Annotated in this window: 112 protein-coding genes, 2 tRNA genes and 1 other RNA gene (2 of these 115 cut by a window edge); 72 read left to right on the forward strand and 43 right to left on the reverse strand. The window is 67.6% G+C overall.

The window, feature by feature from the left end:
• Window positions 1-627: the 3' portion of a tRNA pseudouridine(38-40) synthase TruA gene (truA, locus tag L5G33_RS00965; protein ID WP_372476835.1), read on the forward strand. Its footprint begins 207 nt before the window's first position; only the last 627 of its 834 coding nucleotides appear in the window; the start codon falls outside the window, past its left edge; it ends in the stop codon at window positions 625-627.
• A 36-nt stretch (window positions 628-663) separates the two neighbouring features.
• On the opposite strand, the gene L5G33_RS00970 is transcribed toward truA, so the two are convergent.
• Complete coding sequence (locus tag L5G33_RS00970) at window positions 664-2,511, reverse strand: ABC transporter ATP-binding protein (protein WP_236996269.1); 1,848 nt, start codon at window positions 2,509-2,511, stop codon at window positions 664-666.
• A 65-nt stretch (window positions 2,512-2,576) separates the two neighbouring features.
• On the opposite strand from L5G33_RS00970, the gene soxR reads away from it, so the two are divergent.
• A complete protein-coding gene (gene soxR / locus L5G33_RS00975) occupies window positions 2,577-3,035 on the forward strand; it encodes a redox-sensitive transcriptional activator SoxR (protein ID WP_236996270.1) in 459 nt (152 codons plus the stop codon).
• Window positions 3,036-3,206: 171 nt separating this feature from the next.
• On the forward strand, window positions 3,207-3,800 hold the full coding sequence (locus L5G33_RS00980) for a TetR/AcrR family transcriptional regulator (RefSeq protein WP_236996271.1): 594 nt from the start codon (window positions 3,207-3,209) through the stop codon (window positions 3,798-3,800).
• 3 nt (window positions 3,801-3,803) lie between these two features.
• On the opposite strand, the gene L5G33_RS00985 is transcribed toward L5G33_RS00980, so the two are convergent.
• Entirely contained in the window at window positions 3,804-4,670 is an 867-nt protein-coding gene (locus tag L5G33_RS00985) for a LysR family transcriptional regulator (protein ID WP_236996272.1), read from the reverse strand.
• Between the two features lie 125 nt (window positions 4,671-4,795).
• Here L5G33_RS00985 and L5G33_RS00990 point away from each other — a divergent pair, with 125 nt between their 5' ends.
• Complete coding sequence (locus L5G33_RS00990) at window positions 4,796-6,067, forward strand: NAD(P)/FAD-dependent oxidoreductase (RefSeq protein ID WP_236996273.1); 1,272 nt, start codon at window positions 4,796-4,798, stop codon at window positions 6,065-6,067.
• 72 nt (window positions 6,068-6,139) lie between these two features.
• On the opposite strand, the gene L5G33_RS00995 is transcribed toward L5G33_RS00990, so the two are convergent.
• Window positions 6,140-7,465: a MinD/ParA family ATP-binding protein gene (locus tag L5G33_RS00995; RefSeq protein WP_236996274.1), complete on the reverse strand. Its 1,326-nt coding sequence runs from the start codon at window positions 7,463-7,465 to the stop codon at window positions 6,140-6,142.
• A gap of 174 nt (window positions 7,466-7,639) precedes the next feature.
• Between L5G33_RS00995 and L5G33_RS01000 the strand changes: the two genes are divergently transcribed.
• The 6 genes from L5G33_RS01000 to L5G33_RS01025 are packed head-to-tail and all read left to right on the forward strand — an operon-like array spanning window position 7,640 to window position 10,784.
• Window positions 7,640-7,990, forward strand: a complete 351-nt coding sequence (locus L5G33_RS01000; RefSeq protein ID WP_236996275.1) for a hypothetical protein — start codon at window positions 7,640-7,642, stop codon at window positions 7,988-7,990.
• A complete protein-coding gene (locus tag L5G33_RS01005) occupies window positions 7,987-8,361 on the forward strand; it encodes a YbaB/EbfC family nucleoid-associated protein (protein ID WP_236996276.1) in 375 nt (124 codons plus the stop codon). Before L5G33_RS01000 ends, L5G33_RS01005 begins: the two co-directional genes overlap by 4 nt.
• A complete protein-coding gene (locus L5G33_RS01010; protein ID WP_236996277.1) occupies window positions 8,358-8,663 on the forward strand; it encodes a type VII secretion target in 306 nt (101 codons plus the stop codon). The genes L5G33_RS01005 and L5G33_RS01010 overlap by 4 nt, the downstream gene beginning before the upstream one ends.
• The gene (locus L5G33_RS01015; RefSeq protein ID WP_236996278.1) at window positions 8,660-10,111 is read left to right on the forward strand and encodes a hypothetical protein; all 1,452 of its coding nucleotides are present in this window, start codon (window positions 8,660-8,662) and stop codon (window positions 10,109-10,111) included. The genes L5G33_RS01010 and L5G33_RS01015 overlap by 4 nt, the downstream gene beginning before the upstream one ends.
• A 25-nt stretch (window positions 10,112-10,136) precedes the next feature.
• On the forward strand, window positions 10,137-10,454 hold the full coding sequence (locus L5G33_RS01020) for a WXG100 family type VII secretion target (RefSeq protein WP_236996279.1): 318 nt from the start codon (window positions 10,137-10,139) through the stop codon (window positions 10,452-10,454).
• Between the two features lie 36 nt (window positions 10,455-10,490).
• Window positions 10,491-10,784, forward strand: a complete 294-nt coding sequence (locus L5G33_RS01025; RefSeq protein ID WP_236996280.1) for a WXG100 family type VII secretion target — start codon at window positions 10,491-10,493, stop codon at window positions 10,782-10,784.
• Between the two features lie 95 nt (window positions 10,785-10,879).
• Here the strand turns inward: L5G33_RS01025 and L5G33_RS01030 are convergent, their stop codons facing one another.
• Both L5G33_RS01030 and L5G33_RS01035 read right to left on the reverse strand, forming a co-directional pair.
• The gene (locus tag L5G33_RS01030) at window positions 10,880-11,539 is read right to left on the reverse strand and encodes a CE1759 family FMN reductase (protein WP_236996281.1); all 660 of its coding nucleotides are present in this window, start codon (window positions 11,537-11,539) and stop codon (window positions 10,880-10,882) included.
• Entirely contained in the window at window positions 11,536-12,669 is a 1,134-nt protein-coding gene (locus L5G33_RS01035; protein ID WP_236996282.1) for an LLM class flavin-dependent oxidoreductase, read from the reverse strand. Before L5G33_RS01035 ends, L5G33_RS01030 begins: the two co-directional genes overlap by 4 nt.
• Window positions 12,670-12,892: 223 nt before the next feature.
• Here L5G33_RS01035 and L5G33_RS01040 point away from each other — a divergent pair, with 223 nt between their 5' ends.
• The 3 genes from L5G33_RS01040 to ahcY all read left to right on the forward strand — a co-directional run bounded on the left by L5G33_RS01040 (window position 12,893) and on the right by ahcY (window position 16,223).
• Complete coding sequence (locus L5G33_RS01040; protein WP_236996283.1) at window positions 12,893-14,473, forward strand: sodium-dependent transporter; 1,581 nt, start codon at window positions 12,893-12,895, stop codon at window positions 14,471-14,473.
• On the forward strand, window positions 14,470-14,634 hold the full coding sequence (locus tag L5G33_RS01045; protein ID WP_236996284.1) for a methionine/alanine import family NSS transporter small subunit: 165 nt from the start codon (window positions 14,470-14,472) through the stop codon (window positions 14,632-14,634). The genes L5G33_RS01040 and L5G33_RS01045 overlap by 4 nt, the downstream gene beginning before the upstream one ends.
• Before the next feature lie 98 nt (window positions 14,635-14,732).
• On the forward strand, window positions 14,733-16,223 hold the full coding sequence (gene ahcY, locus L5G33_RS01050; RefSeq protein WP_236996285.1) for an adenosylhomocysteinase: 1,491 nt from the start codon (window positions 14,733-14,735) through the stop codon (window positions 16,221-16,223).
• A gap of 149 nt (window positions 16,224-16,372) precedes the next feature.
• On the opposite strand, the gene L5G33_RS01055 is transcribed toward ahcY, so the two are convergent.
• Window positions 16,373-17,008 (reverse strand): dTMP kinase, encoded by a 636-nt coding sequence (locus L5G33_RS01055; protein ID WP_236996286.1) that lies wholly within the window; start codon window positions 17,006-17,008, stop codon window positions 16,373-16,375.
• A 108-nt stretch (window positions 17,009-17,116) separates the two neighbouring features.
• On the opposite strand from L5G33_RS01055, the gene mtrA reads away from it, so the two are divergent.
• The 5 genes from mtrA (at window position 17,117) to hpf (ending at window position 22,937) form a co-directional block, all read left to right on the forward strand.
• The gene (gene mtrA / locus L5G33_RS01060) at window positions 17,117-17,794 is read left to right on the forward strand and encodes an MtrAB system response regulator MtrA (protein WP_236996287.1); all 678 of its coding nucleotides are present in this window, start codon (window positions 17,117-17,119) and stop codon (window positions 17,792-17,794) included.
• 77 nt (window positions 17,795-17,871) lie between these two features.
• A complete protein-coding gene (mtrB, locus tag L5G33_RS01065) occupies window positions 17,872-19,398 on the forward strand; it encodes an MtrAB system histidine kinase MtrB (protein WP_308191526.1) in 1,527 nt (508 codons plus the stop codon).
• Window positions 19,395-21,122 carry an LpqB family beta-propeller domain-containing protein gene (locus L5G33_RS01070; protein WP_236996288.1) on the forward strand — a complete coding sequence of 576 codons (1,728 nt, stop codon included), beginning with the start codon at window positions 19,395-19,397 and terminating at the stop codon, window positions 21,120-21,122. Before mtrB ends, L5G33_RS01070 begins: the two co-directional genes overlap by 4 nt.
• 65 nt (window positions 21,123-21,187) lie before the next feature.
• Window positions 21,188-21,886: a ComF family protein gene (locus L5G33_RS01075; protein WP_236996630.1), complete on the forward strand. Its 699-nt coding sequence runs from the start codon at window positions 21,188-21,190 to the stop codon at window positions 21,884-21,886.
• Window positions 21,887-22,199: 313 nt separating this feature from the next.
• The gene (hpf, locus tag L5G33_RS01080; protein ID WP_236996289.1) at window positions 22,200-22,937 is read left to right on the forward strand and encodes a ribosome hibernation-promoting factor, HPF/YfiA family; all 738 of its coding nucleotides are present in this window, start codon (window positions 22,200-22,202) and stop codon (window positions 22,935-22,937) included.
• A gap of 53 nt (window positions 22,938-22,990) precedes the next feature.
• Here hpf and L5G33_RS01085 read toward each other — a convergent pair whose 3' ends face one another.
• Entirely contained in the window at window positions 22,991-23,596 is a 606-nt protein-coding gene (locus L5G33_RS01085; protein ID WP_236996290.1) for a TetR/AcrR family transcriptional regulator, read from the reverse strand.
• A 120-nt stretch (window positions 23,597-23,716) separates the two neighbouring features.
• Between L5G33_RS01085 and L5G33_RS01090 the strand changes: the two genes are divergently transcribed.
• The 10 genes from L5G33_RS01090 to L5G33_RS01135 all read left to right on the forward strand — a co-directional run bounded on the left by L5G33_RS01090 (window position 23,717) and on the right by L5G33_RS01135 (window position 35,903).
• A complete protein-coding gene (locus L5G33_RS01090; protein ID WP_236996291.1) occupies window positions 23,717-24,661 on the forward strand; it encodes an alpha/beta hydrolase family protein in 945 nt (314 codons plus the stop codon).
• Window positions 24,662-24,916: 255 nt separating this feature from the next.
• Complete coding sequence (gene secA, locus L5G33_RS01095; RefSeq protein ID WP_236996292.1) at window positions 24,917-27,670, forward strand: preprotein translocase subunit SecA; 2,754 nt, start codon at window positions 24,917-24,919, stop codon at window positions 27,668-27,670.
• A gap of 54 nt (window positions 27,671-27,724) precedes the next feature.
• Window positions 27,725-28,675, forward strand: coding sequence for a DUF808 domain-containing protein (locus L5G33_RS01100; protein WP_236996293.1), 951 nt, complete (start codon window positions 27,725-27,727; stop codon window positions 28,673-28,675).
• Window positions 28,676-28,765: 90 nt separating this feature from the next.
• Window positions 28,766-29,260 carry an Rv3235 family protein gene (locus L5G33_RS01105; protein WP_236996294.1) on the forward strand — a complete coding sequence of 165 codons (495 nt, stop codon included), beginning with the start codon at window positions 28,766-28,768 and terminating at the stop codon, window positions 29,258-29,260.
• A gap of 73 nt (window positions 29,261-29,333) precedes the next feature.
• Entirely contained in the window at window positions 29,334-30,782 is a 1,449-nt protein-coding gene (locus L5G33_RS01110) for a wax ester/triacylglycerol synthase domain-containing protein (protein WP_236996295.1), read from the forward strand.
• 53 nt (window positions 30,783-30,835) lie between these two features.
• A complete protein-coding gene (locus tag L5G33_RS01115) occupies window positions 30,836-31,333 on the forward strand; it encodes a DUF6912 family protein (protein ID WP_236996631.1) in 498 nt (165 codons plus the stop codon).
• Between the two features lie 157 nt (window positions 31,334-31,490).
• Window positions 31,491-32,084 carry a mycothiol transferase gene (locus L5G33_RS01120; RefSeq protein ID WP_236996296.1) on the forward strand — a complete coding sequence of 198 codons (594 nt, stop codon included), beginning with the start codon at window positions 31,491-31,493 and terminating at the stop codon, window positions 32,082-32,084.
• A 110-nt stretch (window positions 32,085-32,194) separates the two neighbouring features.
• Window positions 32,195-33,307, forward strand: coding sequence for a ferredoxin reductase (locus L5G33_RS01125; RefSeq protein ID WP_236996297.1), 1,113 nt, complete (start codon window positions 32,195-32,197; stop codon window positions 33,305-33,307).
• Window positions 33,308-33,416: 109 nt separating this feature from the next.
• Window positions 33,417-34,679, forward strand: a complete 1,263-nt coding sequence (locus tag L5G33_RS01130) for a fatty acid desaturase family protein (RefSeq protein WP_236996298.1) — start codon at window positions 33,417-33,419, stop codon at window positions 34,677-34,679.
• A 9-nt stretch (window positions 34,680-34,688) separates the two neighbouring features.
• A complete protein-coding gene (locus L5G33_RS01135) occupies window positions 34,689-35,903 on the forward strand; it encodes a fatty acid desaturase family protein (protein ID WP_236996299.1) in 1,215 nt (404 codons plus the stop codon).
• 22 nt (window positions 35,904-35,925) lie between these two features.
• Here L5G33_RS01135 and rsgA read toward each other — a convergent pair whose 3' ends face one another.
• From rsgA to L5G33_RS01155, 4 genes are read right to left on the reverse strand one after another with little or no spacing between them, the layout of a single operon-like run.
• Entirely contained in the window at window positions 35,926-36,960 is a 1,035-nt protein-coding gene (gene rsgA, locus L5G33_RS01140) for a ribosome small subunit-dependent GTPase A (RefSeq protein ID WP_236996300.1), read from the reverse strand.
• Window positions 36,957-38,243, reverse strand: a complete 1,287-nt coding sequence (aroA, locus tag L5G33_RS01145; RefSeq protein WP_236996301.1) for a 3-phosphoshikimate 1-carboxyvinyltransferase — start codon at window positions 38,241-38,243, stop codon at window positions 36,957-36,959. Before aroA ends, rsgA begins: the two co-directional genes overlap by 4 nt.
• 22 nt (window positions 38,244-38,265) lie before the next feature.
• On the reverse strand, window positions 38,266-38,640 hold the full coding sequence (locus tag L5G33_RS01150; protein WP_236996302.1) for a VOC family protein: 375 nt from the start codon (window positions 38,638-38,640) through the stop codon (window positions 38,266-38,268).
• Window positions 38,641-38,693: 53 nt separating this feature from the next.
• Entirely contained in the window at window positions 38,694-39,104 is a 411-nt protein-coding gene (locus tag L5G33_RS01155) for a nuclear transport factor 2 family protein (protein ID WP_236996303.1), read from the reverse strand.
• A gap of 87 nt (window positions 39,105-39,191) precedes the next feature.
• Here L5G33_RS01155 and L5G33_RS01160 point away from each other — a divergent pair, with 87 nt between their 5' ends.
• Together L5G33_RS01160 and L5G33_RS01165 are read left to right on the forward strand one after the other, a co-directional pair.
• Window positions 39,192-39,755 (forward strand): PadR family transcriptional regulator, encoded by a 564-nt coding sequence (locus L5G33_RS01160; protein ID WP_236996304.1) that lies wholly within the window; start codon window positions 39,192-39,194, stop codon window positions 39,753-39,755.
• On the forward strand, window positions 39,748-40,203 hold the full coding sequence (locus L5G33_RS01165; RefSeq protein ID WP_236996305.1) for an NUDIX hydrolase: 456 nt from the start codon (window positions 39,748-39,750) through the stop codon (window positions 40,201-40,203). The genes L5G33_RS01160 and L5G33_RS01165 overlap by 8 nt, the downstream gene beginning before the upstream one ends.
• On the opposite strand, the gene L5G33_RS01170 is transcribed toward L5G33_RS01165, so the two are convergent.
• The gene (locus tag L5G33_RS01170) at window positions 40,204-41,361 is read right to left on the reverse strand and encodes an aminotransferase class I/II-fold pyridoxal phosphate-dependent enzyme (protein ID WP_236996306.1); all 1,158 of its coding nucleotides are present in this window, start codon (window positions 41,359-41,361) and stop codon (window positions 40,204-40,206) included.
• 79 nt (window positions 41,362-41,440) lie between these two features.
• Window positions 41,441-42,283, reverse strand: a complete 843-nt coding sequence (locus L5G33_RS01175) for an aldo/keto reductase (protein WP_236996307.1) — start codon at window positions 42,281-42,283, stop codon at window positions 41,441-41,443.
• A 174-nt stretch (window positions 42,284-42,457) separates the two neighbouring features.
• On the opposite strand from L5G33_RS01175, the gene L5G33_RS01180 reads away from it, so the two are divergent.
• The 3 genes from L5G33_RS01180 to L5G33_RS01190 all read left to right on the forward strand — a co-directional run bounded on the left by L5G33_RS01180 (window position 42,458) and on the right by L5G33_RS01190 (window position 45,196).
• Window positions 42,458-42,646, forward strand: coding sequence for a hypothetical protein (locus L5G33_RS01180; RefSeq protein ID WP_236996308.1), 189 nt, complete (start codon window positions 42,458-42,460; stop codon window positions 42,644-42,646).
• 19 nt (window positions 42,647-42,665) lie between these two features.
• Window positions 42,666-43,589 (forward strand): quinone oxidoreductase family protein, encoded by a 924-nt coding sequence (locus L5G33_RS01185; RefSeq protein ID WP_236996309.1) that lies wholly within the window; start codon window positions 42,666-42,668, stop codon window positions 43,587-43,589.
• 107 nt (window positions 43,590-43,696) lie between these two features.
• On the forward strand, window positions 43,697-45,196 hold the full coding sequence (locus L5G33_RS01190) for a flavin-containing monooxygenase (RefSeq protein WP_236996310.1): 1,500 nt from the start codon (window positions 43,697-43,699) through the stop codon (window positions 45,194-45,196).
• A 7-nt stretch (window positions 45,197-45,203) separates the two neighbouring features.
• On the opposite strand, the gene L5G33_RS01195 is transcribed toward L5G33_RS01190, so the two are convergent.
• On the reverse strand, window positions 45,204-45,575 hold the full coding sequence (locus L5G33_RS01195; RefSeq protein ID WP_236996311.1) for a DUF5313 family protein: 372 nt from the start codon (window positions 45,573-45,575) through the stop codon (window positions 45,204-45,206).
• 75 nt (window positions 45,576-45,650) lie between these two features.
• Window positions 45,651-46,400 (reverse strand): SOS response-associated peptidase, encoded by a 750-nt coding sequence (locus L5G33_RS01200; protein WP_236996312.1) that lies wholly within the window; start codon window positions 46,398-46,400, stop codon window positions 45,651-45,653.
• Between the two features lie 188 nt (window positions 46,401-46,588).
• Between L5G33_RS01200 and L5G33_RS01205 the strand changes: the two genes are divergently transcribed.
• Entirely contained in the window at window positions 46,589-47,296 is a 708-nt protein-coding gene (locus L5G33_RS01205; RefSeq protein ID WP_372476847.1) for a sigma-70 family RNA polymerase sigma factor, read from the forward strand.
• Window positions 47,293-47,595, forward strand: a complete 303-nt coding sequence (gene rsrA / locus L5G33_RS01210; protein ID WP_236996313.1) for a mycothiol system anti-sigma-R factor — start codon at window positions 47,293-47,295, stop codon at window positions 47,593-47,595. The genes L5G33_RS01205 and rsrA overlap by 4 nt, the downstream gene beginning before the upstream one ends.
• Window positions 47,596-47,673: 78 nt before the next feature.
• Here rsrA and L5G33_RS19475 read toward each other — a convergent pair whose 3' ends face one another.
• On the reverse strand, window positions 47,674-47,748 hold the full coding sequence (locus L5G33_RS19475) for a 50S ribosomal protein bL37 (RefSeq protein ID WP_371865352.1): 75 nt from the start codon (window positions 47,746-47,748) through the stop codon (window positions 47,674-47,676).
• A 115-nt stretch (window positions 47,749-47,863) separates the two neighbouring features.
• Here L5G33_RS19475 and L5G33_RS01215 point away from each other — a divergent pair, with 115 nt between their 5' ends.
• Both L5G33_RS01215 and L5G33_RS01220 read left to right on the forward strand, forming a co-directional pair.
• A complete protein-coding gene (locus L5G33_RS01215) occupies window positions 47,864-48,082 on the forward strand; it encodes a biotin/lipoyl-binding carrier protein (RefSeq protein ID WP_236996314.1) in 219 nt (72 codons plus the stop codon).
• A 12-nt stretch (window positions 48,083-48,094) separates the two neighbouring features.
• The gene (locus L5G33_RS01220; RefSeq protein ID WP_236996315.1) at window positions 48,095-49,606 is read left to right on the forward strand and encodes a sensor histidine kinase; all 1,512 of its coding nucleotides are present in this window, start codon (window positions 48,095-48,097) and stop codon (window positions 49,604-49,606) included.
• A gap of 135 nt (window positions 49,607-49,741) precedes the next feature.
• Here L5G33_RS01220 and L5G33_RS01225 read toward each other — a convergent pair whose 3' ends face one another.
• Entirely contained in the window at window positions 49,742-49,996 is a 255-nt protein-coding gene (locus tag L5G33_RS01225; protein ID WP_236996316.1) for a WhiB family transcriptional regulator, read from the reverse strand.
• A 264-nt stretch (window positions 49,997-50,260) separates the two neighbouring features.
• Complete coding sequence (locus tag L5G33_RS01230) at window positions 50,261-51,208, reverse strand: diacylglycerol/lipid kinase family protein (protein ID WP_236996317.1); 948 nt, start codon at window positions 51,206-51,208, stop codon at window positions 50,261-50,263.
• 248 nt (window positions 51,209-51,456) lie between these two features.
• Between L5G33_RS01230 and L5G33_RS01235 the strand changes: the two genes are divergently transcribed.
• Both L5G33_RS01235 and L5G33_RS01240 read left to right on the forward strand, forming a co-directional pair.
• The gene (locus L5G33_RS01235; protein WP_236996318.1) at window positions 51,457-51,885 is read left to right on the forward strand and encodes a hypothetical protein; all 429 of its coding nucleotides are present in this window, start codon (window positions 51,457-51,459) and stop codon (window positions 51,883-51,885) included.
• Window positions 51,886-51,932: 47 nt separating this feature from the next.
• Window positions 51,933-52,727 (forward strand): ParA family protein, encoded by a 795-nt coding sequence (locus tag L5G33_RS01240; RefSeq protein WP_236996319.1) that lies wholly within the window; start codon window positions 51,933-51,935, stop codon window positions 52,725-52,727.
• Between the two features lie 20 nt (window positions 52,728-52,747).
• On the opposite strand, the gene L5G33_RS01245 is transcribed toward L5G33_RS01240, so the two are convergent.
• Complete coding sequence (locus tag L5G33_RS01245) at window positions 52,748-54,013, reverse strand: Rv3212 family protein (RefSeq protein ID WP_236996320.1); 1,266 nt, start codon at window positions 54,011-54,013, stop codon at window positions 52,748-52,750.
• Window positions 54,014-54,035: 22 nt separating this feature from the next.
• Complete coding sequence (locus L5G33_RS01250) at window positions 54,036-55,607, reverse strand: DEAD/DEAH box helicase (protein WP_236996321.1); 1,572 nt, start codon at window positions 55,605-55,607, stop codon at window positions 54,036-54,038.
• 216 nt (window positions 55,608-55,823) lie between these two features.
• Here L5G33_RS01250 and L5G33_RS01255 point away from each other — a divergent pair, with 216 nt between their 5' ends.
• Both L5G33_RS01255 and L5G33_RS01260 read left to right on the forward strand, forming a co-directional pair.
• Window positions 55,824-56,468, forward strand: a complete 645-nt coding sequence (locus L5G33_RS01255; RefSeq protein WP_236996322.1) for a ferritin-like fold-containing protein — start codon at window positions 55,824-55,826, stop codon at window positions 56,466-56,468.
• A 33-nt stretch (window positions 56,469-56,501) separates the two neighbouring features.
• A complete protein-coding gene (locus tag L5G33_RS01260; RefSeq protein ID WP_236996323.1) occupies window positions 56,502-56,732 on the forward strand; it encodes a DUF3107 domain-containing protein in 231 nt (76 codons plus the stop codon).
• Between the two features lie 83 nt (window positions 56,733-56,815).
• Here the strand turns inward: L5G33_RS01260 and fasR are convergent, their stop codons facing one another.
• A complete protein-coding gene (fasR, locus tag L5G33_RS01265; RefSeq protein ID WP_236996324.1) occupies window positions 56,816-57,475 on the reverse strand; it encodes an HTH-type transcriptional activator FasR in 660 nt (219 codons plus the stop codon).
• Between the two features lie 102 nt (window positions 57,476-57,577).
• Here fasR and L5G33_RS01270 point away from each other — a divergent pair, with 102 nt between their 5' ends.
• The 4 genes from L5G33_RS01270 to L5G33_RS01285 all read left to right on the forward strand — a co-directional run bounded on the left by L5G33_RS01270 (window position 57,578) and on the right by L5G33_RS01285 (window position 61,030).
• A complete protein-coding gene (locus L5G33_RS01270) occupies window positions 57,578-58,546 on the forward strand; it encodes a DUF3152 domain-containing protein (protein WP_236996325.1) in 969 nt (322 codons plus the stop codon).
• Window positions 58,547-58,551: 5 nt separating this feature from the next.
• The gene (gene moeZ, locus L5G33_RS01275; protein ID WP_236996633.1) at window positions 58,552-59,727 is read left to right on the forward strand and encodes an adenylyltransferase/sulfurtransferase MoeZ; all 1,176 of its coding nucleotides are present in this window, start codon (window positions 58,552-58,554) and stop codon (window positions 59,725-59,727) included.
• A 99-nt stretch (window positions 59,728-59,826) separates the two neighbouring features.
• The gene (locus L5G33_RS01280) at window positions 59,827-60,105 is read left to right on the forward strand and encodes a DUF2277 domain-containing protein (RefSeq protein ID WP_236996326.1); all 279 of its coding nucleotides are present in this window, start codon (window positions 59,827-59,829) and stop codon (window positions 60,103-60,105) included.
• A 76-nt stretch (window positions 60,106-60,181) separates the two neighbouring features.
• Window positions 60,182-61,030, forward strand: coding sequence for a TIGR02569 family protein (locus L5G33_RS01285; protein WP_236996327.1), 849 nt, complete (start codon window positions 60,182-60,184; stop codon window positions 61,028-61,030).
• A 4-nt stretch (window positions 61,031-61,034) separates the two neighbouring features.
• Here the strand turns inward: L5G33_RS01285 and L5G33_RS01290 are convergent, their stop codons facing one another.
• From L5G33_RS01290 to L5G33_RS01305, 4 genes are read right to left on the reverse strand one after another with little or no spacing between them, the layout of a single operon-like run.
• Window positions 61,035-61,325, reverse strand: coding sequence for an MGMT family protein (locus L5G33_RS01290; RefSeq protein WP_236996328.1), 291 nt, complete (start codon window positions 61,323-61,325; stop codon window positions 61,035-61,037).
• On the reverse strand, window positions 61,322-62,119 hold the full coding sequence (locus L5G33_RS01295) for an alpha/beta fold hydrolase (RefSeq protein WP_236996329.1): 798 nt from the start codon (window positions 62,117-62,119) through the stop codon (window positions 61,322-61,324). The genes L5G33_RS01290 and L5G33_RS01295 overlap by 4 nt, the downstream gene beginning before the upstream one ends.
• Window positions 62,116-62,562 (reverse strand): acyl-CoA thioesterase, encoded by a 447-nt coding sequence (locus L5G33_RS01300; RefSeq protein WP_236996330.1) that lies wholly within the window; start codon window positions 62,560-62,562, stop codon window positions 62,116-62,118. The genes L5G33_RS01295 and L5G33_RS01300 overlap by 4 nt, the downstream gene beginning before the upstream one ends.
• A 21-nt stretch (window positions 62,563-62,583) precedes the next feature.
• Window positions 62,584-63,684, reverse strand: a complete 1,101-nt coding sequence (locus L5G33_RS01305; protein WP_236996331.1) for an alcohol dehydrogenase catalytic domain-containing protein — start codon at window positions 63,682-63,684, stop codon at window positions 62,584-62,586.
• Between the two features lie 106 nt (window positions 63,685-63,790).
• Between L5G33_RS01305 and L5G33_RS01310 the strand changes: the two genes are divergently transcribed.
• From L5G33_RS01310 to L5G33_RS01340, 7 genes are all read left to right on the forward strand, one after another.
• A complete protein-coding gene (locus L5G33_RS01310) occupies window positions 63,791-67,111 on the forward strand; it encodes an ATP-dependent helicase (RefSeq protein ID WP_236996634.1) in 3,321 nt (1,106 codons plus the stop codon).
• Window positions 67,104-70,520 (forward strand): ATP-dependent helicase, encoded by a 3,417-nt coding sequence (locus L5G33_RS01315; RefSeq protein WP_236996332.1) that lies wholly within the window; start codon window positions 67,104-67,106, stop codon window positions 70,518-70,520. The genes L5G33_RS01310 and L5G33_RS01315 overlap by 8 nt, the downstream gene beginning before the upstream one ends.
• Window positions 70,521-70,529: 9 nt before the next feature.
• Window positions 70,530-71,588: a potassium channel family protein gene (locus tag L5G33_RS01320; protein ID WP_236996333.1), complete on the forward strand. Its 1,059-nt coding sequence runs from the start codon at window positions 70,530-70,532 to the stop codon at window positions 71,586-71,588.
• Window positions 71,588-72,493, forward strand: coding sequence for an NAD(+) diphosphatase (nudC, locus tag L5G33_RS01325; protein WP_236996334.1), 906 nt, complete (start codon window positions 71,588-71,590; stop codon window positions 72,491-72,493). Before L5G33_RS01320 ends, nudC begins: the two co-directional genes overlap by 1 nt.
• A 50-nt stretch (window positions 72,494-72,543) precedes the next feature.
• Window positions 72,544-72,801 carry a mycoredoxin gene (locus tag L5G33_RS01330; RefSeq protein WP_236996335.1) on the forward strand — a complete coding sequence of 86 codons (258 nt, stop codon included), beginning with the start codon at window positions 72,544-72,546 and terminating at the stop codon, window positions 72,799-72,801.
• 84 nt (window positions 72,802-72,885) lie between these two features.
• Window positions 72,886-74,883 (forward strand): ATP-dependent helicase, encoded by a 1,998-nt coding sequence (locus L5G33_RS01335; protein WP_236996336.1) that lies wholly within the window; start codon window positions 72,886-72,888, stop codon window positions 74,881-74,883.
• Between the two features lie 390 nt (window positions 74,884-75,273).
• Entirely contained in the window at window positions 75,274-75,552 is a 279-nt protein-coding gene (locus L5G33_RS01340; RefSeq protein ID WP_236996337.1) for a WhiB family transcriptional regulator, read from the forward strand.
• Window positions 75,553-75,732: 180 nt separating this feature from the next.
• On the opposite strand, the gene L5G33_RS01345 is transcribed toward L5G33_RS01340, so the two are convergent.
• From L5G33_RS01345 to L5G33_RS01355, 3 genes are read right to left on the reverse strand one after another with little or no spacing between them, the layout of a single operon-like run.
• A complete protein-coding gene (locus L5G33_RS01345; RefSeq protein ID WP_236996338.1) occupies window positions 75,733-77,046 on the reverse strand; it encodes an ABC1 kinase family protein in 1,314 nt (437 codons plus the stop codon).
• Window positions 77,047-77,103: 57 nt separating this feature from the next.
• On the reverse strand, window positions 77,104-77,919 hold the full coding sequence (locus L5G33_RS01350; protein WP_236996339.1) for a hypothetical protein: 816 nt from the start codon (window positions 77,917-77,919) through the stop codon (window positions 77,104-77,106).
• 59 nt (window positions 77,920-77,978) lie between these two features.
• Window positions 77,979-79,343 (reverse strand): zinc-dependent metalloprotease, encoded by a 1,365-nt coding sequence (locus tag L5G33_RS01355; RefSeq protein ID WP_236996340.1) that lies wholly within the window; start codon window positions 79,341-79,343, stop codon window positions 77,979-77,981.
• A gap of 71 nt (window positions 79,344-79,414) precedes the next feature.
• Between L5G33_RS01355 and L5G33_RS01360 the strand changes: the two genes are divergently transcribed.
• A complete protein-coding gene (locus L5G33_RS01360; protein WP_236996341.1) occupies window positions 79,415-80,467 on the forward strand; it encodes a YlbL family protein in 1,053 nt (350 codons plus the stop codon).
• Between the two features lie 9 nt (window positions 80,468-80,476).
• On the opposite strand, the gene L5G33_RS01365 is transcribed toward L5G33_RS01360, so the two are convergent.
• On the reverse strand, window positions 80,477-81,046 hold the full coding sequence (locus tag L5G33_RS01365) for a PPA1309 family protein (RefSeq protein WP_236996342.1): 570 nt from the start codon (window positions 81,044-81,046) through the stop codon (window positions 80,477-80,479).
• 137 nt (window positions 81,047-81,183) lie between these two features.
• Here L5G33_RS01365 and L5G33_RS01370 point away from each other — a divergent pair, with 137 nt between their 5' ends.
• On the forward strand, window positions 81,184-84,165 hold the full coding sequence (locus L5G33_RS01370) for a UPF0182 family protein (RefSeq protein ID WP_236996343.1): 2,982 nt from the start codon (window positions 81,184-81,186) through the stop codon (window positions 84,163-84,165).
• 78 nt (window positions 84,166-84,243) lie between these two features.
• Here L5G33_RS01370 and L5G33_RS01375 read toward each other — a convergent pair whose 3' ends face one another.
• The gene (locus tag L5G33_RS01375; protein ID WP_236996344.1) at window positions 84,244-84,534 is read right to left on the reverse strand and encodes a hypothetical protein; all 291 of its coding nucleotides are present in this window, start codon (window positions 84,532-84,534) and stop codon (window positions 84,244-84,246) included.
• 195 nt (window positions 84,535-84,729) lie between these two features.
• Here L5G33_RS01375 and L5G33_RS01380 point away from each other — a divergent pair, with 195 nt between their 5' ends.
• The 5 genes from L5G33_RS01380 to L5G33_RS01400 all read left to right on the forward strand — a co-directional run bounded on the left by L5G33_RS01380 (window position 84,730) and on the right by L5G33_RS01400 (window position 87,690).
• Window positions 84,730-85,977 (forward strand): MCE family protein, encoded by a 1,248-nt coding sequence (locus L5G33_RS01380; RefSeq protein WP_236996345.1) that lies wholly within the window; start codon window positions 84,730-84,732, stop codon window positions 85,975-85,977.
• A gap of 105 nt (window positions 85,978-86,082) precedes the next feature.
• Window positions 86,083-86,156 (forward strand) — tRNA-Met (locus L5G33_RS01385).
• Window positions 86,157-86,319: 163 nt separating this feature from the next.
• A tRNA-Met gene (locus L5G33_RS01390) sits at window positions 86,320-86,393 on the forward strand.
• 157 nt (window positions 86,394-86,550) lie between these two features.
• The gene (locus L5G33_RS01395; protein WP_236996346.1) at window positions 86,551-87,243 is read left to right on the forward strand and encodes a hypothetical protein; all 693 of its coding nucleotides are present in this window, start codon (window positions 86,551-86,553) and stop codon (window positions 87,241-87,243) included.
• A 12-nt stretch (window positions 87,244-87,255) separates the two neighbouring features.
• The gene (locus tag L5G33_RS01400; protein ID WP_236996347.1) at window positions 87,256-87,690 is read left to right on the forward strand and encodes a hypothetical protein; all 435 of its coding nucleotides are present in this window, start codon (window positions 87,256-87,258) and stop codon (window positions 87,688-87,690) included.
• 1 nt (window position 87,691) lies between these two features.
• On the opposite strand, the gene L5G33_RS01405 is transcribed toward L5G33_RS01400, so the two are convergent.
• Entirely contained in the window at window positions 87,692-88,015 is a 324-nt protein-coding gene (locus L5G33_RS01405; protein ID WP_236996348.1) for a transglycosylase family protein, read from the reverse strand.
• 339 nt (window positions 88,016-88,354) lie between these two features.
• Between L5G33_RS01405 and L5G33_RS01410 the strand changes: the two genes are divergently transcribed.
• Window positions 88,355-90,235 (forward strand): acetate--CoA ligase, encoded by a 1,881-nt coding sequence (locus tag L5G33_RS01410; RefSeq protein WP_236996349.1) that lies wholly within the window; start codon window positions 88,355-88,357, stop codon window positions 90,233-90,235.
• Between the two features lie 137 nt (window positions 90,236-90,372).
• Here the strand turns inward: L5G33_RS01410 and L5G33_RS01415 are convergent, their stop codons facing one another.
• The 6 genes from L5G33_RS01415 to hisN form a co-directional block, all read right to left on the reverse strand.
• On the reverse strand, window positions 90,373-90,999 hold the full coding sequence (locus L5G33_RS01415) for a TetR/AcrR family transcriptional regulator (protein ID WP_236996350.1): 627 nt from the start codon (window positions 90,997-90,999) through the stop codon (window positions 90,373-90,375).
• Between the two features lie 41 nt (window positions 91,000-91,040).
• Window positions 91,041-92,438 (reverse strand): lipase family protein, encoded by a 1,398-nt coding sequence (locus tag L5G33_RS01420; protein WP_236996351.1) that lies wholly within the window; start codon window positions 92,436-92,438, stop codon window positions 91,041-91,043.
• A gap of 234 nt (window positions 92,439-92,672) precedes the next feature.
• Entirely contained in the window at window positions 92,673-93,899 is a 1,227-nt protein-coding gene (locus L5G33_RS01425) for an acyl-CoA dehydrogenase family protein (RefSeq protein ID WP_236996352.1), read from the reverse strand.
• Window positions 93,900-93,924: 25 nt separating this feature from the next.
• Window positions 93,925-95,292 (reverse strand): acyl-CoA dehydrogenase family protein, encoded by a 1,368-nt coding sequence (locus tag L5G33_RS01430; RefSeq protein ID WP_236996353.1) that lies wholly within the window; start codon window positions 95,290-95,292, stop codon window positions 93,925-93,927.
• Between the two features lie 159 nt (window positions 95,293-95,451).
• Window positions 95,452-96,111, reverse strand: a complete 660-nt coding sequence (locus L5G33_RS01435; RefSeq protein ID WP_236996354.1) for an MBL fold metallo-hydrolase — start codon at window positions 96,109-96,111, stop codon at window positions 95,452-95,454.
• Between the two features lie 43 nt (window positions 96,112-96,154).
• Complete coding sequence (gene hisN / locus L5G33_RS01440; protein ID WP_236996355.1) at window positions 96,155-96,964, reverse strand: histidinol-phosphatase; 810 nt, start codon at window positions 96,962-96,964, stop codon at window positions 96,155-96,157.
• A gap of 74 nt (window positions 96,965-97,038) precedes the next feature.
• On the opposite strand from hisN, the gene L5G33_RS01445 reads away from it, so the two are divergent.
• From L5G33_RS01445 to ssrA, 9 genes are all read left to right on the forward strand, one after another.
• Window positions 97,039-97,398 (forward strand): hypothetical protein, encoded by a 360-nt coding sequence (locus L5G33_RS01445; protein WP_236996356.1) that lies wholly within the window; start codon window positions 97,039-97,041, stop codon window positions 97,396-97,398.
• 4 nt (window positions 97,399-97,402) lie between these two features.
• Window positions 97,403-98,515, forward strand: coding sequence for a peptide chain release factor 2 (gene prfB / locus L5G33_RS01450; protein ID WP_236996357.1), 1,113 nt, complete (start codon window positions 97,403-97,405; stop codon window positions 98,513-98,515).
• Window positions 98,516-98,525: 10 nt separating this feature from the next.
• Window positions 98,526-99,464 carry a mechanosensitive ion channel family protein gene (locus L5G33_RS01455; RefSeq protein WP_236996358.1) on the forward strand — a complete coding sequence of 313 codons (939 nt, stop codon included), beginning with the start codon at window positions 98,526-98,528 and terminating at the stop codon, window positions 99,462-99,464.
• Window positions 99,461-99,892 carry an Rv3103c transmembrane domain-containing protein gene (locus L5G33_RS01460; RefSeq protein WP_236996359.1) on the forward strand — a complete coding sequence of 144 codons (432 nt, stop codon included), beginning with the start codon at window positions 99,461-99,463 and terminating at the stop codon, window positions 99,890-99,892. The genes L5G33_RS01455 and L5G33_RS01460 overlap by 4 nt, the downstream gene beginning before the upstream one ends.
• A gap of 27 nt (window positions 99,893-99,919) precedes the next feature.
• On the forward strand, window positions 99,920-100,606 hold the full coding sequence (gene ftsE, locus L5G33_RS01465) for a cell division ATP-binding protein FtsE (protein WP_236996360.1): 687 nt from the start codon (window positions 99,920-99,922) through the stop codon (window positions 100,604-100,606).
• A gap of 35 nt (window positions 100,607-100,641) precedes the next feature.
• Window positions 100,642-101,547: a permease-like cell division protein FtsX gene (gene ftsX / locus L5G33_RS01470; RefSeq protein WP_236996361.1), complete on the forward strand. Its 906-nt coding sequence runs from the start codon at window positions 100,642-100,644 to the stop codon at window positions 101,545-101,547.
• A gap of 63 nt (window positions 101,548-101,610) precedes the next feature.
• Window positions 101,611-102,084, forward strand: coding sequence for an SsrA-binding protein SmpB (gene smpB, locus L5G33_RS01475; RefSeq protein WP_236996362.1), 474 nt, complete (start codon window positions 101,611-101,613; stop codon window positions 102,082-102,084).
• A 35-nt stretch (window positions 102,085-102,119) separates the two neighbouring features.
• Window positions 102,120-102,851, forward strand: coding sequence for a hypothetical protein (locus L5G33_RS19340; protein WP_236996363.1), 732 nt, complete (start codon window positions 102,120-102,122; stop codon window positions 102,849-102,851).
• 116 nt (window positions 102,852-102,967) lie between these two features.
• Window positions 102,968-103,340: a transfer-messenger RNA gene (gene ssrA / locus L5G33_RS01485) on the forward strand.
• 327 nt (window positions 103,341-103,667) lie between these two features.
• Here the strand turns inward: ssrA and L5G33_RS01490 are convergent.
• Together L5G33_RS01490 and L5G33_RS01495 are read right to left on the reverse strand one after the other, a co-directional pair.
• A complete protein-coding gene (locus L5G33_RS01490; RefSeq protein WP_236996364.1) occupies window positions 103,668-104,693 on the reverse strand; it encodes an alpha/beta hydrolase family protein in 1,026 nt (341 codons plus the stop codon).
• A 284-nt stretch (window positions 104,694-104,977) separates the two neighbouring features.
• Window positions 104,978-106,624, reverse strand: coding sequence for a long-chain fatty acid--CoA ligase (locus L5G33_RS01495; protein WP_236996365.1), 1,647 nt, complete (start codon window positions 106,622-106,624; stop codon window positions 104,978-104,980).
• Window positions 106,625-106,781: 157 nt separating this feature from the next.
• Between L5G33_RS01495 and L5G33_RS01500 the strand changes: the two genes are divergently transcribed.
• Complete coding sequence (locus L5G33_RS01500) at window positions 106,782-107,342, forward strand: TetR/AcrR family transcriptional regulator (RefSeq protein ID WP_236996366.1); 561 nt, start codon at window positions 106,782-106,784, stop codon at window positions 107,340-107,342.
• Here the strand turns inward: L5G33_RS01500 and L5G33_RS01505 are convergent.
• From L5G33_RS01505 to L5G33_RS01520, 4 genes are read right to left on the reverse strand one after another with little or no spacing between them, the layout of a single operon-like run.
• A complete protein-coding gene (locus L5G33_RS01505) occupies window positions 107,332-107,670 on the reverse strand; it encodes a DUF488 domain-containing protein (RefSeq protein WP_372476837.1) in 339 nt (112 codons plus the stop codon). The two genes, L5G33_RS01500 and L5G33_RS01505, sit on opposite strands and share 11 nt — an antisense overlap.
• 10 nt (window positions 107,671-107,680) lie before the next feature.
• The gene (locus tag L5G33_RS01510) at window positions 107,681-108,739 is read right to left on the reverse strand and encodes an ABC transporter permease (RefSeq protein WP_236996367.1); all 1,059 of its coding nucleotides are present in this window, start codon (window positions 108,737-108,739) and stop codon (window positions 107,681-107,683) included.
• On the reverse strand, window positions 108,736-109,590 hold the full coding sequence (locus L5G33_RS01515; protein WP_236996368.1) for an ABC transporter ATP-binding protein: 855 nt from the start codon (window positions 109,588-109,590) through the stop codon (window positions 108,736-108,738). Before L5G33_RS01515 ends, L5G33_RS01510 begins: the two co-directional genes overlap by 4 nt.
• Window positions 109,587-110,210, reverse strand: coding sequence for an alpha/beta fold hydrolase (locus L5G33_RS01520; RefSeq protein ID WP_236996369.1), 624 nt, complete (start codon window positions 110,208-110,210; stop codon window positions 109,587-109,589). The genes L5G33_RS01515 and L5G33_RS01520 overlap by 4 nt, the downstream gene beginning before the upstream one ends.
• 69 nt (window positions 110,211-110,279) lie before the next feature.
• On the opposite strand from L5G33_RS01520, the gene pgm reads away from it, so the two are divergent.
• Together pgm and L5G33_RS01530 are read left to right on the forward strand one after the other, a co-directional pair.
• The gene (gene pgm / locus L5G33_RS01525) at window positions 110,280-111,920 is read left to right on the forward strand and encodes a phosphoglucomutase (alpha-D-glucose-1,6-bisphosphate-dependent) (protein WP_236996370.1); all 1,641 of its coding nucleotides are present in this window, start codon (window positions 110,280-110,282) and stop codon (window positions 111,918-111,920) included.
• Between the two features lie 30 nt (window positions 111,921-111,950).
• Window positions 111,951-112,627: the 5' portion of a DsbA family protein gene (locus tag L5G33_RS01530; protein WP_372476838.1), read on the forward strand. 49 nt of this gene lie beyond the right edge of the window; the window shows 677 of its 726 coding nt (coding positions 1-677); the start codon lies at window positions 111,951-111,953; its stop codon lies beyond the right edge, outside the window.

Here is a 112,627-nt window from a genome sequence, read left to right on the forward strand (position 1 = left end):
TCGATCGACGGCGACCCGTCCCGACTTGTCCGCAGGCTCGCCAAGATGCTCCCCGATGACGTCCGCGTCAAAGCCGTCGACGCCGTCTCGGACGACTTCGACGCCCGCTTCGCGGCCCTCGCCCGCACCTACGAGTACCGACTGGCCGATGCCCGGTGGGGCGCTGAACCCATGCTGGCCCGCACCACCGCGGACTGGCCGCGCGCACTCGACGTCGACGCCATGAACGCGGCGTCCGCGAGACTGGTCGGCCTCAACGACTTCGCCGCCTTCTGTCGCTACCGTCCCGGATCGACGACGATCCGCGAACTCCAGGCATTCACGTGGCGGCGCGACGAGCACGACGTCCTCATCGCGGTGGTCCGCGCCGACGCCTTCTGCTGGTCGATGGTCCGTTCCCTCGTCGGCGCGGTCGCCGTGGTCGGCGACGGGCGTCGCGACCTCGACTGGTGCGCGTCGCTGCTCACCGAGAAGACGCGTTCCGCGCAGGTGCCCGTCGCGCAGGCCCGCGGCCTGAGCCTCGTGCACGTCGCGTACCCGCCGCCAGAGGATTGGGCCGTACGTGCCGAACGCACGCGCGACGTCCGCGACGAGGCCGACCTCGACGGCGGCTGCTGCGGCGACTGAACTCCGCCCCTGCCCGGTTGGCGGCTGGAGCTGCCCTCACGCGCGATACAGTTCCGCGTACCGGCCGTCCGCGTCGACGAGTTCGACGTGCGAACCGGACTCGATGACGCGGCCGCCCTCGACGACGAGGATCCGGTCCGCGTCACGGATTGTCGCCAGCCGATGAGCGATCACGATCGCGGTGCGTCCGGCGAGCGCTTCGGACAACGCGAGTTGGACCTGCGCCTCGGACGTCGCATCCAGGTGTGCGGTCGCCTCGTCGAGGATCACCACGCGCGGACGGGCCAGCAGCACACGGGCGATCGTCAACCGTTGGCGTTCGCCGCCGGAGAAGCGGTAGCCGCGTTCGCCGACGATCGTGTCGAGCCCGTCGGGGAGGGCCGCGATCACACCGTCGAGCCGAGCCCGGCGCAAGACCTCCCAGAGCTCGTCGTCGCTCGCGTCCCGGCGGGCGAGACGGACGTTGGCCCGCACCGTGTCGTGGAACAGGTGTCCGTCCTGAGTCACCATGCCGACCGTCGCGTGCAACGATGCCGCTTCGAGTTCGCGCACGTCCACTCCACCGATGCGGACCGCTCCGGAGTCGACGTCGAACAGCCGGGGGATGAGCCCGGCGATCGTCGACTTGCCCGCACCTGACGTACCGACCAGTGCGACCGTCTGCCCCGGCTCCACGGTGAACGACACGTCGTGCAGCACACGGCCGGCGGGTCGTGGATCGAGGACGGCGACCTCTTCCAGCGACGCCAGCGAGATCTGCGCGGCCGACGGGTACGAGAACGAGACCCCGTCGAACTCAACCCCTACCGGGCCGGTCGGGGCGGGGCGGGCGTCCGCGCGGTCCCGGATGAGGGGTTCGAGGTCGAGGACCTCGAAGACCCGCTCGAAGCTCACGATCGCGCTCATCGCTTCCACCCGGGTGTTGGCGAGTGCGGTGAGCGGCGCGTACAGCCGGGTCAGCAACATCGCCAACGACACGATCGTGCCCGTTTGAATCTGCCCGTGAAGAGCGAGCACACCGCCGATCCCGTAGACGAGTGCCAACGCCAGCGCGGACACCAGCATCAGGGCGAGATAGAAGACCTCCTGCACCATGGCCGACCGCACACCGATGTCGCGGACACTGCCCGCCCGCTCGGCGAACTCGGTGGACTCGCGATCCGCGCCGCCGAACAACTTGATCAACGTCGCTCCCGGGGCGCTGAAGCGTTCGGTCATGCGATCGCCCATCGCCGCGTTGTGTCCGGCGCGCGTCCGTTGCATCTGGGCGAGGCGAGCGCCGAAGCGTCGCGCGGGCCACAGGAAGATCGGCAGGAGGATCAATGTCGCGAGGGTGATCGGCCAGGACAGGCTCAGCATCGCGACCAGGGCCAGCAGCAGCGTGACGGTGTTACTGATGACGCCCGAGAAGGCATCGCTGAACGCCCGTTGCGCGCCGATCACGTCGTTGTTCAGTCGGCTCACCAACGCGCCCGTCCGGGTGCGACTGAAGAAGGCGACCGGCATGGTCTGAACGTGGTCGTAGACGGCGGTCCGCAAATCGTAGATCAGATGCTCGCCGATCGTCGCCGACAGCCAGCGTTGGACGACCCCGAACCCGGCTTCGGCGACGGCGACCACCGCGATGACCGACGCCAGCCACACGACGACCGACACCGACGCCGAGCGCGTGATCGCGTCGATGACGCGGCCCGCGAGCAGCGGCGTCGCGACGGTCAGGACCGCGATCACCACACTGACCACCGCGAATCCGGCAAGCCGGCGCCGGTGCGGTGCGGCGAACCGCGCGATCCGTCGTAGCAGCGCCGGGTCGATCCGGCCGCGGTCGGTGGTCGCGTTCATCGCCGCGTGCATCGTGGTCCATGCCGTCGTCTCCATACTCATGACTCGAGCTTGAAACATCAACTAAGGTTGAGGTCAAGTCCTCGTCTCGGAAAGGTGTATCGCTGATGACTGAACGGCCCGCGTGGAACAGCCGGGAGCTGACCGTCGGCGAACTGTCCGCGCGCAGCGGCGTCGCCGTCTCGGCGCTTCACTTCTACGAGAGGGAGGGGCTGATCGACGCGCGTCGGACGAGCGGCAACCAGCGGCGATACCGGCGCGACACGCTGCGTCGGGTGGCTCTGATCAGGATCGCGCAGCGCGTCGGCATTCCACTGGCCGACATCCACGACGCGCTGGCGCGACTGCCGGAGGGGCGTACGCCGACGGCCCGCGATTGGACGCGGCTGTCGGAGGGGTGGCGCGACGAACTCGATCAACGCATTCACCGGCTGCAGCAGTTGCGTGACGACTTCAACGGGTGCATCGGCTGCGGCTGCCTGTCCCTGGAGCGGTGTGCGTTGGCGAATCCGCACGACGAGTACGGGCGTCACGGCGACGGTCCGCGACGTCTCCTCGAATCGTGATGCTGGGTCGTACGAGCGAGACGGGCGTGCGATTGCTCGCGCGCCCGTCTCGTGGGGTGGAGAGGCTGGGAGGGAGTCTTATGCCACCGTTCGGGATATCGTTCGTATCTAGAACGAAACATAAGCTACAGTCGGGGACCTAGTCAAGCAGTGGAGTCGGTGGAGGGTGCAGTGTCGCGAACGGTCGGCGGGGGGAGGCCCCGGGACGGTCGGATCGATGACGCGGTCCTCGACGCGGCGCGCGAACTGCTCAGCGAAGTCGGCTACAACGGGCTGACGCTCACCGAGGTCGCGGCGCGTGCCGGCACGTCGGTTCCGGCGATTCGTCGACGGTGGCCGGGCAAGGCGCATCTGGTCCATCACGTGGTGTTCCCGACCGCGGTGGCGGTGCCGCCACGGAATCCGACCGCGACGCTCGCCGACGAAGTCGAGGCGATCGTCGACGCCTGTGCCGCGATCTTCTCCGATTCGGCCATGCGCCGGGCCATCCTCGGGCTGATCAGCGACCTGGGGCCGCAGACGGACGTCAAGGCGCAACTCACCGACGAACTCCGCGACATCGTCTGGCCGGACCTGACCGAGCGGCTGCAGGACGCTGCCGCTCGCGACGGCGTCGAGGTGTCGGAGGATCCGACCATGGTCATCGAGGTCGCCTTCGGCGGAACCCTCGCCGCGGTGCTCCTGCGTCGCAACGAGCGACTCGACGACGCGTGGCGCGACTCGATGCGGCGGACGCTACACGCGGTTCTCGCGGCTCGCGTGTGACTCTCACATGCGGCGGAACCCGTTTGAGAGTTCGGTGAGCAGTTCGGCGACGAGTTCGTTGGGTGTCGCGTCCACGCGGAGCACTGCCGATACCGGGAGCGTGAAGTTCAGACTGCGTCGGCACGAGATGCCGGGCTGCAGCGGATCCTCGTAGAGGAGAGTCCACGCAGTCGGATGGTTGATGAGCTCGAACGCGACGGAGTGACCCTCGCGGATCTCCGGACCGTAGGTGACCTCGGCGTCCGCGCGCACGAACGCGCGGTCGACGAGTCGATGCAGCAGTACTTGGCGGTCCGCGGGCGGCAGGATCAGCGGGTAGGAGGCGAGGTCGGCGGGGCTGGGCGCCTGCCCGCCTGCCGCCAGCGGATGGCGGGAACTGAACGCGATGACCGGCTGGTCTACCCACAGCGGATCGAGGTACAGGCCGTCCCGGTCGACGCTGCCGCGGATCAGTGCGAGGTCGGCCTCACCGGACGCGACGGCATCGATGCGCTGACTGAACGGTTTGATCAGGAAGTCGATCTCGGCGTCCGGATTGCGTTCGCGGACCGCCGACACCGCGGTCAGCGCGGCGCCGGCGAAAGACATGTTGGCGGCGATGCGGACACGGTCCGGTCGCGGGGACGTCGCGGCGATCGCGTCGTCGCGCAGCGCGAGCAGATCTCGCGCGTAGGGGACGAGCGTCTCGCCCGCTTCGGTGAGTCGGACGCGCCGCTGCGAACGGTCGAAGAGTTCGGTTGCCAACTCACGTTCGAGGGCCGCCACCTGGTGGCTGATGGCCGACTGCGAGACGAAGCACCGTTGCGCTGCACGGGAGAACCCACCGGTCTCGGCCACCGCGACCACATACTCGAGCTGACGAAACTCCATTCCAGCATTCTATGAATAGAACAGATCGTAAGTACAAGAGAATGCCTGTTCGCTGACCTTGTTGATCGATCAGAGTTCTAGCAACCTGGTGGGAGAGGCACACCGACTCGAGAGGAGCAGGGAACATGCGCAGGACCGACGTGGTGATCATCGGATCTGGTTTCGGCGGGCTCGCCGTCGCGAAGCGTCTGGCGAAGTCGAAGATCGACACGCTGCTGATCTCGGCGACCGACGAGCACCTGTTCCAGCCGCTGCTGTATCAAGTGGCGACCGGAGTGTTGCCGACCGAGGAGATCGCGCCGAACATCGGCGACGTCCTCGAGTCCAAAGAGTCCGTGTCGGTGGCCCGCGGGTACGTGACCGACATCGACGTCGATCGCAAGGTCGTCACCTACCGCACCGACGACGGTGACGAGCAAGTCGGCTACGACCGTCTCGTCGCCGCTGCCGGCGTCGCGCAGGGATACTTCGGGCACGACGAGTGGGCCGACCGCACATTCTCGTTGAAGTCGCTCGACGACGCCGTCGCCTTGCGCGCCCACTTGCTCGAGTGCTTTGCCGCGCCCGCCGACGACGCCGAGGCGCACACCTTCGTGGTAGTCGGCGGCGGTGCGACCGGCGTCGAGATCGCCGGGCAGATCCGCGAGTTGAGCACCCGCCACTTCACCGAGGTGCCCGCCGTCGTCTATCTCGTCGAGGGCGCGGGCGACCTGCTTCCCGTGTACGGCGGCAAGCTGTCGGCGTTCGCCCGAAAGACGTTGGAGAAGACGGGCATCGAGGTTCTCACCGACACCTTCGTCACCGACATCGACGGCGTCGAGGTCACCGTCCGCAGCGGCGACGAGGATCGCGTGTTGCGCGCAGCGACCATCGTGTGGTCCGCGGGTGTGCAGGCGACCGGACTGGCCGGAGTCCTCGCCGAGGTGACGGGCTGCGCCACCGATCGCGCGGGCCGACTTCTGATCGACGACGACCTCACGGTCGGCGACCGGGACGACGTCTTCGCCATCGGTGACATGACGAGCCTGAAGGGCTACCCGGGGCAGAGCCCGGTCGCCATGCAGCAGGGCCGTCACGTCGCCGACGTGATCCGCGGGGAGAAGGCCGCGGGCACCGAGTTCGTCTACCTGGACAAGGGCAGCATGGCCGTCGTCAACCGGCACAACGCCGTCGTCGACGCTCCGTTCGGCATCAAGCTGACCGGCGTGCTCGGCTGGTTCACCTGGCTGGCCGTCCACCTGTTCTACCTGGTCGGATTCCGGAACCGGGTGGCCGCGATCGCCTCCTGGTTCAAGGCCTTCGCCGGCCGGGCCCGGCCCGGCTTCGCCCAGGTCGCGGTGGCCGCACCGGCGAGCGAGTCGCCCCGCCGGCCGCGTGGCGCAGAGAGAGCCGCCTGAGGTCAGCCGCTCTCGTGCCGCTTGGCCTGGAGGTCGCCCCGATGCGTCTCCAGGCCGCTGCACGTCGCCGCCTCACCCCTCGAAAGGCGGATGACGTCGCAGCACGGTGCCGCCGAAGTCGTCGGCGATCGTCGCGGCCAGTTCGACGAAGGCGCGACGAGCGCGCTTGCCGAGAAGCTCGAGATCGATGTCGGCGCCCTCCGCGAGATGATCGTCGAACGAGATCTCGTGGACGGCGCGGCAGCGCGTCAAGAAGTGCCTGGTCAGGTCGTCGACGTCGATCGACGACGCACCCGGTCGTGCAGAACTGAGGACGACGACGCTGCGCGCGATCAGGTGCCCGAACCCGTGGCCGCCGAGCCAATCGAGGGTGGCGCCTGCGCTGCGTGCTCCGTCGAGCGCAGGCGAGCTGACCAGAACGATCGCGTCGGCGAGATCGAGTACACCGCGCATCGCGCTGTGACTCATACCGGTGCCGCAGTCGGTCAGAATGATGTTGTAGAACCGCTGCAGGATCGACATGGCCCCGCGGTACTCGTCCTCGTCGAACGCTTCAGCGGCGGCCGGATCCCGTTCGGACGCCAGGACTTCCAGTCGGCTCGGCGCCTGCGAGGTATGGGCGCGAACGTCCGAGTAGCGGGCGACGACGGGGTCGGCCAGCAGGTCCCGGACGGTGGACCGCGTCTGTAGTGGCACGCGTTGGGCGAGCGTGCCGAGATCCGGGTTGGCGTCCACCGCGATCACCCGGTCGCCGCGCAGCGAGGCGAACGTCGAACCCAGCCCGATCGTCGTGGTGGTTTTGCCGACGCCGCCTTTGAGCGAGAGCACGGCGATCCGGTAGTCGCCGCGGACCGGTTGGCGGACATGGTCGAGCAGGTCACGGTATTCCAGTTCCGCCGACGACTCGCCGGGGTTCACGGCACCCCCGCTCAACGTGTGGACGGCTCGGCGCCAACCTCGGACCGGTGGGCGTCGTGCCTTGCGGATCAACCCGACCTCGTCGAGCGCTGGACCCGACCGCTGCCCGGACGGTCGGGGCTGAACGGGCCGCTGTCGCAGGGGCGGTGGCTGAGCAGGTTGTCGCGGGGAGGGCTGGGACGGGGAGGACTGGGGCGGGGCGGGTTGGGGCGGGGCGGTTTGGGCTGCAGGACGGTAGACCGGTGTCGGGGCGGCCGCCTGCTGCGACCCCACGCCGTGCTGGGCGAGTGGCGGTCGCGGGGGGACCGCAGGTGCGGGCGGCGGCACGATCCCCGACAGGTCGACTTCGCCGACCGGCGCGTCGCCAGCGTCGTCGACCTGCCCGGGTTGTGGTCCGACCAGCTGCGGTCCGACCAGCCACGGCGGAGTGTCGGCGTCGTACGGGCCGGTGCCGCTAGGCGTGGCGATGTCGGTGGTCATGGCGGGTCCCTTCGCTGCGGCTGGGTGAGCGTGCTCTGACGCGGTGGAGCCGAACGCTACGCCTGCCGTCAGGCGACTCGCCCGAAAGAAGATCGATGGAACCGAAAGCGGTCGGCGTGCGTCTGACCTTTCATGGAGACCGAGAAATCACCTGGACAGGCTGACCCAGACCACGTGAACCCAGACCACGTGAACCCAGACCACTTGCAACCCGAAGGCGTCACCATGGTGCGTTCGCGCGGTGGCGGGATCGCCGTGACCTGTACGCCGACCGGGCTGCCGGTCGCGATGAAACTCGAACCGGCACAGTGCAGGCGCGATCCGTCCGACCTCGCCGCCGACATCCTCGCGCTGTGTCGTCTCGCGGGCGTCACCGCAGGAGTGCGGCGTCGGACGACGCTGGCCGCCGACGGCGTGTCCGAGGAGACGCTCGCGCTATTGGGCCTGCCGTCACGCGCCGACCTCCTCGCCTCGGAGGACGCCGCGGACGCGGGTCGGGCGCGCACCGCGAGGAGTCGGCGATGAGCGTGATGGACGAGGTGCAACGCACGGCTGAACGGCAACTCGACATGCTCGAAGACGTCCAGCGCAAGCTGAACGCACTGACCGTCCAGGAGACCGGCGACGACGGACGCGTGATCGTGCAGGTCGACGTGTCGGGCGCGATGACCGGACTGCAGTTGGTGCCGGGTGCGGGGAACGGGCGGCCCGCGGCACTGGCCGATGCGATCGTTCGGACAGCGGTGCGCGCCGCGACCCAGGCGTTCGCCGAGCGTGCCGAGATCATGTCGGAGTTCGTCGCCGAGTTCGCCGACCTCACCGGCGAGTCGGTGGAACCGAACAGCCCGTCGCTGCGTCCAACCTTTCGAGAGCCGGAAACAGAGGGGGAGTCATGAGTGGTCAGGTCGATGTGGTGCCCGCAGGGGTCGCGGCGTTCGGAGCGATGTCAGGAACTCTGGGCGCGGCGACCGCCGGGGCGATGACGGCCGACGCAGCTCAGGGCGCGATGCTGGCGGCGGCGTTCGGCCTCATCGGTCAGGAGTTCCTCGCCGCGTACGCGGTCGCCGAGACCAACCATCTGCAGGCCGTCGGGCGTCTCGCAGCGATGCACACGGGCACAGCCGCTGCGACGGCCGCCGGTCTCGCCGGGTTCTCGGCCGCCGACGAGGCCGCCGCCACCGGCGTGAGCTCACGATGACTGTCTGCGACGAGCCCGCGGGGTCGACCGCGACGGGCTCCACCGGCGGCGTCACGGTCGGACAGGTGCTGGAACCGACGGGGCTCACCGCCTTCCTGGACACGCCCGTCGCCGACGTGCTGACCGACCTCGGTTTGCCGTCGTTGACCGCGCCGTCGATCATCGGCCTTCCCGACCTGTCCGAATTCGATCTGCCCGCCTTGCCGACCCTGCCCGGACTGGACCCGACCGCGCTGGTCAAGCCGATCGTCGATCTCCTCGGCACGTTCGGATCGGGAAGCCTGTCGGGGGCGGCGAACCCGGTGGAATCGTTGGGGAGCCTCGCCGGGCTGCTGCAGTCTGGTGCGTCGACGATCCTGAGTGCAATCTCGAGCGTCGGAACCGACTGGACGGGGAAAGCGGCTACCGCAGCGGTCGGCACCGCGACACGGACCGCAGGCCAATCGGAGCAGATCGCCGCGCAGGGGACGGCGATGGCCGCCGATGTGCAGACAGCCGCCGCGATCGTCGCGGCGGGCACGGCCGCCCTACAGGGCGTCGTCGCGAGGACCGTCGGACTGCTCGCGGCAGCAGCGCCGACGCTGGTGACGCCGGCTGGCCAGGTCGCGGCCCTGGGCATCGCCGCCGAAGGTCTCACGGAAGGACTTGCAGTCGTCGCCGACACCCGCGCGCAGCTCACTGCGCCGACCGCCCACATCAGCGCGGTCGGCACCCCGGTGGCGGTGTCGGACGCGCCGACCGCGCTGTCTGGAGACGCCTTGTCGTCGCTGCTGCAGAAGGCCGGTCCGCTGTTCGACGCAGGCGTCCAGGTCGTCGGCGGTCTGCTCGGTGTGAGCAACGGCTCGACGGGAACGACTGGGACCACAGGAACGACGGGGACCACGGGAACGACTGGGACCACGGGAACGACGGCCGCGGGAATGACTGGGACCACGGGAACGACGGCCGCACCCTGCTGCGCGGCGTGTGAACCGTCGACAACCAGCCCTGCTGCCACTACGACCAGCGGCGCGACGACCACCACGTCGACCGGATCGGACACGCCAGCGTCGAAGACGACCATGCGAACGGCTGCCACCGTCAATGCGAGTGGCGCAGTGCCGAGCGTCGCCGCCGCCGAACCACCGATCGAGTTGGCCGATCGGCCGACAACCACCAATGCCTCGGTCGCCCCGGACACCACGACGTCCTCGTCGACGACGTCCGTCTCGCCTGTCTCCTCCGGGGTGGTGGGCGGCGGAGCATCGATGGCGCCCGTCGCGGCGATGGGTGCGGCGCGCTCCGCCGAGAGCAGCGGTCTCCGACTCGCCGACCCGGCGGCCGTCGTCGCCGAACCGGCCGAAGCCGACCCCGCCGACGAACTGTCGGAGCTGCTCGCGCAACCGTTCGGGGTCGATGTCGGACTCCGCCTCGACACGGTGCGCACAGACCTCGCCGGATCCGTCTGATCCGGCACAGAGAGAAGGAAATCGTATGACGACAGGACTCAACGTCGACCTCGGCGCCTCCCAGGCGTCGACGTCGTCGATCAAAGGGATCGTGGGCGAGATGCAGGGGATCATCAGCCGGATCCAGTCGGCGGCCGGCACCGGGCAGAGCACCTGGGACGGAAAGGCGTCCAACGCCTTCGGCGGATCGCACGCCGACTGGCACGGGACCGCGACCAAACTGCAGCACGCGCTCGACGAGATCGAGGCGAAGCTGACGACCGGCTTCCGCGGATACGACGACGAAGACGCGACGGCGGCCACGATGGTCGGCGGCTCGGGCAACGGGACGCTGGCGCTGTAAGCGTCGCAGATTCAACGATCAGAGGGGGAGAACCACATGTCCGGAGTGATCCGTTACAACTTCGCCGGGCTCGACACGCTGTCGGGTGACCTGCGAGGCCAGTTCCAGCGACTCGAAGAGCTGTCGGGGCAACTGAAGAAGCAGGTGACCGCGTTGGCCAGCCACTGGGATTCCGGTGGTGCGGTGTCGTACCAGCAGGCGCAGGCCCAGTGGGACCGGCTGTTCGGCGACGCACGGACCCGACTCGACAGCCTCGGCGTCGGCGTGCAGCGTGCGGCGACGCAGATGCGTGAGACCGACCTGCGCGTCAGCCGTACCTTCGGCGCCTGACCACCGGCGCCTGACCACCGGCGCCTGACCGCCGGTGCTGCGTTCGTCGGGGGATGCGGCGCAGGCATCGGGCTCGGCGCGGCCGGGCAGACGGATCACGTCTGCCCGGTGTGGCCGTTCAACAGGGTCGCGAAGTCCGTCACCGGGCCCAGATCGTTGCTGCGACCGCTACGGCGAGGAGCAGACCTGGCGTCGGTGGGGCCGCCGAATCCGGCGACTACTCCGTCGGACACGAGACGTTGTGTCAGTTCGGCTCCCGCCCGTGAGATGCGGTCGCCGAGCTCGGGCGCCCCGAAGTCGTCGGTCGCCGCGAACACACCCGTCGGCAGCACGTCGGCCCGCAGATAGGCGAGCAGCGGACGGATCGCGTGGTCGATTACCAACGAGTGGCGCGCGGTGCCCGCGGTGGCTGCCGCGAGAACCGGAACCCCGGTGATCGCATCGGGGTCCAGCGTGTCGAAGAACATCTTGAAGATGCCGCTGTACGACGCGGTGAACACCGGGGTCGCGACGATCAACCCGTCGGCGTCGGCCACCGCGTCGTGCGCCGCACGCACCTCGGCGGACGGCACACCCGAGGTGATCGCGGTCGCCAGGTCCCGAGCGAGCGGGGACACGTCGATGTAGTCGATCTGCACCTGCTCGCCGCGCGCCGACACCGCGGCGTCGACGGCGCCTGCCAGCTGCTCGGCCAACAGTTTGGTCGATGACGCCGCCGACACTCCGGCGTTGACGACCACGACTCGCCGCGTCATCGGTCGGCTCCCGCGGCGACGGCCTCATTCGGGATCACTCGGCGGTGTGCGCTGTCCGGGCCTGCCGCGACGAGACTTGCGTGCGTCGGCGGGTCGGACGGCACGTGCGACGGACGACGACGCTCGAACTCGGCGCGCAGCGTCGGCACCACGTCGCGACCCAGCATCTCGACCTGCTCCAACACCAGTTCGAGCGGCAAGCCCGCATGGTCGAGGAGGAACAGTTGGCGCTGGTAGTCACCCGCATAGTCGGCGAAGGTCAACGTCTTGGCGATGACCTGCTCGGGTGTGCCGACCGTCAGCGGTGTCATCTCGGCGAACTCCTCCAACGACGGACCGTGCCCGTACACGGGTGCGTTGTCGAAGTACGGCCGGAAACGTCGCTTCGCCTCGGCCTCGGTTCCGGCCATGAACACCTGGCCGCCGAGACCGACGATCGCCTGGTCAGCGCTTCCGTGACCGTAATGTTCGAAGCGCTGCCGGTACAGATTCACCATCTGTTCGGTGTGCTCGGTATTCCAGAAGATGTTGTTGTGGAAGAACCCGTCGCCGTAGAAGGCGGCCTGTTCGGCGATCTCCGGAGACCGGATCGAACCGTGCCACACGAACGGCGGGGTGGCGTCGAGGGGCGCCGGGGTCGACGTGAATCCCTGAAGCGGCGTACGGAACTCGCCCTGCCAGTCGACCGAGTCCTCCCGCCACAGACGTCGCAGCAGGTGGTAGTTCTCGACGGCCATCGGGATGCCCTTGCGGATGTCCTTGCCGAACCACGGATACACGGGGCCGGTGTTACCTCGGCCCAACGTCAGATCGATCCGGCCGTCGGACAGGTGCTGCAGCATCGCGTAGTCTTCGGCGATCTTCACCGGATCGTTCGTGGTGATGAGTGTCGTCGCCGTCGACAGCTTGAGCGTCTCGGTACGTGCGGCGATCCAGCCGAGCAGCGTGGTCGGCGAACTCGGTACGAACGGCGGGTTGTGGTGCTCGCCGGTCGCGAAGACGTCCAGTCCGACCTCCTCGGCCTTGAGTGCGATGGCGGTGATCGCGTTGATCCGCTCGTGCTCGCTGATCGTGGTTCCGGTGGTGGGGTCGGCGGTCAGATCGCCGACGCTGAAGATCCCGAACTGCATTGATCTCTCGCTTTCCTGTGCGCTCCGCGTTGTGTCCGAGCGTGTCATCGAGCATAACCGGACCGTGGTCCGATTAATTCCTCGAGTCAGGCCGGTGTGTCGACGGATGCTCCTCGAGCCCGGTGAATACTGTCGTCTCGCGTCAGTGTTGGCAATGCGGTCGGACACTTGAGGTCGATGCGATAGGTTCGCATCAGTTTTGAACTACGAAAGGGGCCACGCCTTGACTGAAGTGCAGCCCAGGAGCGGTGCCGCGAGGGAGTCGTGGACCAGTAACAGCGGCTTCATCATGGCGGCGATCGGTTCCGCGGTGGGCCTCGGCAACATCTGGCGGTTCCCCGGTGTCGCGTACGAGAGCGGCGGCGGCGCGTTCCTCATTCCGTACCTGATCGCGCTGCTGTCGGTCGGTATACCGGTGCTGTTCCTCGATTACGCGATCGGCCACCGATATCGCGGCGCGCCGCCGCTCGCCTTCCGGCGCATGAAGCGCAAAGCGGAGGGGATGGGCTGGTTCCAGGTGGGACTGCTGTTCGTCATTTCCGTGTATTACGCGGTGATCATCGCCTGGGCGCTGAGCTTCTTCTACTTCTCGTTCGGCACCAAGTGGGGCGACGACCCAGCGGAATTCTTCACTGGCGAGTACCTCAAGCTGCCCGATGAGGTCGGCGTCTCATCGGAATTGGTCGCAGGCGTCGCGTGGCCACTCGTCGGAGTCTGGGTCGCCATCGTCGCAGTGCTGGCGATGGGTGTCGCTAAGGGCGTCGAGAAACTCAACGTCTTCGGAATCCCGCTTCTGGTGATCGGCTTCGGCGCGTTGGTGATCCGGTCGGTGACCCTCCCCGGCGCCTCCGACGGTCTGAACGCACTGTTCACCCCGGACTGGAACGCGCTCGGCGATCTCTCGGTGTGGATCGCCGCGTATGGTCAGATCTTCTTCTCCATGTCGATCGCATTCGGCATCATGATCTCGTATGCGTCGTACCAGCGACGCAAGGCGAACATGACGTCGTCGGGGCTCGTCGTGGGGTTCGCGAACTCGTCGTTCGAACTCCTCGCGGGCATTGGGGTGTTCTCCGCCCTGGGTTTCCTCGCGCACCAGTCCAACATTCAGGTCAGCGAGCTGGAAGGCCTGACGGGTCCGATCCTCTCCTTCGTCACGTTCCCCGCCGTCATATCGGAGATGCCGGGCAGCGCACTGTTCGGCGCCCTCTTCTTCGGGGCACTGGTGATCGCGGGCTTCACATCCTTGGTCTCCATCGTCCAAGGTGTCTCCGCGGCCGTTCAGGAGAAGTTCGGGCTCAACCGTCGAACGGCGGCAGTCACGGTCGGCGTCGTCGCCGCGATCATCTCCTTCGCGCTGTTCTCGACGACCACCGGCCTCTACACCCTGGACACTGTCGACGCCTTCTCGAACAACGTCGGGATCGTGTTCTCCGCCATCGTGATGTGCGTGCTCTCGGTGTGGGTCATGCGCAATATCGAGGAGCTCCGCCTGCATCTGAGCGCCGTCTCGACGTTCAAGGTCGGCAAGTGGTGGGTGTTCGTGATCGGCCTGTACGCACCGATCTTCCTGGGCATCATCTTGGTCGACAAACTCGTCGACTTGATCACCGAAGGGTATGAGGGTTACCCGACCTGGTTCGTCGGAGTGTTCGGGTGGGGCACGCTCGTCCTGCTCGTCCTGTTCGCGATCGTCGGGCCGCTCTTCGCCTGGAAGGGGCGCGACGATCCGGGCTTCCGGCCGTGGCCCGAGTTGGGCGTCACGCAGAAAGCAAGCGTGAAGACTAAGGAGAATCAACGATGAGCACCACCGCGATCATCATGCTCGTTGTGGCGTCGCTGATCGTGTGGGGCGGCTTGGTCGCCAGCGTGATCTTCATTCGCCGGTACCCGGAAGTCGCCGACCTGCGCGACCCCGATGACCCCGCGCCGCTGGGCGACGGTGGTCCCGGCTCGTCCGGGTGACCGCGTTACTCTGAAATCCTGGACACGGTACCGGTGGCCCTTCGACGGGTTGCCGGTACCGTTTGACTGTCAACGACGTAAAACCTGAGAGGGATCAGATGACAGCGCCTTCGGACGCCATGACCAGCCAGACCATCAACGGAGTCGAGTTCAAGGTCGCCGACCTGTCGCTCGCCGAGTACGGCCGCAAGGAGATTCGTCTCGCCGAGCATGAGATGCCGGGCCTGATGGAACTGCGTCGTGAATACGCCGACGTCGCACCGCTCAAGGGCGCGCGTATCTCCGGATCGCTGCACATGACCGTGCAGACCGCCGTCCTCATCGAGACGTTGACTGCGCTCGGCGCCGAAGTCCGCTGGGCGTCGTGCAACATCTTCTCCACCCAGGACGAGGCCGCGGCCGCGATCGTCGTCGGCCCGCACGGCACCGAGGACGCGCCCGCGGGCGTCCCAGTGTTCGCGTGGAAGGGTGAGAGCCTCGAAGAGTACTGGTGGGCAGCGGAGAAGATGCTCACCTGGCCGGCCGGGGCCGACGGCGAGCCGCGTCCCGCGAACATGATCCTCGACGACGGCGGCGATGCCACCATGCTCGTCCTCCGCGGCGCCGAGTTCGAGAAGGCAGGCGTCGTCCCGCCGACCGACGAGAGCCACCCGGCCGAGTACAAGGTGTTCCTGGAATTGCTGCGCAAGTCGCTGGCCGCCGACGCGGGCAAGTGGACGGCCGTCTCCGAGTCGGTACAGGGTGTCACCGAGGAGACCACGACGGGTGTGCTGCGTCTGTACCAGTTCGCGGCGGCGGGCGATCTCAGCTTCCCGGCGATCAACGTCAACGACTCGGTCACCAAGAGCAAGTTCGACAACAAGTACGGCACCCGCCACTCGCTGATCGACGGCATCAACCGTGGCACCGACGTCCTCATCGGCGGCAAGAAGGCCCTCGTCTGCGGGTACGGCGACGTCGGTAAGGGCTGCGCCGAGTCGCTTGCCGGTCAGGGCGCTCGCGTCCAGGTCACCGAGGTCGACCCGATCAACGCGCTGCAGGCGCTGATGGACGGCTTCGACGTCGTCACCGTCGATGACGCGATCGGCAACGCCGACATCGTCATCACCTCGACGGGCAACCTGGGCATCATCACTTTCGAGCAGATGACGAAGATGAAGAACCAGGCCATCCTCGGCAACATCGGCCACTTCGACAACGAGATCGACATGGCAGGCCTCGAATCCGCTGAGGGAATGACCCGGATCAACATCAAGCCGCAGGTCGACCAGTGGGTGTTCCCGGACGGACACTCGATCATCGTGCTGTCGGAGGGGCGTCTGCTCAACCTCGGCAACGCGACCGGCCACCCTTCGTTCGTCATGAGCAACAGCTTCTCGAACCAGGTCATCGCGCAGATCGAACTGTGGACCAAGAAGGACGAGTACGACAACGAGGTGTACCGCCTCCCCAAGCACCTCGACGAGAAGGTCGCCAAGATCCACGTCGAGGCGCTCGGCGGCACCCTGACCAAGTTGACCAAGGAACAGGCCGAGTACATCGGCGTCGACGTCGAAGGCCCGTACAAGCCCGAGCACTACCGCTACTGAGTCCCGGCCCGGGGCAGGTCGGATCGGCCGATCCGACCTGCCCCGCGTGCGAAACCTACACCGTTGGGGGCGCGCATCGGTCTATGACTCGATGCTCGGCGCCAGCGGTGTAGGTTTCGTGGGCTCGCCGAATGTGAAAGGTCCCGCTCCTACCTGAGCAGGTCGATGACGGCGGCGACCGCCGCATCGTCGGCGGCGTGCGACCACGGCGACATCCAGCCGGTCGCGGCCAGATCCGAATACGCTCGATAGACGGCCGACTGAAGGTCGGCGTCGCGTTCGTAATGGTCGACCGGTCGGTCGGCGTCGGTGGCGGCCCGCCCGGACGCCCGCGTCATCGCGACCTCCGGCGGTACACCGAGCAACAACTGGTGGTCGGGCGTCGGCAGGCGGAACCGGCCGAACTCGAGGCCGGTGACCCAGTCGACGACCGGCGACGCGCCGATCGGCTCGCCGAGGCGCGCCGCACTGTAGGCGGCGTTCGACGCGACGTACCGGTCGCACAGCACGAGGTCGTGGTCTCCGCACGCCGCTTGTAGTGCGGGGCCTGCGGCCGCGCGGTCGAGCGCGAACATCACGGCCATCCCGTACACACTGTCGGGCAGGTCCCCGTGCTCGCCGTGCAGGGCCTCCGACGCGAGGTCGGCGGTGATCGACTCGCCGTACCGGGGAAAGGTGAAGGTGGTGGTGCGGGCACCGCGTGCGGTCGCTGCGTCGTGGATACGGCCGACGATCGTTCTCTTGCCGGCTCCGTCAAGACCTTCGATTGCCACCAGGATGCCCACGGCTGACAGTCTACGGATTGACCGGCGGACCGCAGCGCAAGCAGTCGTCGGGGCTCCTTCGGCGAGTCGGAACCAGTTCGGGGAGTGGAGGTGACACCATGGGTTCCCATGAAGCCCCGCATCCTGGTCGTCGACGACGACGCTGCTCTCGCCGAGATGCTGACCATCGTGCTTCGCAACGAAGGTTTCGAGCCGTTCGTCGTCGGCGACGGGACGCAGGCCCTCACCGCGGTCCGTGAAGTACGCCCCGACCTGGTCCTGTTGGACCTGATGCTGCCGGGGATGAACGGGATCGACGTGTGTCGTGTGCTGCGTTCGGACTCTGGTGTCCCCATCGTCATGTTGACCGCGAAGTCGGACACCGTGGACGTCGTCCTCGGGCTCGAGTCCGGCGCCGACGACTACATGGTGAAGCCGTTCAAGCCGAAGGAACTCGTCGCGCGCATCCGTGCTCGGCTCCGTCGCACCGACGACGAACCCGCCGAGCTGCTCGCGATCGGACCGGTGCAGATCGACGTCCCGGCGCACAAGGTGACCCGCGACGAGGTGCCGATCTCGTTGACACCGTTGGAGTTCGACCTGCTCGTCGCACTCGCCCGCAAGCCGCGGCAGGTGTTCACGCGGGACGTTCTGCTCGAGCAGGTGTGGGGATACCGTCATCCGGCGGACACTCGGTTGGTGAACGTCCACGTCCAGCGTCTGCGCGCCAAGGTCGAGACCGACCCGGAGAACCCGGAGATCGTGCTCACGGTGAGAGGGGTGGGCTACAAGGCCGGTCCGCCGTGAACGGTCGGCGCCGGTTCAATCGGTCCATCGCACGACTTCAACGCGCGGCCCGCTCCGTCGGCCGCGCGTTTGGCGCGATGTGGTCGCGTTCGCTCCAGCTGCGCGTCGTCGTGTCGACGATGGTGCTGTCGATCGTGGTCCTGCTGGTCCTCGGATTCCTGCTCATCAGCCAGATCACCGGCAGCCTGCTCGACGCGAAGCAGGCGGCGGCCACCGAAGAGGTCGACCGTGCACGCGGAGCCGTCGAACGCATCCTGAGCTCATCCGACAGCAGCTCGTCCGCGCAGAACCTGATGGCTCGCGCCCGGGCACTGTTGTCCGACGCAGACGCGGAGACCGCGCAGTCGCCGGGCGTCGGAACGTTCGACAGCGTACTGACCATCGGCGACCGCGGATCGGTCAACGCGGGGCTGTCGGTAGGACCGATCGACGAGATCCCGCGGTCGCTGCGGTCGATGGTCGGCGGCGGACAGGTCGCCTACCAGTACACCTCCGTCGACCGCGACGGCGACACCGTGCCAGCGCTCGTCGTCGGCAGCCCGGTGGAGTCACCGCTGCAAGACCTCGAGTTGTACCTCGTCTTCCCGTTGAGCGGCGAAGCGAACACCGTCGCCCTGGTCCGCGGCACCCTGCTGGTGGCGGGCATCGTCCTCCTCGGACTGCTCGCCGCTATCGCGTGGTTGGTGTCGCGGCAGGTCATCGCGCCGCTGCGGTCGGCGTCCCGCATCGCTGTGCGGTTCGCCGACGGCAGGCTCACCGAACGGATGCCGGTCAACGGCGACGATGAGTTCGCGCGGCTGGCCGTCAGCTTCAACGACATGGCGGAGAGCCTGTCGAACCAGATCACGCACCTGGAGGAGTTCGGCGGCCTGCAACGCCAGTTCACCAGCGACGTCAGCCACGAACTCCGCACCCCGTTGACGACGGTCAAGATGGCCGCCGACATCCTGTACGAGAGTCGTGACGAACTCGACCCGATGCAGCGACGATCGGTGGAACTGCTGTCGAAGGAACTCGACCGGTTCGAGACGCTGCTCACCGAACTCCTCGAGATCTCCCGCCACGATGCGGGCATGGCCGACCTCGCCGCGGAGCGGATGGACGTCGCGATCCCGATCGACGGTGCGGTGTCGACGGTGACCCACCTGGCCGCCGAATCGGACACGGAACTGATCGTCAATCTGCCGGCCGAGCCGGTGATCGCCGAGATCGATCCGCGCCGCGTGGAGCGCATCCTGCGGAACCTGCTCGCCAATGCGATCGACCACGGCGAACACCGACCCGTCACGCTCACGATGCGGTCCGACGGCGACGCCGTCGCGATCACCGTGCGCGATCAAGGGATCGGCTTGCGGCCGGGCGAGGAGAAGTTGGTGTTCAATCGGTTCTGGCGGTCGGACCCGTCGCGGGTGCGGCGCTCCGGCGGCACCGGCCTCGGGCTGGCGATCAGCATCGAGGACGCGCGCCTGCACGCCGGACGGTTGGAGGCCTGGGGCGAACCTGGACTCGGCTCGTGCTTCCGCCTGACGCTCCCGCTGTTGCGCGGACACAAACTGCTCGGCAGCCCGCTGCCGCTCAAGTCGACCCCGGAGGTGAACAAGTGAAGCGCATCGCTCGCACTGTCGTCGCCTGCCTTCTCGTGGTCGCCACCGCGGTGTCGACCGGCTGTGTCGCAGTGCCCGATTCGTCGTCCCCGCAGCCGATCGAAGTGTTCGACCGGAAGGACCCGCTCAACGCCGTGCCTGTCCCGCGTCGCAGCGACGATCCCGAGACGCTGGCGCGCAATGTGCTCAAGGCGATGGCCGACCCGAGTTCCGGGCACCGGGCCGCACGCAAGTTCCTGACGACGGCGGCATCGGGCCGCTGGGATGACCAGGGCGACACGACCGTCGTCGACAATGTCGGCGTCGTCGTCGACGAACGCACCGAAGACGCGGTCCGGTTGCGGATCACCGCCGACAAGGTCGGCACGCTCACGCCGACCGGACAACTGCTTCCCGCGACGGGTCCGATGGTCGTACCGCTGTCGTTGACTCGGGTCCGCGGAGCCTGGCGGATCGCAGGCGACCTGCCGCGCGGAGCCATCACCGATCGCGCGCAATTCCTCACCGCGTACCGACAGGTGGATCTGTACTTCCCCGACCGCACCATGAGCCGACTGGTCACCGATCCGCGATGGATGTTCGGTCCGAGCCCGGTCGCGACCGACGTCGTCGGCATGCTCCTTCGCGGCCCGGCGTCCGACCTCGACGGAGCGGTCGGCACGGGTGCGGACAAGGGCGCGACGCTGTCGGGGCCCGTCGTCGTCGACGGCGACACAGTCACCGTCGACTTGGAGAACGTGACCGACGACGACACCCGCAACCGGACGGTGCTCGCGGCACAGCTGATCTGGACGCTCAACGGTGCGGGGATCACCGGCACCTATGTGTTGAACGCCGACGGCGCCCCACTGGTTCCCGGGCACGACGGCGGGTGGCGGACCGCCGACGTCCAGTCGTTCGACGCCGATCCGGACAGCGGTCCGCCGCCGTTGCACCTGGTGTACGAGGGTGCGCTCGTCCGGTCTACGGCCGGGCACGCGATTCCGATTCCCGGACCGCTGGGCACCACTCGGGAGGTGCGGGCCGCCGCAGTGACCGTCGACATGTCGCGGGCGGCAGCGGTCCTGGCACGTCGGTCGCGTGAAGTCCTGGTGGAGGGCCCGTACGGCGCACCTCCGGTCGAGGTCGCCGCAGGCCGGGAGGTGACGTCGCCGTCGTACGGCGCCGAGCCGAGCGAGGGGTACGCGATCGTCGACGGCAGGCCGATCCAGTGGTCGTTGGACGCCCAGGGCACTGCGGGCACCATCGACCTCGACGTCACCGAAGTGACTCAGAAGGCTCCGGGACCGATCACCGCGATGAGCGTCTCGCCCGACGGCGTGCGCGTCGCGCTCGTAGTCGCCGGGCGTCCGGTGCTGGCGGTCGTCTCGATTAACGAACGCGGCATCCCGTCGTTGACCGGAGTGCGGCCCGCAGCCATCGACATCGACACCGATGTCGACGACATCGCCTGGTCGGGTCCGTCGGTCCTGTACGCGGTCCGAGCGGGCACCGAGTCGCCGGTCATGCGGATAGCGCTTGCGGGCGGACCGTCCGTCGGGCTCGTGGCAGGCAACCTCAAACCGCCGCTGTCGTCGGTCGCGGCCAGCGAGGAGACCGTCTACGTCGGCGACACCCAGGGGGTGCAACAACTGGGCATCGGCGCCGGTCGGCCGGACCAGTACTGGACGGGAGTGAGCCCCGACATGGATTCGGGCACCGTGCCGGTCGTCCCCGCGGGCTGAACCCGCGCACTCATCCTGTGGATGACGCGGCTGACGCACCGGCCGTCGTCGACGATGATCAGGGGATGAGATCCGTCGGGCCGTTACGAGCGCTGCGTGGCGTCGCCGCCGCCGTCGGTGACCTCGCCGTGCCCCTCGTGTGCGGCGGATGCGGCCGGCCGGGCACACCGTGGTGCCCGGTGTGCGACGCGCAACTGCGCGACGCGCCCCGTGCGCTGGCGCCGCGCGTCGAGGTCGACGCTCCGGCGTGGGCTGTGGGACGGTACGACGGTCCGCTGCGCGCGGCGGTGCTCGCTCTCAAGGAGCACGGACGACGCGACCTCGCGCCGATCCTCGGCGACGGGCTCGCCGCAGCGCTGCTGACGTTGGCGCAGTGGGGCGACCTCCCGTCAGGCCGACGTCTGGCACTGATCCCGGCGCCGACGAAGGCGTCCGCCGCGCGTCGGCGCGGAGGCGACCCGGTGGCCGCCGTCGCCGCGTCGGCGACCGGTCTCCTCGGCCCGCGCGCCCGCGTGCTGCCGCTCCTGGCGACCGCGCCGCTCGCCCGCGACTCCGCGGGACTCGGCGCGGGGGCGCGGACGGCCAACCTGGCGGGGTCGATCGACCTGACCCGAACGCCGCCCGCCGCCGCGCTCGACGACGACACCGTCGTGGTCCTCGTCGATGATGTCCTCACCACAGGTGCCACGGCCGCCGCGTCGACCCGCAGACTGGCCGCCGCGGGGATCGTCGTGGACGTCGTGGCGGTGCTGGCCGGGGCCTGACGGTACGAATCCGGGCCTGACGGGCCGCGAATAGCGGACACGCGTCGCGGTGAATCACGAAACTGTGGCCGGAACGTGAGTTTGCGGATACCTTCGGAAGTGGCAGTGATGAACGTCGAGTGCCGGGAGGTGACGCACCTTTTCTCCGAGCCTGACGAGTGCCTGCCGTCGCCGGAGACGTCGCTGTCAGATGTGCCCGTTGCACTGCTGCGCACGAGGCTTCTGATGAGAACAGAGCCGTGCAGTGCGCCAAGCGAATCGGTTTCCCGCCCGGGTTCGCCCCGAGTGGGAGCATTCAGAGGAGGAACTCGATATGACGGTCGTTCACCGCAAGGGTCAGCGCGAACCGAAGGGTCCCGAGCCGCAGTCACGAGAGGAACAGTCCGCAGCATTCACGCCGCCGGTGAGTTCGTCGAACGCGGGAGAGCTGTCCGTTCCGAAGGCCGACGTGTCCTGGAACGGGCGCAATGTGGAGATACCCGATCACTTCCGCGCATATCTCGGTGACAAACTCTCCCGCCTCGAGCACTTCGACGACTCGATCTTCCGGTTCGACGTCGTCCTCTACCACGAACCCAACCCTCGCCGAGCGAAGGACAGCGAAGTGGTGGAGGTGACGGCCGTCGGCCGCGGCCCCGTCATTCGCGCGCAGGGGACCGGCGAGAACTTCTATGCCGCGACCGAACTCGCCTTCGACAAACTGCAGAAGCGGCTGCGCCGCTCCAAGCGTCGTAAGCAGATCCGCAAGGACGGCCAACACCGGGCGACGTCGCTCGCTGAGGCGTCGGCAGAGGCGATGCCGCCGATCGCCGAAGTCGGTGAACTCGACGACGCGACCGACCCGTGGGACGACGGCTACGACGAGTACCGTCCCGGCCAAGTGGTCCGCGTCAAGGACCACACTGCGTCCCCGATGACCGTCGATGACGCACTCTACGAGATGGAACTGGTCGGCCACGACTTCTTCCTGTTCCACGATTCGGAGACCGACAAGGCGTCGGTCGTGTACCGACGCCACGCCTTCGACTACGGCCTGATCAGACTGGCCTGATCCCGCCTCGTTCCGGCCGTCCCCGCACCGTTCGGGGGCGGCCGGTTCGTCGTCTACGTGGCCGAGGAACCGGGCGCGAATAGGCCCGAGATGAGGAGTTGCACGAGAACGGCGGCGTCGTACCGGGCGTCGGCCGATGCGCCGATGCAGAGGTTGCCGATGCCTTTCAGCACGTTGTACGCATCGATTGGCGGAGCCGTGTCGACGGGAGGGAGTGCGGCCGCGAGGAGGGCGTCGCACACGGGGACGAGCCGGTCGACGAAGTAGGCATGCAGAGCGTCGGATCCGGCGCTGTCTCCCTGCAGTGCGCCTGCGAGCCCGTGCTTCGTGGCGAGGAACTCCACGAACAGTCCCACCCACGCCCGCAAGGCAGCCTCGGGCGTCGCGCTCTCTGCAAGTAGTCGAGGCCCGGCGTCTGCACACGCCTCGACCTGATATCGGTACACCGCCACCACGAGCTCCGGACGCGTCGGAAAGTGACGGTAGATCGTCCCCACACCGACGCCGGCCTTCGCTGCGATCTCCCGCACCGGGGCGTCGACCCCGGACGACACGAACACCGCTGCCGCTGCGTCGAGGAGTGTCTGCTCGCTCCGACGCGGTCGGCCAACTTGCCGGGCTCCCGCGAGGTGCGTCTGCTCGCTCTGACTGTCAACCATGTGCCGTTCCTCATCACTGCGGGGACCTGCGCTTGCATTACGGAACGCGGTTCCGTAATATTCCGGAACGACGCTCCGATATAGCGTATCGCAGGGCGCACTCTTCCGAAGGGACTCGCCATGACCTCGCCACTCCTCGACGCACTGCACGGCATCGTCGGTGCCGGCGCTCCGGTCGTATCCGTCGCCCCCATTCAGTTGGCGGCCACGGACCGACCGGTTCCGCTGACAGTGCGTGTGTCCGCCCCTGTGGCAGGCACGAATCTCCCGGTCGTCGTGTTCTCCCACGGCAACGGCTGGAGCCTCGATGGGTATGCGCCGCTGACGGCATTCTGGGCCTCCCGTGGATTCGTCGTGATCCAACCCACGCACCTGGACTCGCGCCGGAACGGGTTCGGCCTCGATCACCCCGTGTTCCCGACGATCTGGACCCAACGGATTGCTGACCTCACACGCATCCTCGACCAGCTCGACACCATTGAGGCCGCTGTTCCCGGGCTCGCCGGCCGCATCGACTGCGGCCGCGTCGCCGTCGCCGGCCACTCCTGGGGCGGACAGACGGCGCAGTCGCTGCTCGGCGCGCGGATCTTCGACGAAGCGGGCAAGGTCGGCGAAGACATGTCCGACGAGCGCGTCACCGCCGGAATCTTGTTCGCCGCAACCGGTGTCGGCGGCGATGACCTGCATCCGTTCGCGCAGGCGAACTTCCCGTTCATGCGCCCCTCGTTCCAGGAGCTTACGACGCCGACCCTCGTGGTCGCGGGCGACCACGACCAGTCCACGATGTCGGGCCGCGGACCTGACTGGTTCACCGACGCCTACACCTACAGCCCCGGCGCCACCGATCTCCTCACCTTCTACGGTGCTGAACACTCACTCGGTGGGATCGTCGGATACGAAGTCGCCGAGACCACCGACGAGAGTCCGGAGCGGGTCGCCGTCATTCAACGGATGAGCACTGCCTACCTTCGGACTGCTCTGCACGTCGATGAAGACAACTGGCCCGCTGCCCGTGCCGCGTTCAGCGATAGCACCGAACCGATCGGGCGTGCCGACGCCAAGTGACAGGTGCCGTTCGCTTCCTGCACCATCGATCGCCGGCCAGGCTGCACCGTCGATCGCAGGTCAGGCGAGGGGCGCCGTCGACCGCTGAGCGCGCCCGAATCGGGCGACTCGTCGCGGCCATTCACACGCTCTAGCAGTGTGCGTGACATACCTGTGCGAGTGCGCCCCGTACCATGAGTGGTAGGTCTGTTCGGCCTGTCGCCGCTTCGGCGATCGGCCGGCGGCGAACTCGACCGCCTACCAAGAGGATTACCGTTGCTCAACAAGCTGCTCCGACTCGGCGAAGGACGTCTGGTCAAGCGACTGGATTCGTACGCGACGAGCGTCGAGGCGCTCTCTGACGAGATGGAGGCGCTCAGCGACGCCGAGTTGCGCGGGAAGACCGACGAGTTCAAGAAGCGTCTGGCCGACGGGGAGACGCTCGACGACATCCTCCTCGAGGCGTTCGCCGTCGCCCGCGAAGGCGCCTGGCGCGTCCTGGACCAGAAGCACTTCCACGTGCAGATCATGGGTGGGGCCGCGCTGCACTTCGGCAACATCGCGGAGATGAAGACCGGTGAGGGCAAGACCCTGACCTGTGTGCTGCCCGCCTACCTGAACGCACTGTCGGGCAAGGGCGTGCACGTGGTCACCGTCAACGACTACCTCGCCAAGCGCGACTCCGAGTGGATGGGACGCGTCCACCGCTTCCTCGGACTCGAGACCGACGTGATCCTCACCGGCATGTCGCCGGATCAGCGTCGTGCCGCCTACGCCGCCGACATCACCTACGGCACGAACAACGAGTTCGGCTTCGACTACCTTCGCGACAACATGACGCACTCGCTTGAGGAGCTCGTCCAGCGCGGCCACAACTTCGCCGTCGTCGACGAGGTCGACTCGATCCTCGTCGACGAGGCTCGTACGCCACTCATCATCTCCGGCCCGACGGATTCGTCGAGCAAGTGGTACAGCGAGTTCGCGCGAATCGCGCCGGTCCTGGAGAAGGACGTCCACTACGAGGTGGACATCAAGAAGAAGACCGTCGGCGTCCACGAGTCCGGTGTCGCGTTCGTCGAGGACCGTCTGGGTATCGAGAACCTGTACGAGCCGGAGAACTCGCAGCTCGTCAGCTACTTGAACAACTCGATCAAGGTCAAAGAACTGTTCCACCGCGACAAGGACTACATCGTCCGCAAGGGCGAAGTGCTCATCGTCGACGAGTTCACTGGCCGTGTGCTCGACGGCCGACGGTTCAACGAGGGTCTGCACCAGGCGATCGAAGCGAAGGAAGGCGTCGAGATCAAGGCGGAGAACCAGACCCTCGCCACGATCACGCTCCAGAACTACTTCCGCCTTTACGACACGCTGTCGGGCATGACCGGTACCGCCGAGACCGAGGCAGCCGAATTCCAGCAGATCTACAAGCTGGGCGTCGTGCCGATCCCGACGAACCGGCCGATGGTTCGCGCCGACCGCGCCGACCTCATCTACAAGACCGAAGAGGCCAAGTTCGCCGCCGTCGTCGACGACGTCGCCGAGAGGCACGCCAAGGGACAGCCCGTCCTCATCGGCACCACCAGCGTCGAACGGTCCGAGTACCTGTCGCAGAAGCTCGGGGAGGCAGGCGTCGACCATTCGGTCCTCAACGCGAAGTTCCACGAGCAGGAAGCCCAGATCGTCGCGGAGGCCGGACGTCTCGGCGCCGTCACCGTCGCTACGAACATGGCCGGTCGAGGCACTGACGTCGTGCTGGGTGGCAACCCGGACATCATCGCCGACACCCGCCTGCGTAAGGCCGGACTCGACCCGGTGAACACACCCGATGAGTACGAGGCCGCGTGGGAAGAGGCGATCACGGTCGCGCGCGAAGCAGCGACCGCCGAAGCCGACGACGTCCGCGAGGCGGGCGGCCTCTACGTGCTCGGCACCGAACGCCACGAGTCGCGCCGCATCGACAACCAGCTGCGCGGCCGGTCCGGTCGCCAGGGCGACCCCGGTGAGTCGCGCTTCTACCTGTCGCTCGGCGACGAGCTGATGCGCCGATTCAACGGTGCGGCCCTCGAATCGATCATGACCCGCGTCAACCTGCCCGAAGACGTGCCGATCGAGGCGAAGATGGTCACGCGAGCCATCCGTAGCGCACAGACGCAGGTCGAGGAACAGAACTTCGAGATCCGCAAGAACGTCCTCAAGTACGACGAGGTGATGAACTCCCAGCGCAAGGTGATCTACGGCGAACGCCGCGACATCCTCGAAGGGGAGACCCACCGCGACCAGATCCGCGACATGGTGTCCACCGTCGTCGGCGCGTACGTCGACGGCGCGACCGCCGTCGGTTACGCCGAGGACTGGGACCTCGACACGCTGTGGACGGCGTTGAAGGAGCTGTACCCGATCTCGCTCGATGCGAAGGACGTCGTCGGCGCGAATGAGTTCGACGAGCGCGACGACATCTCGCGGGGCGAACTACGCGAGAAGATCGTCGACGACGCGCTCGCCGCCTACGACAAGCGCGTCGACGAGATCGTCGGCATCGCAGGTGACGAGGGCATGGCCAATTTGGAACGGTCGGTGCTCCTGCAGGTCCTCGACCGCAAGTGGCGCGACCACCTGTACGAGATGGACTACCTGCGCGAAGGCATCCACCTGCGGTCGATGGCGCAGCGTGACCCGGTGGTCGAGTACCAGCGCGAAGGTTACGACATGTTCACCGCGATGCTCGACGCGATGAAGGAGGAGACCGTCTCGATCCTCTTCAACGCACAGGTCCAGGTGGAGGCTCCGGCTCCGGCGCTCGGCACGAGTGTCAGCGACATGCTGTCGGGCTTCGGTGGGGACTCCGCCGACGCCGACGCGACCCACATGTTCAGCGGCCCCGGCGAGGACGGGGCGGCGGAGATCCACTCGCAGGCCCAGGAGCTCGCGGGTGTGGCGCCCGCTCCGGCTCCAGCGAACCAGCCCGCTCCGGCGACCGGCAGTCGTCGTGAACGGCGCGAGGCCGAGCGGCGCAACCGCCGCAAGAAGTAGCCTGCGACGACAGCGCCCGGTAGCCGATGCTACCGGGCGCTATTGTTTGTCGATATGAGCGCAGGACTCGCCGCCCTTCTGGACGACATCGCCGTACTGGCCAAGATGGCCGCAGCGTCGTTGGACGACGTCGCGGCGGCCACCGGCCGTGCCAGCACGAAAGCCGTCGGCGTGGTCGTCGACGACACCGCTGTCACCCCCCGGTACGTGCACGGCGTGCGTCCGCAACGCGAGCTGCCGATCATCGGCAAGATCGCGAAGGGGTCGCTGCGCAACAAGCTGTTGATCATCCTGCCCGTCGCGTTGGTACTCAGTCAGTGGCTGCCGTGGCTGCTGACGCCGATCCTGATGGTCGGCGGCACCTACCTCTGCTTCGAGGGGGCGGAGAAGGTCTGGGAACTCGTCTCCGGGCACGGAAAGGCCGAGGAGACCGTCGACAAGATCGGGCCCGAGCAAGAGAAGGCCGTGGTGTCCGGCGCCGTCCGCACCGACTTCATCCTGTCCGCTGAGATCATGGTGATCGCGCTCAACGAGGTCGCCGACGAGCCGTTCGTGTCGCGTGCGGTGATCCTGGTGATCGTCGGTCTCCTGATCACCCTCCTCGTGTACGGCGTCGTCGCGCTGATCGTGAAGATGGACGACATCGGTCTCGCACTGGCGACACGCCAGTCGAAGGTCGTCGCCGCATTCGGTCGCGGCCTGGTCACCGCGATGCCGGTGGTGCTGTCCACGCTGAGCGCAGTCGGCGTGGTCGCCATGTGCTGGGTCGGCGGACACATCGTCCTGCAGGGTGCAGACGAACTCGGTTGGGCGTTCCCGTACGACGTAGTCCACCACATCGAGCACTGGTTTCACGATCTGATCCCGTCGATCGGCGCAGTGATCGGATGGATCGCGAACACCCTCGCGTCCGCGGTGTTCGGCGTGCTGTGGGGAGGCATCGTCCTCGCGATCGTGCACGGCGTCGGATCCCTGAGCGGCAAGGTGCGCGCGTCCGCGCACTGACCTGATCTCGGATCCCGTCGGTGATGGCACCGGCCGGTGTTGGCATGACACGCCCGAACGCGGCGTGTCATGGAACCGGGGTGGATCGGCGTGCGTCCAAAGAGTATGGGCACCATCACACCGGTCGCGGCTCGAGCCGCCGCGGACACCTACACAGCCGAGACACGCATTACCGAGACACGCGCAGCCGAGACACGCACGAGGGGCACTCCGCCGGTCGAGGCGGCACGTGCCGCGCGCACCTGCGTCATCGCGGTGCTGCAGCGGATCCTCGAGGTGCTCGACGGCCGACGACCCTGCGAGCACCTGTCACCGGTCATCACCGAGGAGGTATTCGACCAGATCGTGCTCGCGCTGCGCAAACGGGAGGATGCGGTCGCTCGGGCCCCGGTCCGCGGTCCGACGGTGCGTCTGCGCCGCATCCACTTGCAGATGGTGTCGCCGCGCGCGGCGAACTATTTCGGCACGGTGGAACGCGGGCTGCGGACGCGAGCGGTCGCCGGTCGCGTTGAGGTGCGACGCGTGCGTTCTCCCGGCCGGGGCGTGGTCGAACGGTGGACGATGACCGAGTTCGGCGTCATGTGATGGGTTCGGCGCGCGTTTGTGCGGCGGTCTCTCGCCCCGCAGACGAGGGGCGGGACATTAGACTCGACGCATCATGGTGAATCGATTGTCGGCGGAAGACGCGATGTACTACTTCCTCGACGGGGCAGGAACGAGCGCGCTCACCGGTGCGCTGATGATCGTCGACCCGTCCGGTGTCGCCGACTCCGCCGGCGGCGGCAGACTCGACTACACATCGCTGGTGTCGCTGGTGGAGCGCCGCTTGCAGCTCGTACCGCGGTACCGCCAGGTCGTGAAGGAGGTCGCGCTCGGTCTCGGTCGGCCGCTGTGGGTGGACGACCCCGAGTTCGACGTCACCTACCACGTGCGGCTCTCGGCGTTGCCGCAACCGGGCGCGTCCGTGCAGTTGGAGGAGCTGATCGCACGGTTGTTGTCGCGGCCTCTCGACCGGTCGCGTCCACTCTGGGAGATGTATCTGATCGAAGGGCTCGAAGGCGGGCGTGTCGCTGTCCTCACCAAGTCGCATCGTTGCCTGTTCGGCGTGCCGGACAACTGCGAACTGAGCGAGGCCGTCACCGACGACGTCGTGGCCGGCCGGAGGCTGGACGAGGACCTGTGGCTGCCGACCGACCCGCCGGGGCAGGTCTCCATGACGGTCGGGGCCCTCGCCGAGGCGATGACGCGACCCCGGGACCTCGTGGATTCGTTGTTGCGTGGCAACGGTCCGGTGGCCGACATCTGGTCGGTCGCCGACAAGTCGGCCCGGCTGGTGACGTCGACCGTCCAACAGCTCGTCGACGCCGCACCCGACAGTCCGCTCAACGCCGTCACCACGTCGGCGCGGCTGTTCGCCACGGCCGCGGTGCCCCGCCGGGACTGCGTGCGTATCGCCTCCCGGTTCGACTGCACGTTCAACGATGTCCTGCTCGCGGCGGTGGCCGGCGTGCTGCGTCGCTGGTCGCTGTCGGTGACCGATTCGGTCGGTCACGGTGAGACGGTCCGCGTGATCGTGCCCCTGCGGGCGCGCGACTCCGACACCGCGTCGGACGGCCCGGGCTCGTGGATGCCTGCGAGCGGACCCGAGTTCGTCACCGATCTGCCGGTCGGCGAGGACTCGCCGGTCGTCCGGCTGATGCAGGTGGCCGGTCTCGCCGACCGATACGCGGGCTCGACGAGCCGGATGACGTCGGAAATGAAGCCGCTTCTCCCGGAGCTGGGCATGGTGCCGTTCGGTGAGTTCTCTAGCCGCGCGTTCAGCAGCATCTTCCAGCGGTCGTACAACGTACCGATCTTCTGGAGCGACGGGGTGTCGAGCCGCTTCCTGAACGGTCACCGCATCGAGGAGCTGTACACGGTGCCGACACTCGCGACGCAGCGCGCCCTGGCGATCAGCGTGAACGAGTACGGCGACTCGGTGCAGTTCGCGTTCCTGGCCGACCGGGCCGTCGTCTCCGACCTGCCCGCAATGTCCGGTTACCTCGTCGAGTCGTTCGACGAACTGCTCCATGCCGGCCCGGCCGGCCTGCCGCCCCAGAAGCCATGACAGCCCCAGAAGACGTGACAGCCCCAGAAGACGTGAAAGAGGGAACCCACACGATGCGTGTCTACCTGCCTGCGACGTTGGCGATGATCCAGGAGTTGACCGCCGCCGACGGCTCCGAGTTTGTGCCGCTGAGCGGTACGGGATTCGCCGTGACTCCCGCGCTGCGCGAGGCCTACACGTCGGGTGACGACGAGGAGCTCGGCGAAGTGGCGCTGCGTGAGGCCGCCCGAGCCTCGCTGCGCCTGCTGTCGGCGGACGAGTCGGATCTGCCCGCACGGCGAGTGGTCGTCGTGGCCGACGCCGACGCGACTGTGCGCCCGGATCTCGACGACGCAGTGGTGCGCCTGCCCGGCGGCGTGTCGGCGGCCGACATCGTGGCGGTCCACGTGGACGGAGCCGCCGCCGAAGCCGCGGTCCGCGCCGCGGTGCACGCCGTCGACGCAGCAGATCTCGGTGACGAAGACGCCGAACTGGCCATCGGCGACGTCGAAGACCACGATCTCGGGTGGTACGCGACGCAGGAGATGCCGTTCCTTCTTGACCTCCTGTAGCGGCTTGACCTCCGGTAGCGGGCTTGACCTCTTGTGCGAGCCGGAGGTGAGGTAGCGGCCGGAAATTGTCCGCAAAGGGATCTCAATTGCGGACAGGTTCCGTCCTGTATGGCGGTCAGACTTGCTGTACAAGCTCACCGACTCCATGGAGGACACCATGTACGCACCGGCTCGCGACAATGAGATCACCGGATTCGCCGGCTACATCGACCAACAACTCGACCATCTGCGCGCGTCCCTGTACGGGCTGACCGAGGAGCAGGCGCGACTCACCCCGTGCCGCAGCGCCCTGTCGGTCGGCGGCATCCTCAAGCACATCGCGTACGGGCTGCCGACCGCGACCGTTCGACTCCGCGGAGAGATCGTCGACCGTCCGGTCGACGAGGCGGCGTTCGCGGCGTACCTGGGTAGCTTCGCGCTGACCGACGACGAGACGGCGGCCGCGCTCATCGACCGTTTCGACGCCGACCGGGCCGCGTTCATGGCGGCCGTGCGCGACTGCGATCCGGACGGCGAGTCCGTCGAGCCGCCCGCGCCGTGGGCCGGAATTTTCGACGCCCGACCGATCAAGAATCGCTTCTACCTCGGCCACCAGGTCGAGGAGTTCGCGCGGCACGCAGGCCACGCCGACATCATCCGCGAGGAGATCGACGGGCAGTCGGTGCCCGGGCTCGTGCTCGCGTTGGCCGGCGCTCCCGCCAACGACTTCTTCACGCCGTACCGGGCGGAGCCGGGCACTCTCCTCGCCTGACCTGCATCGCTCGCTCGGTGGCCGTCGTGCCACTAACCTACGGTAGCGTAGGTTAGTGGCACAGGTTAGCGGTTCGATGGATCGGACCGGAACGGGCGGAGGAGTCGAGCATGGGTTGGCGGGAACGATTCGAGGCACCGGTCGCCGGGGTCTCCGGAGGTAAAGCGGCGAACTGGGTGCGGGCGGCCGCGGCGCGCGTGACGACTCCGCTGTTGCCCGACGACTACCTGCACCTGGTGAACCCGCTGTGGTCGGCGCGTGAACTGCGCGGCAAGGTCGTCGCGGTGACGCCGGTGACCGCCGACAGTGCGACCATCGTCATCCAGCCCGGGTGGGGCTTCACCTTTGACTACCACCCAGGGCAGTACATCGGGATCGGCGTCCTCGTCGGCGGACGATGGACCTGGCGCTCGTATTCGCTGACGTCCGAGCCGGACAGCTCCGTGGCCGACCGTACCGTCGCGATCACCGTCAAGGCGATGCCCGAGGGGTTCCTCTCGTCGCATCTGGTGAACGGGCTGACGCCCGGCACAGTTGTGCGTCTGGCGGCGCCCGCGGGCGAGTTCGTCCTGCCTGACCCGCCGCCGGCGAAACTGATGTTCGCCACCGCGGGCAGCGGCATCACCCCGATCATCTCGATGCTGCGGACCCTGGCTCGTCGCGGGCAGCGCGTCGACGCGGTGCTCGTGCACTCCGCGCCGGATGAGGAGGGTGTGCTGTTCCTCGACGAGCTGCGTTCGTTCGAGGCCGCAGGTCTGGTCGACCTCACGCTTCGGCTGACGAGCGTTGACGGCCGTCTCGACGCGACAGCTCTCGACCGACTCGTGCCCGACTGGGGCGAACGGCAGACGTGGGCGTGCGGCCCGAGCGGATTCATTGACATGCTGACGGCGCTGTTCCGGGACGCGGGCCACGACGACCGTCTGCACGTGGAGCGGTTCGCGCTCGAACGCGGCGCGGTGGGTGCGCAGGGCGGCACGGTGACCTTCGGTCGCGGCGGGAAGCAGATCGAAGCAGACGGCGCGCAGACGCTCCTGGAAGCAGGTGAGGAGGCGGGCGTCCTCATGCCGTTCGGCTGCCGGATGGGGATCTGTCAGAGCTGCGTCGTAATGCTGGACAAGGGTTGCGTCCGCGACCTGCGCACCGGTGATGAACACGTCGAAGGCGAACGCGTGCAGACGTGTGTGACGGCCGCGGCGGGGGACTGCACGCTGGACGTGTGAACGCCACTGGCGTTGGATCGGTGAAGGGCGGACTCGATCGGGCTAGACAACCTACGGTTCCGTAACCTACGATTGCGTAAGTTAGTTCCCCGTGCGAGAAGGAGAGACAGTGGCGATTGCCGATGTGCCCGAATACGCGCACCTGACCGATGCCGATGTCGAAGCGCTGGCGGCCGAACTGGACGCCATCCGCACCGACATCGAAGCCGACCGCGGCGAGCGGGACGCCCGCTACCTGCGCAACACAATCCGTTTCCAGCGCGGCCTAGAGTTCACCGGCCGGGCGCTGACGATGGGTGCGAGCCGTCGATCCGTCTGGTGGGCAGGCGCCGCTACCCTCGGCGTCGCGAAGATCGTCGAGAACATGGAACTCGGCCACAACGTGATGCACGGTCAGTGGGATTGGATGAACGATCCCGAAGTGCACTCGACGTCGTGGGAATGGGACATCACCGGGCCGAGCGCGCACTGGAAACACACCCACAACTACATTCACCACAAGTACACGAACGTCCTCGGGATGGACGACGACGTGGGCTACGGCGTGCTCCGGGTGACCCGTGATCAGCGGTGGCGTCCGTTCTACCTCGGCAACCTCGCCTACAACACGGTGCTCGCACTGTTCTTCGAGTACGGCGTCGCCGCGCAGCACCTCGAACTCGGCAAGAAGCGCAAGACGCCGGAAGCCAAGGCCGAGTTCAAGCGCGACCTCAACGACGTCGGACGCAAGATCGGTCGTCAGGTCGCCAAGGACTTCGTGCTGTTCCCGACGATATCCGGGCTCGTCAACCGGTCACCGCGTGCGGCCCGGAAGACGGCGTCGGCGAACCTCCTTGCGAACATCATCCGCAACGTGTGGACCAACGCGGTGATCTTCTGCGGTCACTTCCCGGACGGCGCCGAAAAGTTCACCAAGGCCGACATGGACAACGAGACGCAGGGCCAGTGGTATCTGCGTCAGATGCTCGGTAGCGCCAACTTCCGGTGCGGCCCGGTGCTCGGGTTCATGAGTGGGAACCTGTCGTACCAGATCGAGCACCACATCTTCCCGGACCTGCCAAGCAATCGGCTGGCTGAGATCTCGATCCGCGTGCAAGCGCTGTGCGAGAAGTACGACCTGCCGTACACGACCGGGTCCTTCCCGGTCCAGTACGCGAAGACATGGCGGACCATCGCCAAGCTGTCTCTTCCGAACAAGTACTTGCGTGCGACCAGCGACGATGCTCCGGAGACCGCGTCGGAACGTCGCTTCCGCGACGACGGTCAGCCGCGCCTGACGTCTGCGATCGATGCCCGGACGGGTCGTCGTCGTGGATTGCAGTCGGCGATCGCGGATGGCCGGACGCGCCGCAGGGAGCGTGCAAGCGCATAATGGGGCTTGATGGCGATCTCGGATATCAATGAGTATGCACACCTGACCGACGCAGACGTCGAAGCTCTGGGCGCAGAGCTCGACGCTGTGCGTCGGGAGGTGGAGTCCAGCCGCGGTGAGCGCGACGCGCGGTATCTGCGGCGCACGATCCGCGCCCAGCGGGGCTTGGAGATCCTCGGCCGCGTCGTGCTGCTCGGCAGTCACCGCAAGCCGCTGTGGTGGCTGGGCACCGGTGCGCTCTCGTTGGCGAAGATCATCGAGAACATGGAACTCGGCCACAACGTGATGCACGGTCAGTGGGATTGGATGAACGATCCCGAAGTGCATTCCACGTCGTGGGAGTGGGACATGGTGTGCGCGTCGCCCCATTGGAAGCACTCGCACAACTTCATCCACCACAAGTACACGAACGTGCTCGGCATGGATCACGATGTGGGCTACAAGATCCTGCGGGTCACGCGCGACGAGCCGTGGGAGCCGCGGCGCGCGTTCCAGCCGTTCTTCAACGTCATGTTGGCGGCCACATTCGAGTGGGGGATCGCGCTGCACGACCTCGAGCTCAAAGAGGTTATCGCCGGACGCAAGCCGATGGAGGTCGCCCGCCCGGAGATCCGGAAGTTCGTCCACAAGGCGGGCAGGCAGATGGCCAAGGACTATGCGCTGTTCCCCGTCCTGTCGGGCCCGAACGCCAAGAAGACGCTGACCGCGAACCTGACGGCCAACTTCGTCCGCAACCTGTGGGCGTACGTCGTCATCTTCTGTGGACATTTCCCGGACGGTGCCGAGAAGTTTACGGTGGACACGCTCGAGAACGAGACGCAGGGCCAGTGGTATCTGCGTCAGATGCTCGGCAGCGCCAACTTCGAGTCAGGGCCTGTCCTCGCCTTCATGAGCGGCAACCTGTCGTATCAGATCGAACACCACCTGTTCCCGGATCTGCCGAGCAACCGGTACGCCGACATCTCGGTCCGCGTCCGCGCACTCTGCGACAAGTACGACCTGCCGTACAACACCGGCTCGTTCACCATGCAGTACCTGCGGACGCTGCGGACGATCAACAAACTCGCGCTGCCCGATCGTTTCCTCCGCGACACCACGGACGATGCGCCCGAGACCGCGTCCGAACGACGCTTCGACGCGATCACGCCCCGCGCGAAGGGCCTGCGGACGGCGCTCACCGAACTGAAGTCCCGTCGCAAGCGCGGAGCAGTGCCCGCCCGCTAGCGGTACCCGTTCGGGACGGACCTCATGGTGCGTCACCCTGCGCCTGGGGTTCGTCGCCGACTGTCGCCGTCACCGAGCGCAGCAGTTCCCGCACAGCCATCGCACGACGGTGCGACGCACCGTCGAGTGAGTCGAGGGCGCATTCCGGGTCGGCGGGCGGCCCCAGGTGCGTGCAGCCGCGAGGACAGTCGGTGATGGCGTCGCGCAGGTCGTCGAAGGCATCGATGATCTCGTCCGGGGTGACGTGCGCGAGACCGAACGATCGGATTCCCGGGGTGTCGACCACCCAGCCGCGCCTGCCACCGACCTCCGGGAGCGGCAGTACGACGGACTGCGTCGACGTGTGGCGCCCTTTGCCGACGCCGGAGACGATGCCGGTGGCCCGGTCGGCGTCGGGGACGAGTCGGTTGACCAGGGTGGACTTGCCGACTCCGGAGTGGCCGATGAGTGCGGTCAGTCGGTGCTCGAGGATCTCGCGCAGTTCGTCGACGGAGTCGTCGCGTCCGGCGACCACCACACGTAGGTCCAGGTCGGCGAATTGGGCGACGAACTCGTCCGGGTCGGCGAGATCCGATTTCGTCAAGCACAGGATGGGCGCGAGACCGCCCGCATAGGCGGCGGCGAGCGCACGTTCGACGAAGCCGGTGCGCGGCGGCGGATCGGCGAGCGCGGTGACGATGAGCAGTTGGTCGGCGTTCGCGACGACGATCCGCTCGTACGGGTCGGTGTCGTCGGCGGTGCGCCGCAGCACCGTCTTCCGGTCTTCGACGCGGACGATGCGCGCGAGGGTGTCGGTTCGCCCGGACAGGTCGCCGACGACGCCGACTTGGTCGCCGACGACTACCGGGGTGCGGCCGAGTTCTCTCGCGCGCATCGTGACGATGCGGCGGTCCGGATCGTCGTCGAGGACACATCCCCAACGGCCGCGGTCGACGGAGACGACCATCGCCGTCTCGGCGTCGGCGTGCGCGGGTCGGGTCTTGGTGCGCGGACGGCTGCCTTTACTCGGCCGGATGCGTACATCCGACTCGTCGTACGTCCGCGCGCGGCGGCTCACAACGCGGACCCGGCCATGGTCTCCCACATCGCCACGAAGTCGGGGAGCGTCTTCGACGTGGTCTCGACGTTCTCGATCTCGACACCGGGGACCACAAGCCCCAGCAGCGAACCCGCCGTCGCCATCCGGTGGTCGGCGTAGGTGCGCCAGACGCCCGCGTGCAGCGGTGCGCCGACCACGACGAGGCCGTCGGCGGTTTCGGTCACGTCTCCGCCGAGCCGGTTGATCTCGGTGGAGAGGGCGGTGAGTCGGTCGGTCTCGTGGCCACGCAGGTGCGCGATGCCGCGCAGGGTCGACGTTCCGTCGGCGAGTGCGGCGAGCGCCGCGACCGTCGGTGTGAGCTCACCGACTTCGTGCAGGTCGACGTCGATGGAGTTCAGTCGTTCCGGGCCCGAGACGGTGAGGAGTCCGTCGTCGGACCTGTCCACCGCAGCGCCCATCTGCTCAAGGATCGATACGATCTCTGCGCCCGGCTGGGTAGTGGTGGCGGGCCAGCGGGGCACGCCGACGCGTCCGCCGGTCGCGGCAGCGGCCGCGAGGAACGCTGCGGCGTTCGACAGATCGGGCTCGATCGCCGCGTCGACGGCGCGGATCGGTCCGGGGGCGACGGCCCACGATCCGACCGCGCCGGAATGGTCCGCGCTGCTCGTGACGGTGACGCCCGCGTCGCGGAGCATCGCGATCGTCATCTCGATGTGCGGCATCGACGGGACGGGCGGACCGTCGTGGGTGATGGCGATCCCGTCGGTGAAGCGGGCAGCCGACAGCAGGAGGCCGGAGACGAACTGCGACGACGCCGACGCGTCGAGCGTCACCGCTCCGCCGGTGAGCGCGCCCGTGCCGCGGACGGTGAACGGGAGACTCGACCCGTCGATCGCTGCGCCGAGGTCGCGCAGGGCGTCGAGAACGGTGTGGAGCGGGCGGCTGCGTGCCTGTTCGTCGCCGTCGAACTCGACGTCGCCGGTGGCCAACGCACCGACCGCGGGCAGGAAACGCATGACCGTGCCTGCCAGGCCGCAGTCGACGCGGGCGCCGTGCAGGGGTGCGGGCGTCACGTCGACGATCGTCGGATCATCGATGGCGGGCGTGATCGCGACACCCATGGCGACGAGCGCGTCGATCATCAGATCGGTGTCGCGGCTGCGCAGCGTCCCGGTGACGCGCGACGGTCCGTCGGCCAGTGCCGCGAGGATCAGCGCCCGGTTGGTGATCGACTTGGAGCCGGGAAGGTCGACGACGGCGTCGACGGGGGCGTTGACAGACGGGGACGACCAGGTGACCATGCGTCTCAGTCTTTCATGCGGGCTATCGCAGGTCGCGGCGCAGTGGATGGTCGGCGGGGATCTGCACGAGGATCAGTGACCGGCCGTCCGGGTCGTGGACGGTCATCTCGATCAGTCCCCACGGCTTGGTCTCCGGTTCGGCGACGATCGGGACGTCGGCGCCGACGAGGTCGTCGCGTGCCGCGGCGACGTCGCGGACCTGTAACCAGAGCACGTCGCCGGTTCCGTCGTGCGCCGGCATGTGCGCGGGGATCTCGATGAGACCGGCGCCGGCGTGGAACACCGTGCCGCCGGGGTACTCACGTGCGATCGCCAGGCCGAGTACGTCGCGGTAGAACGCGGTGAGGGCCTGCGGGTCGGTCGAGGTCAGCAGGGTGCGGCTCGTCAGGATCTCCATGGGCCCAGGGTAACGGCGCGCTCGGCGTTCGGGGGCGGGAGACGGGGGAGCGTTCACGCCTCCTTTGCGGCGGCCTCGGTTGCCTCGGCTCCGATGCGATCGAACTCGGCGCCCATCGCCGCGGCGAGAGCCTGCGCGGCGGACAGCGGGCGGACCATGACCACGAAGTCGTCGATCTCGCCGTCGGCGTTCACGTGAATGAAGTCGCAGCCGGTGAGAGTTTTTCCGTCGATGGTCGTCTCGAATCGCAGCGCGTGGTCCCGGCCGTCCTCGCTGGTGTACTCGCCGACGTAGCGGAAGCCGTCGCCCATCACCCGCATCACGCCGCGCAGGATCGCGGCCGTGATGTGGCGGCCGAGGTACGGCTGGAAGGCGACCGGGCTCGTGAAACGGATGTCGTCGGCGAGTAGTGCCTCGATGGCGCTCTCGTCTCGGGCCTCGACGGCTTGGCGGAATGCGCGCATGACATCTCCTTAGTCAAAAAGTTGAGTATGGAGAGTATGCGTCAGCGACCGTCGAGTTGTCTAGGGCTGCTTGACTAAGGTGGGGTGATGGCTCTTAGGCACGCGCTCCTCGCTTCGCTCCTCACCGTGGGCGAGGCGTCGGGGTACGACCTGGCGAAGGAATTCGATCCGGCGCGCGCCACGTTCTGGGTGGCGACGCCGCAGCAGATCTACCGGGAGCTCGACGGCATGGAGACCGCGGGTCTGGTGTCGGTTCGCGTCGTGAGGCAGAGCGCGCGGCCGGACAAACGGATGGTGAGTCTCACCGACGCGGGGCGCGCCGAACTCACCGCCAATTCGCGGTCCGGTGCGAAACCCACCGCCATCCGAGACGAGTTGATGGTGATGGTGCAGAGCGTGTCGGTCGGCGATCGAGACGCGGTGCGCATGACCGTCCGCGATCGGATGGAAGCAGCGCGCCGAAAACTCGCGCACTACGAACGCCTCGAGACGACCTACCGGGCCGGCCGGGACGACGACGCGGTCTACGCGGACAGTCGAGTGGCCGGGCCCTACCTCGCGCTGCAGCGCGGGCTGAGTTTCGAACGCGAGAACATCGCTTGGTGCGAGACGGCGCTGAAGGTGCTGGCGGGCAAGGACGACGATGCCTGAGCTCAGCGCCGGAATCCTGCTGTACCGCAGAACCTCTGACGCGCTCGAGGTATTTCTCGTCCACCCCGGCGGGCCGTTCTTCTCGCGTAAAGATCACGGCGCCTGGTCGGTTCCGAAAGGCCTCGTCGACCCCGACGAGGACCTGCTCGACGCCGCGCGACGCGAGTTCGTCGAGGAAACCGGCCACGACGTGCCCGACGGCGACCCCCACGACCTCGGGGAAGTCCGGCTCAAGAGTGGCAAATGTGTCCGGGCGTTCGCCGTTGAAGGCGACGTGGATGCGCAGGCGATCGTCAGCAACACCTTCGAACTCGTGTGGCCGCCGAAATCCGGTCGGACGCAGACGTTTCCGGAAGTCGATCGGGCCGGGTGGTTCACGCTCGCCGCGGCCGCAGACAAACTCAACGCGGCGCAGGGCGACTTCCTGACGCGGTTGCCGCAACGCTGATTACAACGCGGCGACGAACGCGCCCAGACGCTCGATGCCGAGCGAGAGCTCCGCTGACGACGCCGCATACGACAGTCGGACGTACTGTTCGGCCCCGACGGCCCCGAAGTCTTTGCCAGGGGTGAGGGCGACGTGGGCGTCCGCCAGTGCGCGGTCGCAGAAATCGGTGGCGGACAGGCCGGTCGCGTTGACATCGACGTAGACGTAGAACGCACCGTCGGGCGGCACGGGGACCTCAAGCCCGATGCGGGCGAGGCCGTCGGTCACCAGTGCGCGCCGATCACGGAGCGTCGCCCGGCGCTCCTCGGCGACGGCGATCGTCTCCGGCTCGAAGCACGTCAACGCTGCGAACTGGGCGGGAGTAGGCGGACAGATGTAATAGTTCTGGGCGAGCCGTTCGGCGACCGGCACCATCTCGTCTGGCACGATCGCCCACCCGAGACGCCAGCCGGTCATCCCGAAACACTTGGAGAAACTGTTGACGACGATCGCGCCCGGGTCGTCCGCGGCGACGCTGCGGCGTTCACCGTCGGCCAGGCCGAGGTAGATCTCGTCGACGATCCGCCAGCCGTCCCGTTCCCGGGCCAGCGCGCACAGGTCGACGAGTTCGTCGTATGCGAGCGAAGTGCCCGTCGGGTTCGACGGCGACGCGACCATAACGCCGCGAGTCGACTCCGACCACGCCCGTTCGACGGTCGCCGCGTCGAGTTGGAAACGAGACGTCGGATCGGTCGCCAGGAGTCGGACGTCGGCCCCGAAGCTCTCCGCGAACCGCCGGTTGCACGGATATGACGGATCGCCGACCAGGACCTCGTCACCCGGATCGATGAGCGCCGCACACGCTAGCAGGAGGGCGGCGGAGGCTCCCGTCGTGACGACCACTCGACTCGGGTCGACCGGTGCGCCGAAATGCTCGCCGGAGAAGCGTGCGATCGCCGCCCGGAGGTCGGGGAGACCCAACGCGCCCGTGTACGCGAGCGGTCGGCCGTCGCTCAGCTCGCGAACGGCTGCCAGGAACGCGGGCGGAGCCCCGAAGTCCGGCTCGCCGATGTTGAGCTTCACCACGTGATGTCCGTCCGCCTCGAGTTCGGCGGCACGCCTGCCGAACTCCATGGCGAAGAACGGGGAAACGGCCTCGGCGCGGCGAGAGAATCGCATGCGGCCATCGTATGACGGTCGCGGCAGCGTCAATCGGCGGGCGGGCGGTCCAGTCGGCCGCCCCTTACTCGGCCGCCCCCTACTCGGGCACCACGTTGAACTCGTCGGGGTTCGGGCCGAGACGTCGGTTCGCGTCGAGGGCGTCGATGCGTGACATCTGTTCGTCGGACAGTTCGAAGTCGAAGAGCGCGATGTTCTCGGCTGCGCGGGCGGCCGTCGACGACTTCGGGAAAATGATGTCACCGCGCTGTATGTGCCAGCGCAAGGTCACCTGGGCGACGGTGCGACCGACCTCGGCGCCGATTGCCGCGAGCACTGCGTCGTCGAGGACGGCGCCCTGCCCGATCGGCGCCCACGCCTCGGTGACGACGCCGTTGGCGGTGTTGAAGGCGCGCAGCGACGGCTGGGGGAAGTAGGGGTGGACTTCGATCTGGTTGACGGCTGGGACGATCGCGGTCTCGGCGAAGAGCCGCTCCAGATGCGTCTGTTGGAAGTTCGAGACGCCGATTGCGCGTGCCTTCCCCGTCTCGTACTCGCCTTCCAGCGCCCGCCACGTCTGGACGTAGTCGCCGACCTCAGGGAGCGGCCAGTGGATCAGATACAGGTCGAGGGGACCCAGGTCGAGGGCGTCGATGGACACGGCGATTCCGGCGACGGCATCGGCCGGATCGTGGCGATTGTTGTTTAGTTTGCTGGTGACGAAGACCTCGTCGCGAGCGAGGCCGGACTCGCGGACGGCCTCGCCGACCTGCTTCTCGTTGCCGTACATCTGCGCGGTGTCGATGTGGCGGTAACCGGCCTCCAGCGCGGTCAGCACAGCACCCTTCGTGTCCGCGGGCGGGATCTGGAAGGTGCCGAACCCGAGCTGGGGGATCTGCACGCCGTTGTTCAGGGTGATGGTGGGAACAGTGTTATCGGCCATGGCTAGTGCAACGAGCCGCGGCGGGGCGGGTATTCCCGCGAGAGCGTCGGCGCGCGAGGGTCCCATCCGCGCGCACAGGCAAGGGCGGCCGACAGATGGGGGAGGACCCTGAACTTCCCCTGGTTTCGGCTTCCGGTTACTGCTTTTCCCAGGTGGCGGTGGCACGGTGGACGCATGAGCACATTTACAGAGAACAACACGGGTACCTCGTCCGGGACGTCGTTCTGGAAGATCGTCGCCATCGTCATCGCGATCCTCGTCGTGGTCTCGCTGATCGGGCCGATCGTCAAGGCGGTGTTCTGGATCGGCCTGTTCGCACTCGCGGTGGTCGGCGCCTACTCGATCTTCAAAGCGAAGAGCTGACGAGACCTACGATGTCCGTATGACACGCAGACTCGTCGCAACCGACTACGGCTCACCGGCCTCCGTCCTCTCCGTCGTCGACGAAGCCGATCCGACGGCAGGTGACGGCCAGGTGGTCGTCGCAGTCACCGCAGCAGGCCTCAACCCGTTCGACGTCAAACGCGTCACCGGGGACATGAGCGCGAACCCGTCCGCTCTGCCGTTGGCCCTCGGCGGGGAAGCAGCAGGAACTGTCGTGGAGACCGGACCGGGAACGGACCACTCCATCGGCGACCGAGTGGCCGTTTATCCGGCGGTCGGCGCGTTCGCCGAACGTATCGTCGCCGACGCCGATGCCGTGCACCGCATTCCGGAGGGAGCGTCCGTCGACGCCGCGGCGGGCCTTCTGCTCGCAGGCGTCACCGCCTACGACACCGTCGTCACGCTCGCCCTCGGTGCCGACGACACGGTGCTCGTGCACGGCGGCTCCGGCGCGGTCGGTTCGGTAGCCGTCGCCCTCGCTGTCGCCCGCGGTGCGCGCGTCGTCGCCACCGCGTCGTCGGCGAACCACGACCATCTCCGCGACCTGGGCGCGATGCCGATCTCCTATGGCGGCGACATCGCGGAAGCGGCCCGCGACGCCGTGCCCGACGCTGTCACCGCCGTCATCGACACGGCAGGCACCGACGCCGCGATCGATGCATCCCTGCAGTTGGTTCCTGCCGACCGGATCGTCAGCATCGCAGCCTGGGGTCGCGCGGACGACGGCATCGTGCTGTTGAACGGATCGAGCGCAGACAGTCGCGCGCACCGCAGAGCCGCCGTGGCGCCGCTGCTCGATGCCCTCGCCGACGGCCAGATCACGGTCGACATCGTGGGAACGTTCGCACTCGGCGACGCCGCGCGAGCCTTTGAGGCACTGTCCGGTAGGCATCCGCGCGGCAAGTACCTCATCAAACCCTGAGGTCGCCCGGTCGCCCGAACCTTGTCGGTCGCCCGAGACCTTGTCAGTCGAGCCCGTGCGGGATACCCTGTGACGCCAGGTAACAGCTACTGGGTGAGGGGACGCACATGAGTCGCGCGACCGATTTCGAGGCGATCATCGTCGGGGCAGGTTTCGGCGGCATGGGCGCCGCGATCGAACTCAAACGGCAAGGGGTCGAACGCCTCACGATCCTCGAACGCGAAGACGACCTGGGCGGCACCTGGCACGTCAACCACTACCCGGGGCTCGCCGTCGACATCGCGTCCGTCACGTACTCGTACTCCTTCGAGCCGAACCCGTCGTGGTCGCGGCTGTTCGCGCCCGGCGCAGAGTTGAAGAAGTACGCCGAGCACGTCGCCGACAAGTACGATCTGCGCCGGCACATGGAGTTCGGCGTCGTCGTCGCGAGCGCCTCGTGGGACGATGACGCGGACGTGTGGACGGTCCGCACCGACGACGGCCGTGCGCTGACCTCGCGATACCTGGTGACCGCGACCGGGTTCCTGTCCCAGCCGTACACCCCGGACTTTCCCGGGATCGACTCGTTCGCGGGCGAGATCATCCACACGACCGCGTGGCGCGACGGCTACGACTTCACCGGTAAGAAGGCTGCGGTGATCGGCACCGGGGCCACCGCCGTGCAGCTGATCCCGGAGATCGCGCGGACCGCCCGCCGACTCACGGTGTTCCAGCGCACCCCGATCTGGGTGGTGCCCAAGGTCGACTTCCCGATCCCGCGCCCGGTGCGCAAGCTCTTCGCGGCCGTCCCCGTCACGCAGAGGGCGGCACGAGCGGTCAACACGTCCCTGCTGGAGATGCTGATGGTCTTCGGTGTCCTGCACTACCGGCAGGCCAAGCCGGGAAACCAGCTGGCGGCGCTACTGGCGAAGGCACATCTGCGTACGCAGGTCCGCGACGCGGCGACTCGCCGACAGTTGACCCCGTCGTACGACTTCGGCTGCAAACGCCCGACGTTCAGCAACAGCTACTTCCGAGCGTTCAACCGGGACGACGTCGACCTCCAGACGTCGTCGATCGTCCGGGTGGAGCCCGACGGGATCGTCGTCGACGGGCCTGACGGCGACGAACTCAAGGTTGAGGTCGACACTCTGGTGCTGGCGACCGGGTTCAACCTGTGGGACGTGAACTTTCCGGCGTTCACCATCACCGGCCGGAACGGTCGCGACCTGGGGAAGTGGTGGCGCGAGGGCAGATTCCAGGCGTACGAGGGGATCACCGTCCCCGAGTTCCCGAACTTCCTGACCCTCAACAGTCCGTACTCGTACAGCGGTCTGTCGTACTTCACCACCATCGAGGGCCAGATGCGCCACATGGCGAGGCTGTTCGGTGAGCTGCGGCGACGCGGCCGCTCGCGATTCGAAGTGACGGCGGAGGCGAACGAGAAGTTCCTCGACGACGCGACGCGACGACTGGGTGACTCGGTGTTCTATGCGGGCGACTGCTCGCGGTCGCGGAGCTACTACTTCAACCAGCACGGTGAGGCGACGCTCCTGCGCCCACAGTCGACCCTGTCGACGCTGCGTGAGATGGATTCGTTCCCGCTCGATGACTACACCTACGCGTGACGCCTTATCAGCGGAAGCGGCTGCGATACTCCTCGGCGACCTCGTCGGCGCGCTTGATCTTCACGGCGTCGACGAGCGACGCGTCTAGGCCGTTGTTGACCAGCAGATGTCGCCGGTAGACGCGGATCAACGCGATCTGGAAGTACAGGAACGGGATGATGATCAGCAGCATCATGCCACCGCGGATCCATAGTTCCCCCGGAATGAACGCGAAGGCGACGAGCAGCGGGATCACCGGGATGAGTCCGCGGATCAGATACCGGCGTACGTGGCCGGGCCCGGTGAGATCCTCGCGCACCCAGTCGCGCATGGATGCGGGGAGCGGGCGGCCCAGCAGATAGCCGATCTTCTGCAAGGGGCCGGGCCGGGTGTCACTCATGTGCGCCATCATCTCATGGTTCGAGTCCCGGGCAGATCGGCCGCCTCACGCGGGCGGCCGCCGTGGACAGAACGATTAGAGCGGGTCGAGCAGTTCGGGGCCGTTGTTCATGACCCGATTCACCAGCGGCGACACCTCGCGGATCGTGATCCGGTCGACGAGGTCGTTCGTGGGCGGCGCGAGCAGCGCAGGGTCCACGGGCGAATCCGGGTCCAGCCAGGCGTCCCAGTGCTCCAACGGCATGATCAGCGGCATCCGGTGGTGGATGTCGGTGAGGGCGCCGACAGCGTCCGTCGTGATGATCGTCGTGCTCGACACCCACGCCGTGTCGTCGCCCGCCGCCCGTGCCTGCGCGGGGCGCCACGCGGCCCACAGCGCGCCCATGAACAGTCGGGTGCCGTCTTCGGGCGACATGAAGTACGGGACCTTCGTCGGCTTCCCGCCCGGTCCCGGCGGTCCCGGCTTCCACTCGTACCAGCCGTCCATCGGGACGAGTGCCCGCTTGCTCTTCAACGAGTTGCGGAACGCCGGCTTCTCGGCGAGCGACTCGGCGCGCGCATTGAACAGGAGTGGCCCCTTGCCGAGTTCCTTTGTCCACGACGGCACCAGCCCCCACCGCATGGCCCGGACCCGGCGGACGGCGTCGCTGTCGGGTTCGTGGGAGTCATGACGCTGCACGACGGTCATCACGGTGCTCGTGGGTGCGACGTTGTAGTTGCCGGTTGCGAACTTCTCGGCGGCGTCGGAATCGCTCACCTCGTTTCGCGCGTCGATCTCGGCGGCGAGCCGTGCCGGATCGGTGGTCACTGCGTAGCGTCCGCACATGGGATACATGCTGGCACGGAAGACGTTCGGTGTGCACGGAACAAGATCGGCGGGTCCGGTGTTGCAAGATCTGGAAAGCCGGTTCGTAGACGAGAACGCCGGATACACGAGAACGCCGGATACACGAGAATGACTGGGAGGTGAACGACGCCGTGACCACAGCGACTGCGGGTCTGCTCGAGCCGAAACTGGTGATCGGGTGGCCGTTGGACGAAGACGGCGCACCGGAATCGCTAGACTTGACCGAACCAGCGTCAAGTGAAGGGAACTCCGTGTCGGACACCCAGGTCCCGCCCGAATCGAGCGGCCACGAGGAGACGGAAGCCGAGCTCACCGAGCGATTCGAGCGCGATGCGCTCCCGTTGCTCGACCAGCTCTACGGCGGTGCGCTGCGAATGACGCGCAACCCGGCCGACGCGGAAGACCTCGTGCAGGAGACGTACGTGAAGGCGTTCTCCGCCTTCTCGTCGTTCCGTGAAGGAACCAATCTGAAGGCGTGGATGTATCGCATCCTCACCAACACCTACATCAACTCGTATCGGAAGAAGCAGCGCCAGCCCGCGCAGTACCCGACTGAGGAGATCACCGACTGGCAGCTCGCGGCGACCGCCGAACACACGTCGACGGGACTGCGGTCCGCTGAGATCGAGGCGCTCGACGCGCTGCCCGACCAGCAGATCAAGGACGCCCTGGCTCAACTGCCCGAAGACTTCCGAATGGCCGTGTATTACGCGGACGTCGAAGGTCTGCCCTACAAGGAGATCGCCGAGATCATGGACACCCCCATCGGAACGGTGATGTCCCGACTGCATCGTGGACGACGCCAACTGCGCGGCCTGCTCGCCGACGTGGCCGCGGAGCGCGGCATCGGCCGGACCGGGGAGGCCGTCCGATGAGTGCGGGAGTACCCGAGCGCGACGAGCAGTTCGAGATCCTCGACTGTTCGGCGGTCGTCGCCGACATCTGGCTGCTGCTCGACAACGAGTGCGATGCCGGTGCCCGCGAACGGCTGCAGGGGCATCTCGACGGATGCCCGAGCTGCCTGGAACACTACGGTGTGCAGCGCCAGCTCAAGGCGCTCATCAGCCGCAAGTGCGGCGGTGACGCGGCGCCCGAGGGGCTGCGTGAACGGCTCCGGGTGGAGATCCGTCGGTCGGTGACCATCCAGCAGAGGACGTTCGGCGCCGACCAGTAGCGGTCGAAACGCGGCTGGGAAACGTGAACGGCCCGGTCCTCCCATCGAGGGGGACCGGGCCGTTTTCCGCATTCACGCTCAGGCGTTGGGACGCTTGCCGTGGTTGGCTGCGTTCTTCTTGCGGCTACGCTTCTTACGTCCGCGCTTACCCATGACGGACCTCCTTCTCCAGTGTGCACGTGCGTCGGCCATTGTTTCACGTCGTGGCGGGACTGTGCTAATCGCGCGGTGCGCCCGGACGCCGCGCAGCCTCGGCTACGATCAGTCCATGCCTGAAGACGTCGTCGCTGAAATCGTCGCAACCGTCCTCGAGGTCGCCGTCGACGAGGGCCAGCCGGTCGCCGTCGGCGACACCCTGGTCCTGTTGGAATCGATGAAGATGGAGATCCCGGTGCTCGCCGAGGATCCCGGCACGATCGGCCTCGTCAAGGTGAAGGTGGGCGACGTCATCCAGGCGGGCGACGTCATCGCCACGTACCGGGTCTGACGCGCGCGGCCCGTGGCGACCCTCTCCGATCTCCTCGCCGAACACACCAGCCTGCCTGACGCCGCCGCAGCGCATCTGCAGCGTCTCGTCGCCGAATGGCAGCTGCTGGCCGACCTCTCGTTCGCCGATTACCTGCTCGCGGTCAGCGGTGAGGACGGCAACCTCGTCTACGTCGCCCAGTGTCGACCGAACACGGCGTCGACCGTCTTCCAACAGGACGAGGTCGGTCACCGCGTGGCGCGGCCCGCGAGCCCGCAGGGCGCCAACCCGTTGATCACGGCGGCGTTGGCGAGCGGTCGTATCGAACAGGACGGGATCGCAACGCGGTTCGGGCATCTGCTCATCGACCGGATCGCGGTTCCGGTGACGTTCGACGGCCAGGTGATCGCCGTACTCGGCCGTGCCGGGGACGCTTCGGAGACCCGGCCCGCGTCGCCGCTGGAGGCCGCATACCGGGACGCAGCCCAGACATTGTGCGAGATGGTCGTCGAGGGGACGTTCCCGCTCGACGAGGCGAACACGCTAGGGCTTTCGACACCGCGTGCGGGTGACGGATTCATCCGCGTCGACTCGGCCGGACGCGTCGTGTACGCGAGCCCGAACGCGCTGTCGGCGGTGCACCGCATGGGGTGGACGACCGATCTCTCGGGTGTGGTCGTCGCCGACCTGGTGGCGCGCCTGCTCACCGACCCGTTCGAGTCGGCCGATGCGGCCGCGATGATCGAGTCGGCCGTGGGCACCGCACTGCCCGGGCCTGATCTCGCCCTGCGCATGGAACTCGATGCACGCCGAGCCAACGTTCTGGTCCGTGCGGTCCCGCTGCGCGCGCGCGGACAATCGCGGGGGGCGGTGCTGTTGATCCGCGACGTCACCGAGGTGAAGCGTCGTGACCTCGCCTTGATCAGCAAGGACGCGACGATCCGCGAGATCCATCATCGCGTCAAGAACAATCTGCAATCGGTGTCGGCGCTGCTGCGTCTGCAGGCGCGTCGGTCAAGCAACCCGGAGACGACGCAGGCCCTGGGCGAGGCTGTGCGTCGCGTCTCCTCGATCGCGCTGGTGCACGAGATGCTGTCGGGGAGCGTCGACGAGGAAGTGGACCTCGATGCGATCGTCGACCGTGTCGCGACGTCGCTGGTGGACGTGACGTTGCCGGACGGTGGCGGGTCACGGGTGGCGATCCGCCGCGACAGTCGCCTCGGCGTGCTGTCCGCGGATCTCGCCATGCCGCTGGTGATGGTGTTGACCGAGGTCTTGCAGAATTCGATCGAGCACGGCTTCTCGCCGGGACAACAGGGCGCGCTGATCGTCGTCGACGCGGTGCGGGACGTCCGCGCGCTTCAGGTGCGCGTCACCGACAACGGCAAGGGCCTGCCCGAAGGCTTCGATCTCGCGGCGTCGGACCGTCTCGGCCTGCAGATCGTGCGGACTCTCGTCTCCAACGACCTGCGGGGGCGTATCGAGATCGGGCCGGTGCGCGGCGCGAGCGGCACCCGCGTCGAACTCGACATCCCACTGCACTGACCCGTGGTGCGCGAGCGGCGAGTGATGCTGCTGGTGGGGCGAGCCGAAGCCGCAGCGCGGTAGTACCGCTGGGTTGTTGCACGAAGGAGGGCCCCGACCGATGGTCGAGGCCCTCCCTGATGGATTGTCTGCGAGTCAGACGACGCTGCGGGCGCGGGTGCGCGCGTTGCGGCGCTTGAGTGCGCGACGCTCGTCCTCGCTCATGCCGCCCCAGACGCCTGCGTCCTGGCCGGTCTCGAGGGCCCAGGCGAGGCAGTCTGCCGTCACCGGGCAGCGCTGGCATACCAGCTTGGCATCAGCAACCTGCGCGATCGCCGGTCCGCTCGTACCGACCGGGAAGAACAGCTCCGGGTCTTCATCGCGGCAGATGGCTTTGTGGCGCCAGTCCATGACACTTACTCCTTCAAATACAACATCGTTGTCGTGCGCAGGGCGCACGAATGTACATCGTTCGTCTTTGTGGGCTGCAACGACGGAAGTCGCCATCAGATCTGAACCGTGGTGAGTGCAGAAAGGCGGGGCCGGTTGTTGCGGTCATTAACTGTTGTACTACTGTGCGGTTACGTTTGGCTATAGCCCGGCGCTGAATGCTGGATACGTCACAAGGGGTTGGCAGAGAAGTCAACTTATGCGTACCGGCAGGTAACTATTGCGTCAACTCGGTAGTGGAGCCGCTACGACATCGAGGACATGACGGCGGTAGCCGAAGTCGAGTCCGGTGTATTCGCCCAGGTAGTCGCCGTCCATCTGGACGTCGGCCGGCTCGTCGCACCGGAACCGGACCCACTCGACATCGTCGTCGCGGTACAGGTGTGCGGCCTTCGGATCCTTCGCGCGCAGCAGCTTCGAGCCGAGCATGAGGTTCCGGGGGACTGAGACCGACGTCGCAGCGAAGATGCCGAGGCCGTGTTCGAAGTCGGTGCCGGGATTGGTGCGGATCGGCGTCGTGCCCAAGTACGTCCACGGGCCGGTGTTGCTGACGAAACCGAACCGGACGCCGTCGATCGGCGCGTGGTCGGGGACTTCGACGGTGAACGAGGGTGGCGTCACCGATGGCCGGAAGAACGAGCCCAGCGTGGTTCGCAGATAGCGTCCGGCCGTCGCCTTGCGACCTTTGTGGCGCAACTCCTCCATGCGGCGCACGACGATCGCGTCCATGCCCATGCCGGCGTTGAACAGGAACCAACGGTCCAATGTGTGGCCGAGGCTGATGGGGCGGCGGGCTCCGGAGTCGAGCAACGTCATGAGTTGGGCGGTCGCCGCGAGCGGATCACGGCTGATGTCGAGAGCGCGGGCGAACACGTTCGCGCTGCCGCCCGGCACCACGCCCAGAGCAGGCACTGTGCCGCGGTCGGGGGCGGCGCCCGACGGCGCGCCGAGCATTCCGTTGGCCACCTCGTTCACCGAACCGTCACCGCCATGCACGACGACGGCGTCGTATCCGTCCTTGACCGCGCGGGCGCCGAGCTCTCCGGCGTGACCCCGATGCGTGGTGCGCTCGATGTCGACGGTGAATCGGGACGCCAGGGTGTTGGCCAGCGCATCGCGTCCCTCAGCCGTGGTGAAGGTCGCGAACGGGTTCGTGATGAGCATGACGCGCACGAGAGCACACGTTATAGCGTCTACGCGGTCCGGACACAATCGAGCGGCGGACCCTTCCGGTGCCGACTTCGGCGTGTCGTTCCTGCGACGCGCGTAAACCTACACCGGACGGCACGCACATCCACCTATAGAGCACTGCGCGTCCTGTGCGGTGTAGGTCGTCACCGCACGTCGACGTGTCGCCGTGTTCGGGACGCGTCGAGGCCCCGGCGAGCGCTCGCGGCGCGCCCCGACTTACCCTGGAGTACGTGAGCAGTCCCGATTCCGAGCGAACGACGCCTGCCGTCCCGTCGACGCTGCGCTGGGCCGGATGGATTATCACGCTACAAGGCGTGATAGGCGTGATCGTCGCCGTCGTCTACGTGATCCGCGAAGCGAGCGGCCACCACGAGGACGCCATCAGTGGGTACGGTTCGGCGGTCTGGTTCGCCGTGATCGGCGGCGGCGTGCTCGCAGGCGGAATCGCGTTGATCCGCGGCCACCGGTGGGGGCGGGGGATCGGGATGATGGCGCAGATACTGTTACTGCCGGTTGCATACGCGCTGCTCACGGCCAGTCACCTGCCGTTGCTGGGCGCTCCTGTCGGGATCGTCGCATTGGCCTGCCTGGGACTGTTGTTCGCGCCCGCCTCCCTGTCCTGGCTCAACGCAGACTCGCTGCCGCCCGACGCGCGCTGAGGGAGCGCCCCTCCTCGACCCCGGACGGGGGACGTAGGGTATGGGCCATGACGCGCATCCTTGCCATCGCAAACCAGAAGGGCGGCGTGGCGAAGACCACGACGACCGCGTCGGTCGGCGCGGCTCTCGCAGACCAGGACGTGTCCGTTCTGGTCGTCGATCTCGATCCCCAGGGCTGCTTGACCTTCTCACTCGGGCACGATCCCGACCAGATCTCCAAGTCGGTGCACGATGTGCTCATCGGCGCCGAGGACATCGCCGACGTGCTCCTCGATACCGATGACGGCATGACGCTGCTCCCGGCCACCATCGACCTCGCGGGCGCCGAAGCGCTCCTTCTGATGCGTCCCGGCCGTGAGTATGCGCTCAAGCGCGCGCTCGCCGAAGTCGCACAGGACTACGACGTGGTGCTCATCGACTGCCCGCCGTCACTCGGCGTCCTCACCCTCAACGGGCTGACCGCGGCCGACGAGGTCGTCGTGCCGCTGCAGTGTGAGACGCTCGCACACCGAGGCGTCGGCCAATTGCTCCGGACTGTGACCGAGGTCCAGCAGATCACCAACCCCGAGCTCACGATGCTCGGCACGGTGGCGACCCTGTTCGATGCGCGCACCACCCACAGCCGGGACGTGCTCGCCGACGTCTCCGACCGTTACGAGATGCCGGTCCTCGATCCGCCGATCCCGCGCACCGTCCGATTCGCCGAAGCATCGGCGTCCGGATCGACGGTGATGCGCGGCCGCAAGAACAAGGGCGCGACCGCCTACCGCGAACTCGCCGACAACCTGCGCGCCTACTGGGACGGTGCTGACCTGGCCACGTACGAGGCCGGGGAGCAGTAGAGGGAACCCGCAGCGAGACGTCAGGCAGGCGGGCGCAGGCCGACGACGGTGTCGCCGCGCTGCTCGACGACGGTGTCGCCGAGGACACGGAGAGCGACGGTTCCGTCGTAGCCGTCGCGATCGACCGGGATGGTGCGGACCTCGTGGCCATCGGACAGTTGACGGACGCTGATCCCACCGGGAGTCGGCAGCAGCAGTTCGCCCGCCATGACCGCGCCGGTGCCGACCGTGCCGGGCACCTCGAACATGACGTTCCCGCTCGTCCCGTCGAGGACTGCGGTGCCAGTGCCCGTCCAGAACATGACGACTCCCGCGTCCACCGACGGCCGCCCGGCGGGTTCGGTAGCGCCGGCGATCGGCCGGGTGGCTACCGGCTCGGCCTGGGTCGAGAACACCCGTACCGACGGTCCCGGCACACGGTGTACCTCACCGGTTGCGTCGGTGCCCGGGTCGTACACCGTGAAACTCGTGGCTCCGCCCGCCACCAGCCGGGGTGCCGGGCCGTGTGAGGTCTGGGTGAGCATCGTCGTACCCCACTGGACGACCTTCTCCTCGGAGTCCTCCGCCGAGCCGAGGACGGTCAGTCGATACCCGTAATCGCCGTCGCACCGTTCGATGACGGCGACGCGGTTCGCGCCTGGGAGCGCCGAGTACAGACGGCAATGCGAGCGGTCGGGTGCGACGCCGGGGTTCACCGGTGCGTCGACGCGACCATATTCGATACCGCGGACCAGATTGGTGCCCCACGTCTCGAGTCGGGTGGTGCCCGCCGAGACGGCGTAGTCGCCGTCGAACGACAGGTCGACCGCCCCGTCGGCGTCGGAGGCGCGTTCGGCGACCCGCAGCCCGGTGCCACCGTTCAGTGCGGTCACCTGGCTGCAGCCCCGCCGGTCGCGGTACACGCCGAGGACGAGGTCCTCGCCACCCGGCCACGCCGCCAACGCCCCGCACAGGGGCAGATCGCGGTGGTAGCGCCAGCGCTGCGCACCGGACGCCGGGTCGAGCGCTGCGACGGTGCCGTCGTCGGCAACGATCACGGACGCGGCAGTCAACTGCGGGACTGTGGTATCCGCGGACGGCGCCGACCACGCCTGGATGAGCGCGCCCGGTGTCGCCTCGGCGGGCAGCGGGGCGTCGGGCGCCGCGGCAGCGGTCGTCAGGTCGGAGTGTCGTGCGCTGCTTCCGGCCCACACCAGGACGCCCGCGACGACAGCAGCCACCACCAAGACGGCGGTCACGATCAGGTCGAGGCGGGTACGGCGTTCCGGCGCGATCCGAACTCCCATATCGGCGACAGTACGGAAGAGGTCAGTCCGCCGTGGCCTCGCCCGCGGGCTTGCCGCCCGACCGACGGCGACGGCGACGCGGACGACGCGGCGTCTCGTCCCCGGCCTCGGTCTTGTCCGCGGTCTCTACTGTGGCCTTCTCCGGGGCCTTCTCTGGGGCCTCGCCCGCCGTGTTCTTCGACGGTGCCTGCCCGTCGACCGTTTCGCCGCCGCGCGTGCGGCGACGGGCGCGCGTCCGGCGCTTCTCGGGTCGGTCGGCGCGCGCCTCGCGGCGCTCCTCAGACGTCTGTCGGGCGCCCGCGACGCGGCCGTCCGCGTCGGCCGGGATGTTCATCTCCTCGCGGAGGTGGTCAGACGTCGAGTACGTCTCGACCGGTTCGGGCATTCCGAGCCCGAGTGCCTTGTCGATGAGTTCCCAGCGGTGGAGTTCGTCCCAGTCGACGAGGGTGACGGCAATGCCGGTGCGGCCCGCGCGTCCGGTGCGGCCGATGCGGTGCACGTACGTCTTGTCGTCGTCGGGGCACTGGTAGTTGATGACGTGCGTGACGTCGTCGATGTCGATGCCGCGGGCCGCGACGTCCGTCGCGACGAGCACGTCGACGCTTCCGTCGCGGAATTTGCCGAGCGACTTCTCGCGGGCCACCTGGCCGAGATCACCGTGCACGGCGCCGACCTTGAAGCCGCGCTCGGCCAGGTCGTCGGCGACCTTCTGCGCGGTCCGCTTTGTGCGGGTGAAGATCATCGTCGCGCCGCGACCCTCGGCCTGCAGGATGCGTGCGACGAGTTCGGCCTTGTCGAGGGCGTGCGCGCGGTAGGCGTGCTGGGTGGTGCGCTCGTGGACGGCCGAATCGTTGGCCTGCTCGGCGCGGATGTGCATCGGCCGGTTCAGGAACGTGCGGGCGAGGGTGACGATCGGACCGGGCATGGTGGCCGAGAACAGCATCGTCTGACGGTCGGTCGGCAGCGCCCCCATGATCCGCTCGATGTCGGGGAGGAAGCCGAGGTCGAGCATCTCGTCGGCCTCGTCGAGCACCAGGATGCCGACCTTGCCGAGCACTAGGTGGCCCTGCTGGGCGAGGTCCAGGAGACGCCCCGGGGTGCCGACGACGACGTCGACGCCCTTCTGCAGTTCGGCGATCTGTTGCTCGTAGGGGCGGCCGCCGTAGATCGACGTGATCGACAGCGGGCGCGTGGCACCGTCGACGGTGACCTGCACGCCCTTCGCCGCGACCTCGAGGTCCTCGGTCACCTGGACGCACAGCTCGCGTGTCGGGACGATGATGAGTGCGCGTGGCGTGGTGTCCAGCGCGCGAAGCTTGGTCGCCTCCGCGTTGACCAGCCGGTGCAGCAGCGGAACGCCGAAACCGAAGGTCTTGCCCATGCCGGTGCGTGCCTGACCGATCAGGTCGCTGCCCGCGAGGGCGAGGGGGAGCGTTAACTCCTGGATGGCGAACGTGCGGGTCTTGCCGTCGGCTTCGAGCGCGGCGACGATCTGCGGGTCGACGCCGAGTTCGGTGAAGGTCGGCGCCAGGTGACCCTCGTCGACGATGGTCGTCTGGACTGAATCGTCGGTGACGGTTGCGTCAGTGCTCATGTGCGGTTGTATGCCTCTCGTGTGCTTCGTGCACGCACACGACGGCTATCGCGGGGTCCGCTCTCGGCAGGCCCTCTCACGTGGCGTCTTCCGGTGCGCGCTCAAGGTCGGACGTGGCCGCTGCGGCAGTGTTCACCGACTCGTGATCGGCGGCTGCGCTGCGGGATTATGCCCACGTCTGGTCCCGAGTGTACCGCCTTGCCTACTCTTGCTCTCATGCCGAACACGTCGAATGCCACCGCCAAGCTCTACGGACTGCTCCTCGCCGGGGAGTTCGCGGCCTGCTATCGCCTGATCGACGAGTCGACGATGGCGCCGACGACTGCCGATCGGGTCGCCATCGCGAGACTGATCGCGGCCGAGATGGCGCACTTCGAAGAACTGGCGACTCAGGTGTCCGGGGTGGGCGGCGATCCAGAGGCAGCCGTGAGCGCGCACGCCAAGGTCTTCGACGACTACCACCGAGTCACCACTCCGAGTTCATGGCTCGAAGCGCTGGTCAAGATGTACATCGGCGACGGTCTGGCCGCCGACTTCTACACCGAGCTCGCCGACCGGATGTCGTCCGACGTGCAACCGGTCGTCGCTTCGGTGCTCGGCTCGACCGGCTCGTCGCAGTTCGCCGTCGACCGGGTGCGCGCGGCGATCGCCGCGGACCCGTCGTCGCGCTCCGCGCTGGCACTGTGGGGCAGGAGGCTGCTCGGCGAGGCGATCACGCACATGCAGTGGGTTCTCGCCGAGGAGGACGAGGTGATGGATCTGTTGTTCACCGGCGACGCGACGTTGGCGACGGCCGCGTCGTTCTTCGACGGGATCGCCGAGCGTCACGCACAGCGCATGGCCGACCTCGGCCTGGCGTAACAGTCGTCGCCGATCCGGGTAGAGTCGGTCGCCATGAGCGTTGAGGTGAAGATCGGCATCGACAACAACCCCCGAGAACTCGCGGTGACCATCCCCGGGACCAGTGCGGAAGTGAACGCGAAAGTGTCTGCGGCACTGGACGGCACGGACGCCGTGCTGGAACTCGTCGACGAGAAGGGTTCGCGGATGCTCGTACCGTCCACGAAGATCGCCTACGTCGAGGTCGGGTCGAGCGAATCGCGTCGCGTCGGTTTCGGCGCCTGACCCCCGCACGAGCACAGAATCACCGAAGACCGCCGGGCGTGCCCGGCGGTCTTCTCGTCACTGCGGTGTGTCTCGGGTCTGGATCAGTCCCGCGCGAGATCCTGCATCGGGACGCCCGCGAGGCCGCCCCACAGGAGCGCGACGGTGGTCTCGACGGCCGACGCCTTGTCGATCGGGCGGTTGGCCTCCACCCAGTAGCGGGCGTTCACCTGGCTCGCGCCGACGAGACCGGCGGCCAACATTCGCGAACGGTACGGGCCGAGACCAGAATCCTGCATCACCAGGCCGTAGACGGCGTCCACGCAGGCGTCGGACGCCCCTTCCACGCGGCGGATCACCGCGGGGTCCATGGCGTCGGACGCGAAGATCAGCCGATAGCCGGAATTGTCCTCGTCGATGAAGTCGAAGAACGCCTGCACGGCGGCCTGCACTCGCTGACGGTTGTCAGTGGTGCCCTGAAGCGCCTGGTTCACGTCGGAGACCAGCTTTTCGCCGTGCGAGTCGACCACCGCGATGTACAGGTCTAGCTTGGACGGGAAATGTTGGTAGAGAACGGGTTTGCTCACACCGGCGTGCACGGCGATCTCATCCATGCCTGCCGAGTGGTAGCCGCGTTCGACGAAGATCTCGCTGGCCGCGTCGAGGAGTTGGCGACGACGGGCGCTGCGGGGCAGGCGCGTCTGGCCGCGGCCCGAGGCAGCCGGGGTCGGGGCTGCGGGAACGGCGGAATTGGCGGTGGTCATCGTCTCAGAATACTCGCGAGTCACTGCGCCGCGTGAGCGAGTCGAACCGCCCGGGCAGGGTGCTCACTTCGACCCCTGTGGTTGTTGTGGCAGAGTTGATGGGTGACCGGAAATCCTGAGCCCGGGGTGCAGCGCCCCCGCCGTCCGCGGCCCGACCAGCCGCTGCGTGCTCGGTGGGACCCGATCGCCGACGATCACGAGAACGATGACCAGGAAGAGTCCCGCAGCGCGTTCGCGCGCTTCGTCGAGACCTTCGGGTGGCGCGCGTACGCCATCCCCGTCCTCGCGATCCTCACGATCGTCCTGCTGGTGGCGACCGTCCGCGGCGGCGGCGACCAGAGCGAGGCTGCGGCGACGCCGTCGGACGAACGCAACGCGAAAGTCAGCGAGGAGACGCACGCGATCGGTGCGCCGACCGGCGACATTCAGGAGGACGCGCTGCCCTCGGGCGCGCTGCCCGTCGGTGGGCCGTTCACCCGGGTCGGCGACAAGGACTATCGCGTGGTCCGCGGCACTGGGAAGAAGATCGGCACCGGTGGCCAGGAGTACACGTACACCGTCGAGGTGGAGAAGGGCATCGACCCGGTCCAGTACTCCGGAGACCAGTCGTTCGCGAAGCTCGTCGACACCACACTCGCCAACAAACGCAGCTGGATCGGCGGTGGGAACGTGTCGTTCCGGCGCGTCGACTCCGGCGACCCGGATCTGCGGATCACCCTCGCGTCCACGGAGACCGCCCGGGAACTGTGCGGCTACCAGATCAAACTCGAGACGTCGTGCTTCTATCCGCCCGAAGCGCGCGTGACGTTGAACGAGGCGCGGTGGGTCCGCGGTGCGTCGGTGTTCGCGGGCGACGACATGACCTACCGGCAGTACCTGATCAACCATGAGGTCGGGCACGGCATCGGGTACGAGAAGCATCGTCCCTGCGAGGAGAACGGCGCGCTCGCACCGATCATGATGCAGCAGACGTTCGGTACCGCGAACAGCGAGATCCTGGCGCTCGACCCCGACATGAAGGCCGACCGGTCCCTGGTGTGCAAGCCGAACGCCTGGCCGTTCCCGGGCTGATCGACGTGCCTGCGCTGCCACCGTTGGTCGAGCCCGGCGTCGAGCTGACCCGTGGCGAGGTCGCGCGCTACAGCAGGCACCTGATCATCCCGGACGTCGGGGTGACCGGGCAGCGGCGGTTGAAGAACGCGCGGATCCTCGTGATGGGTGCGGGCGGTCTCGGGTCGCCGACCCTCCTGTACCTGGCGGCCGCCGGTGTCGGCACCATCGGGATCGTCGACTTCGACACGGTCGACGAGTCCAATCTGCAACGCCAGGTGATCCACGGTGTCGCCGACCTCGACCGGCCGAAGACGCGCAGCGCGCGCGACTCGATCGCAGAGGTGAATCCGCACGTCGACGTCGTCCTGCACGAACAACGGTTGGAGCCGGCAGGCGCCGTCGAACTGTTCGCGCAGTACGACCTGATCATCGACGGCACCGACAACTTCGCGACCCGTTACCTGTGCAACGACGCCGCAGTCCTCGCGGGCAGACCGCTGGTGTGGGGGTCGATCTACCGGTTCGGCGGCCAGGCGTCGGTGTTCTGGGAGGCCGCGCCGGACGGACGCGGCCTCAACCTGCGCGACCTCTATCCGCAGGCTCCGCCACCGGGGAGCGTCCCATCGTGCGCGGAGGGCGGCGTCCTCGGTGTGCTGTGCGCGTCGATCGGTTCGATCATGGCGACCGAGGCGATCAAGCTCGTCTGCGGGCTGGGCGAGCCGCTGCTCGGCAGGCTGATGATCTACGACGCGTTGACGATGAACTATCGGACGGTGCGCGTCGAGAAGGATCCGGCGGGCGCGCAGATCACCGCGTTGATCGACTACGACGAGTTCTGCGGTGTCGTCTCCGACGACGCGGCGCGGGCCGCCGACGGGGCCACGTGGACGCCAGCCGAACTCGCGGACGCGCTCGACGGTGAGGACCCGCCCGTCGTGATCGACGTCCGGGAACCCGTCGAATGGGAGATCACCACGATCGGCGGGGCCGTGCTGATCCCGAAGGATGAGATCGTGTCGGGTCGAGCCCTCGGCGACCTCCCGCACGACCGGCGGATCGTCGTGTACTGCAAGACCGGAATCCGCTCCGCGGACGCGCTCGCCGCCTTGCACCGCAACGGTTTCGACGACGCAGTCCATCTCGGCGGAGGCATCGCGGCGTGGGCGTCGACCGTCGACCCCGACATGCCTGTCTATTGACCTGCCCGCCTCGGCGTCGGTGAGTCGAGCGGGTCGAGCGGAGTCGAGCGGGGTCAAGCGGAGTCGGGGCATCATGGATGGTGGACGAAGGGATCGCTCATGTGCCGCAACATCAAACCACTGTTCAACTTCGAACCGCCCGTGACCGACGACGAAGTGCATGCTGCGAGCCTGCAGTTCGTGCGGAAGGTGTCGGGCTTCAACGCGCCGAGTCAGGCGAACACCGAGGCGTTCGACGCCGCTGTCGACGAGATCGCCGAAGTCACCCGACGGCTAATGGCCGAGCTCACGACGGCGGCTCCGCCGAAGGATCGGGAGGCGGAGGCGGAGAAGGCTCGGGCGCGTGCCGCGAAGCGGTTCCCGTCACCGGTGAGCTGACGTCGCAGCGGATCCGACGGCACGCGCCACGGTGTGGTTGCCGGGAAACGCGTGGTGCCGTGGGTAATCTGGCGGCGTGACCACCATTGTCGAGCCACCTGAGCAGGTTTTGACGACATTCGGCCTGACCTCGCATCCGCCGATCGCGATGGACGGCGTCGGCTGGCGGGTCGGGGAAGTGGTGCTCTCGCTGGTGCCCGATCACGCACGTGCGGCGTGGTCGGCGACGGCCCGCGAGAACCTGTACGTCGAAGGGATGCGCATCGCCCGCCCGATCCGAGCGTCCGACGGCCGATACGTGGTGTCAGGGTGGCGCGCGGACACCTATGTCGCGGGGAGTCCAGAGCCGCGGCACGACGAGGTCCTCGCCGTCGCCGATCGCCTGCACGAGGCGACCGCGAAGTTCGAACGACCCCGATTCCTGCTGCAGCCGCCCGCTCCGCCGTTCAACGACGTCGACGTCTTCACCGCGGCCGACCGGGCCGCCTGGGAAGAGGTTCCGATGCGGTCGGCCCGCGGCGCGGGGATGGGCGAGCCGACCAGCGACGACGGCAGACGCAGCCTCGACGAGGTCAAGACTCTCGCACAACTGCGGCGGCCCGTTGACCTGCCGTCCCAGCTCGTGCACGGCGACCTGTTCGGCACGGTCCTGTTCGCGGGTGCCGCGGCCCCGGCGATCACCGACCTGGTCCCGTACTGGCGGCCCGCCTCGTGGGCGTCGGCGGTCACCGTCGTCGACGCGCTCGCGTGGGGCGGCGCCGAAGAGGAACTCGTCGAACGCTGGTCCGATCACCCGGAGTGGTCGCAGATGATGTTGCGCGCCACGATGTTCCGGCTCGCCGTCCACGCACTCCATCCGCGTTCGACAGTCGGGGCGCTACCGGGCCTTCTCCGCGTCGTCGACCTCGTCCGGATGATGGTGTAGAGCCTTACATTCGCGCGCGCCTCATCACGATCCGGTCGTCGACCATCGGCGTGCCTTCGCTGCGAAGCAACTGCAGTTGACGCGTCCGGACTGCGGGTGCCGGTCGACCGCTCGCCGGTACGACGCGGTGCCACGGCAGGTCGGACGAATCGGTTCGCATGATCCAGCCGACCATGCGTGCATTCGACAAACCGGCCTCGTCGGCGATGTCGCCGTACGTGCGGACCCGGCCGGCGGGAATCGCCGCGACGAGGGCTCGAACCGTCTCGACCTGCCCGTCGGTCACCGCACTCACGAGTGCACCAGGTCGAGGACGAGCCGGGCGCACAGGTCGGGCGCCAGGAACGGCACCATGTGCTCGGTGTCGACGTGGTGGACGGTCACCGTCGTCGGACGCTCGGCCGCGCACGCGGCGAGGAACTCCGGGCGGACGAACGGCGGATCGACGCGGCCCGCGACGACGACGTGCGTCGGGACCGACTCCGGCGGCAACCGGAACGGGCGGGCCATCTCGCTCCACGCCGTCGCAACCGCGGGCGGCGAGACCCGCCAGACGACCCCGCCTGCGTCGTCGGACATCAGGTGGTGGTCGAGTTCGTCATCGAGGATCGCGGTCGGGACGTCATACCAGCCTTCGGCGCGTTTGGCCGCGATCGCGGCGTCGGCGTCCGCGTACCCCCAGTGCGCGAGTGTCGCCTCGGCGTACACGCGAGCCTGCGCCGGGTCGAGGCCGTGCGCCGGATCGAGCAGCACCAGCCCCGCGACGAGGTCGGGGCACCGGCGCGCGAGGGCGAGCGCGACAGCCGACCCGAACGAATGGGCGACGACGACGATCGACCGGTTCGCGGGGACCAGTGCCTTCACCGTCTCGGCGACGGCTGTCGCGTGGTCGGCGACACCCCACGGCGGCGCCCACGAACTGTGCCCGTGGCCCAGGAGGTCGGGTGCGAGCAGTCGGACGCCGGGCAGGTCGTCGGCGAGACGGCCCCACCGCCGTCCGTGTCCGGTGAGGCCGTGCAAGGCCAGCACGACCGGAGCGTCGGGGTCGTCGGTCCCGAACACGTGGGTGTGCAGCGGCTGCGCGGTCATTCGAGGACGAGGGGAGCGGCGACGGCGGCGATCTCAGTCGGCACGGGGACGGGGCGCCGCGACTGGCCGTCGACGTACACGTGCACGAAGCGGCACGTCGCGGCGCATGTCGGCTCGTCACCGTCGACGAACAGCCCCAGCGCGTATGTCACGCTCCGCGTGCCGAGGCGTTCCACAGCGATCCCGATCGTCAGCGTGTCCGGGAACGAGATCGACGCGAGATACTTGCAACCCGATTCGGCGACCACGCCGATCGCCGAGAGGTCTCGGACGTCCACCCCGGTCGTCTCCATCAGCCAGCCGTTCACGGCCGTGTCGACATACGAGTAGTACTTCACGTTGTTCACATGGCCGTAGTGGTCGTTGTCCTCCCACCGGGTGTCGACCGACCACGTCGCCCGATAGCTACTCAACGAGTGGGGGTCGAACACCGGTGACGTCATACCGGACACGCTATCGGGTGCTCAGAACTCAATGATCTGCCGGACCTCGCGGCCCGCGACGAGCGCGTCCATCGCCTCGTTGACGTCGTCCAAGCCGATCCGCGAGGTGATGAGCTTCTCGAGTGGGAGGCGCCCGGCGCGCCACAGTTCGACGTAGCGCGGGATGTCGCGCGAGGGCACCGCCGACCCGAGATAGCTCCCGATCACCGTGCGGGCCTCGGCGACCAGGCCGAGCGGCGAGATCGTCGCACGGGCGGACGGCGACGGGAGCCCGACGGTGACGGTCGTCCCGCCGACGGCGGTCGCGGCCACCGCGGTCTCGAAGGCACGCGCGTTGCCTGCGGCCTCGACCACGATGTCGGCGCGGAAGTCGCCCAGTTCGGCTGGCGTCAACGTCTGCGTCGCGCCCAGCTCACGCGCCAGGGCGAGCTTCTCGGGAACCGAATCGACCGCTATGACGTCGCCGCCGGTCGCCAGCGACGTGGCGACGAGGAGAGCAGCCATGCCGACGCCGCCGAGACCGACCACCATGACCGAGTCGGACTCCTGCGGCGGTGCCGCGTTCAACAGCGCGCCGCCGCCGGTGAGCACCGCGCACCCGAGGACCGCGGCGACAGCTGGCGGCAGATCGTCGTCGACGGGCACAACCGAACGACGGTCGACCACCGCGTATGAAGCGAATCCAGACACGCCGAGATGGTGGGCGACCGGCGCATCGCCACGGTGTAGACGAGTGCCACCGGCTAGGAGAACGCCCTCGTTGTTGGCCGCCGAACCGACCACGCACGGGGTGCGCCCCTCGGTCCGGCAGCCCGCACAGTCGCCGCAGCGCGGCAGGAACGTCATCACCACCCGGCGGCCGATCAGGGCGGAGTCCTCACCGGAACCGACCGCTTCGACGATGCCCGCGGCTTCGTGGCCCAGCAGCATCGGCGTCGGCCGCACCCGGTTGCCGTCGACGACGGACAGATCCGAATGGCACAGTCCAGCGGCCTCGATGCGGACCAGTAGTTCGCCGGGCTCAGGTGCGGCCAGATCCAGTTCGGAGACAGACAACGGGCGAGAGTCCGCGTACGGGGTCGGGCGTCCGATGTCTTCGAGTACAGCTCCGCGGATCATCATGGGGACGAGTGTAGGTCCCGGCGCCGACAAGCCGGCCGGCCTCGAGGCGCGCACGTTCGGCCAGCACGCATCCGCCCTGTCGGAGGCGCGTGGTTCGATGTTGTGCATGGCCCGCCCGAACACGCGACTCGTCACCGCGCCGACCGATGTCGGCCCGGTCGAACGTGTGTGGCCCGAGCGTGCGCGTGCCCTGATCGACGGGCCGCACATCACCGATTCGGCGCGCCCGTGGCACCCGTACCGGGTCCACGGCGGTCCGGGCACCGGCAAGACCGCACTGCTCGTCGACACCGCCGTCGCGCGCCTGCTCGACCCGACCGTCGACCCCGAATCCGTGCTCGTACTCGCCGCGAACCGGCGGGCGGCCACCGCCTTGCGCGACGAGATCACCCGACGCGTGCTGTCCGCGGGCGGCCGGCTCGGCGGCGCGCTGCGCGAACCGCTGGTTCGCACCGTCCACTCGTACGCGTTCGCGGTCCTCCGGTTGCAGGCTCAGGCGCACGGCAATCCGCCGCCCCGACTGGTCACCGGATCCGAACAAGACGTTGTCCTGCGCGAACTGCTGGCAGGCGACGTCGAAGACGGCGCCGGCTACTGGCCCGCGTCTTTGCGTCCGGCACTGACCACGAACGGGTTCGCGCAGGCGCTGCGCGACCTCCTGATGCGAGCCGCCGAGCGCGGTCTCGGCCCCGAAGACCTCGCCGAGCTCGGACGCCGCCATCGCAAACCGGAGTGGGTGGCCGCCGCCCACGCGTACCGACAGTACGAGCAGGGCATGCTGTTACGCGGAGCCGTCGGCCTCGACGCTCCGCTCGCGAGCGCGACCGCCGTCGACGCCGCCGAACTGATCGGTTCAGCGCTGTCGGCGTTCGCGATCGACGCGGAACTGCTCGCCGCCCAACGCCAACGCATCCGCCACCTGCTCGTCGACGACGCACAGCACCTCGACCCGCAGGCGGCCCGCCTCGTCGAAGCGCTCGGCACCGGAGCAGATTCGGTGGTGGTCGCCGCCGACACCGACCAGTCCGTGTTCGGGTTTCGTGGCGCGAGCCCGCGCTTCGCCGACGGACTCGCCGCCGACGGCGGCCGCGATGTGGTGCTCGACGTCGACCATCGGAGCCGGGAGCGGATCAACACGGTGACGCGAGCCTTGACTGCCCGACTGCCGGGGGCACGGCCGCACCCGGCGGCCGCGGCGATCCCGAGCCGGTTCGACGACACAGGCCACGCCACGGTGCGAGTGTTCTCCTCGGACGCGAAGGAAGCGACCGCTGTCGCCGACATGATGCGTCGTGCCCACCTGTTCGACGGCGTCCCGTGGTCGCAGATGGCGGTGATCGTCCGGTCGGTGCCGCGCGCCCTGCCCGCGCTGCGTCGCGCGTTCTCGTCGGCCGGTGTGCCGATGGCGACACCGACGAGCGATGTGCCGATCCATCAGCAACGGGCCGTGCAGGCGTTCACCTTGGCTCTGCGTCTCGCGGCGGGTGACGCCGTCGACGGCGACGAGGCGATCGCGCTCTTCTCCGGTCCGGTCGGATCGGCCGATCCCGCGCAACTGCGGCGCCTACGGCGCGGCGTGCGGCGCATCGACGAAGCCGCAGGCGTCGACCGTGACTCGCTGACCTCCCTCGGGCTGGCGCTCACCTCCGAGGACGTCGCCGCCGAGTATCTGGATTCGATGACCGACTTCGAAGGCCTGCCGCTCAAGCAGGTCACGAAGGTGGTCGGGGCCGCTCGGCGCGCCGATCAGGCTGGTGTCGGTGTCGAGGAGACCCTGTGGCGGGCCTGGCAGGCGAGCGGTCTGGAACGGCGCTGGCGCGCCCGGTCGTTGCGTGGCGGACGCATCGGCGACCAGGCCGACCGCGACCTCGACGCGATGCTCGCCATGTTCGAGGCCGCCGGATCGTTCACCGACAACCTGCCGTCCGCGTCGCTGCGCGGATTCGTCGACTACCTCGGACAGTTACAGATCCCGCGGTCCTCGCGCGTCGCGGTCGCCGCGTCCGACACCGTCGCCGTCCTGTCCGCGCACGCCGCGTCCGGCCGGGAGTGGGAGGTCGTCGCAGTGCCGGGCGTCCTCGACGGACTGTGGCCGTCGCTGCGCAGCCGCGGCAGCATTCTGCACACGCCCGCGCTGCTCGACCTGCTCGACGGTGTCGACGCGGACGCTCTCGACACGATCTCCCGCGGTTCGGTGATGCTCGCCGACGAACGTCGACTCCTGCTCGTCGCGTGCTCGCGCGCGCGGTCGCAACTGCTGGTGACCGCGGTGGAAGACGGCACCGGCGACGCGTCGCCGTCCCGCTTCGTTCCGGAGATCGCCGACGCCCTCGGCGGCTACGGTGACGAGTCGGTTCGCGGCGACCAGACAGACGACTCGGCCGACGAGGTGCCGCTCGACCCGGGGGTCGACCGCGTGCTGTCGTTGCCGTCGCTGGTCGCCGACCTGCGCGCCGCCGTCGTCACCGGAGCCGAAACCGTCCTCGCCGGCGACGTCGAGACACCGGACGAACGGACGGCGTCCGCCGCCTCGCTGCTCGCGCGGTTGGCGCAGGCCGGTGTTCCGGGTGCCGACCCAGCCGAATGGTTCGGCCTCGTCGGACCCAGCACCGACGAGCCGCTGTGGACGCCAGAACGGGGAGCCCGGTCGTTGTCGCCGTCGAACGTCGAAGCGCTCACCAGATGCTCACTGCGCTGGATGATGGAACGCCACGGCGGGCGCGACGGCGACGCCGAGCAAGCCGTCACCGGCACGCTGGTGCACACCCTCGTGCAGGCCGTCGCAGGCGCGATGGACCCCGACCAGGTCAGCGCAGCCCTCCACGAGGTGTGGGGTCGCGTCGCGTCGCCCGCACAGTGGTATTCGGCGCGCGAACTCGAACGTGCCGAAGCGATGCTCACCCACTTCCGCGACTGGCTGCGGGCCTCGCGCGCAGAACTGTCCGAGGCGGGCGTCGAAGTGGAACTGTCCGCCGACCTGCCGCAGGACCGGCCCGACGACATGGCCGTCCGACTCGTGGGCCGGATCGACCGACTGGAGACCGACGAGTCGGGCCGACCCGTGATCGTCGACGTGAAGACCGGTAAGACCGTCATCAGCGTCGCCGACGCGCACGAGCATCCGCAGCTCGCCGCCTACCAACTCGCGCTGATGCTCGGCGGGGTCGACGGAGTGTCCGCGACGGAGCCGGGCGGCGGTCGCCTGGTCTACGTGAACTCGGCGAACAAGAAGACCGGGGCCGCCGAACGGCTGCAGCCGCCGCTGACCTCCGACCAGGTCGACGAGTGGATCGGCGTGGTCCGCCGCGCCGCCGCATCGAGCGTCGGCCCGGTCTTCGAAGCGACCCCGAACTCCGGGTGCGGGCACTGCTCGCTGCACGCCGCCTGCCCGGCGCAACTGCGTGGAAAGGCGGTCACCGATGACTGACCGGTCGCGAATCGGGGCCCGCTCGATCGCTGCGGCGCTCGGGCTGCCGCCGCCGACCGACGAGCAGGTCGACGTCATCGAAGCGCCGATGGAACCGATGCTCGTCGTCGCGGGGGCCGGCGCGGGCAAGACGGAGACCATGGCGTCCCGCGTGGTGTGGCTTGTCGCCAACCAGCTCGTCGGACCCGAGGAGATCCTCGGCCTGACGTTCACGCGGAAGGCGGCCAGCGAGCTCGCCGCACGCATCCGCCGCCGACTCGCGATGCTCGCAGGCAGTCCGGCCCTCCTCGAATGGGATCCGGGCGGCACGCTAGCGAGCAGGCTGCGCAGCGCGGACGCCGAAGTCAGCACGTACCACGCCTACGCCGGACGACTCATCGCCGACTACGGGCTGCTCCTGCCGGTGGAGCCCACGTCGACGCTGCTCAGCGAGACCGAACTGTGGCAGCTCGCGTTCTCCGTCGTCACCTCGTGGCCCGGTGAACTGACCACGACCAAGGTGCCGTCATCGGTGACCGAGGCCGTCCTCCGCCTCTACTCAGAGATGGCCGAACACCTCGTCGACGTCGACGAGGTGCGGGCCGCGGGCCAAGACCTGTACCAGCTGATCGATACCCTGCCCAAAGGTGCGCGGCAGAAGGACGAGCCGAGCAAGAAGCTGCGCGACTACCAGGCCGTCATCGACGAACGACGCGAACTAATCCCGCTCGTCGTCGCGCTCGGCGAGGCCATGACCGCACAGGGCGCACTCGACTTCGGCAGCCAGATGTCGCTCGCCGCACGGCTCGTCGCCACCCATCCGGAAGTGGTGTCCGCCGAACGGTCCGGGATCCGCGCAGTCCTCCTCGACGAATACCAGGACACCGGGCACTCCCAACGCATCCTCCTGTCGACGCTGTTCGGCGGCGTCCAACCGACCGGGACGCCCGCGATCGCGGTGACTGCCGTCGGCGACCCGATTCAATCGATCTACGGCTGGCGTGGCGCGTCGGCAGCCAACCTTCCGCGGTTCGCGCTCGACTTCCCCCGCAACGACGGGACGGGCGCGCACCGGCGCGAACTGTTGACGAGCTGGCGCAACTGTCGTGCCGCGCTCCACCTCGCCAACGAGACCTCCGAAGAACTCCGTCGCCGCGGCGTCCCCGTCAGCGTGCTCCGCGCCCGCCCGGATGCACCCGACGGCACCGTCCGACTCGCGTTGACCGAGACTGTCGTCGCCGAACGCGAATGGATCGCCGACCGGATCGAGGACCACTACCGGAGCGCCGAACGCGAGCAGACGGCCCCGCCGACCACCGCGATCCTGGTGCGGCGGAACGAAGACTCGGCGCCGCTCGCCGCCGAACTCGAACGACGAGGCATTCCCGCCGAAGTCGTCGGCATCGGCGGACTGCTGCACGTCCCGGAGATCACCGACATCGTCGCCACACTCCGACTGATGGCCGACCCGATGGCCGGAACCGCGGCCATGCGACTACTGACCGGAGCCCGCTGGCAGCTCGGCGCCGCCGACCTCGCCGCCCTGTGGCGGCGCGCCCGCGAACTCGCCGCCGGAGCCGCTGCGCCGACCACGGGGGCGGTCACTACCCCCGACGCTCTCGGCGTCGCGCTTGACGCGGCCCTGCCCGGGGAAGCCGTCGACTCGGCCGGACTGTGCGACGCCCTCGCCGACCCGGGGCCGGCAGGCAGATACAGCGCGGCAGGCCACGAACGCATCGTGACCTTCGGGAAACAGTTGGAGGCTCTCCGTCGACGGATCGGCCAGCCACTGCCCGAACTCGTCGCCGACGTCGAACAGACCATCGGAGTCGCCGTCGAAGCGCAGATCCGGGCGCGACGCATGCGCGGCCGCATCACCGGCCGTGAACACCTCGACGCGTTCGCCGACTATGTGACCCACTACGCCGAACGCTCCGGCGCCACCCTGCCGGGGCTGCTCGCCTTCCTGGACACTGCCGAAGCCGTCGAGAAGGGGCTCGAAGCCGGACGCGTCGAGGTCGCCGAAGAACGCGTCCAGATCCTCACCGTCCACGCAGCCAAAGGCCTCGAATGGGACGTGGTCGCGCTGCCGCACGTCGCCGATCGGATCTTCCCGAGCGGCAAAGCCGAGACCACCTGGCTCGGGTCGGCCCGCGAACTTCCGGCAGCGCTGCGCGGTGACCTCGCCGTCGAACCGGGCGGCGAAGGCTACCCGCCGATCGACCTGGCGGGTCTCGCCGACCGCAAAGAACTTGAGGCCGCGATCGACGACCACAAGGCCGCCGTCGGCGAACGCCGCCTCGACGAGGACCGACGACTCCTCTACGTGGCACTGACCCGCGCCAAACACACCCTGCTCGTGTCGGCCCACCACTGGTCCGAAACCGGGGACAAGCCGCGAGGCGGATCGCCGTTCTACACCGAGCTCGCCGAGCACGTCGCAGGCGCAGCCGACGGGGTTTCCGGAGTCGACCCTGCAGCCTTCTCGATCGATGTCGACGCCCCCGACCCGGAGCCAGGCGACGCCAACCCGCTCATCGAACAACAAGTCGCTGTCGCCTGGCCCGTCGACCGGCTCGGCGACCGCCGCGCGCCCATGACGGCCGCAGCCGACCTCGTCGCGTCGGCGCGCTCCGCCCACGGACTGTTCACCGTCGACGACGCGCCGACCGACGACCCCGACATCCTCGCCTGGCGCGACGAAGTCAGCGTCCTCCTCGACGAACACGCGAGCGAGCGCGACCCCGTCGTCGACGTCGCACTGCCCGGCCACCTCTCGGTGAGCGAACTCGTCGAACTCGACACCGACGAACAGGCGTTCGCCGCGCGACTGCGTCGACCCGTCCCGTTCCGGCCCAACCCGCTCGCGCGGCGTGGCACCGCGTTCCACGCGTGGCTCGAACGCCGGTTCGGCGCCACCCGACTCCTCGACATGGACGAACTTCCGGGTGCCGCCGACGCCGCGACCGGTGACGTCGCCGACGACGACCTCGCCGTCCTCCGGGAGAGGTTCCTCGCCTCGCCGTGGGCCGACCGGACACCCGTTGACGTCGAAGTAGGTTTCGAGACCGTCATCGGCGAGACCGTCGTCCGCGGCCGGATGGACGCCGTGTTCCGCGACGGCGACGGTTGGCTCGTCGTCGACTGGAAGACTGGAGCCATCCCCGAACCGGCTAAACGCGCGTCGCTGTTCGTGCAGCTCGCCGCCTATCGGGTCGCGTGGGCGCAGCTCGCCGACGTCGACCTCGACCAGGTGCGCGCCGCGTTCGTGTACGTCCGGCACGGCTTCACCCTCGAACCCGACGTGCTGCCGGACGCCGACCGACTCGCCGAGATGCTCGCCGGACACTCCCAGACCGCCCAGCCCCAGGCCGTCCAGCCCCAGACCAGCAGACCGTCGACGTCCGTGCCGCCGGGCTCGATGCAGTAGCCTCAGCCTGTGCGCAAACGACTGCGTCGCAGAGGCGGCCTGGTAGACGAGCCCGACTACGCGCTCGTCGGCGTCGTCCGGATCCCGGAGCTCGAACAGAGCCCGGCGCGGGCGATCGGCAAACGCATCCTGTGGGCGCTCATCGCGCTCTTCGTCTGCTCCGTCGTCGTCTACCTCGACCGCGGCGGGTACCGGGACGCGAAAGGCACCGCGCTCAGCTACCTCGATGCGCTCTACTATTCGGCGGTCACCCTGTCGACCACCGGATACGGCGACGTCACGCCGGTCACCGAGTCCGCGCGACTGGTGAACGTCATCTTCATCACGCCGCTCCGCGTGCTGTTCCTGATCGTGCTCATCGGTACGACCCTGGAAGTGCTCACCGAACGGTCCCGGCAGGCCATCAAGATCCAGAACTGGAGGAACCGCGTGCGTAACCACACGATCGTCGTCGGCTACGGCACCAAGGGACGCACCGCCGTCGACGCGGTCATCGCGGACGGGGGCAAGCCCGCCGAGATCGTCGTCGTCGATAACGACACCGCGGCGCTCGAAGCCGCGGCCGCCCACGGCCTGGTCACCGTCCGCGGCGACGCCACCAAGTCGGACGTCCTGCGATTGGCGGGTGTCCAGTACGCGGCCGCGATCGTCATCGCCGCCAATCGCGACGACACCGCGGTCCTCGCCACGCTCACCGCCCGTGAGATCAACCCGCGCGCCAAGATCGTCGCATCGATCCGAGAAGCCGAGAACACGCACCTGATGCGTCAGTCGGGCGCGAACTCCGTCGTCGTCTCCTCCGAGACCGCCGGACGTCTCCTCGGCATCGCGACCATCACACCGTCGGTCGTTGAAGTCGTCGAAGATCTCCTCAGCCCCGAAGAGGGCTACGCGATCGCCGAACGCGAAGTGGAGCCCGCCGAATCCGGCGGTTCGCCTGCACACACCAAAGACCTCGTCCTCGGCGTGGTCCGCGAAGGCAAGCTGTACCGGGTCGGCGACCCCGAAGTCGAGGCGATCGAGGTGGGCGACCGACTCCTTTACGTCCGGCAGGGAGGCCCCGCCTGATGGCGACGTTCGAACTCATCGAACCCCCGATGCTGGCGCGCGCCGCATTCGACCGCGCCGACCAGATCCGCAAACATCCCGACCGACTCGCCCGAGCATGGGTCGGAGCCGCAGTGCTCCACGTCGACCACCAGGGTCGCTACCCGGTGGACGCCGACGGCGCCATCGCCTGGCAGTACGCCGACGGCGACCAGCCGCCCGCACACGCCGTGTTCCTCGGCGACGCCGACGGCTACCGGTGGGCTGTCCGAGTCGACCACGTGGCGGGCGACCACGCCGACCCCCGCACCGGCGCACACCGCCTGTCGCACGACGACGCCGGGCTCCTCGCCACCGCTATCGGCATGCTCAACTGGCATCGGGCCGCCGGACATTCGCCCGTCGACGGTTCGACGACCGCCCCGGCGCAAGGCGGCTGGCTGATGCGCAACGACGCAGGAGTCGACGAGTTCCCGCGCACCGACCCAGCCGTCATCATGGTGATCCACGACGGAGCCGACCACGTCCTCCTCGGCAGGCAGACCGTGTGGCCCGACAAATGGTTCTCCACACTCGCCGGCTTCGTCGAACCCGGCGAGTCCCTGGAACAGTGCGTGCGACGTGAAGCCCTCGAAGAAGCAGGCATCACCGTGCACGATCCGCGATACCTCGGCTCCCAGCCGTGGCCCTTCCCGCGGTCGCTCATGTGCGGTTTCGAAGCCGTCGGCGATCCCGCCGAGCCGATCGAACTCCGCGACGGCGAACTCGGCGATGCTCGATGGTTCCACCGCGACGACGTGCTCGCCGCACTCGACCGCAACGCCGACTGGGGAGCCGACGACCCCGACACCCGACTGATGGTGCCCGGATCGATCTCGATCGCCCGCAGCCTCATCGAATCGTGGGCACACGCGCCGCGCGCGTGAGGGTGCCCCGAAGTGGTGAGATCCGCCCGCGATGTGCTGGGATTGACCGTATGAGCGACGCGACGAACCCCGCACTGACCCTGTACACCACCACCTGGTGCCCGTTCTGCAACCGACTCAAAGCCGGACTGGACCGCAACGACGTCGACTACACCGAGATCGACATCGAAGCCAACCCCGACGCGGCCGAATTCGTCGGCTCCGTCAACGGCGGCAATCACGTCGTGCCGACCGCACTGTACGGTGACGGGTCGACGGCGACGAATCCCGCTGTCGGCGAAGTGATGTCGAAGCTGGGGTTGATGTAGGCGGACCACTCGCTCCGTTCGCGCTCGCGCGTCGGCCAGCCGAGAGTTGTCGGGGGCGTGTGAGAGTGTCGGGATGTGGCGGTGATGGCAGAGACTCGGACGAGCGCACTGGACGGACTGGACCCCGAGCAGCGTGCGGCGGTGACGGCGCCCCGGGGCCCGGTGTGCGTGCTCGCCGGGGCGGGCACCGGTAAGACCAGGACCATCACGCGGCGGATCGCTCACCTCATCGAGTCGGGACAGGTGAATCCAACCCAAGTGCTGGCGGTGACGTTCACGGCGCGGGCCGCGGCCGAGATGCGTGAGCGACTCGCGGGCCTCGGGGTGTCCGGTCCTGGCGGGACGGTCGTCGCCCAGACCTTCCACGCCGCAGCATTGCGCCAACTCCGGTACTTCTGGCCCCGCGTCATGGGGTCGGCCCGGTGGGAGCTCCTCGACAACAAGTTTCGGCTCGTCTCTCGTGTCGCGCGGGATGCAGGCCTCGACTCGGCCGACCGCGATCTGATCCGTGATCTGGCGTCGGAGATCGAATGGGCGAAGTCGTCGAACATCGGGCCCGCCGACTTTCCCGCGGCAGCGGCCGATGGCCACCGCGACCTGCCGACCGATGCGCGGACGGTCGCCGAAGTGTTCGCTGCTTATGAGGACGCGAAGGTGTCGCCGGACGGCGACCGACTCCTCGACTTCGAAGACCTCATCATTTACACGACGATGATCCTGCAGGCCGAGCCGTCGATCGCCGAAGAGTTCCGGACACGCTATCGGAGTTTCGTCGTCGACGAATATCAGGACGTCACGCCCATCCAACAGAATCTGCTCGACGCGTGGCTGGGGGAGCGCGACGACCTCACGGTGGTCGGCGACGCCAACCAGACGATCTACAGTTTCACCGGCGCGACCCCGGACTACCTGCTCGACTTCACCCGCCGCTTCCCGGAGGCCACCCTCGTCCGTCTGCAACGCGACTACCGTTCCACACCCGAAGTGGTTGACCTGGCGAATCGGGTGATCGGCAACGCCGTCGGCCGTATCGCGGGAACACGGCTGCAGCTCGTCGGTCAACGTGCGTCCGGGCCGACGCCGGTGTTCTCCGAGAACGAGGACGCCGCAAGCGAAGTCGTGTGCGTCGTCGCCGAGTGCAAGAAGCTGCTGCGCGCCGGTGTGCCCGCGACGGAAATCGCGATCCTGTACCGGGTCAACGCGCAATCCCAGCAGTACGAGGAAGCGTTGTCTGAGGCCGGCATCGAATACCAGGTACGCGGCGATCAAGGGTTCTTCGCGCGGCCCGAGATCGTCGCCGCCATGCGCCGACTCACGACGCTCGCCGAAGGTCCACCGCCGCCGATGACGGTGATCGACGCCGTACGTCACGTGCTCGCCCCCGTCGGGCTCACTGAAGCCGAGCCGGCGGGCGCCAACGCGAAAGCCCGGTGGCAGCAGCTGTTGCGTCTCGTCGAGATCGTCGAAGGCATCGCAGCCGAGCGACCGTCCGCTGACTTCCCGACAGTCGTCAAAGAGCTCGACAATCGGTCGAAGTCACGGCATGCGCTCGTCGTCGACGGGGTCACCCTGTCGTCGATGCACGCCGCCAAGGGGCTCGAATGGGATGCGGTGTTCCTCACCGGGCTCCACGAGGGGTCGGTCCCGCTGGGACGGGCGACCGGCAGCCGCGAGGAGATCGAAGAGGAACGTCGCCTGTTCTACGTCGGGGTGACGCGGGCACGCGAGAACCTGCATCTGTCGTGGAGTCTGTCGCGCGGCGACGGACGCCGCTCGTCCCGTAGACGTTCCCAGTTCCTCGACGGGCTGCTCCCGTCGTCGTCGGCCGCCCGGCTCGACGAGATTCGCGAGGAACCGGACCGCAACGTGGTCAAAGCGTTGACGGCGTGGCGCGCCGACTACGCGAAACGACAAGACATCGCACCGGTCAACGTGATGAGCACGATGATGATCCGGCGGATCGCGACGGAACTCCCGACCGGCCTCGACGAGTTGGCCGCGGTCCGCGGCTTCGGAGCCGAACGGACCGACGTCATCGGAGCCGAAGTCCTCGCCGTCGTCGACGACGGTCTCTTCGGCTGACCAGAAGTCGGCAAAACCGCAGGTAGAAAATAGGTTGTGCGAGTCTGAGCTCGCGCATAGAGTAGTCCGAGTAAGTGACACGCCCATCTCGGCGTGTGGTGGAGACGAAGACGGAAGGGAGTTGCGCGAAATGATCAAGAACACCTGGCATGTGGCACCAGACGCCGCTGCAGCAGCAGGAGCTGTCGCGCGAGCGCGCCGGCGATTCCCCGTACCCCGTCTCGGCTGTCGACAGCCGTTCCGAACCACCTAGTCACCAGCTAGCACGGAACCGACGAGGCCACGGCGAATCGCGATAAGCGAACCGTGGCCTTACTCGTTCGTCGATCGAGTCGGCCGGGGTTCACATCGAGAACACCCGTTCATCACCAGATGAGAAAGCCCGACTTCATGAGTACCCCAATGCTGTCGCCGAACTCGGCCCGGCGAAAAGCCATCGAACTGCCCTGCCAGAGCGCCGAAGCCGATCTGTGGTTCGCAGAACAACCCGGCCACCTCGAACAGGCCAAGGCACTCTGCCAGGAGTGCCCGCTCCGTGTGCAGTGCCTCGAGGTCGCACTTGAGAACGCCGAACCGTGGGGCGTCTGGGGCGGAGAGATCTTCTCCGGCGGCGCCGTCGTCGCCCGCAAGCGTCCCCGTGGCCGCCCACGCAAGAACCCGGTCGCGTGACGCTCTGCCGCGCACGTCTCACAGAACCTACACCGCTCAGGCCGAGCACCGCGCTATACCGTGCTGTTCGTCCTGAGCGGTGTCGGTTGACGAATGCCGCCGATAAAACGCGGCCGGGGCAAGGCGCTAGAGACCGACACCGCGCCCCTGCCTCTCAATCAGGAAACAGCGGGACGAGGCTCAAGCGATGCCTGGCACCCATTCCGCCATGATCGCGCGGTACGGCGCCTCGGCGTTGAGCTGGGCGGCGATACCGACACAGCCGATGAGGACACGGAACACCATGACGTACTCGCGGGGGACGTTGAGGTTGCGCGAGGTCTTGTATACGTCGCCCGTGAGGTCGGTGGCCTGGCCGGCAGCGCGCTGAAGCCAGTTGCGGGTGAAGTGGAAGGTGTCGTTGTAGAGCGGGTCGACGTACGGCTGCAGATAATTCGCGAGATCGTCGGCGGTCACCCGGTCGGCGTGGGACGCACGGATGAAGTCGTGCTCGACCATGAGGTCGCGCAACTCGTCGTACTTCTTGTCGCGGGCCAACGCGAGGATCTGGCCAGTCTGTGCGGGAAGGCCGTCCGGATAGTGGCCGATCGCTCCGAAGTCCAGGATTCCGAACCTGCCGTCGTCGAGGACGAAGAAGTTGCCTGGGTGCGGATCACCGTGGAGGAGTCCGACGCGCGACGGCGAACTGACTTCGAAGGTCGTCATCTTGGTCGCGGCAGCGTTGCGTTCCTCCTGGGTGCCGTCGGTGATGATCTTCGACAGCCGCTTACCGTCGACCCACTCGGAGACGATGACCTTCGGTGCGCTGGCGACGACCTTCGGGACCACGAAATCGGGGTCGCCGTCGAAGGCTTTCGCGAACGCGCGCTGGTTGTCGGCTTCGGAGATGTAGTCGAGCTCGTCCTCCGTACGGTCGATGAGCTCGTCGAACATGGATTTGACGTCGGTACCGGGCGACAACTTCTGGATGAGACCCGACATGCGGCTCAACGTCTTCAGGTCGGCTTTGAGCGCGTGGTCGGCGCCCGGGTACTGGACCTTGACGGCGACGGCGCGCCCGTCCTTCCACACACCCTTGTGGACCTGGCCGATGCTGGCGGACGCGGCGGGCTCGTCGTCGAAGGAGACGAATCGTTCGCGCCATTTGGTGCCGAGCTGTTGGTCGAGGACCTTGTGGACGGTGGCGGTTGGCATCGGCGGAGCCTCGGCCTGCAGTTTCGTCAACGCTTCACGGAATGGTTCGCCGAACTCGTCGGGGATCGCCGCTTCCATGATCGACAGGGCTTGGCCGACTTTCATCGCGCCGCCCTTCAATTCGCCGAGGACCGAGAACAGTTGTTCCGCGGTCTTGCTCATGAGTTCGGCGTTGACTTCGTCCCTGCTCCGACCGGTCATACGCTTGCCGAATCCGCCGACGGCACGACCGGCCATACCCAGTGGCAGCGATGCCAGTTTCGCGTTACGACGGCCTTGGCCGCGAGTGATGTCGCTCATGGTGTCCTTTCGCCGCCTCTGAGGATAGTGGACGGCCCGGAATTGGGATCAGGTGAGCTATGCAACAACGCACATACACCGCGAGTGCGGGGTCACAGCGTGCGAGGACAGCCGTGCCGGGTGGTCGGAGAATTCGAACGTTCGACCGACGCAGGCAGGTGTCGCGCGGGCCGACACCGCGGTGATCTCCTCGATCTGCGAGCACGCGACGGCGACGGTCGCCGCGAGGACGGCGGACGAAGCGTAGCCCGCGATCGCGTTCATCGACGCGGCGAGGACCGGCCACTGCGGATCGAGGTCGGCGCGGTACAGGTCGACGCACCGCAGGCACGCCGACGTGCCCGGCAGGACGAGCGGGCCGACGATCCCGACACCGTCACGGAGGTGCACGCTCAGATGCGGTGTCGCCGACGCCATCAGGGTAGTGACGAGGATCGGGTCGGGGACCGGCTGGTCGGCGACGACGACGAGTCCGGCGCCGTCGGCGGTGCCGTGGACCTTGACGCCCGCACTCTTCAACGACACCGACAGGGCCGTCGCGACGTCACCGGAGCCGAGGACGTGCACGGGCATGATCCTCGGTGGCGTGACGACGGCAGCCTTACCCGCGGCGACGAGCCGGTCGACCATCGCGCGGAACGACGCTGCGTCGAGTCCTGCGGCGCGTACCCGTTTGGCGATGTCTCGGTAACGGACCGGGACGCGCAGTGCCTGAAGGAGGTCGGCGACGGCGCGCGGATCGGTTCCAGGTGTCAGGGCGAGCACGATCGCCGATCGCGGATCGCATCCGACGTGCACCCCGGAGTCGCCGCGCGCCAGCACCGGTATTCCCGGCACGAGAACCGGCAGTGTCAGTTCGCCCCCCGACGTCATAGCCTCACGATGTCACCGTGGCACTGTTCCGTCGAGGATGAATTCCACAGGCGCTACCGTCAGGCGTCGTCTTCGTCGCCGCGTTCCCCGGTGTCCCCGCGCTCCTTCTTCTCCTTGGCGATGGTCCGCTCGAGTTCGGCGATCGGGTCGTCGAACGACGAGGTGCCGCCGCCGATGACACTGTCGATGAACCCGGCGGGGGAATCGATGTCGTCGGAGTCGGGCATCAGGTCGGGGTGGCCCCACACACCGTCGCGCACGGTGACGTCGGATGCCTCGGTGAGCTTGCGCCACAGATCGGCGGCCTCCCGGAGCTTGCGCGGACGAAGGTCCAAACCGATGAGGGTCGCGAATGTCTGCTCGGCGGGACCGCCGGTCGCGCGGCGGCGGCGCATCGTCTCGGTGAGGGCCGAGGTGCTGGGGATACGGTCGCCGAGGGCCGCGGAGACGACGGTCTCCACCCAGCCTTCGACGAGGGCGAGGAGCGTCTCGAGTCGGTTGAGCGCAGCCTGCTGATCGGGGGTGGTCTTCGGCTCGAATGCCGCAGCCGAACCCATCAGCTGTTCCATCTTCTCGGGGTCGGTGAACAGTTCCTGCGGGTCGATGCCCTGTGCGAGGTCCTGCATGCCGGAGAAGTCGATGCTGATGCCGCGCGCGTACTGCTCGACGGTCGCCAGCAGCCGCTGCTTGAGCCACGGCACGTGCGTGAAGAGGCGGACGTGCGCGGCTTCGCGGGCCGCGAGGAACACGATGATCTCCTGTGCTGGGAGATCGAGGCCCTCGGAGAAGCGGGCGACCGCTTCGGGCAGCAGCACACCGGTGTTGTCGGGTGCGAGGGGCAAGCCGATGTCGGTGGACGTCAGCACGCCCTTCGCGAGCGTTCCGAGGCCCTGCCCGAGCTGGCTGCCGTACATGCTGCCGGACAGTTGGCTGAGCATGCCGAGCATCGGCCCGGCCATCGTGCGAGCCTCTTCGGGGAGGTTGTCGGTCATGCCGCGCGCCATCTGTTCGGCGACCGGGTCGCACAGTGTGCGCCACGTCGGCATGGAGTTCTCCAACCAGTCGACGGGCGTCCACGCCGCGGTGGTCGTGATGCCTGCGGGCAGTGTGGTCTGCTCGTCGAGCCACACCTCGGCGAGTCGGACGGCGTCGGCGACGGCGGACGCCTCCTTGTCGACCATCGGAGTGAAGTCGCCGATCTGCTGGCGCGCGAGGTTCGCCGCGACCTCGTAGTTGACGGGACCGGACTGGGCTCCGCCGCCAGCGCCCGAACCCATTCCGCTGAACATGGTGCCGAGCTGGTTGAACAGCTGTCCAAGCATATTGGGATCGAAACCGCCTGCCGCACCCGGATTCTGGGCCTTGTCATCACGGTCGTCGTCGTTGTCGCCGTGCGACGAGAACCCGAAGGGGAGATCGTTCATGCCTCCACGGTACCGTTCGTCGAGCGCCTCCCGCCGGGCTCGGCGCAGCGCGCTCGATTACCCTGGGCCAGATGACGAGCAACCCCAACCGCCGACGGATCATCACCATCTATGTGGCGGTCATTCTGTTGGCCGCGTTCATCGCCGTCGGAATGTTCGTCCGGGTCCCGTACGTCTCACTCGGCCCCGGTCCCACCGTCAACACCCTCGGCACTGTGGAGACCGATGCCGGACCCGAACGGGTGGTAAAGGTAGCCGGCGCCGTGGATCCGAACCCGAAGGGCAACTTGAACCTGACGACGGTGTCGTTGCTCGACGGTCTCACCCTGTTCCAGGCGTTGGGCAAGTGGCTGTCGCCGTCGGCTGAGCTGCAACCGCGCGAGTCGTACTACAAGCCGGGCACGAGCGAGGAAGAAGTACGTCAGGAGAATCTCGCGCAGATGTCGACCAGCGAGGACGATGCGACCCTGGCCGCCTTCAACTACCTGAACAAGCCGACTGCGATCGGGGTGAAGGAGATCGCCGACAAGGGGCCAGCGTCGACGGTGCTCGCCGCAGGCGACCGAGTCAAGTCGATCGACGGCACCGCCGTCACGACGATGGCCGACGTGGCGCACGTTCTAGCCGAGCACAAGCCAGGCGACACCGTCGACGTCGTATTCCTGCGTGGAACAGCCGAGGAGACCGCGAAGGTCACGTTGGCGAAGCGGCCGGACGACCCCGCCAAGGCGTACCTCGGCATCACCATGCGGTCGGTGCCCGCGGATCCGTCTCTCGACGTCACGTTCGACGTCGGCGACATCGGGGGGCCGTCGGCAGGCACCATGATGACCTTGTCGATCATCGACCAGATGACGCCCGGCGATCTGTCGCACGGCGAGTTCGTCGCAGGCACCGGCACCATCGATCCGAATGGGACTGTCGGCGAGATCGGCGGTATCGACCACAAGATCCGCGCAGCGAAAGAGGCGGGTGCGACGGTGTTCCTGGTGCCCGCAGGCAACTGCTCGCTCGCCGAGTCGAAGGCTCCGGACGGTATCGAACTGGTCAAGATCGAGACGCTCGGCGGCGCGGTCGACGCGCTGAAGACGCTCGGCACAGACAAGCCGCGCCCGCACTGCTAGCCGAGGCGTTCAGAACGTCGAGGCGAGCGCTTCCAACACGTTCGGCGCAAGGGTCGGGTGAGTCCGCAGATCGGCCTCGACGGAGCGGTCCTCGCCGTCGCGGGCGCGCAAGGACAGCAGTGCGACGCGCTGACCGCTGCGCAGCACCCCCGCGATGAGGCGAGCGTCCCGACGTTCCGGATGTGACTTCGCGGCTTCGCGCGCGGCGGCGTCTGCGGCGTCCGGGTCGGCGAGCAGCGGTTCGAAGGCCTCGTCGAGCGTCGACTCGGCCTCCGGCGGCAGGACCGTGATCTCGGTGACGACGGCGCAGCCGACCACCGCGTCGGGCCAACTGACCGCGGTCAGGAGTGATTCGAGGTCACCGTCGCCGGACTCCTGGACGACCGGACTCAACGCCGAATCGTCGTCGTCGTCCACCAGGCCCGGTGCCTGTTGGGCAAGGACCGCAGTCGGGACGAGTGCGAACAGGGTGGCGGGCGAACCCCACTCGCTCGCGGCGGCGTAGCCGGCGCACTGGGCGAGGGCGTTGCCGAGATCGGCTTGGGAGAAACGCTGGGGAGAGTCGGATCCGAAAGTCACGACGCCATTGTCACAGGAGACCCGGGCTTCGTGAAGCCGGACGTCGTCGTGTCGGCCGGATTCGACCGGATCAGTAGGGTAGGGGATGAGCCGGTGCCTGCTCCGGCGGTGGCCTCAATGAAACAGGAGAACTCAACGTGGTTGGTACACGCGGTCCGATCGGACGACCGACGCTGTCGCGGAGATCGAAAATACTGATCGGAATCGGTGTCGCACTGCTGCTGATCCTGCTGATCGGGCCTCGCCTGGTCGCGATCATTACCGACTGGCTCTGGTACTCGGACCTCGGATACTCGGGCGTCATGTCGACGATGGTGTGGACTCGAGTCATCTCGTTCTTCGTCGCCGCGCTGGTCGTCGGCGGCATCGTGTTCGCAGGCGTCTATGTCGCATACCGGGGTCGGCCCGACTTCGTCCCGATGGCGGGGCCCGCCGATCCGCTCGAACGCTATCGGGCGGTCGCGGGTCGGAAGCCGTGGCTCACCGCGTTGATCCCGGCGATTCTGCTCGGGCTCATCGGGGGACTCGTGGCGCAGGCGTCGTGGGCGACGATCCAGATGTTCATCCACGGCGAGTCGTTCGGTGAGACTGATCCGCAGTTCGGTATGGACATCGGCTTCTACGCCTTCACGCTGCCGTTCGTCCGGTTGATCCTCAACCTGGCGTTCGTCGCGGTCGGCGTCGCCTTCATCGGCAACCTGTTGACCCACTACGTGTTCGGCGGCATCCGCCTGGGCGGCGGCGGGCGGCGAGGCGTGGTGTCGCGCACCGCACGCATCCAGTTGGCGGTCATCGTCGGAATCTTCATCCTGCTCAAGGCGGTCGCCTACTGGCTCGACCGGTACGACCTGCTCAGCAGCGATCGACGCGGTGACATCTTCACCGGCGGCACCTACACCGACATCAATGTCGTGATGCCGTCGAAGTTGATCCTGATGGCCATCGCCATCGTGTGCGCGCTCGCATTCTTCGCGTCGATCTTTTTGCGCGACTTGCGGATCCCGGCGATGGCGACTGTCCTGATGCTGTTGGCGGCGTTGGTCATCGGTGTCATCTGGCCTGCCGCGATGGAGCAGTTCTCGGTGAAGCCGAGTGCTGCGAGCAAGGAAGCCGAGTACATCGAACGGAACATCGACGCGACGACGTCGGCCTACCGGGTCCGTTCCGGAAAAGACGTCGAATACGAGTCGAACTGGACGCGTGATCCGGCGAACCCGGCCGCGGTGAACGGCGACGTCTCGACGCTCTCGAACATCCGAGTGCTCGACCCTGCCGTCGTGTCCCGCTCGTTCGTGCAGCGCCAGTCGCTGCGCAACTTCTACGGATTCCCGAGCCAGCTCGCCGTGGACCGGTACATGGTGGCCGACGACGGCAGCCAGCAGAAGGAGATGCGGGACTTCATCGTCGCCGCGCGTGAGCTCGACCCGTCGCGCTTCAACGAGGGCCAGCAGAACTGGATCAACAAGCACACGGTGTACACGCACGGCAACGGGTTCATCGCCGCGCCGGCGAACACGGTGGACGCGCCGCCGAAGGACGCGGCGAGTTCGGACAGCGGCGGGCTCCCCAAGTTCTATGTCTCCGACCTGGACACGATCAACAAACCCGACTACAAGTCGGCGCCCATCCAGGTGAAGCAGCCGCGCATCTACTTCGGCGAACTCATCTCCAACGTCGACCCGGATTACGCGATCGTCGGTTCCAAGGACGGGGAGAAGACCGAGTACGACCAGGAGGGCGTCCGGTACACGTACGGCGGCGACGGCGGTGTCGCACTCAGCAACATCGGTACCCGGCTGCTGTACGCGATCAAGTACGGCGAGCGGAACTTTGTCCTGTCGGACGCGATCAACGACAACTCGCGCATCCTCTACGACCGCGACCCGCGGGACCGCGTGTCGAAGGTCGCTCCGTGGCTGACCACCGATTCGAAGACGTATCCGGCGGTCATGGCCGACGGATCGATCAAGTGGATCGTCGACGGCTACACGACGTTGAAGAACTACCCGTACGCGCAGCGGATGGCGTTGGCCGACGCGACGACCGATTCGCGGGCGCAGAACGCGGGCGAGTCGGGCAGGACTCAGGCCGACAAGGACGTCTCGTACGTCCGGAACTCGGTGAAGGCCACCGTCGACGCCTACACGGGGAAAGTCGAGCTCTACCAGTTCGACGAGAACGATCCGGTCCTGAAGACCTGGATGAAGGCGTTCCCGGGAACGGTGAAGCCGCGTTCGGAATTGAACAAGCAGCCGGACCTGCTCAGCCACCTGCGGTACCCGGAGGACTTGTTCAAGTTGCAGCGCGAACTGCTGACGAAATACCACGTAAGCAATCCGTCGGACTTCTACCAGGCGAACAACTTCTGGTCCGTGCCGAATGATCCGACCGCGGACGACAGCAACCTGCCGCAGCCGCCGTACTACTTCACGGCGGCCAACCCGGACGGGAGTGGCAAACCGTCGTTCCAGTTAACGTCGGTGACGACGCCGCTCCGACGGCAGAACCTCGCCGCCTACATCACGGCGGCGTCCGACCCGGCCGACTACGGCAAGCTGACGGTGCTGACCACGCCGACGGACTCGCAGACGGTCGGTCCGCGACAGGTGCAGGAAGCGATGAAGAACGCCGTCGCACGCGATATCACGCTCGTCGCGGGCTCGGTCAACGTCATCTACGGCAACTTGTTGACCCTGCCGGTCGGCAAGAACGGCGTGTTGTACGTCCAGCCGTTGTACACCGAGTCGAAGGCCGGCGACTCCGCCATGCCGAAGGTGTTCCGGATGTTGACGTACTACAAGGCTCCGGACGGGCAGGTCGAGATCGGGGCTGCGCCCACCATCGGTGAAGCGTTGATGCAGTCGGGGATCGATCCGCGTCTGGCCACCGAGCCGGAAGCCGAGCGCGGGGACGGTGACGAGGAGCAGGGACAGACGGGCCAGTCGGTGCCGTCGACGCCCACACCGTCCGACGCCCCCGACGACGCGGCAGTCACCGAACTCCGTCGAGCTGTGGATCAGATGACGCAGGCCGAGAAGAGCGGCGACCTCGCGCAGATCGGTGAGGCACTGAAGAATCTGAAGGAGGCGTTGGCGAAGTACCCCCAAGCCGGGAACTGACGCCGGCGCACCGCGCGCGAACGACGGCGCCCGCTCCGAGGCTCTCGGAGCGGGCGCCGTCTTCCGTCTCCAGGGAACTCAGCGAACCTTCGACAGATAGCGTTCGATCTCGGACGGTGTGTTGTCCGGCATGACCGGCGAGTGGTGGAGGTGGGCGGTCAGGTATCGGAAGATGATCGCAGTGGACACCAGGCAGCCCAACGCGAGCACACCGTAGGTGATGTTCAAAGTCCGGTTCTCAGGCAGGCCGGCCAGTGTGATGACCCACAGTGCCGAGAGGGCACCGCCGATGAGCAGTAGACCGAACGCGATCAGGCTCATCGGATGATTTCCGTGCGGTTCGCGGTGGTGGATATCAGAGTTGGACATGTCGCCTCCTGCTGTGCGTGGGCCGTTCGTCCGGTCCAGGTGGATCTCACCATACCTCGAATGTGAATCTGATCACATCAATGTGTGTTGTGATCGTTGCTCACGCGGTCGATTCGGGAGTAGTCCGCAGTGGGCGCGGACGCCTAGACTTCACTGGTCGGATGGTCGGGTTCCGGCACTACGAGAAAGGCCTCCATGCCACCGCTCAGTCGTCTGGTGAAGATCCAGTTGGTCGTCGTCCTCCTCGTCGGCATCGTCGCCGCGATCTATGGCGGGATCCGCTATGCGCGAATGGACGAAGCGGTCGGCGTCGGCGTCTACCGCGTCAAGCTGCAGATGAACGATGCGGGCGGCATCTTCCCCGAAGCTGAAGTCACCTACCGTGGCGTGGCGGCCGGACGGGTCCGGGACATGGAGATGACGGCGGACGGCATCGAGGTGACGATGGTGATGGATTCCGGCGCCGCGAAGATCCCCGAGTCCGCGGCGGCCGTCGTCGCGAACCGGTCGGCGATCGGCGAGCAGTTCATCGACCTCCAGCCCGCCTCCGACACGGGGCCGTACCTGCACGACGGCTCGGTGATCGACGACATCAGGTACCCGCCGAAGCTCGACGAGGTTCTCGCGTCAGCCATCACGCTGACCGATACGGTGCCCGTCGACGCGCTGCGCACCACCGTCACCGAACTCGGCAAGGCGTTCGACGGCCAGGGCGAGAATCTGAGCCGACTCATCGACTCGCTCGACAAACTGTCGAAGACGGGCGTGGAGAACCTCGACGACACCATCGGGCTCATCACGAACGCGAACCCCGTCCTGGCGACGCAGGCCGAGCAGTCCGACCAGATCCTCGAATGGTCCAAGAGCCTGGACCTCGTCGCCGCGACCTTGGAGTCGTCCGACCCGGCGCTACGGCGGATCCTGACCGACGGCCCGCGCGCGGCGAGCGCGCTGACGCACTTCCTCGACACCAACGGTGAGGACGCGACGACCCTGATCCACCAACTGGGGTCGACTGTGCACGAGATCGCGCCGACGTCGTTCTCGACCGGCATGACGTTCGCGATGCTGTCGTCGCTGTCGGCGAGCAGCCATACGACGTCGTCCGGGGGTGGCCAGATCAAGTTCGGGATCGTGCTGGAGACCGGCAATCCGGCGAGTTGCACGCGCGGCTACGAGAGCACGCAGAAGATGCTCGACGAGATCAAGCGCAAAGACCCGGATTTCGACATCAACTACGACGACTTCCCGTTCAACACGAAGGCGGCCTGCGCAGTCGAGACCGGCAATCCGACGGCGGTGCGTGGCGCCAACAACGCCGACCTGTCGAATCCGGAGTTCGTCCAACCGTGGGATGACAAGCCCAAGGCCGACCCCGACAAGCTGAACCTCAACCCGATCGCCACTCAGCTCGCCGGTCTGATGGGCGTGCGCCAGCGCTGAGCGAGGTGGGGCGGTTGATCGGCCGCCCCGTAGGTGTCGTCAGTCACGCTGTCGGCCAATTGATTTGCCTCTGCTGTTCACCGCTGTGTAACGTGGCAGGCGCAGCGCGGGGTGGAGCAGCTCGGTAGCTCGCTGGGCTCATAACCCAGAGGTCGTAGGTTCAAATCCTGCCCCCGCTACTAGGAAAGACCTTCTGGTCAGGTATTGATTACCGGCCAGGAGGTCTTTCGCATTTCCTGGGGGCGTGCGGCGTGAACCGGAGCCCACGGCGCAGCCTCGAACATCCGGGCGGATTTCGGGCAGGGGCGGGTGGTGCGGTACGATAATGATGCAAGAAGGCGACGCGGGGTGGAGCAGCTCGGTAGCTCGCTGGGCTCATAACCCAGAGGTCGTAGGTTCAAATCCTGCCCCCGCTACTAAAGGAAGACCCGCACCGGAGACGGTGCGGGTCTTCTTCTTTCTCGTGTCCGGTCGCGCGCATGGTCCGGCGACGCTGCCGCTGTGGCCTTTAACCCGCCGCTGTCGTAGGCGCGCCGTACATTCGGTGCGAGTCGGCGATACGGGGGTGTCGAGATGTCAGCAGCGCTGGAACCGGAGCCGGAGTGGCAGCTGGAGTGGGACGAGGGCGCGGTGGGGCGGGCGATCACGCCGATCCGCCTACGGTCCTACCGGGTGGCAGCGCGTGGTGACCTGCACGGGGCGCTGCGGTTGTACGACTGGAACGCCGTCGCGTCGGCCGCTGTTCTGGTGACCGTCGCGATGGTCGAGGTGATCGTACGCAACGCGATGGACTCGCAGCTGACGGCGTGGGCCGCGCGCCGCGGCGAGGGCTCCTGGTTCGACACGATCCCAGTCGACGGTCGAGCGCTCGCCGACCTGGAACGCGCGTGCCGTGCGGCCGAGTCGTCGACCGGCGGGAACGACTTCCATGGAAAGGCGGTCGCCGAACTCGGCTTCGGATTCTGGCGGTGCCTGGTGGCCCAGCGATATCTGACGCCGCTGTGGGTGCCCGCCTTGAACCAGGCGTTCCCGAACGGCTACCGCGACATCCGGGAACGACGTCTCCGAGTGGAACGCAACCTCGCCGGGCTTGTCACCGTCCGAAACCGGGCCGCGCATCACGAACCGATCCACTGTCGCGACCTGCTGGCCGACCTGCGCGCAGCGGTCGAGGTCGCGACATGGGTCGACGTCGACGCCGGCGCGTGGGTGGCGGCGCGGTCGCCGCTGGAGAACGTCGTCAGACGACGCCCGCGAACTGCATGACATCATCGACCCATGACTCTGACGACCGCCACACAGGTGGCGTTGATCGCGGCCGGCGTGATCTTCCTCTGGGCACTGCTGCTCGGCGTGTGGAAGTTCGCACAGATCATGCGCAGCCCCACCGGGCATGCGCACATCTACGTGGACATCGCGCACCGAGCCGCGCTGATGTACGCGTTCGCGACCGGGCTGCTCGCCACCTTCGTCCAGTTCAGTGCCTGGAGCACCGTTGTCAACACGGTGGCGCTGGCGGTCGTCGTATTCTTCTTCGTCTCGGCTATCGCGTCGTACTGTCTGCACGGCGCGCTGCGTGACACCGACAATCAGATGCATCCGAACTCGCCCACGATGACGGCGGCCATGGTGGCGCTCATCGTGGGCGAGGTCGGGGGAAGCGCCGTGATCATCGCGGGCTTCATCGTCGAGCAGTCACGCTCGTGGGGCTGACCTACAGGTAGGCGCCGCACACCGGCCACGCGCCGGGGCCCTGCGTGGCGAGGACGTTCTCGGCGACGCGGATCTGCTCTTCGCGTGACGCGTCCGAGGCGCTGCCGGAGCCGCCGTTGGCCGCCCACGTCTCCTGCGAGAACTGCAGTCCGCCGTAGTAGCCATTGCCGGTGTTGATCGACCAGTCGCCGCCGCTCTCGCAGTCGGCGACGGCATCCCAGTTATGGCCGGTGTCGGCCGACGCGATGCCCGCGGTCATTGCCAGCGGTGCGACGGTCAGTGCGCCGGCGACGGCGGTACGGATGGCGATCTTCTTCAAGCTCATAGATGTGCTCCTGTATCGGTTCGGCACCAGTTTCATCGGTGCCGCTCAACGGGTCGGAGGCGACGCTACGTGCTGTGAAAGCTAAGGTCACACCGGGTTTCGTGGGGCCAGTCACAATGTGCTAGCTGGAGCAAGCGAGGGTGCGTCCGGGGTTTCCGCAGGTCATCGGCTTCATCGGGCCGTTATCGATCCGTGATCTGAAACAGTCTTGTTGTGACTGGTCACACACCGTAAAAGTGGTACCGCTCACCGGGAGAATGCGCCCGTTGGTCGATCCGGAAGGGCGTTCCGACGCCGAACCGCACTCATGATCGGGGGGTCGGCCGATACCGTTGACCCATGTCCGATTACGCGCACGAGTTCGCCCGCAGTACCGACGACCCGGAGGGCTTCTGGCTCGACGCAGCCCGCGATGTCGACTGGATCAGCCCGCCGACGGCGGCCCTCGACGATACCGCCGCCCCGATCTACCGATGGTTCCCCGGTGCGTCGCTCAACACGAGTGTCAACGCACTCGACCGACACGTGGCTGCCGGCCGCGGCGACCAGGACGCGCTGATCTGGGATTCGGCGATGACCGGCACGGTGAAGCGGTACACCTACCGGCAGTTGCTCGACGAGGTCGCGCGCTTCGCCGGAGTCCTCACCGCACAGGGCGTCGCCGCGGGCGACCGCGTCGTCATCTACATGCCGATGATCCCCGAGGCCGCGATCGCGATGCTCGCGTGCGCGCGCATCGGCGCGGTCCACTCGGTGGTGTTCGGCGGATTCGCCGCACCCGAGCTCGCGACCCGAATCGACGACGCCGAACCGGTCGCTCTCGTCACCGCGTCCGGCGGCCTCGAGCCGGGTCGGGTCATCGAATACCTGCCCCTCGTCGCGTCCGCGATCGAGAAGGCCGCCATCACGCCGCGCACCGTGATCGTCAAGAACCGCGACGAGGTCCCCGGGTCGGCAGCCGACCACGACGGATGGCTCGACTGGGACGCCGAGGTCGCAGGCGCGGCGCCGGCCGAACCCGCCGCTGTCGCCGCGACCGATCCGCTGTACATCCTCTACACGTCGGGCACGACGGGTAAGCCGAAGGGTGTGGTGCGCGACAACGGCGGCCACGCCGTCGCGCTCACCTGGTCGATGAAGAACGTCTACGGCATCTCACCCGGCGAGGTGTGGTGGACTGCGTCCGACGTCGGCTGGGTGGTCGGCCACAGCTACATCGTGTATGGCCCGCTGCTGGTCGGGGCCACCACCGTCATGTACGAGGGCAAACCCGTCGGCACCCCGGATGCGGGCGCGTTCTGGCGAGTGATCTCCGACCACGGTGTCGTCGCGCTGTTTACCGCGCCGACCGCGATCCGCGCCGTGCGCAAAGCCGACCCCGACGCCGCCGAACTCGCGAAGTACGACGTCTCATCGCTGCGCACTCTGTTCGCGGCGGGCGAGCGGTTGGACCCCGACACGTTCACGTGGGCGTCGAAGGTCCTCGGCGTGCCCGTCGTCGACCACTGGTGGCAGACCGAGACCGGCTGGGCGATCGTGGCGAACCTGTGCGGCCTCGAACCGATGCCGATCAAAGCCGGATCGCCGACGGTCCCGGTTCCGGGCTACCGTGTCGAGATCCTCGACGCGGCTGGCGCGCCGGTCGCAGCGGGCGGCGAAGGCAACATCGTCGTCCGACTGCCGCTGCCGCCGGGCACGCTCGCCGGACTGTGGCGCGACGAGGCCCGGTTCCGGGCGTCGTACCTGAACACTTTCGACGGCTACTACCTGACGGGCGACTCCGGTTACATCGACTCCGACGGCTACGTGTTTGTGCTGGGCCGATCGGACGACGTCATCAACGTCGCCGGGCACCGTTTGTCGACGGGTGCGATCGAAGCGGTGGTCGCCGCGCATCCAGCCGTCGCCGAATGTGCGGTGGTCGGCATCCACGACGACTTGAAAGGCCAGCGCCCCAGCGGCTACGTGGTCCTCAAGGCCGGAGTCGACATCGACGGCGACACGCTCCGCACCGAGCTCGTGAAGCGAGTGCGCGACGAGATCGGTGCGGTCGCGACCTTCCGCGACGTCACCGTGGTCGACGCGCTGCCGAAGACCCGCTCAGGGAAGATCTTGCGCAAGACGATGCGGCAGATCGTCGACGGCGAGGAGTACGCGGTCCCGTCGACCATCGAGGACCCGGCGGTCCTCGACGCACTGATCGACCAGCTCGGTCACTGACCGTCGCCCGGGTTCGGATGCAGGTCGGCCACCGCTGACGAACGATGGCACTCGAACCGTTCTCCAGGAGCGGTTCGAGTGCCAAAGCTTTCGTGAAGCCGTAGCCGGCAGGGTTAGACAGTAGAGATCCGGGCTAATCACCCGATGGCGCCCGGCCGGAGCAGGCGGCGCATGGCGTCCATCAGCTCATCGACCGTCACGTCCGGGTTCACCGAGCGTTCGACGATCAGCGCGTTCACTGCACCGATGTAACCGCTCCACACGAGGGGCGGCGATGCGCTGAGGGCGAGACCGCGCTCGTGTCCGAGGGTGGTCACCGAGTCGAGCAGCGTCGTCCACTCGCCGCGCCGGGCGTGCCGGTGATCTTCGAAGCGAGGGCTCACGCCGACGACCTCCACGAAGCTCACCCTGGTGCGTTCGGTACTCGACGCGTAGTACTCGACAAACGCTCTGATACCGGCGTCGAGCACCTCCTCGACGGTGATTCCGCTGGTGCTCAATGCCGCGTCCAGGGCCTCGGAGACAGCCGCCGTCGATTCGTCCTGCACCCGGTCATACAGCGCGCGGAGCAAATCTTCGCGATCGGAGAACAGCTCGTAGAACTGCCGCGACGACAGCCCGGCGGCCTTGCAGACCGCGGGAACCGCCGTGGCGGCGTACCCGGTCGTCCCGAACAGGGTCAACGCGGCGTCGAGGAAGCGCTCGCGTCGTTCGGTACGGCGTTCGTCGATCGATCGGCCACGGTAGCTTCGGGTCTCGGTCACTGCACCAGGTTAGTGGGGCGCCCGCCGCGTGGGGCGGCCGATCACTTCCCCTTGCCGAGGGCGGCGCCGAAAAGTGCCGATAGATCCGCGCCGATCGTCTGTGAGAAGGTCGGCCACCACGTCGCGTCGGTCGCCATGGAGAGTTCGTCGTGGGTCGTGCAGCCCGACGCGGCGGGTTTGCCGTCGAGTCGGTCCTTCAGCCACAGCAATGCCATCGGCGCGCCGGACACTTCGCCGATCAGATGCTCGGACAGGTGATCGCGCGTGTAGGTGATCGACGGTCCGGCCGTGCGACAGTACGAACGGACCATGGTGTCCACCTGGCCGACCGGGATCACCTCGTCGAGCGCCGAGTTCCAGATGTACATCGGCATGTCGGGTCGGACGCTGCCCATCTTGGTCTCGGTGAGGACCCGCTTGACGGGCGGAGCCGCGAGCGGGTCGCCGGGCCAGTTGATGAATCCCTTGTTGTTCAGGAATGGGAACGTCAGCGCCTGGTACTGGACGCAGAGCGGTCCCTTCGCGGCGAGGAGCGCCTTGCCGGCCGGGTTGAGGCGCGTGTCGAGGAACTTGTCGAAGTAGTCGTACTCGCGGGCCAGTCCCGCGATCGCACCGAGGACCAGGCCGCTCGTGACGTTGTTCTGCGCGGCATTGAGCACGACCTTCAGGTCGGCGGGCACGCCTCCTTCGGCCGCGCCGACGATATTCAGTTCCGGGGCGTACGACTGCTTGATCTCGGCGGTGTGCCCGGTGACGATCGCTCCGCCGGAATAGCCGTAGAGGCCGATCGGCGACGCGTCGCTGATGCTCGACGGCGCGAACGACCTGGCGGCGCGCAGACTGTCGAGAGTGATGCGGGCGCCGAGCGGCCCCGCCGCGTACGCGTGCTCGGGACCCTCGTGGTCGGGCAAGACGACGGCGTACCCCTGGTGGAGGAAGCCCTGGGCGATCAGGAGTTCGGCGGGGGCGACGGCTTGGCCGAGGAGTGACGACGCGTTGAGATGCTGCACGGCGTACGACGTCGCGCAGTAGCCGGCCGTCGAGTCCTCGGCGAGCTGCATGGAGATCACCTTGCGCGGGCCCTTCTTGACGGCACCGCGGGGCTTGAGAACGGTCGTGACGGCCGGGATCGCCTCACCGGACGTGTTCGTCGACCGGAACGAGAGCTGCCAGGCGTCGACGTTGATCGGGACGGCGCCGAAATTGGCGGGGGTGATGCGACGGGCCGCGATGATCTCGCCGTTCTCGGCGGCGGCGAGCCTCTTCGGCGACGGACGGTAGAACGACGCGTCGAGCTCCTGGGGGAGCGGGAGCAGCGGTGCGGGCGCGATCTTCGGGGTCGCGCTCTGGGGTGCGGCCGTCACCGGTGCGGCGACGGCGCCCGCCGTGAGAACGGCCGTCACCGCGGCCACGAGCGTCAAGACGAACGGTCGGCGCATCGAAGTATCTCCTCGTGAATGTGTGGGTGAAACGAACGTGTTTCACAATGTGAGGGAGAGACTACCCTCACAGTGATCCGGCACACAAGCATTCATCGCAGTGGCGGTTCCGAATGCAGTCCCAAGTGCAGTGGTGGACGGAACCCGTTGTTGCGCAGCGTCGTCCACTTGTCACAACATGCACGAGACCCCCGCCCGAAAGAGGGCGGGGGTCTCGTATGGAACGAACTCAGGTCACTTCAGTTCGGCGCTGCTCTTCCCAAGCACACGGCGAGCGATGATCAGCTGTTGGATCTGCTGGGTGCCTTCGAAGATGTCCAGGATCTTCGAGTCGCGCGCCCACTTCTCCAGGAGCGTGCGCTCGGAGTAGCCGTATGTCGAGGCGAGCTCGACGGCCTTGTTGGTCACATCGGTGCCGGTGCGTCCGGCCTTGGCCTTCGACATCGATGCCTCGAGCGAGTTCGGCTCCTTGTTATCGGCCATCCACGCCGCACGCAATGTTAGGAGATACGACGCCTCCCAATCGGCCTCCAGGCGGATGAACTCGGCAGCAGCCGCCGACTGGTCGGTAGCGGGGCGGTCGTAGTCGATCTCGACGCCTGCGTCCTCCAGCAGCTTGCGCAGTTCTTCCAGCGACGCCCGGCTGACACCGACGGCCATCGCCGCCACCATCGGTCGCGTGTTATCGAAGGTCTGCATGACCCCGCCGAAGCCCTTCTTGACGTCCACCTCCGGTGAACCGAGGAGGTACTCCTTCGGGATGCGGCAGTCCTCGAATCGGATCACCGCGGTGTCCGACGCACGGATGCCGAGCTTGTGCTCCAATCGGGCGATCGTGACGCCCGGGTGTTTGCGCGGCACGACGAAACTCTTGATCGCGGCACGACCGAGGCTGCGGTCCACCGACGCCCACACCACGATGTGCGATGCACGCGAGCCCGCGGTGACGAAGATCTTCTCGCCGTTGATGACGTAGTCGTCGCCGTCGCGGGTCGCGGTCGTGGTGACCGCGGCCGAGTCGGAGCCGAAGCTCGGCTCGGTGATCGCCATCGACGCCCACACCTCGTCGCCGCCGCCAAGCATCTCCAGCTGTTCATCGGTCGCGACCGCGGCGATCGCCGCGTTGCCCAGCCCCTGGTAGGGGATCGACAGCATCAGCGCGACATCCCCGTACGACGCCCACATCGAGTTGAGGACCGACTGCATGTTGCCGCCGTTGGCGACGTAGCCCTCCGGGCGCTCCTTGTTCGCGTCGCCGCGCCCACCGGCTGCGCCCGCGCCCGCCTGTCCGGTCGCCGCGAGGCCGCTGTACAGGCTGGCGAGGGTGTCGAGCTCCACCGGGTAGGTGTGCTCGGCGAGGTCGTACTTGCGGCTGATCGGACGGAAGATCTGCAGCGCGGCCTGGCGCGCCTGGTCGATCGTCGTGTCCAGTTTCTTTGGCAGTTCCAGATTGATAGCCATGTGTGCTCCTTGATCGTCCGCCCTCTCAGAGGACGACGACGCCTTCGCCGATGCCCGCACCGCGCAGGTCGCGGTACCAGCGCTCGACCGGGTGCTCCTTGGTGAAACCGTGGCCACCGAGCAACTGGACGCCGTCGAGGCCGACCTGCAAGCCCTTGTCGATCGTCAACTTGCGGGCGAGTGCCGCCTCGCGAGCGAAGGGCAGACCCTGCTCGGCGCGCGACGCGCCGCGCAGCGTCACCAATCGCAGACCGTCGATCTCGGTCGCCATGTTCGCGACCATGAACGCGACCGCCTGGCGGTTGGAGATCGGCTCACCGAACGCTTCGCGCTCGTTGACGTAGGGGACCACGTAGTCGAGCATCGCGGTGGCGGTACCGACGGCCAGCGCCGACCAGCCCAGACGCGAGAGTCGGACTACGTCGCGGTATGCGTCGGCGGCCTGATCGCCCTCGACTTCGCCGAGCAGTGCGCCGGTCGGGACCGAGACGTCGTCGAGGACCAGGCGGCCCATGCCCGCCGCGCGCAGACCCATGCCCGGATCGGCTTCGACGGACAGACCCTTGGTGTCCGACTCGACGATGAAGAGTGCCCGACGGCCGTCGAGCTGAGCGCCGACGATGAACAGCTCGGAGCTGCCCGCAGCCGGGACGAAGCTCTTGACGCCGGACAGTCGGTAGCCGCTCGGCGCGCGCGTCGCCTTGGTGGCCAGGGCGAAAGCGTCGAACAGCGGCTTCGGCTCGGCGATCACGACGGCCGACGTCGGGACGTTCTCGCCCGCGTAGTCAGGCAGGTAGGTGCGCTGCTGGCTGTCGCTGCCGAAGTTGGTGAGGGTGGTAGCGACACCACTCGGTGCGAGCAGTGGAACGGCCAGACCCATGTCGCCGTAGGCCATCGCCTCGGCGACCAGTGCGTTGGTGACCACATTGCGATCGGTCGCCGCACCGTCGAGCTCCTCGGGCACGTTGATCATGGTGATGCCGAGTTCGGCCGACCGCTTGAGGATGTCCTCGGGCGCGCTCGCGGCCGCGTCTGCGTCGTACGCCGCGGGCCGGAGGATCTCGGTGGAGAACTCCTTGACGGTCTCGGCGATCATCGACTGCTCGTCGTCGGGATTCAGGTCGAAGTAGCCCTTGGACGAGGTCGCCGGGCGCTGCGGCTTCCCGGCGCCCGAGACCTGGGTGAACGCGCGATTGGCGGCGCCGAGGGTCTTGAAGCCCGTCTTGGTGGCCTCGTAGGCGACGCGATTGATGGGCTCACGGAGGCCGTACTTCTCGGCAACCTCGGAGCCGGTGATCGCGGTCAGTACGCGCATCGCCGTGCCGATCGCGGTGCGCTTGTGGGGTGCGGCGCCGACGGCTGACTCGTCGCGGGGTGCGGTGTTCGTGGTCATTTCCTCACCAGGTCTCTCGAGCGAATTTCAATGGTGGAGTGATTCTTACTCCGTAGTAAGAACTGACCTTACTCGCCGGTAAGGAGGTTGTCACCCCCGACGGGCAGCGCATCGCTCATAGGTGCGTCTACCCCGTGCTGTGGTGCCTTACCGCAGGCCTTACAGCTGCGTCGGAACTCCGGCCTCCAACGTGCGGAAGTCGGTGCCAGCGGGCGCCATGTCGGCGATACGGCTGTTGTGGATCGTGACTCCTGCCGACGACTGCACTCCCTGGTGGATCGGAAACGCGACACGCGGATTCACTGCGCGCAGGTAGTCGACGGGTTCGCTGAGCTTGAGCCACGGTGCGGCGGCGGGGATGGCCAGGACGTCGATCTTCTCGAACGGAATGTAGAGCGCGTCGCCCGGATGGCAGAAGGCCCCGGGTTGTTCGTCGGTGTCGAGGATGTACGAGATGTTGTCCACGACTGGAAGTTCCGGATGGATCACCGCGTGTCGGCCACCCGTCCCGCGGACCGTCACGGAGCCGACACGCACCACCTGGCCAGGTCCGATCACCGACCAGATCCCGGCGTCGCCGCATTCATTGAGCTGCGCGGCCGTCTGCGGATCGGCGTAGCGGACCGCGTTCGGATTGGCGGCGACCAGCGCGGGAAGCCGCGCCGGATCGGCATGATCGGCGTGCTGGTGGGTCACCAGGATCGCGTCGAGGCCCGTCAACTCCTCGAATCCGGACGCGAACGTGCCCGGATCGAAGAGCACTCGGGTTCCGTCGTGTTCGGCCAGTACGCAAGAGTGCAGAAGATGGGTGAACCTCATACTTCCGGGACACTACTCGCTCAGTGCAGCGTCGTTCGCCGGGTCAGCGATCGGACGTCAGGGCAGCGAGCACCTCGTCGTGCAGCCGTCCGTTCGACGCGACGGCGCTCCCGCCTGCCGGCCCCGGTGTCCCGTCCAACGCGGTGAACCGGCCGCCCGCTTCGCGGACCAGGATGTCGAGCGGGGCGAGGTCCCACAGCGAGACTTCGGGTTCGGCGGCCACGTCGACCGCGCCCTCGGCGACCAGACAGTAGTTGAAGAAGTCGCCGTAGCCGCGGACACGCCACACGCGGTCGGTGAGAGCGATGAAATCGTCGCGGATACCGCGGTCGGCCCACCCGGACAGGCTCGAGAAGGCCAGCGACGACGATTCGATCTCGTCGACTCCTGACACGCGGAGATGTCGCGGCTCACCTGCGTCGTACGACACGAATGCACCGTCCCCCGACGACGCCCACCAACGACGGTTCAGCGCCGGTGCGCTCACCACGCCGACGACGGGCACGCCGTCGTCAAGCAGTGCGATCAACGTCGACCACACGGGGACGCCGCGGACGAAGTTCTTGGTGCCGTCGATCGGGTCGACCACCCACTGTCTGCCGTCCAGGACGGCGTCGCCGCCGAACTCCTCCCCGAGCACCGCGTCGTTCGGGCGGTCGGCGTCGAGCCGGGCACGGATCAGACGCTCGCAGGCGAGGTCGGCGTCGGAGACCGGCGTCAGATCCGGTTTCGAATCGACCCGCAGATCGAGCGCGCCGAAACGGGCGGTCGTGAGTGCGTCGGCGGCGTCCGCCAGGTCCAGCGCGAGGGCGAGATCGGACGCGTACACGGAACCGTCTGGGAGGGTGGCCACGGCTGACGAGGCTACCAGCACCGACCCGCCACGACCGGGCGTGACGACGCAGACTCGCAGGTACCATGGCGGCCATGCCGAACTGGATCTCCGCGCTGTTGCTCGTGTTCCTCATCGCCACGGTGGTCTCGCTGTACATGTCGCGCCGCGGTCAGGGGTTCGGCAGTGCGAGCGCCGCACGCGGCTACGTCGAAGGCGTCATGACGGTCACGAGCGCGGTCCTCGGCGACCCCGACCGCGACGGGGCCCGCCTGTGCACCGTCGCTGGGACGATCATGGCGGCCGATTCCTCGCCCGCGGAAGTCTATGGGCGGATCGTCGTGCCTGCCGGGGCTGTCGAGCCGTACCCCGGTCTGGACCAGCCCGTCGTCTTCAAGCCGGGCAAGGAGGATTCCACCTGGCGTTTCGGCACCCTGTCGGACTCGGTAGGCTGATTCAGTGCATCCAGAAGCCTCTGCCGACCTCGAATCCCTCGACGCAACTCTCACCACCGTCGAGAAGGTGATGGACCTCGACGAGCTTCGTCGCCGCATCGACGAGCTGGAGATGCAGGCCTCCGATCCGGGTCTGTGGAACGACCAGGACCACGCGCAGAGGGTGACGAGCGAGCTCTCGCACGCCCAGGCCGAACTGCGTCGCGCCTCCGAACTGCGGTCCCGGCTGGACGACCTGCCGGTGCTCTACGAACTCGCCGAAGCCGAGGAGGGCGACGCTGCTGCCGAAGCCGTCGCCGACGCAGACAACGAGCGAGCCGACCTCAGGCGCGACATTGAGGCGATGGAAGTCAAAACGATGCTGGCGGGCGAGTACGACGCGCGTGAGGCCGTCGTCAACATTCGCGCCGGTGCGGGTGGCGTCGACGCCGCCGACTGGGCGCAGATGTTGATGCGCATGTACATCCGCTGGGCCGAACAGCACGACCACTCGGTGGAGGTGTACGACACGTCGTACGCCGAAGAGGCCGGACTGAAGTCGGCGACGTTCGCGGTCAAGGCGCCCTACATGTACGGCACCCTGTCGGTGGAGCAGGGCACGCACCGACTCGTTCGCATCAGCCCGTTCGACAACCAGGGCAGGCGTCAGACGTCGTTCGCCGAAGTGGAGATCCTGCCCGTCGTCGAGACCACCGACCACATCGACATCGACGAGAACGATCTGCGCGTCGACGTCTACCGGTCGTCCGGGCCCGGCGGCCAGTCGGTCAACACCACCGACTCGGCGGTCCGTCTGACGCACGTGCCGACCGGTATCGTCGTCACCTGCCAGAACGAGAAGAGCCAACTGCAGAACAAGGCGGCCGCGATGCGCGTCCTGCAGGCCAAACTCCTCGAACGCAAACGCCAGGAGGAGCGCGCCCAGATGGATGCGCTCAAGAGCGACACGGGCGCCAGTTGGGGCAATCAGATGCGCTCGTACGTGCTGCACCCGTACCAGATGGTCAAGGACCTGCGGACCAACGTCGAGAGCAACAACCCGAGCAACGTGCTCGACGGCGACCTCGATCAGTTCATCGAAGCGGGCATCCGCTGGCGGATGGACGAGGACTCGTAGTCGGCCCGCGATGACATACCTCGTCGACGAATTCGGGCTGCCCTCGTGGCTGCGCTCCATCGAACGCTGGCTGGCCGTCGACTTCGTCCAGATGCTGGTGTGGGTCATCGGCGCCATCCTGATCGCCCGCTTCATCCGCTGGGTCGCCGGTCGGTACTCGCAGCGCGCGGTGGCACAGTTCGAACTCAGCGAAGACATCGTCCAATCCGAGGACCTCAAGCACCGGCGCGCCCTGGTCGACGTGGTCGCGTGGACGTTGATCGCCGTCGTCGTGATCGTCGTCGGCCTCAAGATCCTGGCGGTGTGGGTCCCGACGTCGAGCCTCGTCGGTCTGAGCGCCGTGCTCGGCGCGGCTCTCGGTTTCGGCGCGCAGCGGGTCGTGCAGGATGTGCTCGCCGGCTTCTTCATCATCGCCGAGCATCAATACGGCTACGGCGACGTCGTGAATCTCGCGGTGACCGGCGGCCTGGAGGCCGAAGGCACCGTCGAAGATGTGACGTTGCGCGTCACCCGGCTGCGGAACTCCGACGGTGAGCTGATCACCGTGCCCAACGGGCAGATGATCAAGGCGACCAACCTGTCCAAGGACTGGGCACGCGCCGTCGTCGACGTCCCCGTTCCGCTCGACGCGGACATCAACGTCGTCAACGCGACGCTCCGCGAAGTGGGGCAGGAGTTCTACGAGAAGCCGCGGTGGCATCGGCTGCTGCTCGACGCGCCGCAACCGCTGGGGGTGACGAACCTCGAACTCGATTCGGCGACGGTGCGCATGGTGGCCAGAACGCTTCCGGGTCAGCAGTTCGACATCGGTCGTGCGTTGCGGTCGGAGATCATCTTCGCGCTCGCCCGCCACGGCGTCACCGTCTCGAAGGCAGTCCGCAACCAGACGGTCGCGCAGACAGCTGCCGATGCGGCGCCGGACGAGGCTCGCGACGGGGGTGACGAATGACCGACGGGCAGCAGCAGACGCGCTTCGAGCGGCTGAAGCACATCTATCACACTCGGGTGCGCACGACGACGGTTGTGTTGATCGTGCTCTGGTTCGCGCTGTTGGCGCTGTACGGCTTCACGTCGCAGCACTATCCGCCCAAGGACGCGGTGAAACCGACTCGGACCACCGAGCAGCCCGTGGACACGCAGGCCCCGGCCACCGAGTCGACCGAAACGACCTCCCGGACGCCGAGCACCACCGTCGAGTCGACGACGGAGTCCACCACGGAGCCGACCGACGACACCGAGCAGACGACGGGGCAGACGCAGTCGACGACGCCGTTGCAGCCGCGGCGGACTGCACCGCTGCCGACGCAGCTCATGCCGGAGCTCGACGCACCGGACGAGACTACCGACACGACTCCGGGCAGCGGCGACGGTCGGTGACCGCATCGATCAGTACACTTGGTCACCGTGATCAAGCTGTCGAACGTGACGATGCAATACGCGAAGTCGAGCAGGCCCGCCTTGTCGGACCTGTCTTTTGAGATCGACAAGGGCGAGTTCGCGTTCCTGATCGGGCCGTCGGGGTCGGGGAAGTCGACGTTCTTCCGGTTGCTCCTCAAAGAGGACAAGCCGACGTCCGGCGAGATCGAGGTCGGCGACTTCCACGTGAACACGCTTCGCAACCGCGATGTGCCGAAGCTGCGGCAGTCCATCGGCTGCGTGTTCCAGGACTTCCGGTTGCTGCAGCAGAAGACTGTCGCCGACAATGTGGCGTTCGCTCTCGAAGTGATCGGCAAACCGTCGTCGACGATCCGCGACGCGGTGCCGGAGACCCTGGAGTACGTCGGGCTGTCGGGCAAGGCCGACCGGATGCCGTTCGAGCTGTCCGGCGGTGAGATGCAGCGAGTCGCCATCGCGCGCGCCATCGTCAACCGTCCGCAGTTGCTGTTGGCCGACGAGCCGACCGGCAACCTCGACCCCGAGACGAGCGAGGGAATCGTCGAAGTGCTCGACCGGGTCAACCGTCGCGGCACGACCGTGGTGATGGCGACGCACGACCGCCACATCGTCGACGCGATGCGACGTCGAGTCCTTGAGTTCGACAACGGCAAGCTCGTCCGCAACGACCAATACGGCGTGTACGGCATCGGCTGACCGACGACTTCGCAGACTACGAGAGGCGAGCACGCATGCGCGCGAATTTCATCATCGGCGAAGTCCTCAACGGATTCCGTCGCAACATCACCATGACGGTCGCCATGATCCTGACGACCGCCATCACGCTCGGCATCCTCGGCGGCGGCATGCTGGTGATCCAGATGGCCGACAAGAGCCAGAAGATCTTCCTCGACCGCGTCGAGATGCAGTTCTTCATCAACGACGAGGTGACCGAGCGGGACCCGAACTGCTTGGAAGCGCCGTGCACGACGCTCCGGAACGATCTGGAGGCCGAGCCGGGGGTCGGATCGGTGACCTTCATCAGCCAGGATCAGGCGTTCCGCACCGCGAAGGCGGCGTGGGAGAAGGATTCACCCGAGCTCGCCGACTTCATCCGCAAGGAGGCGTACCAGGGTGCGCTCCGCGTCCGCATGGACGATCCGGACCGGTTCGGTGCGGTCCTCGACAAGTTCTCGAAAGCTCAGGGCGTCGACGGCGTCCTCGACCAGCGGGACCTGGTGAAACGCATCTTCAGTGTGCTTGACGGCGCGCGCAACGCTGCGTTCGCCATCGCGGCCGTCCTGGCGGTGGCGGCCATCCTGCTGATCGTCAACACCGTGCAGATAGCCGCCTATACGAGACGGACGGAGGTGTCGATCATGCGTCTGGTCGGCGCCACCCGCTGGTACACGCAGCTGCCGTTCCTACTGGAGGCGGTGATCGCCGCCGTCATCGGCGCGGTGCTTGCGATCGGCGGCCTGTTTCTGGGCAAGATATTCTTCTTCGACAAAGCGCTCGAAGACCTCTACGGTGTGAACATCCTGGCGCGCATCACGAACGCGGACGTGTGGTTCGTGTCCCCGTGGCTGGTGTTGGCAGGCATCGTCTTGGCCGGCATCACCTCGTACGGAACGTTGCGCGTCTACGTCCGTGAATAACACGGGCAGTGGTGAACCGGTCCGACCGTAGGACCACCCCGACTACACCTGGAGGAGCGCAACGTGCCCAGAGAAAAGGGCAAGTCGGTGATCGCCAGCAACCGCAAAGCCCGGCACAACTACACCATCCTCGAGACGTTCGAGGCCGGCATGGTGCTGCAGGGCACCGAGGTCAAGGCCCTCCGCGAAGGCAAGGCGTCGCTCGTCGACGCGTTCGCCACGATCGACGACGGCGAGGTGTGGCTCAACGCGGTGCACATCGCCGAGTACGGCAGCGGGACGTGGACCAACCACGCGCCGCGTCGCAAACGCAAGTTGCTGATGCACCGCCGCGAGATCGACAACCTGATCGGCAAGATCCGCGACGGCAACCTGACGCTGGTCCCGTTGCAGATGTACTTCTCCGATGGACATGCGAAGGTCGAGTTGGCGTTGGCTCGCGGTAAACAGGCCCATGACAAGCGGCGCGACATCGCCGAACGGACTGCCAAACGAGAGGTCGAGCGCATCGTCGGCCGTCGCGTGAAAGGCATGTGAGACCCGCCGTGACAGTGCGGGCGCGGTGCTTGGCAGTGCTCGCCGTCGTTGCGTGCGGCCTGTCGGCGTCCGCGTGCGGCGCCGACCCCCGGTCCGCAGAAGAGCCGACGCCGGTGCTCGGATGGGTCGTCGGCGACGGGTGCGCGACGCCGCCCGATCGGGTGCGCGCCGACGGCGACGGTATCGTCGCTCGCGGTCTCGCGGATGCCGGATACCGCTCGTTGTATGTGGTCTGCGACGCCGCACAGGCGCCAGCCGCCCTCGATGATTCCGCGCTTCACGCTCGTCTCGACGATCAGGGTCTGCGACTCTCGGTGATTCCGTCCAACGACGCCGACGTGAGCGCCGCGATGCGGGCCGACATCCCGTTGCCCGCGCTGCGCACCGCGATCACCCGGCATGTGATGGCGGCGCAACCGTTGGTGTTCAGCGGGGAGGCCGCTCTGCTCGACCACGCGCACATCGCGACCGTCGCTAACCGCGACGTGCTGGCGATCGGCCGCGACAGCAGGCGGACCGCGGGCGCGCCCATCAACGGCGACGACGAGCGGTTCTCGCGGGCCATCGGCTCGCAGGGGCTCATCGTGTCGTTGACCAACGGGGAGTCGGCGGCGCGCGACATGTCGTTCGATCTCGACGAGGTGAACCTCGCGGGCGACGTCGTCGCCGCGACCGACGTATGGACCGGTCGTCGGGTGCACGCGTCCGGCGGCACGATCACGGTGCCGGTGGCGTCCACCGACAGCGCCCTGCTGCGCATCGGCTGACCGAATCGACGGGTCTTCGGTGATACCGGGATGAAAGTGTCGGTCGGGTTCGTTATGATGGGGTGTCCGCTGGAAACAGGGGACACCACTCCGCTGGAAACAGGGGAGACCACCTCGGGGCCGATCGGTTTCGACTACGTGCATCGAGGTGGGGGAAGCGTGTCGGTGCAGGCTGGAGACCACCGTAAGCGTCGCAGCAAACAATTAAGCGCCGATTCCAATCAGCGCGACTACGCACTCGCTGCCTGATCAGCGAGGCTAGTCTGTCGGCCCGGTTCTAAGTTCCCGGAACCGGATGCCGGCATCAGCTAGGGGACTCACTGTCGGCGTCGGTCGCGGACGACGGCAGGACATCAAACAGCGACTGGGATCGTCATCCCGGCTTGTTCGTGAGACCGGGAGATCCAAGTAGAGACATAGCGGACTGCACACGGAGAAGCCCCACCGAAGTGACGGAGGACCCGGGTTCAATTCCCGGCGGCTCCACGAGTGAGAGATCCCCTGGTCGTCATTGACCAGGGGATCTCTCGTATTCGGGCAGGTCAAGCGAGTTGGGTACCTACCTCACGTCTCGCGTCACCACGCCTTCCTGACGGCGTCGGCAGATCGACCAACGCAAGAGCCCCACCTGCTGGCAAGGTGGGGCTCTTGTGCGTCAGTCGAGCGAGAGGCCTAGGCCAGCCCGGAGAAGACGTAGAGCAGAGCGTTGAGGACGTAGTCGTTGCTGGAGATCGTGTCCCACAGGATGCTGTCGATCATGGAGAGCCCTTCGTTAAGTCGTTTGACGTACTGCGAACAGACTAGACTAAACGGACGTTATTCGGTCTGCCGCTTGGCGAAGACTCGGAGGGCGTCCAGGTAACCCGGCACGTAGACGCTCTTCGGTGCCAGGATCGAGCGTCCGACAGTGCGGATGTCGTTGCCGCGGTACTCGATGTCGTTGCGCGTCAGCCGATGCGTTCCCTCCGGAAAGTCCTTCACCGTCAACAAGTCCGGCTCGATTCGGTCGCGGTAGACGCGTTCGGTTTCGGCGACGTCGACGGATCTGTCGCGGCCGCCGAGGAGGAGCAGCGTCGGGATGGGAACGGACGTGAGGGACGCCGTCGAATCCGAGCCCGCGTTGCGTGTGATGAACGCCCACCGGTCGGCAGCCATCGGGTCCACGTCGACATGCGAAGCCAGGTACTCGGTGTAGTCGGCCTTTCGCCGGATCAATGCCGCCCGCTTGGTGCGACGATCCACGGTGGCGGCGAGCTCTCCGGGTGAATCGCCGTCGGCCACGGCTTCGGCGCGCGCCGCGAACTCGTCTTGGCGCAGCCAGTTGATCGCAGGGTCGACGGCGATCATGAAACGGAGATCGGGGCGTGCCCGCGCGACCTCGGGGAGTACCCAGCCGGCCTGACCGAGACCCCACGCACCGACGCGCGTCTGGTCGATGTCGTCGCGAGTATGCACCCACGCGATAGCCGAGTCGACCTCCGTCGCGCGATCGTGCATCGACTGGTCGAGCCAATCGCCGGGCGCGCCTTCCACGCCGGGCTTGTCCCACGACAACGAGGCGAAGCCTGCCTCGGCGAACGCGTCCCAGAGCGGCTTGAGGTGATCGCCGTCATCGGCGTCGACGGGGCCGTCGTCGTGGACGAAGACGACGAGCCCGTACGGTCCCTCCTCGTTGGCCGGGGTGGCGAGGACGCCGTGGAGTTCGCCGCGCGGACCGGGAATCGTCACGCGCTCCTCGTGGAACGCATAATCCTTGGCGACGAGGACCCACACGGTGACGCCCAGGACGAGGGCGACGACGGTGCCGAGTGCCACCAGCGTCAATTTCTTCCTGCGGCTCACACAGCGAGTTTAGACGGGACGTACGGGTTGACGGCTACAGGTCGTCGGCCCCTGTCGACGTGTCGCACAGACAGAACGGCCCGCGCACCGAGGACGGTGCGCGGGCCGCGGTAGGTCACTACCGGTCTATGCCAGACCCGAGAACATGAGGCGGAGTGCGCCCAGAAGTGCGTCGTTGTTCTGCAGGGCTTCCCACAGTGCTTGATCGATCATGATGTGCTCCTGTCACTTGAAGACCGATTACCGTTGCCACGGTACCGTCGGTCACTTGAAGTTGCGAGTCCTCACGCCTCGGGATCGCCGAGAACGGTGTAGTCGCCTTCCGCGTAGTGCTTGCGCACACGCTTCTTGTCGAACTTGCCGACCGAGGTCTTGGGGACCTCGGTCACGAACGACCAACGCTCGGGGATCTGCCAGCGCGGCACCTGGTCTTCCAGGTACTTCTTGTGGGCGTCGATGTCGGCGTCGTCGTCGCTCCGGACGACGGCGAGGACGAACGGACGCTCATCCCACTTCTTATCGGGGACGCCGACGACGGTGGCTTCGACGACCGCCGGGTTCGAGGCGATGATGTTCTCGAGCTCCACCGACGAGATCCATTCGCCGCCCGTCTTGATCATGTCCTTGGCGCGGTCGACGATCGTCATGAAGCCGTCCGGGGTGACCGTCGCGACGTCGCCGGTGCGCAGCCAGCCGTCGTGGAACTTCGATTCGTCGGTCACGTTGCCGTCCGGCTGGTAGTACGAGCCGGTGATCCACGGTCCGGACACTTCGAGCTCGCCCACGGCCTCGCCGTCCCACGGCTGCTCCTGGCCGTCGTCGCCGATGATCCGTGCGGCGACTGGCGACGGGAACCGCCCCTGGGTGACGCGGTAGGCGAACTCGGCCTCCTCGTCGGCCACCCCCATCGGCGGGCGGGCGACGCTGCCCAGCGGCGACGTCTCGGTCATGCCCCACGCGTGGGTGATGCGGACGCCGTATCCGTCGAACTTCTTGATCATCGCGGGCGGCACCGCTGCGCCGCCGACGACCACCTCGCGCAAGTGCGTGATGTCCTGCGGCTTCGCGTCGAGCAGCGCGGACACACCCTGCCAGATGGTGGGGACCGCGGCAGCCAACGTCGGGCGTCCCTCAGCCATCATCGTCAGCAGCGGCTCGGGCTGCAAGAAACGGTCGGGCATGATGAGCGTCGCGCCCGCCATCATCGCGGCGTACGGCAGGCCCCACGACATGACGTGGAACATCGGCACGATCGCGAGCATGGTGTCGGTGCTCGACAACCGCATGCCCATGGTCGTGGTGACGATCAGCGAGTGCAGGTAGATGCTGCGGTGTGAGTAGACCACGCCCTTCGGGTCGCCGGTGGTCCCGGAGGTGTAGCACATGACCGCAGCGTCGTTCTCGTCGATCTCCGGCCACGCGTACGTCGTCGCCTCGTCGGCGATCAGTTCGTCGAACTGGTGGACGGTGATGCCCTCCGGCGCGTCGATCGCGTCGACCGGTCCGTTGACGACAATCACGTGCTGCACGTTGGGTGTGCCCGGCAGGTACTGCGAGAGCATGGGGGCGACGGTGGCGTCGACGAAGATCACCTTGTCGTCGGCGTGGTTGATGATGAAGACGGCCTGCTCCGGCGACAAGCGCAGGTTGAGCGTGTGGAGCACGGCGCCCATCGACGGGACGCCCGCATAGATCGCCTGGTGCTCGTTGTTGTTCCACATGAAGGTGGCGACGCGGTCGCCGCGTTCGATACCGAGCTTGGCGAGTGCGTTGGCGATCTTCGCGCCGGTGTCGCCGATGTCGGAGAACGACACGTCCCGGAAGCCTTCGCCCGTCCACGTGCGGATCCGTGCTTCGGGGAAGATGCGACGGCTGTACTCGACCAGGCTCGAGATGGTCAGGGCGCCGTGTTGCATCGTGGACTGGATCATCGAGTCTCCTTCGTTTGCGCCGAGCGAGTCGGTTCGCACTTGTTTCGCCGAAAAGTGAGCGGCCTCACGCCGCTATCGACTAGTTTCCTACATTAGTCACACTTTGGTGCACCATTCCACCAAGATGGTGCGTTGTCGCCGAGGAGATGAATCGCGAGTGAAGTCCGACGAGGTGCTCGTCCTGGCGACGCGGCAGTTCGTGTCGGGCCGACGGCTCGAAGTGGGGGAGCTCGCCGCCGCGGCGGGCATCAATCGCAGCACCCTCTACCGTCGGTTCAACGGCCGCGACGGACTTCTCGGCGAAGTGATCTGGTCGTTGACCGAGATGACGATGGATGCGGCCGCCCGCCGCGCCGTCGGCGTCGGCGGCGAGCGCATCGCGACGATGATGCGTGAGTTCGCGGTCCTCGCGAACAGTGCGGCGTACTTCCGCGACTTCCTGTCCCGTGAGCCCGAACGGGCGTGGCGACTAATGACGACGAAGGTGGGCGGGGTGCAGCCCCGCATCGTCGAGCGGGTTGCCGCGTTCATCGACTACGAGGTCGTCGCCGGGCGGCTCGATCCGCCGATGCCGGTGCCGGATCTGGCGCTCATCCTGGTCCGCATCACCGAGACGTTCGTCTACGCCAACGTGATCAGTGGGGAGGAGCCCGACGCGGCGAAGGTTGCGCAGGCATGCGGGGCGTTGCTCGGTGTGCGCGAACGGGTCACGCGGTGAGGGTCTCAACCAGCACGGGGACATGACTGTGCTCGACGTCCTTCGCCGCGGTCGCCAGTTCCACGTCTCCGGCTGCGGCCAGCGCACGCAGCTCGTCGAGAGCCTGTGCCGCCGGACCCGACGCGAGTTCCTCGCGATAGCGCGCGACGAAGTCGTCGTACCGGTCGCGGTGTGCGTGGTACCAGGACCGCAGCTCGCTCGACGGCGTCACATCCTTGAACCACCGCCCGATGCGCGGGTCGTCTTTCCTGATGCCGCGCGGCCACAGCCGGTCGACGAACACCCGGTCGGTGTTCGGCGGATCGTAGACGCGGGCGACGGTGATCACGTCGTCGACGCTACGCCACCCGCACGCCCCTGCCGAGCTTGTGTGCAGGCACACGCAGCCGGCGCGCCGCGACCGCGAGGGATGCGCAGCCGATGACGACGGTGACGGCCAAGCCGATGTACCAGCTGTCTCCGACATGGCGGGCGAGCCGCTCGTCGTCCCCCGACAGCCCGGGGGTCGTCAGCGCGTCGCATCCCTCCGAGCGCACATCAGGTCCGGCACGCGCGGCGGACTGGAGGAATGCGAAGAAGCCCGCGCCACCGACGAACGGCGAGTCGTCGGGTCGGTCGATGCCCGCCGACACGACGTCCGACACGATCAGCACCGGGTTCGGAGCCAGCAGCCACCACGTGTACTCGGTGTGGTTGAACCGCTCCTCCCGTTTGTCGAGACGGCAAATGGCTTCCGAGGTAGCGTCGTCGAAGTCCCAGCCGGCGACCGTCACACGATGGTTCTGTTGCGTCATCGGATAGGTCAGCCCGAACGCTATCGGCGAGCCCAGCAGAAGGAGCAGCACCGTCGCCTGGGTGAGCATCGCCGACGCGGCCGGTCGGGAGGTGAGCGAAGAGAACGCCAACCCGATCGCACAGTAGGCGCCCATGATCGCGGCGGTCACAATCATCGCGAGGATTGCGAACAGAATAGACGTGTGACTCGATACCGCACCCCAGATCAGGTACGGCAGCGCGACGCCGATCAGGGCGAGCGAAGCGAACCAGGAGCCGAGGAGCTTGCCGAGCGCCAAATCCCACGAGGAGATCGGAGCCGCCTGCACGAGGGCGAGGGTCGCATCCCGGCGGTCACCGTTGATCGACGTCGCGCTCAACGTCGGCGCGGCCGCGAATCCGAGGAACAGCACCACGGCCAGCGTGATGTCGAGGAGGTTGGACGCCCAGTCCCGGTAGCTCTCGCCCGCGACGGCCACCGTCAGATACAGGGAGCCGAGGACCAGGACGCTGGTCAGTGCGAACAGGAGACCCGCGGTGACCTTCCAGCGAGTGGACCGGATCCGCTGACGGACTTCCAGACCGACGAGGACGGCCACTGCGTTGCGGTTCACTCCGGTCACGTCCTGTCCGCGTCGAGATCGAGATAGGCCTGTTCGAGTCCGTTGCCGAGTCGGGTGAACTCGGCGACCGGTGTGCCCTGTGCGACATAGTGTGCGAGGTAGGCGGCCGCGGCCGCGTCGTCAGCGAGTTCGATGACGACCGCCTGATCGGGCGGCTGGTTCACCAGTCGGACCCGCCACCGCGGCGTGGTCGAGGCCGCGGGTGGCCGCGTACGTCCGCCGGTCATCATCACGACGTCGTCGACCATCTCTTCGAGTTCGCCGAGGATGTGCGAGGACACGAGGACGGCGGCGCCCGCGTCGGCGACGGCCCGCAGCTGTCCGCGGAGCTCGATACGCGAGCGCGGATCCATACCGGACGCGGGCTCATCGAGCAACAGGATCCGTGGGTGATTGACCAGCGCGCGGGCCAGGCCGAGACGCTGCTTCTGCCCACGGGAGAGGCCGGACGCTGGATGGTCGGTGAACTCGACGAGATGGACTTGGGCGAGCAGATCGCGGGCCCGCTGATCGGCGGTCGCTCGGTCGGCTCCGTTGAGCCGGCCGAACGCGACGAGGATCTCGCGCGGCGTCAACGACTCCCACGTCCCGAACACGTCGGGCATCCACCCGATGCGGCTGCGCATCACCTGCGGGTCAGCGACGCCGTCGCCCGTCGCGATGACGCCGCGGTCGGGGGCGAGTAGACCGGCGAGCATCAACAGCAGCGTGGTCTTGCCCGCACCGTTGGGCCCGACGAGGCCGGTGATCCGCCCCGGGTGCAGTGCGATGTCGGCGTGGACGACGGCATGGTGCGCGCCGAACGATCGTGCGAGGCCGACGCCCGTCAGTGCGGGCGGCGGCGTGGTCATCCGGTCACGCTGTCGCGCACGCGGGCACGCTCGAGCGCATGTGAGACGAACGAGAGCGCTTCGCCGTGCCAGAAGCCGATGTGATCGAGCATTGGATGGCCTCCGCCGGGCACCGGCACGTAGGTGGCGTCGAGGCCGCGCGCGGCGAGCTCAGCGATGCCCTTCGCGGTGCGCTTGGGCCGCGTGACAGTGTCGGATTCACCGTGTATCGCGACGACCCGCGCCTCGTCGTGGATCTGACGCCAGTCGGCGAACTGCCACCACGGCGCCAGCGCGAGGATGTCGGTGACGCGGTCGTCGTCGCCGAGCTGCGCGGCGATCCGGCCGCCCATCGAATGCCCGATCACGGCGACCGGGACGTCCGGGTATGCGCGGGCGAGCTGTTCGAGGTCGTTGCGGGCGTACGGCATCGGGCTGGCTTGGTCGCCGTTCCAGCCGTATACGCGGTAACGGGACTGGCGGATGCGCACGCGTGCACCGAACGCGGCCTGAATGGACGCGGTGAACGGGTACATGCGCAGTGCCGAGCTCTGCATCGTCGAGAACGGCCGGTAGCTGAAGTCGGTGCCGCCGGGCAGGACCAAGACGGCCAGCTCGGGCCCCGGTATCGACAAGCGCATGAATTCCCCCACATCCGGTGATCGCCTCGCCCCCGACAATAGCCAACTCCCGGTGGCAGAATCGTTCACATGCCGCACCCGAGAGCTGGAACCCCCGCCCGCGCCGACGACCTGATCGACGTCGCAGCCGTCGAGAACGCGTACTACGAACGCACTCCCGACGTGCAGGATCCGGGGCAGCGGGTGGTGTTCGGGACGTCGGGCCACCGCGGTGCGAGCCTGGCTGGGTCGTTCAACGAGGCACACGTCTTGGCGATGACGCAGGCCATCGTCGAGCATCGTCGACGTGCGGGGATCGCCGGGCCGGTGTTCATCGGCTTCGACACGCACCTGCTGTCCAAACCTGCGTGGCGGTCAGCGATCGAAGTGCTCGTCGGCAACGGGGTCCCCGTATTCACCGCCGTCGACGACGATTACACGCCGACGCCTGCGGTGAGCCGCGCCATCCTGCGGTTCAACGCGGAGAATCCCGGCGTACAGGCCGACGGGATCGTGGTGACGCCGTCGCACAACCCGCCCGCGGAGGGCGGTTTCAAATACAACCCGCCGAGCGGCGGCCCAGCCGACACTCCGATCACGACGCCGATCGCCGAGCGCGCCAACGAGATCCTCGCACGCGGACTGCGCGATGTGCAGCGTGTCCGGTTCGAGGAGGCGAGGACGTCCGACCTGGTGATCGACTACCCGTTCTCCGGCGAGTATGTGACCGCGTTGGGCGACGTCGTGAATCTCGCGGCCATCAGCGCGGCGGGCGTCGAGATCGGCGCCGACCCGCTGGGCGGCGCGTCCGTGAACTACTGGTCGGAGATCAAGGACTTCTACGGGCTCGACTCGATGACGGTGGTGAATCCGACGGTCGATCCGGCGTTCGGGTTCATGACGCTCGACACCGACGGCAAGATCCGGATGGACTGTTCGTCGCCGAACGCGATGGCGTCGCTGATCTCCCGCCGCGACGAGTTCGACATCGCCACCGGCAACGACGCCGACGCCGACCGTCACGGCATCGTCACCGGGGATGCGGGTTTGATGAACCCGAACCACTATCTGGCGGTTGCCGTCGACTACCTGTTCTCGCATCGGGACGGCTGGAGTGTCGACGCCGCCGTCGGTAAGACGCTGGTGTCGTCATCGCTGATCGACCGCGTGGTGGCCGGGCTCGGCCGCAACCTGATGGAGGTGCCGGTCGGCTTCAAGTACTTCGTCGACGGGCTGCTCGACGGGTCGGTCGCGTTCGGCGGCGAGGAGAGTGCCGGAGCGTCGTTCCTGACGTTCGGCGGTGCGCCGTGGTCGACCGACAAGGACGGGATCATCATGAATCTGCTCGCGTCGGAGATCCTCGCGGTGACGGGCAAGACCCCGTCGGAGCGGTATGCCGAGCTCGCCGAACAGTTCGGGGAGTCAGCCTATGCGCGTATCGACGCGCCCGCCGACCGCGAACAGAAGTCGCGGCTGGGTGCATTGACGGCGAGTCAGGTGTCGGCAACCGAGTTGGCGGGGGAGTCGATCACCGCGGTGCTCACCGAGGCTCCGGGGAACGGCCGCGCGATCGGCGGTCTCAAGGTGACGACCGAGAACGCGTGGTTCGCGGCCCGCCCGTCCGGCACCGAGGACGTCTACAAGATCTACGCCGAATCGTTCCTCGGCGCCGACCACCTCGCCCGCGTCCAAGAGCAGGCCCAGTCGCTCGTCGACTCGGTCCTGCGCTGAGTACTTCCGCCCCCGGCTAGAGTCGACTCCGTGGCCAAGAGCAGCGAACGCACCGACTCCAAATACGAACCGCAGGCGACGTCGAGCATGACGTCGTACATCTTGATCGGCGTGGGCGTCGTCGTGGTCGTCGTCCTGGTGGTCGGCGGATACCTGTGGCAGTCGAACAAGACGTATCCGCCGGTCGACGACAAGGTCCTCGCGGAGAACGCGGCGTTCATCGTCGGCGAGCGGACGGCACCCGAGACCATCGACGTGTTCGAGGACTTCCATTGCCCGCACTGCAAGGAGTTCGAAGAGAGCTCTGGCGCGGCGATCCAGGCGAAGGTCACCGAGGGTACGGTCCGCGTCCGCTACCACATGCTGAACTTCTTGGACGGCGAGTCGGATTCCGGCGACTTCTCGTCGCGGGGTGCGGCCGCGATCCTGTGCGTCGCCCGCAACGACGATCGGGACGCCTTCTGGAAGCTGCATTCGGCGCTGTTCGCCAATGCGGGCGGTGATCCGTCGAACGCGGAGATCGCGAAGCTCGCCGCCGATGCGGGGGCCGGCCCGGCCGCGCAGAAGTGCATCGCCGACGGCGAACTGGTCGACGAGGCGCGTTCGATGGCCGACGAGTCGAGCACTCAGCTCGCGAACTCGAACGACGGGAACGTCGCCACGCCGAGCGTGCTCTCCGCAGGCACCCAAGTCGACGGCATCTTGGA

The sequence above is a fragment of the Gordonia liuliyuniae genome, from assembly GCF_021738805.1.
Classification (GTDB): Bacteria; Actinomycetota; Actinomycetes; order Mycobacteriales; family Mycobacteriaceae; genus Gordonia; species Gordonia liuliyuniae.

Excerpts from the sequence above, each read along its gene's own strand:
- L5G33_RS01345 (WP_236996338.1), bottom strand. The coding sequence starts at position 77,046 with ATGAGCGACATCACTCGCGGCCAAGGCCGTCGTAACGCGAAACTGGCA.
- L5G33_RS01380 (WP_236996345.1), top strand. The coding sequence starts at position 84,730 with ATGCCACCGCTCAGTCGTCTGGTGAAGATCCAGTTGGTCGTCGTCCTC.
- L5G33_RS01035 (WP_236996282.1), bottom strand. The coding sequence starts at position 12,669 with ATGCAGTTCGGGATCTTCAGCGTCGGCGATCTGACCGCCGACCCCACC.
- L5G33_RS01335 (WP_236996336.1), top strand. The coding sequence starts at position 72,886 with ATGGCAGAGACTCGGACGAGCGCACTGGACGGACTGGACCCCGAGCAG.
- L5G33_RS01375 (WP_236996344.1), bottom strand. The coding sequence starts at position 84,534 with ATGTCCAACTCTGATATCCACCACCGCGAACCGCACGGAAATCATCCG.
- L5G33_RS01520 (WP_236996369.1), bottom strand. The coding sequence starts at position 110,210 with ATGCGCTTGTCGATACCGGGGCCCGAGCTGGCCGTCTTGGTCCTGCCC.
- L5G33_RS01110 (WP_236996295.1), top strand. The coding sequence starts at position 29,334 with ATGGTGAATCGATTGTCGGCGGAAGACGCGATGTACTACTTCCTCGAC.
- L5G33_RS01165 (WP_236996305.1), top strand. The coding sequence starts at position 39,748 with ATGCCTGAGCTCAGCGCCGGAATCCTGCTGTACCGCAGAACCTCTGAC.
- L5G33_RS01115 (WP_236996631.1), top strand. The coding sequence starts at position 30,836 with ATGCGTGTCTACCTGCCTGCGACGTTGGCGATGATCCAGGAGTTGACC.
- L5G33_RS01010 (WP_236996277.1), top strand. The coding sequence starts at position 8,358 with ATGAGTGGTCAGGTCGATGTGGTGCCCGCAGGGGTCGCGGCGTTCGGA.
- fasR (WP_236996324.1), bottom strand. The coding sequence starts at position 57,475 with ATGACCACCGCCAATTCCGCCGTTCCCGCAGCCCCGACCCCGGCTGCC.
- L5G33_RS01495 (WP_236996365.1), bottom strand. The coding sequence starts at position 106,624 with ATGATCCAGTCCACGATGCAACACGGCGCCCTGACCATCTCGAGCCTG.
- pgm (WP_236996370.1), top strand. The coding sequence starts at position 110,280 with ATGCCGCACCCGAGAGCTGGAACCCCCGCCCGCGCCGACGACCTGATC.
- L5G33_RS01435 (WP_236996354.1), bottom strand. The coding sequence starts at position 96,111 with ATGAGGTTCACCCATCTTCTGCACTCTTGCGTACTGGCCGAACACGAC.
- L5G33_RS01180 (WP_236996308.1), top strand. The coding sequence starts at position 42,458 with ATGAGCACATTTACAGAGAACAACACGGGTACCTCGTCCGGGACGTCG.
- L5G33_RS01310 (WP_236996634.1), top strand. The coding sequence starts at position 63,791 with ATGGCCCGCCCGAACACGCGACTCGTCACCGCGCCGACCGATGTCGGC.
- L5G33_RS01190 (WP_236996310.1), top strand. The coding sequence starts at position 43,697 with ATGAGTCGCGCGACCGATTTCGAGGCGATCATCGTCGGGGCAGGTTTC.
- L5G33_RS01410 (WP_236996349.1), top strand. The coding sequence starts at position 88,355 with ATGTCCGATTACGCGCACGAGTTCGCCCGCAGTACCGACGACCCGGAG.
- L5G33_RS01240 (WP_236996319.1), top strand. The coding sequence starts at position 51,933 with ATGACGCGCATCCTTGCCATCGCAAACCAGAAGGGCGGCGTGGCGAAG.
- L5G33_RS01295 (WP_236996329.1), bottom strand. The coding sequence starts at position 62,119 with ATGACCGCGCAGCCGCTGCACACCCACGTGTTCGGGACCGACGACCCC.
- L5G33_RS01150 (WP_236996302.1), bottom strand. The coding sequence starts at position 38,640 with ATGGAGATCCTGACGAGCCGCACCCTGCTGACCTCGACCGACCCGCAG.
- L5G33_RS01330 (WP_236996335.1), top strand. The coding sequence starts at position 72,544 with ATGAGCGACGCGACGAACCCCGCACTGACCCTGTACACCACCACCTGG.
- L5G33_RS01340 (WP_236996337.1), top strand. The coding sequence starts at position 75,274 with ATGAGTACCCCAATGCTGTCGCCGAACTCGGCCCGGCGAAAAGCCATC.
- L5G33_RS01355 (WP_236996340.1), bottom strand. The coding sequence starts at position 79,343 with ATGAACGATCTCCCCTTCGGGTTCTCGTCGCACGGCGACAACGACGAC.
- L5G33_RS01430 (WP_236996353.1), bottom strand. The coding sequence starts at position 95,292 with ATGACCACGAACACCGCACCCCGCGACGAGTCAGCCGTCGGCGCCGCA.
- L5G33_RS01090 (WP_236996291.1), top strand. The coding sequence starts at position 23,717 with ATGACCTCGCCACTCCTCGACGCACTGCACGGCATCGTCGGTGCCGGC.
- L5G33_RS01125 (WP_236996297.1), top strand. The coding sequence starts at position 32,195 with ATGGGTTGGCGGGAACGATTCGAGGCACCGGTCGCCGGGGTCTCCGGA.
- L5G33_RS01360 (WP_236996341.1), top strand. The coding sequence starts at position 79,415 with ATGACGAGCAACCCCAACCGCCGACGGATCATCACCATCTATGTGGCG.
- L5G33_RS01120 (WP_236996296.1), top strand. The coding sequence starts at position 31,491 with ATGTACGCACCGGCTCGCGACAATGAGATCACCGGATTCGCCGGCTAC.
- L5G33_RS01395 (WP_236996346.1), top strand. The coding sequence starts at position 86,551 with ATGTCAGCAGCGCTGGAACCGGAGCCGGAGTGGCAGCTGGAGTGGGAC.
- L5G33_RS01015 (WP_236996278.1), top strand. The coding sequence starts at position 8,660 with ATGACTGTCTGCGACGAGCCCGCGGGGTCGACCGCGACGGGCTCCACC.
- L5G33_RS01250 (WP_236996321.1), bottom strand. The coding sequence starts at position 55,607 with ATGAGCACTGACGCAACCGTCACCGACGATTCAGTCCAGACGACCATC.
- L5G33_RS01420 (WP_236996351.1), bottom strand. The coding sequence starts at position 92,438 with ATGCGCCGACCGTTCGTCTTGACGCTCGTGGCCGCGGTGACGGCCGTT.
- L5G33_RS00970 (WP_236996269.1), bottom strand. The coding sequence starts at position 2,511 with ATGAGTATGGAGACGACGGCATGGACCACGATGCACGCGGCGATGAAC.
- L5G33_RS00990 (WP_236996273.1), top strand. The coding sequence starts at position 4,796 with ATGCGCAGGACCGACGTGGTGATCATCGGATCTGGTTTCGGCGGGCTC.
- L5G33_RS01305 (WP_236996331.1), bottom strand. The coding sequence starts at position 63,684 with ATGATGATCCGCGGAGCTGTACTCGAAGACATCGGACGCCCGACCCCG.
- L5G33_RS01020 (WP_236996279.1), top strand. The coding sequence starts at position 10,137 with ATGACGACAGGACTCAACGTCGACCTCGGCGCCTCCCAGGCGTCGACG.
- L5G33_RS01425 (WP_236996352.1), bottom strand. The coding sequence starts at position 93,899 with ATGGCTATCAATCTGGAACTGCCAAAGAAACTGGACACGACGATCGAC.
- L5G33_RS01225 (WP_236996316.1), bottom strand. The coding sequence starts at position 49,996 with ATGGACTGGCGCCACAAAGCCATCTGCCGCGATGAAGACCCGGAGCTG.
- L5G33_RS01155 (WP_236996303.1), bottom strand. The coding sequence starts at position 39,104 with ATGCGCGCATTCCGCCAAGCCGTCGAGGCCCGAGACGAGAGCGCCATC.
- ahcY (WP_236996285.1), top strand. The coding sequence starts at position 14,733 with ATGACAGCGCCTTCGGACGCCATGACCAGCCAGACCATCAACGGAGTC.
- L5G33_RS01455 (WP_236996358.1), top strand. The coding sequence starts at position 98,526 with ATGACATACCTCGTCGACGAATTCGGGCTGCCCTCGTGGCTGCGCTCC.
- L5G33_RS01245 (WP_236996320.1), bottom strand. The coding sequence starts at position 54,013 with ATGGGAGTTCGGATCGCGCCGGAACGCCGTACCCGCCTCGACCTGATC.
- L5G33_RS01260 (WP_236996323.1), top strand. The coding sequence starts at position 56,502 with ATGAGCGTTGAGGTGAAGATCGGCATCGACAACAACCCCCGAGAACTC.
- mtrA (WP_236996287.1), top strand. The coding sequence starts at position 17,117 with ATGAAGCCCCGCATCCTGGTCGTCGACGACGACGCTGCTCTCGCCGAG.
- L5G33_RS00995 (WP_236996274.1), bottom strand. The coding sequence starts at position 7,465 with ATGACCACCGACATCGCCACGCCTAGCGGCACCGGCCCGTACGACGCC.
- L5G33_RS01445 (WP_236996356.1), top strand. The coding sequence starts at position 97,039 with ATGCCGAACTGGATCTCCGCGCTGTTGCTCGTGTTCCTCATCGCCACG.
- L5G33_RS01280 (WP_236996326.1), top strand. The coding sequence starts at position 59,827 with ATGTGCCGCAACATCAAACCACTGTTCAACTTCGAACCGCCCGTGACC.
- L5G33_RS01460 (WP_236996359.1), top strand. The coding sequence starts at position 99,461 with ATGACCGACGGGCAGCAGCAGACGCGCTTCGAGCGGCTGAAGCACATC.
- L5G33_RS01030 (WP_236996281.1), bottom strand. The coding sequence starts at position 11,539 with ATGACGCGGCGAGTCGTGGTCGTCAACGCCGGAGTGTCGGCGGCGTCA.
- L5G33_RS01215 (WP_236996314.1), top strand. The coding sequence starts at position 47,864 with ATGCCTGAAGACGTCGTCGCTGAAATCGTCGCAACCGTCCTCGAGGTC.
- aroA (WP_236996301.1), bottom strand. The coding sequence starts at position 38,243 with ATGGTCACCTGGTCGTCCCCGTCTGTCAACGCCCCCGTCGACGCCGTC.
- L5G33_RS01185 (WP_236996309.1), top strand. The coding sequence starts at position 42,666 with ATGACACGCAGACTCGTCGCAACCGACTACGGCTCACCGGCCTCCGTC.
- mtrB (WP_308191526.1), top strand. The coding sequence starts at position 17,872 with ATGTGGTCGCGTTCGCTCCAGCTGCGCGTCGTCGTGTCGACGATGGTG.
- L5G33_RS01200 (WP_236996312.1), bottom strand. The coding sequence starts at position 46,400 with ATGTGCGGACGCTACGCAGTGACCACCGATCCGGCACGGCTCGCCGCC.
- L5G33_RS01255 (WP_236996322.1), top strand. The coding sequence starts at position 55,824 with ATGCCGAACACGTCGAATGCCACCGCCAAGCTCTACGGACTGCTCCTC.
- L5G33_RS01515 (WP_236996368.1), bottom strand. The coding sequence starts at position 109,590 with ATGACCACGCCGCCGCCCGCACTGACGGGCGTCGGCCTCGCACGATCG.
- hpf (WP_236996289.1), top strand. The coding sequence starts at position 22,200 with ATGACGGTCGTTCACCGCAAGGGTCAGCGCGAACCGAAGGGTCCCGAG.
- rsrA (WP_236996313.1), top strand. The coding sequence starts at position 47,293 with ATGAGTGCGGGAGTACCCGAGCGCGACGAGCAGTTCGAGATCCTCGAC.
- L5G33_RS01160 (WP_236996304.1), top strand. The coding sequence starts at position 39,192 with ATGGCTCTTAGGCACGCGCTCCTCGCTTCGCTCCTCACCGTGGGCGAG.
- L5G33_RS01350 (WP_236996339.1), bottom strand. The coding sequence starts at position 77,919 with ATGACGTCGGGGGGCGAACTGACACTGCCGGTTCTCGTGCCGGGAATA.
- L5G33_RS01075 (WP_236996630.1), top strand. The coding sequence starts at position 21,188 with ATGAGATCCGTCGGGCCGTTACGAGCGCTGCGTGGCGTCGCCGCCGCC.
- L5G33_RS01170 (WP_236996306.1), bottom strand. The coding sequence starts at position 41,361 with ATGCGATTCTCTCGCCGCGCCGAGGCCGTTTCCCCGTTCTTCGCCATG.
- soxR (WP_236996270.1), top strand. The coding sequence starts at position 2,577 with ATGACTGAACGGCCCGCGTGGAACAGCCGGGAGCTGACCGTCGGCGAA.
- L5G33_RS01100 (WP_236996293.1), top strand. The coding sequence starts at position 27,725 with ATGAGCGCAGGACTCGCCGCCCTTCTGGACGACATCGCCGTACTGGCC.
- L5G33_RS01025 (WP_236996280.1), top strand. The coding sequence starts at position 10,491 with ATGTCCGGAGTGATCCGTTACAACTTCGCCGGGCTCGACACGCTGTCG.
- L5G33_RS01405 (WP_236996348.1), bottom strand. The coding sequence starts at position 88,015 with ATGAGCTTGAAGAAGATCGCCATCCGTACCGCCGTCGCCGGCGCACTG.
- L5G33_RS01400 (WP_236996347.1), top strand. The coding sequence starts at position 87,256 with ATGACTCTGACGACCGCCACACAGGTGGCGTTGATCGCGGCCGGCGTG.
- nudC (WP_236996334.1), top strand. The coding sequence starts at position 71,588 with ATGGCGACGTTCGAACTCATCGAACCCCCGATGCTGGCGCGCGCCGCA.
- L5G33_RS01045 (WP_236996284.1), top strand. The coding sequence starts at position 14,470 with ATGAGCACCACCGCGATCATCATGCTCGTTGTGGCGTCGCTGATCGTG.
- L5G33_RS01005 (WP_236996276.1), top strand. The coding sequence starts at position 7,987 with ATGAGCGTGATGGACGAGGTGCAACGCACGGCTGAACGGCAACTCGAC.
- L5G33_RS01085 (WP_236996290.1), bottom strand. The coding sequence starts at position 23,596 with ATGGTTGACAGTCAGAGCGAGCAGACGCACCTCGCGGGAGCCCGGCAA.
- L5G33_RS01195 (WP_236996311.1), bottom strand. The coding sequence starts at position 45,575 with ATGAGTGACACCCGGCCCGGCCCCTTGCAGAAGATCGGCTATCTGCTG.
- L5G33_RS01315 (WP_236996332.1), top strand. The coding sequence starts at position 67,104 with ATGACTGACCGGTCGCGAATCGGGGCCCGCTCGATCGCTGCGGCGCTC.
- L5G33_RS00985 (WP_236996272.1), bottom strand. The coding sequence starts at position 4,670 with ATGGAGTTTCGTCAGCTCGAGTATGTGGTCGCGGTGGCCGAGACCGGT.
- L5G33_RS01300 (WP_236996330.1), bottom strand. The coding sequence starts at position 62,562 with ATGACGTCACCGGTGTTCGACCCCCACTCGTTGAGTAGCTATCGGGCG.
- ftsX (WP_236996361.1), top strand. The coding sequence starts at position 100,642 with ATGCGCGCGAATTTCATCATCGGCGAAGTCCTCAACGGATTCCGTCGC.
- L5G33_RS01175 (WP_236996307.1), bottom strand. The coding sequence starts at position 42,283 with ATGGCCGATAACACTGTTCCCACCATCACCCTGAACAACGGCGTGCAG.
- L5G33_RS01135 (WP_236996299.1), top strand. The coding sequence starts at position 34,689 with ATGGCGATCTCGGATATCAATGAGTATGCACACCTGACCGACGCAGAC.